Origin of the sequence: Nocardia sp. NPDC051911 (genome assembly GCF_040681035.1) — a bacterium.
GTDB lineage: Bacteria > Actinomycetota > Actinomycetes > Mycobacteriales > Mycobacteriaceae > Nocardia > Nocardia sichangensis.
The window spans coordinates 55948-167270 of sequence record NZ_JBFAXY010000015.1 but is presented as its reverse complement, the minus strand read 5'-3'; the positions used below and the strand labels follow the sequence as shown (position 1 = coordinate 167270).

The 111323-nt window shown below is 67.7% G+C and carries 115 protein-coding genes, 1 tRNA gene, 1 other RNA gene and 3 pseudogenes (2 of these 120 only partly in view); 63 read left to right on the top strand and 57 right to left on the bottom strand.

Annotation, left to right across the window (positions count from 1 at the left end; translation table 11 throughout):
• The 13 genes and pseudogenes from AB0L97_RS20505 to AB0L97_RS20445 form a co-directional block, all read left to right on the top strand.
• A protein-coding gene (locus tag AB0L97_RS20505; RefSeq protein ID WP_364431738.1) for an OmpA family protein crosses the window boundary here: on the top strand, positions 1–409 show its end. The gene continues 812 nt to the left of window position 1, outside the view; only the last 409 of its 1221 coding nucleotides appear in the window; the start codon falls outside the window, past its left edge; it ends in the stop codon at positions 407–409.
• A gap of 175 nt (positions 410–584) precedes the next feature.
• Positions 585–1916, top strand: a complete 1332-nt coding sequence (locus AB0L97_RS20500) for a hypothetical protein (protein ID WP_364431735.1) — start codon at positions 585–587, stop codon at positions 1914–1916.
• Between the two features lie 2 nt (positions 1917–1918).
• Positions 1919–2119 (top strand): hypothetical protein, encoded by a 201-nt coding sequence (locus AB0L97_RS20495; protein WP_364431732.1) that lies wholly within the window; start codon positions 1919–1921, stop codon positions 2117–2119.
• A 207-nt stretch (positions 2120–2326) separates the two neighbouring features.
• Complete coding sequence (locus AB0L97_RS20490; protein ID WP_364431729.1) at positions 2327–2581, top strand: hypothetical protein; 255 nt, start codon at positions 2327–2329, stop codon at positions 2579–2581.
• The gene (locus AB0L97_RS20485; protein ID WP_364431726.1) at positions 2568–4754 is read left to right on the top strand and encodes a type IV secretory system conjugative DNA transfer family protein; all 2187 of its coding nucleotides are present in this window, start codon (positions 2568–2570) and stop codon (positions 4752–4754) included. Before AB0L97_RS20490 ends, AB0L97_RS20485 begins: the two co-directional genes overlap by 14 nt.
• Complete coding sequence (locus AB0L97_RS20480; RefSeq protein WP_364431723.1) at positions 4751–5758, top strand: replication-relaxation family protein; 1008 nt, start codon at positions 4751–4753, stop codon at positions 5756–5758. The genes AB0L97_RS20485 and AB0L97_RS20480 overlap by 4 nt, the downstream gene beginning before the upstream one ends.
• Complete coding sequence (locus AB0L97_RS20475) at positions 5755–6381, top strand: MT-A70 family methyltransferase (protein WP_364431720.1); 627 nt, start codon at positions 5755–5757, stop codon at positions 6379–6381. The genes AB0L97_RS20480 and AB0L97_RS20475 overlap by 4 nt, the downstream gene beginning before the upstream one ends.
• Positions 6382–6466: 85 nt before the next feature.
• The gene (locus AB0L97_RS20470) at positions 6467–6892 is read left to right on the top strand and encodes a hypothetical protein (RefSeq protein ID WP_364431717.1); all 426 of its coding nucleotides are present in this window, start codon (positions 6467–6469) and stop codon (positions 6890–6892) included.
• A 111-nt stretch (positions 6893–7003) separates the two neighbouring features.
• Positions 7004–7630 carry an antirestriction protein ArdA gene (locus AB0L97_RS20465; RefSeq protein ID WP_364431714.1) on the top strand — a complete coding sequence of 209 codons (627 nt, stop codon included), beginning with the start codon at positions 7004–7006 and terminating at the stop codon, positions 7628–7630.
• 117 nt (positions 7631–7747) lie between these two features.
• A complete protein-coding gene (locus AB0L97_RS20460) occupies positions 7748–8161 on the top strand; it encodes a helix-turn-helix transcriptional regulator (protein ID WP_364431711.1) in 414 nt (137 codons plus the stop codon).
• A 155-nt stretch (positions 8162–8316) separates the two neighbouring features.
• The gene (locus AB0L97_RS20455) at positions 8317–8961 is read left to right on the top strand and encodes an ImmA/IrrE family metallo-endopeptidase (protein WP_364431708.1); all 645 of its coding nucleotides are present in this window, start codon (positions 8317–8319) and stop codon (positions 8959–8961) included.
• Positions 8958–9389 (top strand): recombinase family protein, encoded by a 432-nt coding sequence (locus AB0L97_RS20450; RefSeq protein WP_364431705.1) that lies wholly within the window; start codon positions 8958–8960, stop codon positions 9387–9389. Before AB0L97_RS20455 ends, AB0L97_RS20450 begins: the two co-directional genes overlap by 4 nt.
• Positions 9386–10210, top strand: a pseudogene (locus AB0L97_RS20445) (recombinase family protein); the annotation flags it as partial. The gene AB0L97_RS20450 and the pseudogene AB0L97_RS20445, both read left to right, overlap by 4 nt.
• Before the next feature lie 339 nt (positions 10211–10549).
• Here the strand turns inward: AB0L97_RS20445 and AB0L97_RS20440 are convergent.
• From AB0L97_RS20440 to AB0L97_RS20430, 3 genes are all read right to left on the bottom strand, one after another.
• Positions 10550–10858: a hypothetical protein gene (locus AB0L97_RS20440; protein WP_364431702.1), complete on the bottom strand. Its 309-nt coding sequence runs from the start codon at positions 10856–10858 to the stop codon at positions 10550–10552.
• 262 nt (positions 10859–11120) lie between these two features.
• Positions 11121–11196, bottom strand: a tRNA-Ala gene (locus AB0L97_RS20435).
• 681 nt (positions 11197–11877) lie between these two features.
• Positions 11878–12579, bottom strand: coding sequence for a thioredoxin domain-containing protein (locus AB0L97_RS20430; RefSeq protein WP_364431699.1), 702 nt, complete (start codon positions 12577–12579; stop codon positions 11878–11880).
• A 203-nt stretch (positions 12580–12782) separates the two neighbouring features.
• On the opposite strand from AB0L97_RS20430, the gene AB0L97_RS20425 reads away from it, so the two are divergent.
• A complete protein-coding gene (locus AB0L97_RS20425; RefSeq protein WP_364431696.1) occupies positions 12783–12974 on the top strand; it encodes a hypothetical protein in 192 nt (63 codons plus the stop codon).
• A 503-nt stretch (positions 12975–13477) separates the two neighbouring features.
• On the opposite strand, the pseudogene AB0L97_RS20420 reads toward AB0L97_RS20425, so the two are convergent.
• From AB0L97_RS20420 to AB0L97_RS20395, 6 genes and pseudogenes are all read right to left on the bottom strand, one after another.
• Positions 13478–14686: pseudogene (locus AB0L97_RS20420) on the bottom strand (MFS transporter); the annotation flags it as partial.
• Positions 14676–16319 (bottom strand): phosphoglucomutase (alpha-D-glucose-1,6-bisphosphate-dependent), encoded by a 1644-nt coding sequence (gene pgm / locus AB0L97_RS20415; RefSeq protein ID WP_355077830.1) that lies wholly within the window; start codon positions 16317–16319, stop codon positions 14676–14678. The gene pgm and the pseudogene AB0L97_RS20420, both read right to left, overlap by 11 nt.
• Before the next feature lie 47 nt (positions 16320–16366).
• Entirely contained in the window at positions 16367–16666 is a 300-nt protein-coding gene (locus AB0L97_RS20410) for a hypothetical protein (RefSeq protein WP_364431692.1), read from the bottom strand.
• Entirely contained in the window at positions 16663–17025 is a 363-nt protein-coding gene (locus tag AB0L97_RS20405; RefSeq protein WP_364431690.1) for a DUF190 domain-containing protein, read from the bottom strand. Before AB0L97_RS20405 ends, AB0L97_RS20410 begins: the two co-directional genes overlap by 4 nt.
• Before the next feature lie 92 nt (positions 17026–17117).
• A complete protein-coding gene (locus AB0L97_RS20400; RefSeq protein ID WP_356960966.1) occupies positions 17118–17291 on the bottom strand; it encodes a hypothetical protein in 174 nt (57 codons plus the stop codon).
• Between the two features lie 476 nt (positions 17292–17767).
• The gene (locus AB0L97_RS20395) at positions 17768–19267 is read right to left on the bottom strand and encodes an MFS transporter (RefSeq protein ID WP_364431688.1); all 1500 of its coding nucleotides are present in this window, start codon (positions 19265–19267) and stop codon (positions 17768–17770) included.
• 117 nt (positions 19268–19384) lie between these two features.
• Between AB0L97_RS20395 and AB0L97_RS20390 the strand changes: the two genes are divergently transcribed.
• Together AB0L97_RS20390 and AB0L97_RS20385 are read left to right on the top strand one after the other, a co-directional pair.
• A complete protein-coding gene (locus tag AB0L97_RS20390; protein ID WP_355077834.1) occupies positions 19385–20065 on the top strand; it encodes a TetR/AcrR family transcriptional regulator in 681 nt (226 codons plus the stop codon).
• A gap of 54 nt (positions 20066–20119) precedes the next feature.
• Entirely contained in the window at positions 20120–21418 is a 1299-nt protein-coding gene (locus AB0L97_RS20385; RefSeq protein ID WP_355077835.1) for a D-arabinono-1,4-lactone oxidase, read from the top strand.
• A gap of 19 nt (positions 21419–21437) precedes the next feature.
• Here the strand turns inward: AB0L97_RS20385 and AB0L97_RS20380 are convergent, their stop codons facing one another.
• Entirely contained in the window at positions 21438–22193 is a 756-nt protein-coding gene (locus tag AB0L97_RS20380) for a Sir2 family NAD-dependent protein deacetylase (protein WP_364431680.1), read from the bottom strand.
• A 107-nt stretch (positions 22194–22300) separates the two neighbouring features.
• On the opposite strand from AB0L97_RS20380, the gene AB0L97_RS20375 reads away from it, so the two are divergent.
• The 3 genes from AB0L97_RS20375 (at position 22301) to AB0L97_RS20365 (ending at position 24672) form a co-directional block, all read left to right on the top strand.
• Positions 22301–23212 (top strand): oxygenase MpaB family protein, encoded by a 912-nt coding sequence (locus tag AB0L97_RS20375; RefSeq protein ID WP_364431677.1) that lies wholly within the window; start codon positions 22301–22303, stop codon positions 23210–23212.
• Between the two features lie 602 nt (positions 23213–23814).
• On the top strand, positions 23815–24228 hold the full coding sequence (locus tag AB0L97_RS20370; protein ID WP_364431674.1) for an arsenate reductase ArsC: 414 nt from the start codon (positions 23815–23817) through the stop codon (positions 24226–24228).
• A gap of 54 nt (positions 24229–24282) precedes the next feature.
• On the top strand, positions 24283–24672 hold the full coding sequence (locus AB0L97_RS20365) for a VOC family protein (RefSeq protein ID WP_355077839.1): 390 nt from the start codon (positions 24283–24285) through the stop codon (positions 24670–24672).
• On the opposite strand, the gene AB0L97_RS20360 is transcribed toward AB0L97_RS20365, so the two are convergent.
• A complete protein-coding gene (locus AB0L97_RS20360; protein WP_364431669.1) occupies positions 24669–25373 on the bottom strand; it encodes a helix-turn-helix transcriptional regulator in 705 nt (234 codons plus the stop codon). The genes AB0L97_RS20365 and AB0L97_RS20360 overlap by 4 nt on opposite strands.
• A 73-nt stretch (positions 25374–25446) precedes the next feature.
• Positions 25447–26148, bottom strand: a complete 702-nt coding sequence (locus tag AB0L97_RS20355; protein WP_364431666.1) for a TetR family transcriptional regulator — start codon at positions 26146–26148, stop codon at positions 25447–25449.
• A gap of 85 nt (positions 26149–26233) precedes the next feature.
• Here AB0L97_RS20355 and AB0L97_RS20350 point away from each other — a divergent pair, with 85 nt between their 5' ends.
• The gene (locus tag AB0L97_RS20350; protein WP_364431663.1) at positions 26234–27403 is read left to right on the top strand and encodes an FAD-dependent monooxygenase; all 1170 of its coding nucleotides are present in this window, start codon (positions 26234–26236) and stop codon (positions 27401–27403) included.
• Positions 27404–27428: 25 nt separating this feature from the next.
• Here the strand turns inward: AB0L97_RS20350 and AB0L97_RS20345 are convergent, their stop codons facing one another.
• Positions 27429–27923, bottom strand: coding sequence for a hypothetical protein (locus AB0L97_RS20345; protein ID WP_355077843.1), 495 nt, complete (start codon positions 27921–27923; stop codon positions 27429–27431).
• A gap of 707 nt (positions 27924–28630) precedes the next feature.
• Here AB0L97_RS20345 and AB0L97_RS20340 point away from each other — a divergent pair.
• From AB0L97_RS20340 to AB0L97_RS20330, 3 genes are all read left to right on the top strand, one after another.
• Entirely contained in the window at positions 28631–30025 is a 1395-nt protein-coding gene (locus AB0L97_RS20340) for a phosphatidylglycerol lysyltransferase domain-containing protein (RefSeq protein ID WP_355077844.1), read from the top strand.
• Between the two features lie 23 nt (positions 30026–30048).
• Entirely contained in the window at positions 30049–30987 is a 939-nt protein-coding gene (locus AB0L97_RS20335) for a threonine/serine dehydratase (RefSeq protein ID WP_364431658.1), read from the top strand.
• Positions 30988–31092: 105 nt separating this feature from the next.
• Positions 31093–31641: a thioredoxin family protein gene (locus AB0L97_RS20330; RefSeq protein WP_355077846.1), complete on the top strand. Its 549-nt coding sequence runs from the start codon at positions 31093–31095 to the stop codon at positions 31639–31641.
• Here AB0L97_RS20330 and AB0L97_RS20325 read toward each other — a convergent pair.
• A complete protein-coding gene (locus AB0L97_RS20325) occupies positions 31622–31849 on the bottom strand; it encodes a hypothetical protein (RefSeq protein WP_364431655.1) in 228 nt (75 codons plus the stop codon). The genes AB0L97_RS20330 and AB0L97_RS20325 overlap by 20 nt on opposite strands.
• A gap of 300 nt (positions 31850–32149) precedes the next feature.
• On the opposite strand from AB0L97_RS20325, the gene AB0L97_RS20320 reads away from it, so the two are divergent.
• Both AB0L97_RS20320 and AB0L97_RS20315 read left to right on the top strand, forming a co-directional pair.
• A complete protein-coding gene (locus AB0L97_RS20320) occupies positions 32150–32665 on the top strand; it encodes an ester cyclase (RefSeq protein WP_355077848.1) in 516 nt (171 codons plus the stop codon).
• A 70-nt stretch (positions 32666–32735) separates the two neighbouring features.
• Positions 32736–33662: a hypothetical protein gene (locus AB0L97_RS20315; protein ID WP_355077849.1), complete on the top strand. Its 927-nt coding sequence runs from the start codon at positions 32736–32738 to the stop codon at positions 33660–33662.
• 86 nt (positions 33663–33748) lie between these two features.
• Here the strand turns inward: AB0L97_RS20315 and AB0L97_RS20310 are convergent, their stop codons facing one another.
• On the bottom strand, positions 33749–34363 hold the full coding sequence (locus AB0L97_RS20310) for a dihydrofolate reductase family protein (protein WP_364431652.1): 615 nt from the start codon (positions 34361–34363) through the stop codon (positions 33749–33751).
• A gap of 66 nt (positions 34364–34429) precedes the next feature.
• Positions 34430–35377 carry a helix-turn-helix domain-containing protein gene (locus AB0L97_RS20305; RefSeq protein WP_364431650.1) on the bottom strand — a complete coding sequence of 316 codons (948 nt, stop codon included), beginning with the start codon at positions 35375–35377 and terminating at the stop codon, positions 34430–34432.
• Positions 35378–35530: 153 nt separating this feature from the next.
• Between AB0L97_RS20305 and AB0L97_RS20300 the strand changes: the two genes are divergently transcribed.
• Entirely contained in the window at positions 35531–35986 is a 456-nt protein-coding gene (locus AB0L97_RS20300; protein ID WP_356960941.1) for a hypothetical protein, read from the top strand.
• Positions 35987–35989: 3 nt separating this feature from the next.
• Here the strand turns inward: AB0L97_RS20300 and AB0L97_RS20295 are convergent, their stop codons facing one another.
• Positions 35990–36895, bottom strand: coding sequence for a universal stress protein (locus tag AB0L97_RS20295; RefSeq protein ID WP_355077853.1), 906 nt, complete (start codon positions 36893–36895; stop codon positions 35990–35992).
• A 73-nt stretch (positions 36896–36968) separates the two neighbouring features.
• Positions 36969–37367: a hypothetical protein gene (locus AB0L97_RS20290; RefSeq protein WP_364431647.1), complete on the bottom strand. Its 399-nt coding sequence runs from the start codon at positions 37365–37367 to the stop codon at positions 36969–36971.
• Between the two features lie 206 nt (positions 37368–37573).
• On the opposite strand from AB0L97_RS20290, the gene AB0L97_RS20285 reads away from it, so the two are divergent.
• The gene (locus tag AB0L97_RS20285) at positions 37574–38479 is read left to right on the top strand and encodes an EamA family transporter (RefSeq protein ID WP_364431646.1); all 906 of its coding nucleotides are present in this window, start codon (positions 37574–37576) and stop codon (positions 38477–38479) included.
• Positions 38480–38492: 13 nt separating this feature from the next.
• Here AB0L97_RS20285 and AB0L97_RS20280 read toward each other — a convergent pair whose 3' ends face one another.
• Positions 38493–39380 (bottom strand): helix-turn-helix transcriptional regulator, encoded by an 888-nt coding sequence (locus AB0L97_RS20280; protein WP_364431645.1) that lies wholly within the window; start codon positions 39378–39380, stop codon positions 38493–38495.
• 101 nt (positions 39381–39481) lie between these two features.
• On the opposite strand from AB0L97_RS20280, the gene AB0L97_RS20275 reads away from it, so the two are divergent.
• Positions 39482–40234 (top strand): SDR family oxidoreductase, encoded by a 753-nt coding sequence (locus tag AB0L97_RS20275; protein WP_364431643.1) that lies wholly within the window; start codon positions 39482–39484, stop codon positions 40232–40234.
• A 388-nt stretch (positions 40235–40622) separates the two neighbouring features.
• On the opposite strand, the gene AB0L97_RS20270 is transcribed toward AB0L97_RS20275, so the two are convergent.
• Complete coding sequence (locus tag AB0L97_RS20270) at positions 40623–41513, bottom strand: phosphotransferase (protein ID WP_364431640.1); 891 nt, start codon at positions 41511–41513, stop codon at positions 40623–40625.
• Positions 41514–42133: 620 nt separating this feature from the next.
• On the bottom strand, positions 42134–43294 hold the full coding sequence (locus AB0L97_RS20265; RefSeq protein WP_364431637.1) for a helix-turn-helix transcriptional regulator: 1161 nt from the start codon (positions 43292–43294) through the stop codon (positions 42134–42136).
• Between the two features lie 163 nt (positions 43295–43457).
• On the opposite strand from AB0L97_RS20265, the gene AB0L97_RS20260 reads away from it, so the two are divergent.
• The 3 genes from AB0L97_RS20260 to AB0L97_RS20250 all read left to right on the top strand — a co-directional run bounded on the left by AB0L97_RS20260 (position 43458) and on the right by AB0L97_RS20250 (position 44987).
• Entirely contained in the window at positions 43458–43772 is a 315-nt protein-coding gene (locus AB0L97_RS20260) for a hypothetical protein (protein ID WP_364431634.1), read from the top strand.
• Positions 43769–43954 carry a hypothetical protein gene (locus AB0L97_RS20255; protein WP_364431631.1) on the top strand — a complete coding sequence of 62 codons (186 nt, stop codon included), beginning with the start codon at positions 43769–43771 and terminating at the stop codon, positions 43952–43954. The genes AB0L97_RS20260 and AB0L97_RS20255 overlap by 4 nt, the downstream gene beginning before the upstream one ends.
• A 643-nt stretch (positions 43955–44597) precedes the next feature.
• Positions 44598–44987 carry a hypothetical protein gene (locus tag AB0L97_RS20250; protein ID WP_364431628.1) on the top strand — a complete coding sequence of 130 codons (390 nt, stop codon included), beginning with the start codon at positions 44598–44600 and terminating at the stop codon, positions 44985–44987.
• Positions 44988–44989: 2 nt separating this feature from the next.
• Here the strand turns inward: AB0L97_RS20250 and AB0L97_RS20245 are convergent, their stop codons facing one another.
• The 13 genes from AB0L97_RS20245 to AB0L97_RS20185 form a co-directional block, all read right to left on the bottom strand.
• Positions 44990–49975 carry a transglycosylase SLT domain-containing protein gene (locus AB0L97_RS20245; RefSeq protein ID WP_364431625.1) on the bottom strand — a complete coding sequence of 1662 codons (4986 nt, stop codon included), beginning with the start codon at positions 49973–49975 and terminating at the stop codon, positions 44990–44992.
• Entirely contained in the window at positions 49975–50145 is a 171-nt protein-coding gene (locus tag AB0L97_RS20240) for a hypothetical protein (RefSeq protein ID WP_364431622.1), read from the bottom strand. Before AB0L97_RS20240 ends, AB0L97_RS20245 begins: the two co-directional genes overlap by 1 nt.
• A 108-nt stretch (positions 50146–50253) precedes the next feature.
• Positions 50254–50607, bottom strand: a complete 354-nt coding sequence (locus tag AB0L97_RS20235) for a helix-turn-helix domain-containing protein (protein ID WP_364431619.1) — start codon at positions 50605–50607, stop codon at positions 50254–50256.
• A gap of 5 nt (positions 50608–50612) precedes the next feature.
• The gene (locus AB0L97_RS20230) at positions 50613–50912 is read right to left on the bottom strand and encodes a hypothetical protein (RefSeq protein ID WP_364431616.1); all 300 of its coding nucleotides are present in this window, start codon (positions 50910–50912) and stop codon (positions 50613–50615) included.
• Entirely contained in the window at positions 50899–51237 is a 339-nt protein-coding gene (locus tag AB0L97_RS20225; RefSeq protein WP_364431613.1) for a hypothetical protein, read from the bottom strand. Before AB0L97_RS20225 ends, AB0L97_RS20230 begins: the two co-directional genes overlap by 14 nt.
• A gap of 367 nt (positions 51238–51604) precedes the next feature.
• The gene (locus tag AB0L97_RS20220) at positions 51605–51997 is read right to left on the bottom strand and encodes a hypothetical protein (protein WP_364431610.1); all 393 of its coding nucleotides are present in this window, start codon (positions 51995–51997) and stop codon (positions 51605–51607) included.
• Positions 51994–52398, bottom strand: a complete 405-nt coding sequence (locus AB0L97_RS20215; protein ID WP_364431607.1) for a hypothetical protein — start codon at positions 52396–52398, stop codon at positions 51994–51996. Before AB0L97_RS20215 ends, AB0L97_RS20220 begins: the two co-directional genes overlap by 4 nt.
• Complete coding sequence (locus AB0L97_RS20210) at positions 52395–52844, bottom strand: hypothetical protein (protein WP_364431604.1); 450 nt, start codon at positions 52842–52844, stop codon at positions 52395–52397. The genes AB0L97_RS20215 and AB0L97_RS20210 overlap by 4 nt, the downstream gene beginning before the upstream one ends.
• The gene (locus AB0L97_RS20205) at positions 52841–53746 is read right to left on the bottom strand and encodes an AAA family ATPase (RefSeq protein WP_364431601.1); all 906 of its coding nucleotides are present in this window, start codon (positions 53744–53746) and stop codon (positions 52841–52843) included. The genes AB0L97_RS20210 and AB0L97_RS20205 overlap by 4 nt, the downstream gene beginning before the upstream one ends.
• A gap of 491 nt (positions 53747–54237) precedes the next feature.
• Positions 54238–54585: a hypothetical protein gene (locus tag AB0L97_RS20200; RefSeq protein ID WP_364431598.1), complete on the bottom strand. Its 348-nt coding sequence runs from the start codon at positions 54583–54585 to the stop codon at positions 54238–54240.
• Positions 54582–54878, bottom strand: coding sequence for a hypothetical protein (locus AB0L97_RS20195; protein WP_364431595.1), 297 nt, complete (start codon positions 54876–54878; stop codon positions 54582–54584). Before AB0L97_RS20195 ends, AB0L97_RS20200 begins: the two co-directional genes overlap by 4 nt.
• A 12-nt stretch (positions 54879–54890) precedes the next feature.
• On the bottom strand, positions 54891–55337 hold the full coding sequence (locus AB0L97_RS20190) for a hypothetical protein (RefSeq protein ID WP_364431592.1): 447 nt from the start codon (positions 55335–55337) through the stop codon (positions 54891–54893).
• 98 nt (positions 55338–55435) lie between these two features.
• On the bottom strand, positions 55436–55627 hold the full coding sequence (locus AB0L97_RS20185) for a helix-turn-helix domain-containing protein (RefSeq protein ID WP_364431589.1): 192 nt from the start codon (positions 55625–55627) through the stop codon (positions 55436–55438).
• 102 nt (positions 55628–55729) lie between these two features.
• On the opposite strand from AB0L97_RS20185, the gene AB0L97_RS20180 reads away from it, so the two are divergent.
• Both AB0L97_RS20180 and AB0L97_RS20175 read left to right on the top strand, forming a co-directional pair.
• Positions 55730–56263 (top strand): helix-turn-helix domain-containing protein, encoded by a 534-nt coding sequence (locus AB0L97_RS20180; protein WP_364431586.1) that lies wholly within the window; start codon positions 55730–55732, stop codon positions 56261–56263.
• A complete protein-coding gene (locus AB0L97_RS20175; protein ID WP_364431583.1) occupies positions 56263–57432 on the top strand; it encodes a site-specific integrase in 1170 nt (389 codons plus the stop codon). The genes AB0L97_RS20180 and AB0L97_RS20175 overlap by 1 nt, the downstream gene beginning before the upstream one ends.
• 38 nt (positions 57433–57470) lie before the next feature.
• Here the strand turns inward: AB0L97_RS20175 and ssrA are convergent.
• Positions 57471–57841: a transfer-messenger RNA gene (gene ssrA / locus AB0L97_RS20170) on the bottom strand.
• 331 nt (positions 57842–58172) lie between these two features.
• Here ssrA and AB0L97_RS20165 point away from each other — a divergent pair.
• Positions 58173–59486 (top strand): ABC transporter substrate-binding protein, encoded by a 1314-nt coding sequence (locus AB0L97_RS20165; protein WP_364431580.1) that lies wholly within the window; start codon positions 58173–58175, stop codon positions 59484–59486.
• A gap of 50 nt (positions 59487–59536) precedes the next feature.
• A complete protein-coding gene (locus tag AB0L97_RS20160) occupies positions 59537–60796 on the top strand; it encodes an ABC transporter substrate-binding protein (RefSeq protein WP_364431577.1) in 1260 nt (419 codons plus the stop codon).
• A 133-nt stretch (positions 60797–60929) separates the two neighbouring features.
• On the opposite strand, the gene AB0L97_RS20155 is transcribed toward AB0L97_RS20160, so the two are convergent.
• The 5 genes from AB0L97_RS20155 to recQ all read right to left on the bottom strand — a co-directional run bounded on the left by AB0L97_RS20155 (position 60930) and on the right by recQ (position 65660).
• Complete coding sequence (locus AB0L97_RS20155; RefSeq protein ID WP_356960911.1) at positions 60930–61793, bottom strand: DMT family transporter; 864 nt, start codon at positions 61791–61793, stop codon at positions 60930–60932.
• Entirely contained in the window at positions 61790–62263 is a 474-nt protein-coding gene (gene smpB / locus AB0L97_RS20150; protein ID WP_174186417.1) for an SsrA-binding protein SmpB, read from the bottom strand. Before smpB ends, AB0L97_RS20155 begins: the two co-directional genes overlap by 4 nt.
• A 56-nt stretch (positions 62264–62319) precedes the next feature.
• A complete protein-coding gene (locus tag AB0L97_RS20145) occupies positions 62320–62562 on the bottom strand; it encodes a hypothetical protein (protein ID WP_356960909.1) in 243 nt (80 codons plus the stop codon).
• Positions 62563–62629: 67 nt separating this feature from the next.
• Positions 62630–63709: a metallophosphoesterase gene (locus AB0L97_RS20140; protein ID WP_364431572.1), complete on the bottom strand. Its 1080-nt coding sequence runs from the start codon at positions 63707–63709 to the stop codon at positions 62630–62632.
• 76 nt (positions 63710–63785) lie between these two features.
• Positions 63786–65660, bottom strand: a complete 1875-nt coding sequence (gene recQ, locus AB0L97_RS20135; protein ID WP_364431569.1) for a DNA helicase RecQ — start codon at positions 65658–65660, stop codon at positions 63786–63788.
• A gap of 196 nt (positions 65661–65856) precedes the next feature.
• On the opposite strand from recQ, the gene AB0L97_RS20130 reads away from it, so the two are divergent.
• Positions 65857–66828, top strand: coding sequence for a hypothetical protein (locus AB0L97_RS20130; protein WP_364431566.1), 972 nt, complete (start codon positions 65857–65859; stop codon positions 66826–66828).
• A gap of 21 nt (positions 66829–66849) precedes the next feature.
• On the opposite strand, the gene hisN is transcribed toward AB0L97_RS20130, so the two are convergent.
• Both hisN and AB0L97_RS20120 read right to left on the bottom strand, forming a co-directional pair.
• The gene (gene hisN, locus AB0L97_RS20125; RefSeq protein WP_355077866.1) at positions 66850–67635 is read right to left on the bottom strand and encodes a histidinol-phosphatase; all 786 of its coding nucleotides are present in this window, start codon (positions 67633–67635) and stop codon (positions 66850–66852) included.
• Between the two features lie 25 nt (positions 67636–67660).
• Positions 67661–68257 carry an NAD(P)H-dependent oxidoreductase gene (locus tag AB0L97_RS20120; protein WP_364431562.1) on the bottom strand — a complete coding sequence of 199 codons (597 nt, stop codon included), beginning with the start codon at positions 68255–68257 and terminating at the stop codon, positions 67661–67663.
• A gap of 142 nt (positions 68258–68399) precedes the next feature.
• Here AB0L97_RS20120 and AB0L97_RS20115 point away from each other — a divergent pair, with 142 nt between their 5' ends.
• From AB0L97_RS20115 to ftsX, 6 genes are all read left to right on the top strand, one after another.
• Positions 68400–69260 carry a helix-turn-helix transcriptional regulator gene (locus AB0L97_RS20115; protein ID WP_355077868.1) on the top strand — a complete coding sequence of 287 codons (861 nt, stop codon included), beginning with the start codon at positions 68400–68402 and terminating at the stop codon, positions 69258–69260.
• A gap of 777 nt (positions 69261–70037) precedes the next feature.
• A complete protein-coding gene (gene prfB / locus AB0L97_RS20110) occupies positions 70038–71153 on the top strand; it encodes a peptide chain release factor 2 (protein WP_355077869.1) in 1116 nt (371 codons plus the stop codon).
• On the top strand, positions 71154–72014 hold the full coding sequence (locus AB0L97_RS20105) for a mechanosensitive ion channel family protein (protein ID WP_355077870.1): 861 nt from the start codon (positions 71154–71156) through the stop codon (positions 72012–72014). It abuts the gene before it with no gap.
• Between the two features lie 16 nt (positions 72015–72030).
• The gene (locus tag AB0L97_RS20100; protein WP_355077871.1) at positions 72031–72156 is read left to right on the top strand and encodes a hypothetical protein; all 126 of its coding nucleotides are present in this window, start codon (positions 72031–72033) and stop codon (positions 72154–72156) included.
• A gap of 84 nt (positions 72157–72240) precedes the next feature.
• Positions 72241–72930, top strand: a complete 690-nt coding sequence (gene ftsE / locus AB0L97_RS20095) for a cell division ATP-binding protein FtsE (RefSeq protein ID WP_039800068.1) — start codon at positions 72241–72243, stop codon at positions 72928–72930.
• Positions 72930–73835 carry a permease-like cell division protein FtsX gene (gene ftsX / locus AB0L97_RS20090; RefSeq protein WP_355077872.1) on the top strand — a complete coding sequence of 302 codons (906 nt, stop codon included), beginning with the start codon at positions 72930–72932 and terminating at the stop codon, positions 73833–73835. Before ftsE ends, ftsX begins: the two co-directional genes overlap by 1 nt.
• Before the next feature lie 68 nt (positions 73836–73903).
• Here the strand turns inward: ftsX and AB0L97_RS20085 are convergent, their stop codons facing one another.
• Positions 73904–74527, bottom strand: coding sequence for a Uma2 family endonuclease (locus tag AB0L97_RS20085; protein WP_364431553.1), 624 nt, complete (start codon positions 74525–74527; stop codon positions 73904–73906).
• Positions 74528–74988: 461 nt separating this feature from the next.
• Here AB0L97_RS20085 and AB0L97_RS20080 point away from each other — a divergent pair, with 461 nt between their 5' ends.
• Both AB0L97_RS20080 and AB0L97_RS20075 read left to right on the top strand, forming a co-directional pair.
• Positions 74989–76380: an acyl-CoA dehydrogenase family protein gene (locus AB0L97_RS20080; RefSeq protein WP_364431550.1), complete on the top strand. Its 1392-nt coding sequence runs from the start codon at positions 74989–74991 to the stop codon at positions 76378–76380.
• A 34-nt stretch (positions 76381–76414) separates the two neighbouring features.
• A complete protein-coding gene (locus AB0L97_RS20075) occupies positions 76415–77644 on the top strand; it encodes an acyl-CoA dehydrogenase family protein (RefSeq protein ID WP_355077874.1) in 1230 nt (409 codons plus the stop codon).
• A 298-nt stretch (positions 77645–77942) separates the two neighbouring features.
• On the opposite strand, the gene AB0L97_RS20070 is transcribed toward AB0L97_RS20075, so the two are convergent.
• Positions 77943–78845 (bottom strand): phosphatidylinositol mannoside acyltransferase, encoded by a 903-nt coding sequence (locus tag AB0L97_RS20070; protein ID WP_364431546.1) that lies wholly within the window; start codon positions 78843–78845, stop codon positions 77943–77945.
• A 595-nt stretch (positions 78846–79440) separates the two neighbouring features.
• Between AB0L97_RS20070 and AB0L97_RS20065 the strand changes: the two genes are divergently transcribed.
• Together AB0L97_RS20065 and AB0L97_RS20060 are read left to right on the top strand one after the other, a co-directional pair.
• The gene (locus AB0L97_RS20065; protein ID WP_355077876.1) at positions 79441–80073 is read left to right on the top strand and encodes a hypothetical protein; all 633 of its coding nucleotides are present in this window, start codon (positions 79441–79443) and stop codon (positions 80071–80073) included.
• Between the two features lie 85 nt (positions 80074–80158).
• A complete protein-coding gene (locus AB0L97_RS20060; protein WP_364431543.1) occupies positions 80159–80659 on the top strand; it encodes a winged helix-turn-helix domain-containing protein in 501 nt (166 codons plus the stop codon).
• On the opposite strand, the gene AB0L97_RS20055 is transcribed toward AB0L97_RS20060, so the two are convergent.
• Complete coding sequence (locus AB0L97_RS20055; protein ID WP_355077878.1) at positions 80627–81229, bottom strand: carboxymuconolactone decarboxylase family protein; 603 nt, start codon at positions 81227–81229, stop codon at positions 80627–80629. The two genes, AB0L97_RS20060 and AB0L97_RS20055, sit on opposite strands and share 33 nt — an antisense overlap.
• Positions 81230–81479: 250 nt before the next feature.
• Between AB0L97_RS20055 and AB0L97_RS20050 the strand changes: the two genes are divergently transcribed.
• From AB0L97_RS20050 to AB0L97_RS20030, 5 genes are all read left to right on the top strand, one after another.
• Positions 81480–83105 carry an acyl-CoA synthetase gene (locus tag AB0L97_RS20050; RefSeq protein WP_355077879.1) on the top strand — a complete coding sequence of 542 codons (1626 nt, stop codon included), beginning with the start codon at positions 81480–81482 and terminating at the stop codon, positions 83103–83105.
• A 176-nt stretch (positions 83106–83281) separates the two neighbouring features.
• Entirely contained in the window at positions 83282–84940 is a 1659-nt protein-coding gene (locus tag AB0L97_RS20045) for an acyl-CoA synthetase (RefSeq protein ID WP_355077880.1), read from the top strand.
• 118 nt (positions 84941–85058) lie between these two features.
• Complete coding sequence (locus AB0L97_RS20040; RefSeq protein WP_364431538.1) at positions 85059–85622, top strand: hypothetical protein; 564 nt, start codon at positions 85059–85061, stop codon at positions 85620–85622.
• A gap of 305 nt (positions 85623–85927) precedes the next feature.
• Positions 85928–87391, top strand: coding sequence for a PepSY-associated TM helix domain-containing protein (locus AB0L97_RS20035; RefSeq protein ID WP_364431535.1), 1464 nt, complete (start codon positions 85928–85930; stop codon positions 87389–87391).
• A 99-nt stretch (positions 87392–87490) separates the two neighbouring features.
• Positions 87491–88240 carry a hypothetical protein gene (locus AB0L97_RS20030; protein ID WP_355077883.1) on the top strand — a complete coding sequence of 250 codons (750 nt, stop codon included), beginning with the start codon at positions 87491–87493 and terminating at the stop codon, positions 88238–88240.
• A gap of 25 nt (positions 88241–88265) precedes the next feature.
• On the opposite strand, the gene AB0L97_RS20025 is transcribed toward AB0L97_RS20030, so the two are convergent.
• The 4 genes from AB0L97_RS20025 to AB0L97_RS20010 all read right to left on the bottom strand — a co-directional run bounded on the left by AB0L97_RS20025 (position 88266) and on the right by AB0L97_RS20010 (position 90400).
• Positions 88266–88700 (bottom strand): arsenate reductase ArsC, encoded by a 435-nt coding sequence (locus AB0L97_RS20025; protein WP_364431531.1) that lies wholly within the window; start codon positions 88698–88700, stop codon positions 88266–88268.
• 9 nt (positions 88701–88709) lie between these two features.
• Entirely contained in the window at positions 88710–89435 is a 726-nt protein-coding gene (locus AB0L97_RS20020) for an MIP/aquaporin family protein (RefSeq protein ID WP_364431528.1), read from the bottom strand.
• Positions 89432–89746: a metalloregulator ArsR/SmtB family transcription factor gene (locus tag AB0L97_RS20015; RefSeq protein ID WP_355077925.1), complete on the bottom strand. Its 315-nt coding sequence runs from the start codon at positions 89744–89746 to the stop codon at positions 89432–89434. Before AB0L97_RS20015 ends, AB0L97_RS20020 begins: the two co-directional genes overlap by 4 nt.
• A gap of 123 nt (positions 89747–89869) precedes the next feature.
• Positions 89870–90400: an ArsI/CadI family heavy metal resistance metalloenzyme gene (locus AB0L97_RS20010; RefSeq protein ID WP_364431525.1), complete on the bottom strand. Its 531-nt coding sequence runs from the start codon at positions 90398–90400 to the stop codon at positions 89870–89872.
• Positions 90401–90498: 98 nt separating this feature from the next.
• Here AB0L97_RS20010 and AB0L97_RS20005 point away from each other — a divergent pair, with 98 nt between their 5' ends.
• Positions 90499–90858: an Rv2640c family ArsR-like transcriptional regulator gene (locus AB0L97_RS20005; RefSeq protein ID WP_364431522.1), complete on the top strand. Its 360-nt coding sequence runs from the start codon at positions 90499–90501 to the stop codon at positions 90856–90858.
• An 85-nt stretch (positions 90859–90943) separates the two neighbouring features.
• Here AB0L97_RS20005 and AB0L97_RS20000 read toward each other — a convergent pair whose 3' ends face one another.
• Complete coding sequence (locus AB0L97_RS20000; RefSeq protein ID WP_364431519.1) at positions 90944–91618, bottom strand: hypothetical protein; 675 nt, start codon at positions 91616–91618, stop codon at positions 90944–90946.
• A gap of 525 nt (positions 91619–92143) precedes the next feature.
• On the opposite strand from AB0L97_RS20000, the gene AB0L97_RS19995 reads away from it, so the two are divergent.
• Entirely contained in the window at positions 92144–92320 is a 177-nt protein-coding gene (locus AB0L97_RS19995) for a hypothetical protein (RefSeq protein WP_364431516.1), read from the top strand.
• 182 nt (positions 92321–92502) lie between these two features.
• Positions 92503–92958 (top strand): annotated as a pseudogene (locus AB0L97_RS19990) (SRPBCC family protein); the annotation flags it as partial.
• Positions 92959–93184: 226 nt separating this feature from the next.
• Here AB0L97_RS19990 and AB0L97_RS19985 read toward each other — a convergent pair.
• The 3 genes from AB0L97_RS19985 to galK all read right to left on the bottom strand — a co-directional run bounded on the left by AB0L97_RS19985 (position 93185) and on the right by galK (position 96517).
• Complete coding sequence (locus tag AB0L97_RS19985; protein WP_364431513.1) at positions 93185–93436, bottom strand: hypothetical protein; 252 nt, start codon at positions 93434–93436, stop codon at positions 93185–93187.
• A 12-nt stretch (positions 93437–93448) separates the two neighbouring features.
• Positions 93449–95167, bottom strand: a complete 1719-nt coding sequence (locus AB0L97_RS19980; protein WP_355077926.1) for a sodium:solute symporter family protein — start codon at positions 95165–95167, stop codon at positions 93449–93451.
• A 228-nt stretch (positions 95168–95395) separates the two neighbouring features.
• Positions 95396–96517 carry a galactokinase gene (gene galK / locus AB0L97_RS19975; RefSeq protein ID WP_364431510.1) on the bottom strand — a complete coding sequence of 374 codons (1122 nt, stop codon included), beginning with the start codon at positions 96515–96517 and terminating at the stop codon, positions 95396–95398.
• A gap of 91 nt (positions 96518–96608) precedes the next feature.
• On the opposite strand from galK, the gene AB0L97_RS19970 reads away from it, so the two are divergent.
• On the top strand, positions 96609–97250 hold the full coding sequence (locus tag AB0L97_RS19970; protein WP_364431507.1) for a pyruvoyl-dependent arginine decarboxylase: 642 nt from the start codon (positions 96609–96611) through the stop codon (positions 97248–97250).
• Complete coding sequence (locus AB0L97_RS19965) at positions 97247–99334, top strand: GGDEF domain-containing protein (RefSeq protein ID WP_364431504.1); 2088 nt, start codon at positions 97247–97249, stop codon at positions 99332–99334. The genes AB0L97_RS19970 and AB0L97_RS19965 overlap by 4 nt, the downstream gene beginning before the upstream one ends.
• A gap of 1 nt (position 99335) precedes the next feature.
• On the opposite strand, the gene AB0L97_RS19960 is transcribed toward AB0L97_RS19965, so the two are convergent.
• Positions 99336–100085, bottom strand: a complete 750-nt coding sequence (locus AB0L97_RS19960; protein WP_355077895.1) for a DUF6319 family protein — start codon at positions 100083–100085, stop codon at positions 99336–99338.
• A 284-nt stretch (positions 100086–100369) separates the two neighbouring features.
• Positions 100370–100990 (bottom strand): helix-turn-helix domain-containing protein, encoded by a 621-nt coding sequence (locus AB0L97_RS19955; protein ID WP_355077896.1) that lies wholly within the window; start codon positions 100988–100990, stop codon positions 100370–100372.
• Between the two features lie 212 nt (positions 100991–101202).
• On the opposite strand from AB0L97_RS19955, the gene AB0L97_RS19950 reads away from it, so the two are divergent.
• The 6 genes from AB0L97_RS19950 to AB0L97_RS19925 all read left to right on the top strand — a co-directional run bounded on the left by AB0L97_RS19950 (position 101203) and on the right by AB0L97_RS19925 (position 109165).
• The gene (locus AB0L97_RS19950) at positions 101203–102570 is read left to right on the top strand and encodes an NAD(P)-binding domain-containing protein (RefSeq protein WP_364431499.1); all 1368 of its coding nucleotides are present in this window, start codon (positions 101203–101205) and stop codon (positions 102568–102570) included.
• A gap of 7 nt (positions 102571–102577) precedes the next feature.
• A complete protein-coding gene (locus AB0L97_RS19945) occupies positions 102578–103735 on the top strand; it encodes a serine hydrolase domain-containing protein (RefSeq protein ID WP_364431496.1) in 1158 nt (385 codons plus the stop codon).
• Positions 103735–104781, top strand: coding sequence for an NAD(P)-dependent alcohol dehydrogenase (locus tag AB0L97_RS19940; RefSeq protein WP_364431782.1), 1047 nt, complete (start codon positions 103735–103737; stop codon positions 104779–104781). The genes AB0L97_RS19945 and AB0L97_RS19940 overlap by 1 nt, the downstream gene beginning before the upstream one ends.
• A 38-nt stretch (positions 104782–104819) precedes the next feature.
• The gene (locus AB0L97_RS19935; RefSeq protein ID WP_364431493.1) at positions 104820–106469 is read left to right on the top strand and encodes a class I adenylate-forming enzyme family protein; all 1650 of its coding nucleotides are present in this window, start codon (positions 104820–104822) and stop codon (positions 106467–106469) included.
• A 4-nt stretch (positions 106470–106473) separates the two neighbouring features.
• On the top strand, positions 106474–108225 hold the full coding sequence (locus AB0L97_RS19930) for an amidohydrolase family protein (protein WP_364431490.1): 1752 nt from the start codon (positions 106474–106476) through the stop codon (positions 108223–108225).
• Positions 108226–108310: 85 nt separating this feature from the next.
• Positions 108311–109165: an alpha/beta hydrolase gene (locus tag AB0L97_RS19925; protein ID WP_364431487.1), complete on the top strand. Its 855-nt coding sequence runs from the start codon at positions 108311–108313 to the stop codon at positions 109163–109165.
• A 7-nt stretch (positions 109166–109172) separates the two neighbouring features.
• On the opposite strand, the gene AB0L97_RS19920 is transcribed toward AB0L97_RS19925, so the two are convergent.
• Complete coding sequence (locus AB0L97_RS19920) at positions 109173–109457, bottom strand: hypothetical protein (protein ID WP_355077902.1); 285 nt, start codon at positions 109455–109457, stop codon at positions 109173–109175.
• A 193-nt stretch (positions 109458–109650) separates the two neighbouring features.
• Between AB0L97_RS19920 and AB0L97_RS19915 the strand changes: the two genes are divergently transcribed.
• Positions 109651–110682: a DoxX family membrane protein gene (locus AB0L97_RS19915; RefSeq protein WP_355077903.1), complete on the top strand. Its 1032-nt coding sequence runs from the start codon at positions 109651–109653 to the stop codon at positions 110680–110682.
• A 260-nt stretch (positions 110683–110942) separates the two neighbouring features.
• Here the strand turns inward: AB0L97_RS19915 and AB0L97_RS19910 are convergent, their stop codons facing one another.
• Positions 110943–111323, bottom strand: the 3' end of a protein-coding gene (locus AB0L97_RS19910; RefSeq protein ID WP_364431482.1) for a mycofactocin-coupled SDR family oxidoreductase. Its footprint extends 501 nt past the window's final position; only the last 381 of its 882 coding nucleotides appear in the window; its start codon lies beyond the right edge, outside the window; its stop codon occupies positions 110943–110945.

The following is a 111323-nucleotide window of genomic DNA, read 5'->3' as shown; positions in this document are numbered from 1 at the left end:
GCCTGTGCCCGAGGTGATCACCGAGGGCGGTTGCCCGGTCTGGCTGAACCTGTCGGATTCCGTGCTGCACTTCGCCCCGGAGAGCGCGACACTGCCAGCAACCGCTGACGATACCCTCCGGCCGTTCGTGGAGGTCACATCCCGCTGCGATATCCAATCTGTCGATATCACCGGGCACATCGCCGATACCGGCGACGGTGACAACCACCGAAACTTGGCCGATCGCCGCGCCCGTGCGGTGGCGGATCGGCTGCTCACCCTCGGCCTGCGGCGTGAGCTGCTCGGTGCCGTGACTGGCCGCGACGCTCGCGAGCCGGTCGTTCCGAACTTCACCAACGGCCAGTTCGACGAAGTCAAGGCCCAGCAGAACCGGCGCGTCGAAATCACCTTTCACCGGACAGGCCGTTGATACCAACTCCCAAGTCCACTCAGCCGTTCCACTATCGATTGGAGATCTCACTATGACCATCACTCCAGCCACTCGGCCCAACAGCCGCCGCACCCCGCATCGACCCCGAACCCTTACGTTGCGTAGACCGACCGAATCAGTCAGTGGTGCCCCATCGCCACACGAACCGCAGGCGGTGCCGAAGCGAGAAATCGCCACATCGCTGCTCGGACGCGGCCCGATTCCGTCGCCCTGGGTGGTCATGGTGCTGGCGCTGGTTTCCGAACAGTGGCGCATCGGCGCGACGCGAGCCGCCGACAAGCTCAGCAACATGGAAGCCTTGGTACTCAGCAAGGGCATGGCCGGAGCCGGCGAGATCCGTAATCGGGGTGCCGAGCAATTGGGCAAGCTGGTCGACCAGTACAAACGTACCGAGGCGGAAATCGCAAACGCACGGGCGAAACTCGGGCGGCTCTATGAGCAGCGCGTGATCGGTGTGGACGGTGACGTCATCACTGCCAAGGAGGCAACCGAGCGTATGCAGGCCGTTGCGGCGTCGGTGCAGCAGGACCGCGACGCAGGAAGTGTGAAGCATCGGCGGGTACCTGTCGGACTGCGACGGATCAGCACCGGCGCAACGCAGCTCGATTTCGTAGCGCTGCTGTACTTCGTAACCCAGGTGTTCAACGTCGATCTGGCCGGGATCTCGGCCGGTGACGGAGCCGCGTTCGCCGAAAGCATCGTGCCACTGCTGACCTCGATCGTCTTCGCTATCCTCGGCACGGCGGCCGTGGCCATCGGGTTGCATTTCCTCGGTCGAGACCTCAAGGGTTACAAGGACGAACACGGCCACATCCGTTTGCCAGAGGGCAAGGCGCGCATCATCCCGCTGGCGTACATCGGCCTCGCGGTCACCGTGGCGATCGGAGCCGGAATTGTGATGGCATACCGGATTGTCAGTGACAGTTTGGCTGCGGGCAACGGCATCACCAGCGCGATGATCTTAGGCGCGTTCTTCGCGGTCATCGTCATAACGGTGAATGTGGTGGTCTTCTCGGTGCACTTCCGCGACGGATCGCTCCAGACCGACGAGATCGACCGCTTGGCATCACAACTGGAACCGATCGAGGCGCAGCGCGTCGCATTGCAACACCGCATCGACCACCTGATCCCGGAACTGACTGTGCTGCGCGTCAAGGGCGATCAGGCGCACGCCACAACGCTCGCCAGGATGGGCGAGGCGATCAAAGGCGCGGATCAGGTGCGTTTGCTGGCCCGCTCGTATCACCAGGGCTGCGGCGCCGAAACCGAATTGAGCGATCAGCAGAACCAGCCGCTGCGTGGGCTGTTGCTGCCCGACGTCACGGTCGATACATCGCTCCTCGATGACCTGCTCAAGCAGATGGCCGCGGAGGGCGCGACCTCCGATGTCAGCGCCGAGGAAGCTACGACTGCTATGCGTTCCCGCAGCGACGTCACGGTGCCCGCACAGGTCGATGACGAGGATGAACTGGCCGGGGAGTGGTGACGATGGGCGACGACATGAACGTGACCGAGAAGTTCAAACGCGGGTGCATCAGCATCTTTGTCGGAGCGATCGCCATCTACTGCGCAGTCGGTGTCCTCGAATCCATCTGGCCGACACTGGCCGTCATCATCGGCTTGATCGGGATGGTCGCCCTCGTCATTGGGGGCATCGTCATCTACCGAAAAATGCGTGCCAGTTGGTGACCGGCTTCGCGACTAATTTTCTTGAACAGCGCCTCATACAGTGGCGTTCGCCTCGGTGTAGTGGTTTTTGCAACGATCGTTGAGTTTTGCGCAAAGGCAAAACATATTAGGGGCAGCGCTGTTGCGCAAAAGCAATAGCCAGTAGCTCAAGTTGTCCGAGCTGCCAAATTTGTAGATATCAATCGTAATTCATTGAGGAGGAGAGCTATGTCTAAAACAGGAAGACCCAACTATCGACGCAAAGACCGGGAGCGTAGCCGGGGCTTCAAGCCCGAGAAGCGCATTGTCGTCGATGCGGTGCAGCGTCAGCGCCCCGACCTGCGCAAACTCAGCCGCGCCATGATCGGCATGGGCGTCGAGGGGCAGGCCAAGGCCAACGCAGGCGAAGAAGCAGAGCGCACATCTGCTTCCGGTGCCACAGACGATTCTGGCGTAGAGGAGGCCAACCGTGACAATCAATAGTCCGGCGCCCGAGCTGACCGCCGATTCCCTCGTCTGGCAGCTCCTCTTCTGGCCCAGCCCGTTTCGTGAAGGAGCAGCAACGTCGCTGCTCCGCCATTGGGCCGCCCAGAAGCACGCCCCACAGCTCATTCTCGAAGCCCGTTCGACGGTCGATGGTGTGGAATACCTCGTCGGCAGCCAGCTTCGGCATGCTCACGGGGTACGCCGATCGGTGGAGCAGATGGTGAGCGGGGCGGTGGTGACGCCGTTCGACCCCAGTGAACGCGGTGACATCGTTACCGCCCGCCGGTTGAAGCTGACCGCCACCGACTGGCCGCTGGAGCCAGTCGACCGGATCGCCTCGGCCCGTTCGATCCTGAGTGCCCTCACTGCGGTCAAAGGCACTGAGCGCCTGGTGATTCAGGTGGTACTGGGGCCGCGCCGCCAGCCGATGTTGCCGCCGGTCACCGGAGCGGACGGCGGGCATCAGTCGGTGGCGTCGAAGGTCTGGAGCGGGCTGCTGCCGGACAAGCGGCCGAACGCCAAGCAGGCCATTGCCCGTAAGCTCGGCCAGCACGGCTTCAGCGCGGTCATCCGGATCGGCGTTGAGGCCGGCACCGCGGAGCGACGCAAATCCTTGTTGCTCGGGTTGGCCGCAGCGATCGGGACGGTGGAGACCGCCGGGGTGCACTTCAAGCTGGCCGACGAGAAGGCCGGGAAGATCAACGGGCCCAAAGCGACATGGTCGATCCTCGCACCCGCCCAGCCGCTCAGCGTGCCTGAATTGAGCCACCTGCTGGCCTGGCCGGTCAGCGATCATGACGAACGTTTCCCTGGGCAGCCACCGCTCCACCCGAAGCCGGTACGTCCAACACCCGCACTTATGTCCGGCGAGCGGGTCATCGCCGAGGCCAACGCGCCCGGCGTCTCCGGCACGCTCGGTTACGACGTGCTCGACAGCATGCGCCACACCTGGGTCATCGGCCCGAACGGCACCGGCAAGTCGACGCTGCTCTTGAACCTGATCGTCCAAGACCTCAACGCCGGGCGCCCGGTGGTCGTGATCGAGCCGAAGGATTTGGTTGCGGACATCCTGGCGCGGATTCCTGACCACAGGAAACAGGACGTGGTCCTCCTGGATGCCCTTGATGAGGCCCCCGTCGGAATTAATCCGTTGGCGCACAGCGAGGGACGCACACCTGAAGTCATCGCCGACTCGTTGTTCGGCACCATCCACGCCATCCACGGCGATCTCGGGCCGCGCTCGGCCGACATCCTCCGAAACTCGTTGGATGTGCTGGCCAAACGCGATGACGCCAGCCTGACGATGTTGCCGCTGCTCCTGACCAATCCGGGCTTTCGGCGGTCACTCACGCAGCGGGTCATCCGGGATGATCCGTTCGCCGCCGGACCGTTCTGGGCCTGGTTCGACTCGCTGTCACCCGAAGCGGTGGACACGAAGATCGCGCCGCTATCGAACAAACTACGACCGCTGTTGACAAAGCAACTCAGAGCCGTTCTGGCGCAGCGCAGTCCGAAGTTCAACATTCGGCAGGTGCTGCACGAGAACAAGGTGCTGCTGGTGCCCTTGCAGAAGGGCGTCATCGGGCCGGAGGCGGCGCAGCTGCTGGGGGCGATCATCCTCGCCGAACTCTGGCAGGCGATACGGGAGCGGGCCGGGACACCGGAGGACACCCGTACACCGGTCATGGTCTACATCGACGAGGTGCAGGACTACTTGCATCTGCCGACGGATCTGGGTGATGCCCTCGCCACAGCGCGAAGCTTGCGCGCCGGATTCCATCTGGCGCATCAGTACCAGAAGCAGTTGCCGCCCGCGATGCTCGACGCCTTCCGCAACAACGCGCGCAGTCGCATCACCTTCCAGCTCCAAGCGGGCGACGCCAAGGACATGGCCACCGGGCAATCTGTACTCGCGCCCGAAGATTTCGGCGCGCTGCCTGCCCACCACGTGTACGTCAATCTGATGCGCGACAACACCGTTCAGCCGTGGGCCTCGGGCATCACGTTGCCGCCGCCCCCCGAAACCAGCGACTCGAATGAGATTCGGCGCCTGAGCCGCGAACGCTACGGCCAGCCGTTGGACGAAATCGAGGCTGGGTTCGCCGAACTGCTCGACCAAGTGAACTGCGACGTGGACGGTGCGCCTCGGCGGCGAAGGAGGCAGACATGACGGAGAAATCGCGCGGCTGGAGCGGAAGCGACGTAGAAACTACATCTGGTAGCGGTATTCGTCCCGGTATTCGTGCCGCATCGACCACAACATCCCCCTCTACGTCGGTCAATGGCTCCTTGCGGGAGCCGAATGATGGTGCCCATGCGGGCACCACACCCCGCCGCTCACGTACCACCGGTCCCGTCCGCGACATCACGTCGCTGGCGACCCAGCTCAGTGACCGTGACTGGTCGATCCTGCGTTCCGTGGCTGAACACCGCTATCTGACCGTGCCGCAGATTCAGGCGCTCCACTTCGGCGACCTGCCACCCGCCAGCGGGCTGCGGACGGCGCAGCGGGTACTCGCCCGGTTGCGGCGGCGCCGGATACTGGCGAGCTTGACGCAACGGATCGGCGGTATCAAGGCGGGAAGTAACGGCCTCGTCCATTACATGGACGTCGTGGGGGACCGCCTCCTGCGGCTGGACGCGGGCCGGGGACCCCGGCGACGCTTCGAACAGCCGACCCGGCGGTTCCTCGACCACCAACTCGGCATTGCCGAGGCGCATGTTGCCCTGGTGGAGGCGAACCGGCAGGGCCAGCTGGAACTGCTGAAATGCGAGATCGAGCCTGCTGCCTGGCGAGATTACGTCGGCATTGGTGGAACGCGGCTGACCCTCAAGCCAGACCTCTACGCCGAAACCGCGTGCCCGCCTGGCAGCGAGTACGTCGATGCGGCGTTCATCGAGGTGGACATGGGCACAGAGAGCACCCCGACGCTGCTGAGGAAGTGCCGCGAGTACGAAGTGTATCGGCGGCAGGGCGTCGAGCAGGACCGCAGCGACGGGGCGTTCCCGTTCGTCATCTGGAGCATGAGCGCCGACACCGAGGCCAAGGCCGAACGGCGACGCGCCGCTCTGCGCGAGGCAATCGACGGGGACCGGATATTGCCCGCCCACCTATTCCGGGTCATTGCACCCGATCAGCTGATTTCCATACTGCAGAAAGGAGTCGAAGTATGAACAAAAACAACATGATTCACCCCATAGAGGCGACCCCGAAGCGCTACCGCACGATCCTGGCCGATCCACCGTGGGACATTTCTCAGGCCGGTGGACGCGGAGCGATCCAGCACTACCCCCTCATGACCGTCGACCAGATCGCCAACATGCCGGTCACCGATCTTGCCGAGGACGACGCCCACTTGTGGCTGTGGGTGACCAACGGATCGTGGCGGGCGGGCTATGACGTGATGACCGCTTGGGGCTTCACCTACCGCTCGCCGCTGACGTGGGTGAAGCCGCGATTGCAACTCGGCCAGTACCTGCGCAACATGACCGAGCACGTCCTGTTCGGCACCCGCGGCAAGGCACCGGTCAACTTCCGCGCGCAGCCAACGTGGTTCATCGCGCCGGTCCAGGAACACAGCCACAAGCCCGAAGAACAGTACGCGATCATCGAACGGGTTAGTCCTGGACCGTTTTTGGAGCTGTTCGCCCGTCGGCGGCAACCTGGCTGGGACATATGGGGCAACGAGGTTAACTCCGACCTCAGGATTCCAGGCTATCCAGTGCCGTCCGACTCGGAGCGGGCGCGCAACCCCGACAAACACCTTCGCGCCCGTCCTACCGATACGACTGCATAATCCCGGTCACCAGCTCGTCGGTGCCATGCGGCCGCAACCGTAAACGTAACAAGCGTTTACCGGCCGCTCGCACCGAGGAGGAGCGATGTCTGAACCGTCGAACAAGGAAGTCACACTGGCGATCCGAATCGACACCGCCCGGCATACCCAGCTCACCTGGATCGCCGACCTACGGAAGCGCAGCCTCAAGGCTGAATGCTTCGCCGCCGTGGACGCCTGGATCGAAGCTGCCAAGAACGATCCGGACCTGATGGCCAGGGCCAACGCCGCTCGCGCGGCCATCGAAGCTGAAGCACAGGCTCGGCAGGCAGCCATCGCCAACCTGTTCACAGTGGCTCCACCACCACCGCCGGATCACCAGGACGACAGCCCCGCCATCACGATGGCGGATGCCGAGTCCGAACCGGCTGACGAGGCCGTGACTTCGGAAGGGGAACCGTCGCAAGGGGGTCGCCGCAGCCGCGGCCGCCGTGGTGGGCAGCAGGCCGAAGGCGGGCAGGCGGACAGCTGAGCCCCGCTCAGCGCGCCCGGTGTAAGAGGCCGGCGGACGGCGGATCGAGGGAATGCACCCTCTCCGCTGTCCGACCGGCCAACACTCAAACATAACGCAAAGGAGGTGAATATGAATGAGAAGTCCACGCAGCACATTCCAGCCGCACACGAACGCGCGGCTGAGCGCGAAGGAGAACCCCGGCCGCATCCCCACATCTACATCACCAAGGGGCTGCCCCTGCGCGCCGAGCTGACGACCGGGACGTGGCTGGACATGGCCCGCGACCCTCGAGACATCTACGCCGAGATGTACGCCATCCTCGAAGACGAGACCTCCGACGATGAACGTCTCTACATATGGGACTACCGCGACTTCGGTGCCTTCGATGTCACGACTGGCGCGATCGGCCTCGAAGGTGTCGATAGCATCGAGCTGCTCAGCCAGATCGCCCGGGGCATAGCCAAATACGGCCCTGCCTACGCAGCCTGGGCCGATGCTCACGATGACGATCCACTCCTGTTCGACCGCTTCGCCACTGCTTACAAGGGGCACCACGAGAACATGGCTGCCTACGTGCGCCAACTGTTCGAGCCGCTGCGCATCGACGAGATGCTCAAGCGCGCGGTGCCGACAGCTCTGGAGGAGTTCGTTTATGTCGACTATGCCGCGATCGGGCAAGAGATGCTGCGCGAAGGTGACCTTGTCGCGATTCCAGCCGAGGGCGGCGGGGTGTGGGTGTTCGACGAGAGAGCGTAGTAAATAAATAGCCTTGACAAGGACGGCCTTCATTCGCCACAAATTACCAAAATTAATTGTTTTTGCGCAAACACCGAGGTATTCTTTAATTTGGAAAATATAATGGAGAAAACGCGAATGGCTACATCACGTACGCGCGAGCCCGGGAAGCTCGCAGAGGTTATTAAAGGTCGGAGGCAGGAATTGCAGCTGAGCGGCCACGCGCTTGCGCTTCGAGCTGGGCTCAGTCCGTCAACGGTTACCCGCATCGAGCAGGGCGTGTTCGCCCATCCGACCCCGCACTGCCTGCGCGCCATCGCCGAGGCCTTGGATATGCCCGCCGATGAGCTATTTGCGCTGACAGGAGGCATGCCCCGAGCGAAGAGCCTGCCGCGGAAGCCACGGATCCGCATCACATACCACGATGTGGCATCCGAAGCCGCGCGCGAAATTTTTGATGCGATCTACGCCGTTGCAGAACGACATGGCATCACGCTGAATAGCTCGCATGAATTCAGGTACAGCGACCACGACCGAGCCACCCACCGCTGAGGTTACCCACGCGAGAACGCCAACTGACTAGGAAGGAGAAACGACAGACTCAGAATCAACCACACCAATGACCGGCCAGGCTCTGACCCGCAAACATGAAAAAGAAAGGAACCTAAAACGACAAGCACACCAAACGATCGAAAGGAGATCCTCACATGTTTTCACCACCACGCACCGCACCTCGACCTAACACACTCGCGCGTCGCCCCTATGCCGCAACGCGCACCAAGATCAACCTCACCCGGCTCCGCCGCATGACACCTCGCCAGCCGGTCGCGTTCAGCCGCAGCCTACGGGTGGCACGCAATCAGGCAGACCTGCTCCTGCAGCACGCAGCACAGAGCAACACTGGCCCAATCAACGCCATCGCAAGGACGCCAAAGGTCCGGGTCGACTACGTCGTCGGACAACGGCTGCACGGTGCAAGCTTCTGGGATACCCACGCCCGACAGTGGGTCATCCAGATCAACCAAGACAGCCATTGGAAGCAACAACTATTTGCGATCGCCCATGAATTCAAGTACGTCCTCGACTACCGTCACAACGACCTGTTGTATCAAGGCAGTCCTACAAGATCGGCCATCTGCGAAGCTCATTGCGCTGCAAGCTACTTCGCCCGCTACCTGCTCGTGCCCGACGATCCATTGATCGACGCAGTCAGCTCCGGCACGACTGACGCTGACGACCTCGCCGACCGCTTTGGGGTCACCGAGGACGTCATCTGCGAACGTCTCCAAGACCTGCAGCTCTCGATCGAGCCAGGCGCTCGACCGTTGGTTGCCCGTGGGAGCTGCGAATGAGCACGCGGGCACTAACCGACTTCACCCCGGCCGTGCTGTTCCTGTCGACCGCTGCCCAAGCCCACGGTCTACTGGCAGATGGTGAACCCATCCGGATCCAAGTCCAACGGGAAGCCGGACACCGGCTCGCCACTGAGAACAAGCTCGGCATCGTCAAGGAATTTGTTGAAATCGGCGCGGAGGCAACTAGCCTGCGCAGACGCCCTACCCTGCGGCGCATGCTCACCTACCTGCAGCAGCACCCAGAGATCCGGGTCGCCATCTTCCCAGAACCCTATCGGTTTTCCCGCAATTACGTCGCCTCCCAGTCGATGCACCAGCGGCTTCGCAAACTCGGCGTCGACGTCATCTCGACCGGTGGGGAGCCGCCCACTCCGCGCGATCCGAAATCACTCGCAGCCCTGAGCGCAGGAGGTCCCGCTGTATGACAAACACCACCGACCACACCGACTTCGACCTTGACGACACCTTGAAGCTCGCCATCTCTTATCTGCGCGTCTCCAGCAAGAAGCAGCTCAACACCGCTCGTGACATCGACCCCGACGGCAATTCGATTGCTACCCAGCGCATCTATGTCGACCGCAAAGCGGGTGGCCTCGGTGCCCGCATCGTTAAGGAATTCTTCGACCCCGGCATCTCCGCTCAGACCATCGATAAACGGCGCGAGTTCCAAGAGCTGATCCAATACCTGAGAGAACACCCTGAAATCAAGTACGTCATCGTCTACGCCCGCTCCCGCGCTTTCCGCAACTACATCGACGCCGCGATCACCAAACGCCTGCTCGACAAGCTCGGCGTGAAGCTCATGTCTGCCCGCGAGGACTTCGGCGACGGCATCTTCGCCGAAGCGATGGAGGCCATGACCGACATCTTCAACGACGTCCAGAACAAGCTGTCCGGCGAAGACATCCGCCTCAAACTCCAGAACAAGGCCACTAATGGCGGCACCATCGGCCGCGCCCGCCTCGGCTACCTCAACACCCGCGTGGAGTTCGAAGGCCGTCTCCTCAACGCTGTCAGCCTCGATCCCAAACGGGCGCCACTGGTCAAAAGAGGGTGGGAACTTTATGCCACCAACGAATACAGCATCGACCGGCTCGTGGACACGATGGCCGACCTCGGACTGACCACCCGCCCCTCCGGCCGCCACCCCGTCGAAAAGGTCGTCAACGACAGCACTTGGCATCGCATCCTCCGCGACCCCTACTACGCCGGATTTGTCGTCTACAAAGGCGACCTCTACCCCGGCCGCCACGAAGCCCTCATCAGCCAAGAACTGTTCGACCACGTCCAAGACATCCTCAACGCCCGCAGCGCACCCGGCCAACGCGACCGGATCCACCAGCACTACCTCAAAGGCGGCCTGTTCTGCGCTCGCTGCCGTAAGCACGGACGCACCTCGCGGCTCATCTACAGCGAAGTCACCAGCAGGTCAAAACAGAAGTACGGATACTTCATGTGCCGCGCACGCCAAGAAGGGCTCTGTGACCTGCCCCACCTGCGCATCGAACGTGTCGAGCACGCCGTTGCCGAACACTACCGACTCCTTAGACTGCCCGAAAACTTCATCACCAAAGTCTGCACTGAACTACAGACCGCCATCGATGATGAGCAAGGCAACGTCCGCGAACGGCACGCCGCCCTCAAACGTCAACTCGAGCAGCTCGAAACCCGGGAGAACAACCTCGTCGACTTGGCAGCAGACGGCTCGATGCCCCAAGCCAAAATCCGCGCCAAGCTCAACGCCATCAAAAGCGAACGCGAACGCCTCGAATCTGGCCTCGTCAACACGGGAGAACAACTCGCCGCCGGTGCCGCAGTGCTGCGCGACGCCCTGACCCTGCTCGACGACCCCTACAGCCTGTACCAAAACGCCGATCCCAAGGCTCGTCGCCACCTAAACGAGACCTTCTACGACGCCTTCTACGTAGATGAACAGGAGGTAGTCGATGACGACAAGAAATCCCTGTTTAGGGAACTACACAATGCCCTCGATGTCTACCAAGAACAACGCGAGCATCAGCCGACAGCAGGTGCACTCATGCACCGACAACACCAAAAGAGCCCCCAACCAGTGGAGGCTCCTTCGTCTTCAACCTTGACCGACTCACTCACCCTTAGTGACGTTTTCCGTGTCACCGGTTTGAGTAAGGCCGTCATGGTGGAGCTAAGGGGACTCGAACCCCTGACCCCCACACTGCCAGTGTGGTGCGCTACCAGCTGCGCCATAGCCCCTGGTTGTCGCGCTCCGGGTGTCCCCGCCGCGCTTGAATGAAGTTACACCAACGGTGTGTCGGCAACCAAATCGCCTCGATTCGGGGGTGACAGGAGGCGGCGGTTGAGGTTAGTATCGAACATGTGTTCGAAGCGATTTCGATCGTGCGGGGTGTGGGGAGGTAGGCGGTTGGACGCTCGGGATGGGCAGAGCAGATGGGGTTGCTGGTTTGTTCGTTCCCGAGTGTCCAGCGGCCGTCTGGTGCGAGTCGGATGTACGTGAGGTGTGGGCGTTGCAGTGCCGGACAGGGATGTGCCGATCGGTCGGCACGTTCGCGGATCGGGACGAATGCCGAAACAGCCAGCGGTACAGCCGGTCTCGTCACTGGACATGGAGACATCTCGAGGCGCGGTCCAGGACAGGGGGCCGGATCGCGCTGTCGAGTGCGCGGGCCGGGTGGCGGCTGGTGGAGCCGTTGCCCGGTCCCAGGCCAACTGAAAGCTCGGCGATGGCGATCTCGGGGGCTGGGGATGTCGGGTCGCGCCGTCGAGTGGGCCGGGGCGTCGATTTGGTGGAGTCGGCGTTCCGGCCCTTCCGTTCGCCGCGAGACCGCATCGCCTTGCCGAGTCCGTGGCGGATCGGCGCTTCGTGGGGAAAACACCGGAGCCCGCTCTACCGGGAACAGCGCAGGCGTCCGCTGCTCAACGGGTGAGCGAGGCCACCCAGTTCTCGTCGTTGGTGTCGACCTTGGTCGTGCCGTCGAAGACCGCGGGTGTGGCCGCGGAGCCGCCCAGTGCCGCGCCGAGCGCCGCCGTCTGCGCCATGGCGCTGCTGCGGGCGGACTCGACCTTGGCGCCGGTGGCGATGCATTGCCGCACGGACTCGGCGGCCCCGGCGTCGCCCGCAATAGCGGCGAGTTCCTCGTTGCTCAGGTCGGCGCCGCCTTCGCTGGGGCGCTTGGTGGTGAACAGTTCGGTGTGGAACTTGGAGTAGACCGGGCCCGAACCCGCCTCGGCCACACACTGGTTCGCCGCGATGGCGCGGGTGGAGTAGTCCTTGCTCCGCGAGCGGGCGTCGAGGAAGTTCACCAGGCGATAGCGGACCGCCAGCGCGCCCTCATCGATCTTCTGCGCGATCTCTTGACCGTAGATGCGCTCCAAGCTGCCGCAGCCGGGGCACAGCGGGTCCTCGAAAATGTCGATGGTCTTCTTCGCGTCCGGGCGGCCGAGCAGGATCGAACCGTTCTGCTCGAGCACCGAGTGCACCGCCTCGTTCCGCACCGAACCGTAGCCGTCGTTGCGGACGGCCGCGTCGTCCCGCCCCCAGCGGATCGCCGCGATGACGATCACCACGATCAATACGAGAGCGACCGCACCGAGCGCATAGGTGGTCGCACTGGACATCGGCCGGGGTGTGTACTTCGAACGCGATTCGCTCACATTGACACTTTGCCGCAACGAACCGTCATCCCCGCCGCCGGGCCACCGATCCGATCTCCGCTGACCGCCCGTGCGCGCCGGACCTGGCCAGCGGCAAACGGCACGGCCACGCGTTCGGTTCTGTCCTCGCATGGGCTTCGCACTTCGATCGCTCGACAGCGGATGGAATGCGACCGTCGTCGCCGACCTCGTACCGGCTCGGCAGCGATGGTTCCGGCGGCCGGGCTTCGGTGCTCAGCGGCGCGGCACTCGTCGCGGCCCTGCGAGCTTCGTCCACGTCCGACCGTGGCGGGTTCGCCGATGGCATCGGCCGCTGCGCGGGTGAGACCTGGGCGACCTGCGCGCGACTGCGCTGGTGACCGCATGTCACGACCGGACGCTCGCCTCCCAGCGCCTGGCGACGCCAAGCGGTCCCGCCTCGACAGGCGCTGTGCCGCAGGTGACGGCTTCAGCGCCTGCGGCGGGTTCGCCGCACCGGCCGCGGACGTTTGCCACGGGACATCGGTCGCCCCGGGGTGCTCGGGTACGGGGTTGCGTCCGAGTCGACGACCGCCGTACCCGGCGCGGTCCGCGACGGTCCGGTATCGGCCGCCGTACCACGACGATCACCGCTCACAACCGACGGAGGGCTCCCCGTTCCATCGGATTCAGCAGCCGTCCCGACGCCATTCGCCGTCGATCGGCGACGACCAGCCACCGCACGGGCGTCTTTGACGCCCGCTGCGCGATCACCCGGAAGCTCGGCAGACTCGGCCACCGCCGGCACCGGGCTGTCGGCGACCGGCGCGCCGGACACCTCGTTCAGCGCACGCTCGATACGAGCAGCGCCCCGCTCGGTGTCGTCCGCTCCGCCGGAACGTTCGGACGGGATCTCCGAGTGAACCGAACTTCCCCGCCGCAACGGCTCGGGCACCACAGCCCAGACGAGCGCGGCGACAGCGAGCAAAGCACCGGTCACACCGAGCGCGAGTTCGTAGGACACCTGCTGCGCCAGGGCGCCCACGGCGACCGGACCGATGACGGTGCCGAGGTCGGCGGCCATCTGGAAACCGGCGAGCACCGGGCCGCCGCGCGCCTTGGGCCCGATGATGTCGGCGACGGCCGCCTGCTGGGTCGGCGTGAACATGCCGGACCCGAGCCCGGCCAGGAACGAGGTGGCGAGCAGCCACGGGAGGCCGGTCGCCAGGCCGAGCCCCGCCGTTCCCGCCGCACACACCAGCGAGCCGACGATCACGAACGGTTTGCGCCCCCACCGGTCGGACAGTCGCCCCGAGGCGAACAGCACCGTGACGTTCCCCGCGGCGAACACGGTCAACGCGACACCGGCCATACCCGGCGCCTGGTGCAGCACCTCGACGACGAGCAGCGGCACCAACGCCATCCGGACACCGAACACGGCGGCCCCATTGGCGAAATTCGACAGCAACACCGCCCGGTACTCCGGCCGCGCCAACCCCTCGCGGAAGGACATCATGCGAACACCGCCGACGGGCTCCGGCGCGGCCAGTTCCGAATGCCGCAAGCTCAGGTACACCACCACGCTCACGGCGAGCAACGCGACGGCGTAGATGACGAACGGCCAGCGCAGCCCGAGTCCGGACAACCCGCCACCGACCAGCGGCCCGCTCACCGAGCCGACCAGGAAGCTGGTGGACCACAACCCGGAGACCCGGCCGCGCTGCTCGGGCGGGGAGATGCGGATGACGAGCGCCAGCGACGACACGGTGAACATGGTCGATCCGATGCCGCCGAGCGACCGCAACAGCATGAGCTGCCAATAGCTCTGCGCCAACGCGCTGGCGCCGGTGGACACCGCGACGATCAGCAGCCCGCCGAGATAGACCGAGCGCTCCCCCAGCCGCTGCACCAGCCGTCCGCTGAGCGGCGCGAACAGCAACCGCATCAGCGCGAACGCGGACACGATCGCCGAGGCGGCCGCCACGCCGACGCCGAAGCCGCGCGCGAACTGCGGCAGCACCGGGGCGACCAGACCGAACCCGATGGCGATGACGAACGCGCCCCCGACCAGCACCCAGATCTCGGTGGGCAGGGGCTTGGATCTACCGGTCACCGGACAGCGCCTGCCCCACCAATTCCTCCGCGGCCGTCTGCACCTCGGCGAGGTGCTCCGGGCCGTGGAACGATTCCGCGTAGATCTTGTACTTGTCCTCGGTGCCGGACGGGCGAGCGGCGAACCATGCGTTCTCGGTGGTCACCTTGAGACCGCCCAGCGGCGCTCCGTTGCCCCGCGCCCTGGTGAGCACGGCGGTGACCGGCTCCCCGGCGACCTCCTTCGTGGTGATCATGTCCGGAGTCAACTTCGCGAGCAGCTCTTTCTGTTCCGCGGTGGCCGGTGCGTCGATCCGCGCGTAGGCGGGGCTGCCGTAGCGGCGTTCGAGTTCGACGTAGCGCGCCGACGGGCTCTGCCCGGTGACCGCGGCGATCTCGCCCGCGAGCAGGGCGAGCAGGATGCCGTCCTTGTCGGTGGTCCAGACCGTGCCGTCCATCCGCAGGAACGACGCGCCCGCGCTCTCCTCGCCGCCGAAGGCCAGGCTGCCGCTGAACAATCCGGGAACGAAGAACTTGAACCCCACGGGCACCTCGTGCACGTCGCGCCCGAGCACGGAGACCACCCGGTCGATCATCGACGACGTCACCGCGGTCTTGCCGATCTTGGTCAGGGCGTCCCACCCCATCCGGTTGGCGACCAGGTATTCGATGGCCACCGCGAGGAAGTGGTTCGGATTCATCAACCCGCCGTCGGGCGTGACGATGCCGTGGCGGTCGGCGTCGGCGTCGTTGCCGGTGGAGATGTCGTAGTCGTCCTTGATCGCGATCAGCGAGGCCATCGCGTAACGGGAGGACGGGTCCATCCGGATCTTGCCGTCGCTGTCGAGCGTCATGAACCGCCAGGTGGGGTCCACGAAGGGATTGACCACTTCGAGTTCGAGGTCGTAGCGCTGGCCGATCTCCTCCCAATAGTCGACGCTGGCGCCGCCCATCGGGTCGGCGCCGAGGCGGATGCCCGCGCCGCGGATCGCGTCCAGGTTCAGCACGTTGGGCAGGTCGTCGATGTAGTGGTCGAGGTAGTCGTAGCGTTCCACGCCGGTGGCCAGCGCGCGCTCCAGCGTGGTGCGCTTGACCCCGGTGAGCCCGTCGCGCAGCAGTTCGTTCGCACGTGCGGCGATGGCGTCGGTGGCCGTGTTGTCGGCCGGGCCCCCGTGCGGCGGGTTGTATTTGAAGCCGCCGTCGCGGGGCGGGTTGTGCGACGGGGTGACCACGATGCCGTCGGCCTGATGCTTGGCGCCGCCCCGATTGTGGCGCAGCACAGCGTGACTCAGCGCCGGCGTGGGGGTGTAGCGGTCGCGCGCGTCGATCACCGCGGTGACGTCGTTGGCGGCGAGCACCTCCAGCGCTGTGGTCCAGGCGGGCTCGGACAGCGCGTGTGTGTCCCTGGCCAGGTAGACCGGCCCGGTGATGCCGCGGGTGGCGCGATACTCCACGATCGACTGGGTGATCGCGAGGATGTGCGCCTCGTTGAAGGCGCCGTCCAGGCTGGAGCCGCGATGTCCCGATGTGCCGAACGTCACCCGCTGGGCCGGATCGTCCGTATCCGGAACACGGCTGTAGTACGCCGTCACCAGGTGTGCGATGTCTTCCAGATCGGTGGGACGTGCGGCACGCCCGGCTCGATCGTGGGCCATGCTCGGGTCTCCCTTCCGTATCGGCTGCGCCCGGCTCGTCATCAGGATCATGTCCACGACCGCCCGGTCACCGCCGACCCCACGGCCACGTCGTTCATGTCGGCCGCCGGCCGGAACGACTCGCAGCCCTCCATGCTGAACGTGGTCGGCACGGTGCGGAAGCCCGCTTCCGCGGCGGCGAGCGGTCGGTCACCCGCCGGCGCGCCGCTCAGATCGCCGAGCCGCGCCGAACCGACAATGGTAACGGCCGACGTGCCCGGCGGCATCGGCGAGGCGAAATCCGCTGGTGCCGCGAGGGCTACGGGAGAACCGGCCGGGGCATCGGGCTTGCCGCGGGGTCTGGTCATCGCTCACCTTCCTGCCACTGGTCCACCGGTGCCAATGTGACGTTGACCGAGGTGAACAGTTCGGCGTTCCGCTCGACGAAGGCGCGCAGGCGTTCGAAATCGTCGACCAGCACCAGCATCAGCGGAAGGTGGTCGGCGATATCCAGGATCCGGGTGGTGTGCACATGCGAGGACGCGCCGTATCCCTCGATGCCGCGCCACACGCTGGCGCCCGCCAGGCCGCTGTCTCTGGCCCGGCGCACGATCTCGTGATACAGGGGCGTGTGCCGCCATTTGTCGTCCTCGTCGAGCAGCACGGTGAGCCGTGCCGCGGGCCGCCACCGTCCCGCCGCGGCGCCATCCGCTTGCGAACCACTCATGCCTGCCCCCTTCCGTCGTGCCGTTCCCGTCGATCGCCGAGCCGAACCAGGTACTCACCGTGCCATGCCCGCGCCGGGCTCCGACGCCCCGGCTACGCCACCGCCACCCCCGAGGCGGACGAGCGCGGGAAGTGCCGCGCCCGGTCCGAGGAGTCTACGAACCTCGCGGGTGGGGTGGAGAAGGTGGTGCGACCGCCGGGTGCGCCGATACCGAGAAGGGTGCACAGCAGCCCCTTGGCTACCCACACCGAAGCGGTCGGAATCATCGGGTTTCCGATTGCAAAGCATCCCATGACATTTACCGCGTACGCCGGGTAAAGGACCGCCCACCTCTGCACGAGACCGGATCGAGCACAATGCCGATGGCGTTCAGCAAAGCCCGCCACATCTACTTACCTCGTATTTTGCACCAATAATGGTGATTCGGGAGCGCTTTGCCGTGTGCGGCGGACGAGCACCGCGTGTCGTGCGCGATAATCGGCGAAGGGCTCCGCGATCCGGATCATTGCCGCAGCCCATGGCGGAAGACTCGTCCCCACACCGGAGTAGAGCGCCAAGAGTGGCCGATCGGGCAACCGCAGAGCACAGTCCCGCCACCCCTCCTCGCGATGGCACCGCCGCGCTCGCCGACGAACCCGCGATCGCCCGGCTCGGACAGCGACGACGGCCGCCGCCCCCGCGACGGAATCGCGGGGACGGCGGCCGCTGTGCCGGAAACCGGATCGGCGGTACCGCACTCGGTTCAGTGGGCGAGCACCGGCTCTCCCTCGGCGGGCACCGGCGCCGTGCTCGGCATGAGCACCGCGGTGAGGATGCCGCCCACCACGAAGATCGCCGTGGCCCACCAGAAACTGGTGGTGTAGCTCTCGATCGCGGACTGGGCGATGGTGAGCGGGTCCGGGGTGCGGGCGGACAGGTAGTCCGTGGCCGCGGACGCCGCGATGGTGCTCAGCAGCGCGGTGCCGATCGATCCACCGACCTGCTGGCTGGTGTTGATCATGGCCGAAGCCACGCCGGCGTCCTCGTGCTGGACGCCCGAGGTGGCGCCCTGGAAGGCGGTCGACATCGAACCGCCGAGGCCGAACCCGAGCAGGATCAGCGCGGGCAGGATGTGGGTGACGTAGCCGGTGTCCAATCCGATCCGGGTCAGCCACGCCATGCCCGCCGCCGCGATCAGGAAGCCACCGCTGACCACGACCTTCGGGCCGAGTTTCGGCAGCAGCAGCGACGGGCCGGTAGTCGAGGAGGCCACCATGGCGGCGACCATCGGCAGGAACGCCACGCCGGTCATGATCGGCGAGTAGCCCAGGGTCAGCTGCATGTAGTAGGTGAGGAAGAGGAAGATCGCGAACATCCCGATGCCCATGACGAAGACCGTCAGGTAGGAGGTGCCGCGCATCCGGTCGAGCACGATCCGCACCGGAAGCAGCGGGTGCGCGACCCGGGTCTCCAACCAGGCGAACACCGCGATCAGCGCCGCACCGCCGAGCAGGAACGCCAGGGTGACGCCGTTGGTCCACCCGTCCGATTCCGCGTGCGAGAACCCGTAGACGATACCGAACAGGCCCGCGGTGACCACCACCGTGCCGGGGATGTCGAGCTTGGGCCGCTCGGTGCTCGTGTGCTTGGCCAGCAACAGCACGGCCCCCACCAGGGCGACGGCGGCGAAGGCGAGGTTCACGAACATCACCCAGCGCCACGAGGCCCATTCGGTCAGTGCGCCGCCGAGCAGCAGCCCGATCGCGCCGCCGGTGCCGGCGACGGCGCCGAAGATGCCGAACGCCTTCGCCCGCTCGGACGGTTCGGTGAAGGTCACGGTGAGCAGCGAGAGCGCGGCGGGCGCCAGCAGCGCGCCGAAGACACCCTGTCCGACACGAGCCGCGACGAGCATCTCGAAACTGGTGGCCGCGCCACCGACGGCGGAGGCGACCGCGAAGCCGACCAGACCGATGATGAAGGTGGTGCGCCTGCCGAACAGGTCGCTGAGGCGTCCGCCGAGCAGCAGTAGGCTGCCGAACGCCAGGGCGTAGCCGGTGACCACCCAGGAGCGGTCGCCGTCACTGAAGCCGAGGTCCTGCTGGGCAGCGGGCAGGGCGATGTTCACCACGGTCGCGTCCAGCACCACCATGAGCTGAGCGACGCCGAGGACGGCCAGCACCCACCAGCGCAGGGCGTGCGAGCCGCGCCGCCCACTTCCCGTTCGCTCCGGGGCCGGGGCCCCGCGGTCGATCGCGGTAGTCATGTGTACCCTTTGTCTCGAGCATTGATCCGGAGAATGCTCCTCCGCTTACTCGAAGAAGCTATCACGATAACGGAGACAACACCTCCGGTTAATCCCCGATGTTGATAGAATGGCGGTGTGAATCACGCCACGGTCGCCTCTCCACCCCGGCGCCTGCGGGCCGATGCCGCGCGCAATCAGCAGCGGATCATCGCCGCGGCGCGGGAACTGTTCGCCGATCACGGACTCGAGATCACTCTCGACGACGTGGCCGAGCGCGCCGGTGTGGGTGTCGGCACGGTGTACCGCCGCTTCGCGAACAAGAAGGAACTGATCGTCGAAGTCTTCGACCAGAACCTGAACGATTTCGCCGACGCGGCCGACGCCGCCTACCGGCATCCCGATCCCTGGTTCGGACTCGTCGAGTTCTTCGAATACGCGTGTCGGCACATGGCCACGAATCGCGGATTCAGCGAAGTCATGCTGGAACTCGAAGACGACGAGACCGACCGATTCGCGGTCGTGCGCGATCGCATCAAGCCGAAGGTGCACGCCATCTGCGCACGCGCCCGCGACGCGGGCGTGCTCGCCGACGGCATCGAGCCCTCGGATTTCTTCGCGCTGGTGCACATGGTCGACGGTCTCGCCGAGTTCGCCAGGCCGGTCAATCCCGATGTCTGGCAGCGGTATATGGCCATCATGTTGAACGGCGTGCGCGGCGACAAGACGCCGCGTCAGCATCTCGTCGTCCCCCCGCTGAGCGACGACGAGGTCGAGCACGCCAAGCAACAGCTGACCTGCAGCTGGCGCAAGAGGTAGCGAAAACGAACCGTAAGTAGCGCGGGTCACACACACTCCCGTAGAGTTGGACACATGACCAATTCGTGGGTGAACTGGGCCGGCGATCAACGCTGCGCACCCGCACTCCTCGCCACGCCGCGCTCCGTCGACGAACTGGCCGGCCTGCTCGCCGACGCCGAAGCCGACGACCGGACCGTGCGCGTCGCGGGCAGCGGGCATTCGTTCACCGACGCCGTCCTGACCGACGGCACCTTGCTGAGCCTGGCGAACCTGAACCGCGTGCTCGACGTCGACCGGGCGAGCGGCCTGGTCCGGGTGGAGGCGGGCATCAGCCTGAACGCCGCCAGCACCGCCCTGCACGAGCACGGCCTCGCCTTCCCGAATCTGGGCGACGTCGACGTGCAGACCGTCGCGGGCGCCATCGCCACCGCTACCCACGGCACCGGCGCGACTTTGCAGAACCTCTCCGCCGCGGTGCATTCGGTGGAACTGATGCAGGCCGACGGAACCCTGGCGGAACTGAACGAGCAGACCGATCCCGACGGTTGGCGCGCGGCGCGCGTCGGCATCGGCGCACTGGGCGTCGTCACCGCCCTGACACTGCGGATGGCGCCGTCCTTCGTGCTGGAGGGCATCGAGCGACCGATCCCGGTGGAGGACGTGCTCGCCGACCTGGATTCGTTCGTCGACGGCAACGAGCATTTCGAGTTCTATATGTTCGCGCACAGCCCGCTGGCCATGACCAAGCGCAACAACCGTGTGCTCCTGCCCGAACAGCCGCGCCCCAGAGCGGTGGACTGGTTCACCGACATCTTGTTGTCCAACTACCTGTTCGACGCGCTGTGCGGCCTGAGCCGCAGGCAGCCGCGCCTGCTCCCGTTGATCCAGCGCAGCGCCGCCTACGCGGGCAGCTACCGGCGTCAGGTGGACCGCTCCTACCGGGTGTTCGCGTCGCCGCGCCTGATCCGCTTCACCGAGATGGAGTACGCGATCCCGCGCGAGCACTCCGTCGACGCGATCCGCGAGATCAAGGAACTGTCCACTCGATTCGACACCCCGATGCCCATCGAGGTGCGGTGGGTCGCGCCCGACGACGCGTTCCTGTCCCCGGCGGCCGGCCGCGACACCTGCTACATCGCGGTGCACCAGTACCGGGGCATGGACTTCGAGCCATACTTCCGCGCCTGCGAAGCGGTTTTCGACCGCTTCCAGGGCCGCCCGCACTGGGGTAAACGCCACTTCCAGACCGCCGCGACGCTGCGCGGCCGCTATCCCGACTGGGATCGGTTCGCCGAGGTGCGCCGCCGCTTCGACCCGAAAGGGCGTTTCGCCAATCCCTATCTCGACCGGGTACTCGGCCCCGTCGGCTGAACCCGGCGCACCGCAGGCTTCACTCCGGTGGATCGGCGAGGAGCTCCGCGACCAGACGGGGCACGGCCGTGCCGATGGGTTCGCGGATGATCTCGGTGGCCATGGCGTCGTACGGCGTCGGCTCGGCGTTCACGATCACCAGATCCGCGCCGCTGCGCACGGCGATGGAGCACATCGACGCGGCGGGCTCGACCTGCAACGACGTTCCGATGGCCAGGAAGATGTCGCTCGTCTCCGCGGTGAGCGCGGCCTTGGTCATGGTGCGGCGGTCCATCTGCTGGCCGAACATCACGGTGGCGGACTTGAGGATGCCACCGCAGTCCGGACACGGCGGGTCGGGTTCTCCCGCGGCCACTCGATCCAAGGTGGCGGACATCGAGGTCTGGTAATCGCATTCGATGCAGACCACCTCGAACATGTTGCCGTGGATCTCGATCACCCGATCCGGCGATGACCCCGCCCGCTGATGGAGGCGATCGATGTTCTGGGTGATGATGGTGACCGCTCGCCCGGCCCGCTCCAAGTCGGCGAGCGCGTTGTGCGCGGCGTTCGGGACGGCCTGCCAAGCCGGATTGTCCCGCCGCGCGAGCCAGGCGCGTTCCCGCAAGCCTCCGTCGGCCACGTAGTTCTGATAGGTCGACAGCAATTCGGCGATCGGATCCTTCGTCCACACCCCGCGCGGGCCGCGGAAATCCGGGATGCCGGAATCGGTGGAGATGCCCGCGCCCGTGAGTACTCCGATCCGGCCGGTACGACTGCGCCACTCGGTCGTCATATCTGCACAGCCTAGGGGCAGCGACGAGATCGGACACGGATAGACGATGAGAGATTGTTAGGGTTATTATCTCATTGTATGAGTTCGGCCGATCAAGGGAGATCACGATGACCGCGTCCGTCGCACGCGAATCCACCGGCGCGCGTATGCTGCCGCCCCGCCGCCCGATCGAACCGGGAACCCGCATGTGGGAACAGACCGGTCTGATCACGTTCTCCCTCACCGCGGGCTCGGCCTTCCTGTTGCAAACGATGGAACCGACCATCTCCGCGGTGGTGGACGAGTACTCCACCTTCCGCACCGATCCGATGGGACGTGCCACGCGCAGCCTGGCTTCGGTGATGATGTGGGTCTACGGCGGCGACGAGGCGCTCGCCGAGGCCGACCGCCTGCGGGAGCTGCACGCGTCACTGAACACCACCGACGCCAACGGCGTGCGCCACACCGCGCTGTCCAGCGCCCCGTGGGCCTGGGTGCTGCACACCGGGACGTTCGCCTTCACCGAAAGCGCCAAGTACTTCGCCAAGCGCCCGCTCACCGCGGCGGACAAGGAAGCGTACTTCCAGGAGACGCTGCAGCTGTTGCGCAATTTCTCGGTGGCGCCCAAGGAGATCCCGGCGAACTACACCGAATTCGAGAAGTTCTTCGACGACACCGTCGCGAACCATCTGGTCGCCACCGACACCGCGCGTGATTACCTGCGGGTGATCCGCTCCGTCGCGCCGCCGAAGCAACTGCCGCGGGCGCTGCGTCCGGCCTGGAAAGCGGCGGCCGCGCCGATCGGCTGGCTGCAGTACTTCGTGACGGTCGGCACCACGCCCGAGGTTGCGCGCCAGAAGCTCGGCCTGACCTGGACCGCGGCCGACGAGCGCAAGCTCCGGATGCTCGGCCGGCTGATCGCGCGACTGGTGCCGCTGCTGCCGGAGCGGTTGCGTTACTTCCCGATCGCCTATGAAGCCCGCCGCCTCGAACGCGATCGTCAGCGGCTGCGCAAGATGATCGACCTGCGTCCGATCTGATCCGCCTCCGGGAAATAATCCCTTCTCCGGTGGACATGCGCGGCGGGCGAGACGATTCGATCCCCGCGGCCATGACATTCCGCTGATTCGCGCGTGTACCCCGGTCGACCTCGCATCGACCGGGGTACACGTGTCGGCGGTGCAAGAGACCGAAGCGCGTTCGGCGATGTGATATCGCGCGTTGCGTAGTGATCCGCATAACAGCGGCTACCGGGGTGATGCCCGCACGTCCTGAGCCTGTGCGCTCGCCGGATCGAATCGCGTATCGTCCCGCGCTGCCGAAAGCTCGCGAACCGCAACGTCTCTGGATGCCGCGGCCTTCCTCGTGCCTTCCGGTGCGCCCCTTCGGGCGAACACTCCTGCGCTACCGTCCAGTCCCCTCCGGCATGCGAGTACGCGGCGGCGGCGCGATCTCGGATTCGGGCTCTGACCTGCGATCACCGTACGCGCGCGCACACGAAGGCACGGCGCGCCGTAACGATTCACGGCTCGCTGGTATACGTATCTCATACGCTCCGAAAGCGTTTCGGCTCACCCAGCCGGGCGGCCGGTCCGCCAGCCAGCACACTTATGCTCCACCTTGCACATCGAAAGGCGTTCCCATGTCCCACAAGCCCAGTGTGCTGTTCGTCTGCGAACACAACGCGGGCCGTTCGCAAATGGCCGCCGGGTTCCTCACCGCCCTCGCGGGCGACCGGTTCGATGTGCGGTCGGCGGGCAGCGCACCGGCCGACGCCCTGAACGCCACGGTGGTGGACGCCATGGCCGAGATCGGCATCGATATCTCAGGACACACCCCCAAGCCGCTCACGATGGACGCGATCGGCATCTCCGACGTGGTGGTCACCATGGGCGCGGGCGACGCCTGCCCGTTCTTCCCCGGCATCAGCTACCGCGACTGGATGCTGCCGGATCCCGCCGACCAGACCATCGATGTGGTGCGCACGATCCGCGACCACATTCGCATCCTGGTGGAGAATCTCATCGCCGAACTGGTCCCCGCACCCGCGCGGTAGGCGCTGTCCGATTCGTTCAAGACGCGCCCGCGCGGCACTGCCTACGCTGCCGGCATGACACCACAACTGGATGTGATCGGCATCGTCGTCCGCGATATGGCCGCCGCGGTGACCTTCTACCGCCGCCTCGGTCTCGACTTCCCGGACGGCTCGGAACACGAGGGGCATGCCGAGGCGGCTCTGCCCAACGGCCTGCGGCTCACGCTGGACACCGAGACCGTCATCCGCTCCTTCCATGCCGACTGGACGCCGTCGACCGGAGCGGGCCGACTCGGAATCGCCTTTCGCTGCTCGGATCCCGCTGAAGTCGACGCCGTCTACGCCGAACTCGTGGACGCTGGATACCACGGCGAACTGAAGCCGTGGGACGCCTTCTGGGGGCAGCGCTACGCGGTGGTGCAGGACCCGGACGGCAACGGCGTCGACCTGTACGCCGCTCTCTAGGACTGGGCGAGGAGCGTTCCCAGCGGGATCCCGGCCAGCGCGCGCACCTCGCGCGACAGGTGCGCCTGGTCGGCGAAACCGGCTCGCGTCGCGGTTTCGGCGAGCGGTACGCCCTGGCGTGCCGTCCCCAGCGCGCGTTGCAAGCGCAGCACCCGCGCAAGGGTTTTCGGGCCGTAGCCGAAGGCATCCAGGCAGCGGCGGCGCAGGGTCCGCTCGCCGAGCCCGGCCGTGTCGGCGACCGCCGCCACCGGCCACCCGGCGTCGAGCGCGCCGACCAGCTTCCGCAGGAGCGGATCTGCCGGTTCGGTCTCGGCCGCGCGCCGGCGCACGAGGTGTTCCAGCGCTGCCGCCTGATCTCCGGCACCCGCGATCCGGTCGACCAGCGGCCGGACCATCGCCGACGGCCACAGCTGAGCCAGATCGACTCGCCGGTCACGCAACTCGCACGCCGGGACGCCGAGCAACGCGGGCGCGGTTCCCGGGAAGAACCGGACGCCGAGATACCGGTCGCCGGACGTTCCACCGGGATAGTGGGCACGGGTGTCCGGTCCCGCGACGACCAACCGGTCGTTCATCCAGATCAGATCCATGCAGCCGTCGGGCAGCACCGGCAGCGCGGAGCCACTGGCGTCGACGGTCTTGGTCCACAACACGGCGCCCGCGTACCTCGACGGCCGCTCGCGGTAGGCGGCATCGTCCATGCCGCCGACGCTACCCCGGGCCTCCGACGAACACGAGCGGCTTGTCTCAAAAATATCGTCTCAATAAGACGATTTATTTGAGATAGCGGTACAGCGTCGCCCGGGAGACACCCAGCTCCCGGGCGATGTCCGGGACGCTGCGGCGCTCCGTGTCACGCATCCGCCGGGCGAGTTCGATCCGCTCCTCGGTCATCGCCGCGGGCCTTCCCCTGGACGCCGACGCGGGCGGCTTCCGGTCCGCGGGCGCCAACAGCAGGCGCACTCCTTCCAGCACCTCAGCACGCAACTGTTCGACCGGAGCCTCGGCGTACAGCACCACCGGGTCACTGAGCCCCGCCACCGCCTGGGTGGCCCGAACGCGCTGCGCGAACGTGGCGTCCGGGCCCGCCACCAGGATGTTCGCCTGCATCATGGTCTTGCTGAACCGCTCGAAAATGGTTCCCGGAGCGGCCAATGCCAGGTCTCGGACATTGAGCCGGAGCAGGTAGCGATGCGTGAGGAACACGTCGAGCAACCCTTCGATCACGCGACGTTGCGCCTCGCACGGATCGGGATCGGCCGCCTCGGCGACGACGCGTTCCATGGTGAGGAGCAACGGTTCGGCCAAACCGGCCAGGATGTCGTACTTGCTCGGGTAGTGGTACAGCACGCCCGCCTTGGAGATGCCCAGCTGCTCGGCGATCGCGCGTACCGAGGTGCGGTGGTAACCATGCGTCCCGAACAGGTCCATGGCCACCTCGAGGATGCGCGCGCGGGTGGTCGTCTCGTCGCTCACGGTACAGATCCTACCTGTTGACTGACCGATGGTCAGTGTCTTACATTCATGACTGACCAACGGTCAGTCGACGAAGGAGGCACTCATGGCCCACGAACCCCGCATTCTCATCTCCGGCGCGAGCATCGCCGGACCGACGCTCGCGTACTGGCTGGTGCGCAACGGCTTCCGGCCCACGGTGGTCGAGCGCAGCCCCGCACTGCGCCCGGGCGGCAACGGCGTCGACATCCGCGCCAATTCGGTGCGGATCGCGGAGCGCATGGGCGTGCTGCCGCGGCTGCGCGAACGAGCCACCGACATCCGCGAGTTGACCTTCGTCGACGCCGCCGACCGCCGCGTCGCGGGCATGAGCACCAGCACCTTCAACGGGGACGGCGACCTCGAGATCATGCGCGGCGACCTGGCCCAGGTGCTGCACGAGGCGACCGCCGACGACGTCGAGTTCAGCTTCGGAGATTCGATCGCCGCGATCGATCAGCACGAGGGCGGCGTCGAGGTGACCTTCGACAGCGGCAAGCAGGCCGAATTCGACTTGGTTCTCGGCGCCGACGGATTGCATTCGCGGACAAGGAATCTCGCCGTGACACCCGAGGCGGACGCGCTGCACCACCTCGGTGTGTACTTCGCCACCGCGCGTATCGACACCGAGCTCGGACGTCCGCACTCGGTGACGCTCTACAACACGCCGGGGAAGGTGGCGGGCGTCTACCGCTCGGGGAGCCACGACACCGCGACGGCCTTCTTCGCCTTCCGCGAGGACCGCGTGCTCGAGGTCGACCACCGCGACCAGGATGCCCAGAAAGCCCTGCTGCGCGAGTATTTCGACGACCAGGCCTGGCAGGTGCCCACCCTCCTCGACCAGGCCACCGCCGACGACGGCTTCTATTTCGACGCGGTGAGCCAGGTCCGCATACCGGCCTGGTCGAAGGGGCGGGTCGCGCTGGTCGGCGACGCCGGTTACTGCGCGACGCTGCTGTCGGGCGCGGGCGCGGCGCTGGCCATCGAGGGCGCACATCTGCTCGCGACCGAGCTGGCCGCAGCGGGCGGTGACCATCGGATCGCCTTCCGCCGCTATGAGCAAGCCCTGCGTCCGACCGTGCTGCGGGCACAGCGTTCGGTGCGGGCGAGCAGTTCCATGCTGATTCCGGCCACCGGCGGCCGCATCTGGTTGCGCAATAAACTGACTCGCCTGATGGTGTTGCAGTCCCTCGCGTCTCGCGTCTACCGGCCGGTCGAGGTGCGCGCCGCCGCCTGAACAGCCGGGCACCGCGCCGGTGCGATCAGCGCTGCGGCGGCGCGATCGGGACGATCTCGCGCGGCACGACGCGCAGATACGGATCACGATGAGCGGCAGCGATCTTCGACTCCGCGTCCCGGCAACCCACGGTGACGTCGCTGTTCGGGGCGGAGGAGAACGTCCACACCGTCACCCATTCCGTCCCGCCGAACGTCTCGGTCTTCTTCGCGTCCGACGAGCGCAGATCTTCATTCCGGCCGGAACTATCGGTGACTGTGCAGCGAATACCGCCGACGGCTTGCCCCCAAGCGGCGGGAGCCCGGATATCGAGCACCGCATCGGCCGGCACCGGAACTTTCTTTACTTCACCCAGCAATATCCGGAGCCCGCCGTCCGCCGCCTCGTCGTCGCGCGCTCCGGCCGTCGTGGCCGGAGCGCTCGAGGCGGCACCGACGGTCGTCGAGGTCGCCGCCGACCCCTCCGAAGGATCGTCGGAACACCCGGACACAGCAGCGACTACCAGCGCGGCAATCGCCATCCAGCTCAGTTTCACAGTCGGACCTCTCGTCGCGCCCACTCCTCAGGCGGTTGGTTCGGATCAGCCAGGCACTGAGCATGACAACGGGACAGCGGAAAATCGCGGATACACGCCGAGGAATCAGCAATCGGGCTGCAATCGACCGAATCAGCCCCCAAGAGAAAGAAATAGGGTTGAATTGTCGATTTGCTTCGATCATGCTCCGCGCACATTCGGGCAATCGGTCTGCAGCCGAGGATTCTCCTATGTCGTCGCGCGGGCGCACATCGCGCGGCCGGCATCGCACCGGTTGACCGCCGAAATCCGACCTCGGAGCCCCGATGATTTCGCCCGTGACGTCGGCGGCGACCTTCGGCGATCGGATCGCGGCCCGCCCGGACAGCCCGCGCCACCACGCGGCGGGCATCACGGCGGAACTGCTGGTCGCTCACGCCGATCAGGACGGTCCACGCCACCCGATCGGATCGCACGACTGGAAGCGGCCCTGGCGAAGGAATAAAACGGGATTCATCCGATGTTTGCCCCTGGGGGCGGCACGTGCCCTGCGTCCGGCTCGGTTCGTGCCCCCGGGCTACCCGACGGTTCGGAAAGGCATTTCCCCTGGACCGTCGGGTGCGCATAGTGTGTTCGGTAGGCGATCATCTGGAGGGCCACCATGGCGAAACTGTCGTGGGTAGCGAAGCGCGCGGGCAGAGCGGAGCCCGCTCGTGCCTGACGGTCAGGGAACCTCCAGCTCGCGCACACTGCGCGCCACCACCCTCAGCGGCTACCGGGAAGCCGCTTTCACCACCACGCCCGCCGCGCGCGCCACGCTGATCACCCTGGCGCTGCTGATCGCGGTGATCCTGGCCTACGAGGCCAACGCCACCTCGAACGAGACCGTCGACCACGGTTGGTTCGTCGCACTCGCGCTGTCCGGCGTCTTCGTCGCGCGAGGGCTGCACCTGCGCAGGCCGATCACGCTTCCGCACCTCACCGCCGCGGTGCTGGTGCTGGCCGTCGCGCATCTGGCCTACCGCGCCGAGCATCCCGGCGCCGGATTCGTGCTGCTGGCCGCCACCGGCTTCGTTCTGGTGCTGCCGATAGCCAGCAAACCGCAGCCCGACCAGCTGTACCGAGTGGCAGAACTGGTCGGCCGCACCGAGGGCGATGCGCTGGCGCCGTTCGCCTTGCACTCGTCGAAGACCTACTTCTTCAACGCGTCGTCGACCGCCGCGATCGGCTATCGCGCTCGCTTCGGCATCGCCGCCGTGGCGGGCGACCCGATCGGTGATCGCGCGGCCTTCCCCGAACTGGTCGCCGCCTTCTCCGACTTCGCGGTCAACCAGGGCTGGCGCGTCGCCGTGCTGGGGGCGAGCCCGGAACTAGCGGATCTGTGGCAGGTGTGGGCGCTGGAGCATCGCGGGCTGCACGCGGTACCGATCGGCCGCGACGTGGTGCTCGATGTGGACGAGTTCGACCTCGTCGGCCGCAAGTTCCGCAACCTGCGCCAAGCCGTGAGCCGGACCAAGAATTTCGGCGTCACCACCGAGGTGGTGTACGAGTCGGCCCTCACCGAACAACGACGCGAGGAACTGCTGGCCATCGTCGACGAATGGCGGCGCGGCAGGCAGACCCGTGGCTTCTCGATGATCCTGGACCACCTGCTCGACGGACGGAATCCCAACATGCTGGTGGTCATCGCCAGCGACGCCGACGGCAATCCCGTTGGCTTCCAGCGCTACGGCATCTCGGACCGGGGCCGGGAACTGAGCCTCGACGTGCCGTGGCGGCGCAAGGACGCACCCAACGGCCTGGACGAACGCATGATCGTCGATCTGGTCGACTACGCCGCCGCGCACGATATCCACCGGATCTCGCTGGCTTTCGCCCCCTTCCCGGAACTGTTCGCCGAGAAGGACAAATCGCGCACGGCCACGCTGCTCTACGTGCTGGTGCACCTCGCCGATCCACTGATCCGGCTGGAATCGCTCTACCGCTTCCTGCGGAAATTCCACGCGCTGTCGGATCAGCGCTACGCCTTGATCCGCTGGCGCGAAGTGGTCATCGCCGCCGCCGCCCTGCTCACCCTGGAGTTCGCCCCGCACCGCCGCGAGTACTGAGCGGCACGGTACCGAGGAGTTCGATGGAACTGACGCACAGCGACGTGAAGGCCGCTGCCGAACGGTTGGCCGGGCTGGTCAGACCGGTGGCCGTGGCGCAGGCCGACCGCACGGGCGAGCTGTGGTTCGCATTGGAGTTCCTGCAGCACACCGGCAGCTTCAAAGCCCGGGGTGCGCTGAACTTCTTGCTCACGCATCGCGAGAACGGGACGCTACCTCGGGTAGGCGTGACGATCGCCTCGGGCGGCAACGCCGGACTCGCGTGCGCGTGGGCAGCGCGCAGCCAGGGAATTCCCGCCACGGTGTTCCTGCCGACCACCGCGCCGCGGGTCAAAGTGGACCGGTTGACCTCCTATGGCGCCGACGTCCGCCTGGTGGGGACGCAATACGCCGACGCGCTCGCGGCCAGTCGCGAATTCGCCGACGCCACCGGTGCCCTGCTCTCCCACGCCTACGACAACCCGCTGGTCGCCGCCGGTGCGGGCACGCTCATGACCGAGATCCACGAGCGCATCCCCGATCTCGGCGCCGTCGTGGTCGCCGTCGGCGGCGGCGGGCTGTTCGCGGGTGTGGCCACCGCCGCCGATCACTACGGTGTCCGGACCGTCGCCGTCGAACCGGTTCGTTGCCGCGCGCTGCACGCCGCGATCGAGGCCGAGCAGGTCGTGGACGTGGAGGTCGACTCGATCGCCGCCGACTCGCTCGGCGCCCGGCGCGCCTCGCAGCTGGCGCTGACGGCCGCACAGCGCTACGACGTGGCCTCGGTGCTGGTCGACGACGACGCGATCGTGGCGGCGCGCCGCGAGCTGTGGGCGCAGCGCCGCCTCGCCGTCGAGCACGCCGCGGCGACCGCCTTGGCGGCGATACGCGGCGCGGAGCCGGCGTTCCGACTTAGGCCCGGCGAGCGGGTGTGCGTGGTGCTGTGCGGAGCGAACACTGATCCGGCCGATCTGACCTGCTGAGAAGCCCGCCACGCCGACTGACCGTTCATCGGCGTATTTCCGACGAATCGGACGACACGGGGTTAGGCTCCCGCTGTCCTCTGCGATCCCGACGGAAGGCACACCATGGCGCATACCTCACACATGGTTCCCATCGGCACACCGCTACCCGACTTCGCTCTACCCGATCTCGACCAGCGGATCTACTCCCGCGACGACTTCGCGGACGGACCCGGTCTGCTGGTCGTCTTCGCGTGCAATCACTGCCCCTACGTCAAGCACATCGAGGCCGCGCTCGGCGAACTGGTCGACTCGCTGCCGTCCATGCCGACCGTGGCCATCTGCACCAACGACGCGACCGCCTACCCGGACGACGCACCGCTGCGGCTGCGCGACCAAGCGATCCGCGCGGGCTGGACGTTTCCCTATCTCGTCGACGAGGAGCAGCACGTGGGGCGGGCCTTCCGCGCCGCATGCACTCCCGATTTCTTCCTCTACGACGCCGACCTCCGACTCGCCTACCGCGGCGCATTCGACGAATCGACGCCCGGGAACGGCAAGCCGCTGACCGGGGACGACTTGCGCACGGCCGTCGAGGCCGTGCTCGCGGGCGAGCCCGCGCCCGAACCACACCGGCCGAGCATGGGTTGCTCGATCAAATGGCGGGACGCCTGAAGATTTTCCACTGGGCGGTGGCGGCCCGCCGCACGGCGCGCGAGGCCTTGCCGGCGTGACCGGCGTCGTACGGCGGCTGCGGGTCGTACTCGATGATCAACTGAGCGATCTGTGCCTGCTCCGCGCCGAAGACGTCCCCGACCAGCCACAGCGCCAGATCGATGCCTGCGGAGACTCCTGCGGCCGTGGCTGTTCTCCCGTTACGCACCACTCGTTCCTCCGGGCGAACGTCCGCGCCGAGTGCGCGCAATGCCGACTGCGCCGGCCGATGCGTCGTGGCAGGCGTCCGTCCAGCAGTCCGGCCGCGGCCAGTACCAGCGAACCCGTGCACACCGAGCTCGTCCACCGGGTGGGGCTCCGGTGCGCTCGCCGCAGCCAGGCCGGCAGCGCGTCGTCGACCGCGGCCGCCGCCGGGCCGGGCCCGTCGGGACGAGCAGGATGTCGGGCGTGGGCGTGGAGCGCGGTCATCCCCGAATAGGTCACTATCGCGATGACGAAAGGATTACCGTTGACGAACTCAGGCGACCCGGGCTCGGTGGCGCGTCGTTACGTCGAGGCCATCGGCGAGCAGGACTGGCAAACCGTCTCCGACTGCTGGCGGCCGGGTGCGATCGACGTGTTCGTCGGCGTCGCCGATCTGCGCGCTCCGGGCGAGGTCGTGGCCTTCTTCCGTGACGTGCACGCCGCGGTCCCCGACCTGACGGTGGAGATCCTCTCGGTCACAGCGCAAGACGAGCGTGCCGTGGTGCACTGGCGCATGCACGGCCGGTTCGACGGCACCGCGCCGCTGATCGGGTTGGCCCCCAACGGAAGACACCTCGATCTGCTGGGCACCGACGTGTTCGTCGTGCGCGAGGGGCTGATCGAGTCGAACACGGCGATCGTCAACGGGCTGGAACTCGCCCGCCAACTCGCCGTGCTGCCCCCGCAGCACTCGATCGCCGAGCGGGTGCTGTTCGGACTCGCCAATTCGATTGCCCCACTGGGCAAAGCGATTCGCGCACGGAACCGTTCCGGACGATGAGCCACGCTGCCGATCCCGCCTCCGATGAGGGACACTGTTCCCCACACCGGGGATCGAAAGGGGTGGGACGTTGGCGACGATCGTCCTCGTGCACGGCATCGCGCAGGAACAGGAATCGGCCGACACGCTGGAGGCGCGCTGGTTGCCCGGACTCGCCGGAGGCGTACGCAACTACGGCGCACCCGAATTGGCGGACCGATTGTGGCGCAACGGTACTCCCGGCGACTTGTCGACCCGCATGGCGTTCTACGGCAATCGGTTCCTGGTCGAGGGCGCCCAGGGTGCGGGGACCGAACTCGACGACGAGCAACTCGACCTGATGGAGCAACTCGCGGCCACGTGGCTCGCGACAGCCGTGGAGCACGCCGGTGACCAGCGCGATCGGGCGACGGCCCGCCGACTCGGCACTCCCCCGCCGCCGGACGCGGTGGCGCAGGGAGCAAACGCGAGGCTGCGGCCCGCTTTGAACGCGCTGATGCGCTTGCGCTGGTTCGCGCCGTTCGGGTTCGGGCTGGCCCAGAAGTTCGTCATAGCGGCACTGTCCCAGGTCACCCGGTACTTCACCGACGACGAGGTGCGGGAGTACGCCCAGCGGCAGGTGCTCGACCAGATCGGCCCCGAAACGCGCCTGGTGATCGCGCACTCGCTCGGCAGCGTGGTGGCCTACGAGGCGCTGCACCGCACCGACCATCCGGTGTCCCTGCTGACCATGGGCTCGCCACTGGGCCTGCGCACGGTCGTGTACGACCGGCTGCGCCCGCAGCCGAGCACCGTGCCGAAGGCGGTGACGAACTGGCACAACCTGGTGGACGAGGACGATCTCGTCGCGGCGCACCTCGATCTCACCGTGTTCTTCCCGCCGTATCCCGGCGGCACCGTCGCTCCGGTCACCGAGCCGCACTTCGACAACGGCGCGTCGCCGCACGACTCCACGAGCTACCTCGTCAAATCGGTCACCGGCGGCATCGTCACGAAAGCGCTCGGACACTCCATATAGTTCGCACTGGCACTGTCCGAGTTTCGAAATGGCGAGCGCTGGACCGAAACTCAGCGGCAACCCCCTGCGCGATCCGGAGCCGACGCTTACCGAACGCTCTGGGAAAGGTGCACTTTCGCGTCTTCGTACGTTCCGGCGAGCGCGGCCTCGTCGCGGGTGTAAACCAGGTGCAGCACCCCGGTGTCGAAGGTCTCCGAGGACAGCAGGCGCAGCGGAACAGTGGTTGCGCCGTCCTGGAACAGGCGCTCGCCTTTGCCGACCGCGATCGGATGCACCAGCAGGTGCAGTTCGTCCAGCAGCCCGGCGGCCAGCAACTGACGGACGACCGAGACCGAGCCGCTCATGCCGATGTCCCCGCCCGGCTCGCCCTTCAATGCCGTCACCACCTCGATCAGGTCGCCGTCGATCACTTCGGAGTTGCGCCAGGTGAATTCGAGGTTCTGCCGCGTCACCACGAGTTTGCGCGCATCGCCCAGTTTCTTCGCGAACGCCGCGTCCGGGCCACCCGCCGCTTCGCGCTCCGGCCATGCGCCCGCGAAGCTCTCGTAGGTCCTGCGGCCGAGCAACAGGGTGTCGGCGGCGCCGAGTTGGGCGTCGACAGCCGCCCCCATGGCGTCGTCGAAATACGGGAAGTGCCAGTTCTGCGGATCTTCGATGACGCCGTCGAGGGCGATGAACAGGCCTGCGGTGATTTTCCTCATGCGCGTTGCTCCTGGATCGGTGTTGCGAACTCGGTCGCTTGATCCGACGGGGTGACGCGCGAGAACTCATCGGTCGGCGTGAAAGGCTGCCCGGTAGTTGTGCGGGCTCGTCCCGACCACTCGCTTGAAGCGGTCGCGGAACGCGGTCGGCGACCCGAAACCGACCTGGCCCGCGATCCGGTCCACCGGGTGACTGGTGACTTCGAGCAGATGCTGCGCCTGCCGGATGCGCGCACGCAACAGCCATTGCAGGGGCGTCGTTCCGGTGTGCTCGCGAAACCGCCGGTTGAGCGTGCGGGTGCTCATTCCGGCTTGTACGGCGATCTCGTCGAGGGAGAGGTCGCGCGCGGAGTTGTCCTGGATCCACCGCAGCACCGGCTCCAGCACCGAGCCGCGCGGCGTCGGTGGCTGGTCGTGCACGATGAACTGCGCCTGTCCCCCTTCCCGCTCCAGCGGCACGACGGATTTCCTGGCCGCGTCCGCCGCCACCGCCGAGCCGTAGTCGCGGCGGACCATGTGCAGGCACAGATCGATCCCGGCCGCGGCGCCCGCCGAGGTGAGCAACGAACCGTTGTCCACGTACAGCACGCCGGGGTCCACCTCTATCTCCGGGTAGCGGGCGGCTAGTTCCGCGGTGGCGAGCCAGTGCGTGGTCGCGCGATGGCCGTTCAGCAATCCGGTCGCCGCCAAGATGAAGACGCCGGAACAGATCGACGCGATACGGGTGCCCGCGGCGGCGGCCCGGCGTAGCGCGTCGATCACCTCGTCCGGCACCGGCAGGCCCGGATCGGCGCAGCCGGGCAGCACGATCGTGTCGGCCTCGGCCAGCGCGTCGAGCCCCCGGGACGCACACAGCGTGAACACGCCCGCGTCGACCGTCGGCGCGGGCGCGCAGACCAGCACGCGATAGGCGGGGCGTCCGTCGGGCAGGCAGGTTCGCCCGAACACCTCCACCGGCGTGGCCAGATCGAACGAGATCACTCCGTCCAGCGCGAGTACGACCACGGTGTGCATGGCAATAGCGTAGTTATCCGGTCGATTTCAGCCAATGCCGATCTAGTGCGCCCTGGGAGGAGTGGGCAGTTCAAGGCTAATGGCGAGAATCAATCGCTATATGGCACTTTCGCCAATTTCTCGTACGCGCCGCGCTTACTAGTGTCGACCGCCGTGACGAAGTTCCTGCTCTCGGTCCACGTGCTCGCCGTGATCATCGCCGTCGGACCCGTGACGGTGGCTGCCAGCATGTTTCCCGCCACCACCCGCCGCGCCCTCGCCCCATCCGGAGCCGAGCACAGCCCCGCCGTCCTCGGCACGTTGCATCGCATCTGCCGGGTCTACGCTCTGCTCGGCGTGCTCGTCCCGGCCTTCGGTCTGCTCACCGCGCTGAGTCTCGGCGTGCTCAGCGACGCATGGCTGATGGTGTCGATCGGGTTGACGGCCGCCGCGGCGGGTGTGCTCGCACTGCTCGTGCTGCCGGGACAGCAGAAGATCCTGGCAGACCTCACCGGGACGACACCGACGCTGATCCGCCGTCTCGCCATGGACACCGGGGTGTTCAACCTGCTGTGGGCGGCGGTCACCGTTCTGATGATCGTCCGGCCGGGTTCGACGACCGGAGCGTAACGCTCAGTCGGGCAGGTGGCGGACCACCATCGACAGGTCGCGGACGATCATGATCGGGCACGCCACCGACAGCAGCAGCGCCTGACTGGTCGAGCCGAGCAGCATGCCTGCGAACCCACCTCGGCCCCGGCTACCGACCACGAGCAACTGGGCTCGCTCGGAGCGTTCGAGCAGACAGCGCTCGGGCCGATCGGTCACGATCTCGCGCCGGATCTCGACGTCCGGAAAGCGCTCCTGCCATCCGGCGAGGCTCTCCGCGAGCACGATCTGCTTTTCGGTGTCACCCGCGAGCTCCGCCCTCGCCGACGGCAATTCGACGCCGGTCCACACGTGCAGTGCCAGCAGCGGCACATCCCGCGCCGAGGCCTCGTGCAGTGCCGCTTCGATGGCGGGTTCACTGACCTCCGTACCGTCCACCCCGACCACGATCAGCTGCTTCCTGGCCTCCGGGCTGAGCGGCGCGCCCTCCCGGACCACGACCAGCGGGCAGCGCGCCCGGCGGGCCAGCGCCGCGCTCACCGACCCGAGCAGAGCGCGCCGGACGGTCCCGCGTTCCCGGGTTCCGACCACCATCATCCGCGCTCCGCGGGTACGGTCCAGCAGCGCCGGACCGACCGGCTCGTACACCAACTCGGTGGTGATCTCGATGTCGTGCAACGCCCGGACCGCGATGAGCGCCTCCTCGGTCGCGGTGTCCAGCACCCAGCGACCGTGCCCCTCCAATCGGGCGTAGTCGGTGCTGGTGAGCGGTTCGGTGACGCCGGGCCCGTAGTCGGCGACCGGATCCAGCACGTGCACCAGACACAGCGGCGCCCGATGCTGCGCGGCCGCCTGCGCTCCCCACGCGACCGCCGCCGCCGATCCGGCGGACCCGTCCACACCGACCACGATCGGCCCGTTGCTTCGCATGCTCACTTCCTTTCCCGACGAAAAGATCGAGCTCAGCACCGCCGATTTCGACACTACCGGCGCGGCGGACCCGTCAACCGCCGAGGACGACGCACGCGTACCCCAGGTGGACGCCTTCACCGACCCGCAGGTCGATTCCCGCCACATACGGTGCGTACGGCTCTTGTACCGCGCTGACGGTGTGCGGCCCCGGTGTCGCGGGCACCCAGTCGATCAGTGCGACGCCGCCCGACGGGCGGACCACGCCGAACAGGATGCCGTTGTCGTAGAACGTCACCGGTGTGACGATGTCGGTCACCGTCGCTCGCGCGGTGTAGGTGCAGCCTGTTCCGTAGTTCGTCGCCAAGCCGAAATTGATGCCGGGATACATCCCCACCTGGGTCACCGTGGCTCCGGCCACGGGTGGGCAAGCCAGCGCGACTGCCGCGCCGGTTCCGATCGCCGCCGCTATCGCGGCAACTCCTTTTCGCATGCGGAGTGGTCCTATCGGTCGTGAGTCGCTCTTCGTCGAACGGACGCCGGCCGCGCACCGGCGCGATAACTAGATACTCACTCCCCCACGGCTTCGACGGGGGCAAACCGCGGAATCTCGATGGGGCCCGCACCGCCTGACGGTCGTGTCGCCCCGGCGTGGTTGGGTGTCCGGAGGTCTTCCCGAGACAACGGAGGTGCGGCGTGGTGGCGATCGACTTCGAGCGGAGGGCGCGCGGGGCGAGGACGGTCTCGGTCCGGCGTTCGGTCGCCGCTCAGGGGCTCGGTGGCGTACCGCCGACGGCGCTGGTGCTGGCGGGCATCGTCAGCGTGCAAGTGGGCGCGGCGGTGGCGAAGCAACTGTTCGCGGCGACCGGAGCGGCCGGTGCGGTCACGCTGCGGCTGGTCTTCGCCGGGATCGTCCTGCTGGTGATCTGGCGCTCGTCGCTGCGGGTGGCACGCGGCGCGCTGCCGGTCGTCCTCGGCTACGGCGCGGTGCTCGCGCTGATGAACCTCTCGTTCTACGAAGCGATCGATAGGATTCCGCTCGGCATGGCGGTGACCATCGAGTTCCTCGGACCGCTGAGCGTCGCGCTGGCCGGATCGCGGCGCTGGATCGACCCGCTGTGGGCGATGCTCGCCGGGGCGGGAGTGCTGCTGCTGACCCGGGCCGACGGCGACGTGAACTGGGCCGGAGTGCTGTTCGCGCTGGCCGCGGCGGCGTGCTGGGCAGGCTACATCCTGCTGAGCGCCGCACTCGGCGAACAGACCAGCGGCGGCGGCGGTCTGGCACTGGCCATGGCGTTCGGCGGCCTGGTCATGCTGCCGGTCGGCGTCATCGACGCGGGCGCCGCGCTGTTGCAGCCCGGCGTGCTCGCCGCCGGATTCGCGGTGGCGTTGCTGTCGTCGGTGCTTCCGTATTCGGTGGAGCTGGAAGCGCTGCGGCGGATCCCGCCCCGCGTCTTCGGTGTGCTGATGAGTCTGGAGCCAGCGGTCGCGGCGATCGCGGGTTTGGTCGTCCTCGGTCAGATCATGAATCTCGGACAGTGGGCGGGCGTCGCGTGTGTGGTGGCTGCGTCGGCGGGGGCGACGCGGACCGAAGCGAAGGATTGACGGCTCCGGCCACTCAGCGCGTTTGCCGCGTCACGTCCGGCTGACCGGCGGGACGCTGCGCATCATCTGCCGTCCCCGGGTTGTCGGCGATCAAACTGCCGAGCAGTGCCAGAGATCGCTCCGAGGGCGATCCCGGCTCCGCGTGGTAGGCGATGAGTATCTGGCCCGGCGCGCCGTTCACGCTGAACGTCTCGTAGGACAAGGTCAGGTCCCCGACCATGGGGTTGCGAAATTCCTTGACGCCCCCGGTCTTCGCCCGGACGTCATGGCGGGCCCACAGCTGCCGGAACTCCTCGCTCTTCAGCGACAACTCGCCGACCAACTCGGTCAATCGCGGGTCGTCCAGGTCCGCGCCCGCGGTCGCCCGCAGGCTGGCGACGGTGTCGGCCGCGATGGTCGGCCAATCCAGGTAGACGTCGCGCGCCTCCGGATCGAGGAAGACCATGCGCACCTGATTCACTCCCGGAACCGAACACGAGTTGACGGCCGCGGCCAAGGGATTCGCCGCCAGGACGTCCAGGTACCTGCCCAGCACCAGCGCCGGCGTGTGCGGCCACGCGTTCATCAGGCGCAGCAAGCCGGGCGCCACACGTTCGGGCCGCCGCGGCGCTCTCGGCCGTCTGGCCGTCGGCCTGGCCAGTTCCCGCAGGTGCGCCGTGCCCTCCTCGTCCAGCGCGAACACCCGCGCGAGCGACGCGATGACCTGTTCGGAAGGATGCCGGTCGCGCCCTTGCTCCAGTCGCACGTAATAGTCGGCGCTCACCCCGGCGAGCAGCGCGATCTCCTCCCGGCGCAGACCGGCGACCCGCCGCTGGCCGCCGCCCGGCAACCCGAAATCCTCCGGTCGCACCAATTCGCGGCGCGCGCGTAGGAAGGCGCCCAGTCGATTGTCGGAGTCCATGACCCGAGCGTAGGTCAGGGGCGCCGCTCCTGGGTGGCCCCGCGACTACCAGGAAGTCCGCAGCCTGCCAGGCGCACGCGAAGGGCCGGAAAGTAGTGGACATGACGAACGACAACCTCACCGGCCGCGTCGCGGTCGTCACCGGAGCATCGAGTGGAATCGGCGCCGCCACCGCACGGCGGCTCGCGCGGAGCGGCGCCAAGGTCGCCCTGCTGGGCAGGCGCAAGGATCGCATCGAAGAACTCGCCGCCGAACTCGGCGCGGACGCCCTCCCGGTCGTCGCCGACGTCGGCGATCAGCAGTCCGTGCGCGATGCCGCCGCCACGGTGCGTGCGGCGTTCGGGCCCGTGGACCTCGTCGTCGCGAACGCGGGCGTCATGCTCGCCGCGCCGTTCGAGTCCGCGCTCACCGACGAGTGGGACCAGATGGTCGGCACCAACGTCACCGGGCTGCTCTACACCGGACGAGCGTTCATCGATGACCTGCTCGCGGCCGCGACCGACGGCAAGCGCGCCGATCTGGTGCTGGTCGGCTCGATCGGCGGGCACACGGTCTTCCCCAACTACGCCGTCTACACCGCCACCAAGGCGGCGGTCGCACACCTGACCCGCAACCTGCGCGCCGAGTTCGGGCCGCGCGGCGTCCGGATCAAGAACATCGAACCGGGCTTCGTCGGCACCGAACTCGGCGACGGGATGCAGGACGAGCAACAGCGCTCCGGCCTGGCGCAGTGGCGCACGGCGATCGAGATCCTGGAACCCGGCGATATCGCGGACGCGATCGCCTACGCCGTCGACGTACCCCGGCACGTCAACATCGCCGAGATCGTCGTCGTCCCGACCCAGCAGGGCTGATCGCCGACGCGTTCGCCGCTACCACCCTGGCGGATGACCGACACTGCCCCGGCGCCGCGCCAGGCCCGAGGACGCCTCGGCGGCCGCCGAGATGGGATACCTCGGCTGGCGCGACGCACATCGGGCCGACGTCCCCGACATCCCGGCCGTGCGTCCGCGCGACTCGTTCGAGTCCGCGGCCGAGCGCGTCGGCGACACCCGCGCCCGCCGCCTTCCCTACGAACCAGGGCTGGACCGGCGAAGGCGTCTTCACCCACGCGGCTCCTGGCCCCACTGATCCGGTCCTGGTTCCCGCCCACCGCTATACGAAGCTGCCCTGACCGCTCTCGCGATTGCTGCGGACGACGCACTGTCGTACCCAGCAGGCGCACCGGGATGTCGCGGCAGACTAGTCGGTGTCCGCCCACTCGGGCCACGGTCGCATGCCCTCGTCACCGCGGATGTATGCGAGGCGGCGCAGCGCCAACCGCTGATGGCTCGGGTCGACGGCGGCGGCCCGCAACGACTGCAAGGCCATCCGGAACTCCTGGATGTCGCGCAGCAGGTAGAAGCCGTCCCACCGCATCACATCCCGGCCGTATCCGGTACAGAACTCGGCGTACTCCGAGGCGGTGATCTTTTTGGCGGTCCAGCACTCGATCGCCATGTGCACCAGGTCCCACTCCGGTGGGCCGATCACAGCCCGTTCCAATCCGACCAGGATCGCGTCGCCGTCGTCGCCGACCACCACGCCGTCGCCCGAGCCCGCGCCCTGCACCACCGACCACGGCAGACCCCGCGGCAGCGCCTTCCAGCGGCCGCGCAACTCGTCCAGATGTTTGCCCAACCAGCGCCGGTCGTCCTCGGTCACCGTCTGGGCGGCGGCGATGTCCTCCTCCACCCGAGCCAGGGGCGCCATCCGGCGCAGCTCGAAACCGGGCAGCGGCAGCCGATGCAACTCTCCCAGCGCCTTGCCGACCTCGCCGGGCGTGCCGGAGTGATGCGGCGGCAACTCCTGCCAAAAGGTCACCGGTCGGCCGTCGACCACGACCGGCTGCGGGATATCCGGGACGACCCGCGTCGCCGACACCCCACAGGTCTCCAGCCATCGAGACACGGCGACTTCCCGCGAAGTCGCCAGCTTCTGTTCCCGCCCGCCGATCCGCACGACGATTCCGTCGCGCAACCGATAGACCCCCTGCGCGCCCACGGGCTCGGCATCGCTCGCATCGATACCGACGCTCACACAGGCGGCACGCAGAATCGACCGCATGCCGTTGCCCGCGACATCCGCGGTCATGTCGACCCCCCGCAACCGCCCCGGGGGGAGTAGCACCGCATCTCGCTCTCGAGCCTCATGGCAGCCATCCAGATACCGGGGGGCAAACACCCCATTTTCCCTGGTCAATGGACATTACCCGAGAGATTCCACCGCGCTCAGCAACCAAACAGAATCCGACCGATTCGCCCGAATTACCCCGTTCGACAGCTCCCACATCCCGCCCATGCACCGAAAACGGTCCCCGTGCCCCGCAGCACGATGCCGCCGCCCAACTGCCGCGACTTACGCCAGAAGGTGAAGCGATGTGCGAGCACCGCGAAGTGGCGAAGGCGAGAACGCGCCGGACCCACTCAACGTAACCACCGACCTGGGGGTCCGGGGGCGAAGCCCGCCGGGCGGGGTGTGGGGGTTGCACCCCCACAGAACACCCAGTTCCACCAAAAAGGCGAGTGCTCTCCGCGAGCACTCGCCTTCGTTGGTGGAGCTGCCGGGAATCGAACCCGTTCCGCACCCCTGGTCGCGGGTCCGAAATGCCACCTACCTGCGTTAATACATCTCATCGAATCTCATCCGACCACACCTAATCTCGGTAGGTTGTGGGCAAAATGTGGGCACCGATGCCCTCAGCGCGGCTTAGGTCACAGCGTCGTACCGAGCCAGGACGCGAACCCCACCAGGCCCTCACTCTGGCGCCGCTGCGCCGCGGCGATCCCGTGCACAGTCTCCCGCACCCCCGGGTGCAACCGGGTCTGCTGCGGTGCCGCTGCACGCGCCTTGTTCAACGCAACCAGCGCCTTGTCCGGCTTCCCCGACATCAACCACGCGCGGGCGTTGTCCTGCCAGTGATGGCCGATCCGGGTGGGTGGCGCTCCGGCCGAGTAGACCAGCCCGGCGCCCTCTATCGCGGCCCGGTTCGGGTCGCCGGATTCCAGCTCGATCGCGTGCGAGTGGATCTCGGTGTTCAGCGGCCCGAAGTCGACCATGTACAGATCGGTCTCGCCGGTCCGCGCCGCGATCTCTCGAGCCGCGTCGATGTGGTCGACCGCGGCCGCGTGGTTCAGCTTCCGCGCTTCGTTCACCGCCCCGGCAAGGTGCGAGTACCCGCCCAGAATCAGCCCCGGGTGGGTTTCGTCGGCTGCGGATATCGCCGAATCGATGAGTTGGCCGGCGACCTCCGACTCCCCGTAATGGGTGAGCACCCGGGCCCGTGCCAGGACGGAGAACGCACCCCAGTTGCGATCATCGGATAGGGGCGCATAGGTGTCTGCCAGGTCGAGCGCGGGCAGCGTCAGCAGTAGGTGACCAGTTCTCCGGGCGGACCACTCGGCGAGCACGTACGCGGCCGTTAGCAGGGTGTACGCGTGCGCCTGCTCGTCGCCGGACAGCTCCCGCACAGCGCCGTGCAACCGGCGGATGATGCCCGGCAATACCGCGATGGTCTGGCGCGTACGGTCGCGGCGGTACAGCAGTTGCGCGGCCGACAGGTCCGCCTCGAGCTGCGGCAGCGGACCAGGATCCACCGCACGGGCGTACCGACCTTCGGTCAACAGCACCGACAGTTCGTTCACCGCATCCGACAGGGGCTTGCCGTCGTCGTAGGGTGCGCCGGTCAACTGCTCTGGGGTGATCCGTAGAGCACGCGCTACCGCCGAGATGAAGCCGGGGGACGCGGGTTCTCGTCCCTGCTCGACTGCCTTGACCATGCTCAGGCTGTAGGCCGCACGGGCTGCGAGCGCCCGTTGGCTGAGTCCAGCAATCTTGCGTTCCGATGCGATCCGCTGCCCCACGCTGTCGCTCATGTCCCGAGGGTAGATCGATCGCGGGCCGCTGTCCCCTCACTGTCCCTCGGTGGTCTTGCCGTACGCGAACGTTTTTGGCAGGCCCCGGCGCCGAGTGACCCCCGAATCCTCGGCGCCGGGTGCCTCACCAACCCACACCACCACAGCGCGTCGAGGGGGCACCGTGACCGATGAGCTCGTCACCACGCTCGTTGTCATCGCAAGCGTTCCTGCCGGGCTCTGGCTGCTATTCGACGGCCTGCCCCGGTTCCTTGAGCGTGGCGAGAAACAGCCCGCTCCCGCCCTCGATGGTGAGCTACCGGCACGCGACGAATACGACTGCCACCCTGCGCCACTCGTGCCCTTCACCGTTCCGCAGGCCCGGATCGTCATGCAGAAGCTCATCCGCTGCGATGCCGAGCGCTGCGACTGCAAAGCCGCTGCGTTCCGAGTGCTCGTCGAAGCGGGTCTCGTGAGGCCAGCGAAGGCGCTGCGGTGAACGCAGCCAAGCCGGACGATGACGCGCTGCGGTTCTGCGGATACTCGGACGATGGCACCCCGCAATACGTCGGCCCGGACGGCTGGCCGCGCACGCCCGAAGAGCACGCCGAGATCCTCGAGGATGGGGCGATCGACCGCGCCCGCGAGCTACTTGGCCCACAGTCCGATGATGCCGAGTAGGGGCGACACCGCAACCGGTTACGTCACGTGATGGAACCAATTGTTCCCAGGCGCCGCAACATTTGTAACGGTCACCGGACCGGGGGTACTCGCCACTGAGTACCCCCGGTTTCGTCGTGAGAGGGAGTTGGACTCCCTGCCAAGCCATCCGGGGACTCGATGTCCCTCAGTTCTGATTCGGCCTCGGTGCCAGCGTTTTTGCCGACAGCGGCAAGGGGGGGTGCGTTCGCCGCACACCCAAGCAGGAGGCCGCGCACCAGTGCGCGGCCTTCGCAACCACGGTGCTCATGACCGGGGTTGCCCAGACCCGTAGCCGACCCGAGCCGCTATGGGCTCCGACTGATCCTGACGACGGCCTTCCGGGGTACTCCCCCAGGGGTGGCCCGGCGGCGGCCTGGCTGCCCTCCTGGGGGCGAAGGGAGAGGTCGGAGGGTTCCACCGACCCTGCAACCCTCCTGCGCGCAATGGTAGACCATCGCCGGTTATCGTGACAATGACCAGTTCAGCACGGTATTCTGACGGGGTGGAATGCGCTGTGTGTGGTCGCTCGTTCGCGTGGTCCGGCCGTGGCCGGCGCCCGGTCGTCTGCGGCCAGCGATGCCGGAAACGGAAGTCTCGCCTCCCTGCTGGCTTGCCTGAGTCGTTGACGTCTCTACGCCGCTGGACCGCACGCGACGGTAAGCGGCCTGTGCAGACGGACGGTCGTGCGGCGTCCTCCACCAACCCGGACACGTGGACGGAGTTCTCGGCGGTGGCCGATAGTCCGCACGGCGTGATGCTCGGCGATGGCTTGGCGTGCTGGGACCTCGATGGTGTGCTGTCGGAGGACGGTGCGCTGAATCCGGACGCCGCGGCCGTGCTCGCACGGGTGGGCCGTGATGCCTTGTGGGTGGAGCGGTCGATGTCCGGTCGGGGGCTGCACGTGTTCGTGCGTGGCGATGAAGGCCCGGCGCGAGTAGGTGATCGGGTCTCCTACTACAGCCGGGGCCGGTTCATCGCTGTCACGGGGGATCGGTATCCCGCGGTGGCCTGAGTTCAGATCAGGGCAGCGGCCAAACCGATTGCCTTCTTCTGCGCGCTGCGCTCGGCGAGGTCGACCAGGTCGCCGACGTCGGCGACGCGCGGCTCGACGATGGTGGTCGAGAAGTTGTGTCCGCTGCCCGTTCCCGTCGCCGCACCAGCGCCGGGGAAGCCGTCGGAAGTGATGCGGGTCGACGACCATGCGGAGGAGTTGATCGCCTCGAGCAGCGGCGCATTCCGTGCCGCGTCGTATGCGTTGACGATGAACTCCCCCGGCGAGACCCGCGCGTGGATGCCGTCTCCGCGTGAGCCTCCGATCCCTTCGACCCATCCGCCATCGGCGTAGCCGTGGCCTTGGCCCCACATGGTGCGCAGGTCGGTTCCGTAGCGAGCGCGGTAGTAGCGCAGTGCCGCCGCCATGTTCGCCGCGGGGTTCGTGCGGTCGTTCGGCAAGCTGGGGTCACGGTATTGGGCGAATGTCCCCGGGATGACCTGCAGCAAGCCAACGGCTTCGTTGCCGCCGCTGTTGACGTCCTGCACCTGCTGAATGATGGACGGGTTGCCGCCGCTCTCCAATTGGATCTGCGCCAGCATGATGTCCACCTGCGCGGGGTTGAACCCTTCCCGGGCCAGCATCTGTGTCGCGAGCCCGCGCCACTGCTCGGCGCCTGCTCCAGTCTGGTAGGTCGGTGTGGGGGCCCGCAACGTCAGCGTCGTCGTGCCGAGATCGGTGTTGACGTTGAGGCTGCCTGGGACCGCGGAACGGTAGGCCGGATCGTCCACCGGCACAGAGGATTGCGGCGTGGTCGTGGTGACGACCGATGGCAGGTTCTTCGGCTGGTAGGAGTAGCCACCTCCCAGAGTTCCCGCCTTCTGGCTGTAGAAGTTCACCGTGGTGTTGAGCGCACGGTTGTAGGGGTTGGAGTCGCTGAAGATGCTGTTCTCCAGCCCGAAGAACGCCAGGAATCCTTGGGCGAGGATGCCCGCGGCTTTGGAGGCGATGCCGGGCAGGCTCAGGGCGCTGGTGTCGCCGCCGCCGCGCTGGAGCAGGGACTCGCGGGCGTTCTGCGCCTGCTGGTACTTCAGGTCCGCGGCCTGCTTGTCCCGGTCGGTCGAGTTCGGGTTGGCGTACACCGCGTTGCGCTCGCTGTTGGCGGCGTCGATCGCGGACTCGGCCTGCAACTGCTGAATCTGCTGATCACTCATCCGACCGGGCAAGGGGGCCTGCGGGTAGGTCACCGTCGACGAAGTGACGCCCGAGGTGTCTCCGGTGCCGATGCCGCCGACGCCGCTGGTGTTGGGGCCAGCTCCCATGGGCAGGTTCGCGTGCTGGTTGAACAGAGAGTTGTTCGCGCCGATCGCGGCACCGCCGTACATCACGGTTCCCGTGGCACCGCCCGACTCGACGTTCACCCCGGAAGGGAGCGTGCCCGCGGTATGGCCTCCCGCAGGCATGCTCGGATCGTTGACCCAACCGACCCGGAACGAACCCGCCCCACCGATGCCGTTCTGGAATCCGTGCGCGGCCAGCCATTCGCCTTCATTGGCGGTGGACATGCGGCCAGCATTCGAAGGCAGGCCGGTCGCGATGTTGGCGAGCTGGGAAATGAAGCCGGAGCAGTCATCCGCCCCGCCGTACGGGGCACCCGAACGGCTGCGCGCGTACTCGTCGAGCAGCTGGGCGGGGGACTTGCCCGCGGCGCCGATGATGCCGCCGTCCTCGTGACCTGGCAGCTTCGGGAACGTACCGGCATTGATCGCGGCGAGCTCGCGCCCGTAGGTCTTGGAGCTGTCGCGGTTGATGATCCACTCCCCACCGTCCAACCACGAGATAGGGACACCGCTGGACGCGGCCACGCCGAGGAACCCGTCCCGCCGCTCGGTACCCGGGCCCGTGGTCGGCAACTGGCCGCCCTTCGCACGGCCGCCGACATGCCCACCGGTCACCGTGGTGTAGTCGCCGCTACCAGGGTTCAGAGCGCGGCGCGCCTCCACATTCAGTTGGGCCTCATCGAACGCGAACTTGACGTCGACCTTGGCCGTGTAGGGGGCGTTGGTGACCTGGGAGATATCGGCCTTCGCCCGCTCGGTGTCGGCAACGATCGTCAGCGTGCCATCGAGGTTGTTGTGGATCTCGTACTTCAGTTCCCGAAGCCGCTGAAGGTTCTCCGGGGTGGTGTCCTTGATGACGACGGTCTTACCGTCCGGGATCTGCTGAATCGCCAGACCCATGCCCTCGAACCGCTGCCGCGCGTCCGCGGTGAGCTGGAACGAACCTTCCAGGGCACGATTGAGTTGCCGCTGCCGCTCACCTGCCGACCCGACCTCGGTCGAATAGCCGTTCATCTTCCCGCCGAGCGTGGCGGCGGACTCGCCGACATCGTCGAGTTCGTTCTTCAGGTTCGCGAGGTCGGGCAGCGCCTTGTCCCGGTTGCTGCTACCCAGCGCGTCGTTGTACTTCTTCACCGCGTCCGCGTACTTCTGCACGGCCTCCGGGACGCCTTGCAGCGCCGCGGCGATATCGCGGTCGTTGAGTCCTGCGCTCTGGAACCAGTCACGGGTGATGCCCGTGTACGCCTTGTCCCGGCCGAGCGACTCCACAATGCTCTGCGTCAATTGCTGGTTGATGGCGGCCTTGTCGGCGTCAGCTTGGCCGGTCGAGGCGAGCAGGAACCGTTGCGGGTTGATGCCGAAGGACTCCGCCCGGGTGAGGAAGCCTTGCTGCTGCAGCTCGGACGCGGCCTGCTCGAGGGTCTGACGGGTGACCTTGCCCGTGGTCTTATCGAGGGTGTTCTGCAACGCCAGTTCGTGCTCGCGTTGCTCGTCCGCCGCGCGGGCCGCTTCCTGGTGCTTGTTGATGAGGTAGGTCAGACCGGCGCCGGCGCCGATCGCGAGCGCCGCAGCGCCCAGCGGTCCGGCTACGCCGAGCAGGCCACCGAGACCGGCGATCGCGCCGCCCGCGCCGTTGGGACCCGTGGCGCCCGACAGCCCGGAACGGAAGTTGCGGACGGCGTCGTTGGCGTTGTTGATGCCAGCGCGCACCACATCGAATATCGGGCCGATCGTCTTGAACGCGAGGTAGGCCACGACGACGTCACGCACCAGGCCCGGATGGGCGGCCAGGAGGTCCGCTGCCGCACGAAGGAACGGCATCGCGATACCCGACCAGGTTTGGAAGCCCTCGAAGACACCACGCAGGATCGGCGGCAGATCCCCGAGCACGGGCAGCATCCGCTCGAAGCTCTCGCGCGCCATGGTGAAGAAGTCGCGCAACTCCTTCTGTCCCTCGGTGGATTTGAGGAACTTCGACATGCGTTCGGTGAGGTCGTCGAGCTTGCGCAGCGTGGCCCCATCATCCCCCGCGGCCCGGAACACGCTCAGGATCGAGGAGCCGATGTTGCCGACGATCGAGGCGAGTTCCTTACCGGTGTCGATACCGTCTTGGATCCACTTCTTCAGCGACCCATCCGCGGCGGTGCGCTGGATCAAGGCATCGAAGCGGTCCCCGGCGTGGCTGATCGCGTCGCCGAACCGCGGCAGGAACTCCGACCCGACCGTCACCAACTTCGTCAGGGCGTTCGTCCAGGCGTCCGACCCGCGGGCCGCGTTCTGGAATGCCCGCGTCGTGTTGTCCAGGGAGGTCCTGAAATCCACTTTGTTGGTCTCCGATGCCAGGGCGGCAAGGGAGGAACGGATACCGGTGTTGATGGCGCCGTTGATCCCGACCATGCCCGCGCGGAGATTGGGGAGTTGCTGCCCGGCGAGGTGGGTCACTGCGGCGCCCATGCCGTTGGTCAGGGCGTCCTGCGATTCCTTGCGTGCCTCGCTCCACGCTGGACCCAGCGCGCGCACGTCCTGCACGAGTTGCCGGGCGTTCGGCGACAGCTTCGCCATGGCCTCATCCGCTTTGGACTGTGCGGCCGAACCTTTGCCCGCATCCTCCCGGACCTTCGCCAACTCCCGCTCGGCCACCGTCTGGGCGTGCGTGGCGTCGGACGCCTTCTGCTTGGCGTCGACAACCTGCCTCGAGCCCTCGACACCGCGGGCGTTGGCCTCCGCGGTGTCCTGCGCCAGATCCTGGGTGCGGACCTGCTGCTCCCGCAGCCGCTGCACCGCCTGCTCGTAACCTAGCTGGGCGCGCCTACGGGTGATCGAGTCCGCAGTGGGGTCGAACTGGACTTGCGCAAGCCGCTTGGCTGCTTCGTCCACCCCGATTGCCGCGTCCTCGGTGGCTAGTCGCTGATCGTCGAGGTCGAAGTTCATGTCGCGGATCGACCGCGACGCATCCCGGTAGGCGGTGTTGAGGTCGCGCAGGCTGTCGAGGTGGGTCCGATCGGCCTGCTGCGCACGATATTCGCCGTCGGCGACAGCGTCGAGGCGGTCGCGGTGTTCGCGCGCGGAGTCGCCTGCCTCCTTGGACGCTGCGGCCTGCGCCTTGAATGCCGCGGAGATCCCGCTCAGACCGGTAGCCACCGACCCGGCGCCGGCCAGCCCGGCGAATCCGATAGCAGGGATAAGGGCAACGGTGTTCGCCACCTTGGACGCAGCCTGCGCGATGGCGAGCAGTTCGGCGATAGCGCCTGCCGCACCGACGACACCGAGCACCCTCAGGTTGATCGTCGCGGCATCACGCAGACCATCCAGCGCCTTGCCGAGGTCCTGCCGGATCTCGCGCGCTGTCCTGGTGGCCTGAGAGCGGACACGGCTGGTGCTGTCGCGGTCGATCTCCGTGCGGATGACGAGCGGTTCCCGCGCGGCCGCGCGCAGCCCGGCGATTTCGGTTGCCGCAACCCCCGTATCGGCATCCACCCGGAACGTCTGGTTCTCGCGGGCGATCCGCTGAAGGTTCTCGATCTCGGCCGCGGCTACACGAGTGTCGGCGCCGATCTGGATATCGAGGTTGAAGTTGTAGCGCTGGAGCTGGGTCTCTGTCTCGGTGACGAAGTCGCGGAAACTCGGCTTGACCTTGATGCTCGCCGTACCGGCGTCGTACTGGGCCATCAGGCGGCCCCCCGCTCGACGGTGGCCTTACTCGCCTTCCATGACTCGGCCGGTGGACGAGCCTGCGCGACGATCGCGGCGAACTCGCGCGGGCTCAGCGCGGCGAGGAACTCCACGACGCCATCCACCAGGAAGTCAATCGGCGCCGATGATTCGGCTGACGTTCTCATAGTGCCCGCTCCCGTCCCTGCCACTAGGTATTGACCGTCCGGTCAAATCCGAGTGTGTGAGAGGCGAGCCGGTAGAGCTTCCGCCAACGGAACCGCTGGACAGAGCGGCTACGCAGTCCGGCGGGCCTGCGCGTACTCCTCGACGACGCTGCGACGGAAGCGCCACCAATGGCCTATGCGAATGCCGTCCAGGTCAGCCGCGATGTGGCGCACCCACCGTTCCGAGCAACCCAGGATCGCTGCGGCTTCGACACTGCCGATGCTGTCACCAATTGGTGATAGCCCTGCACTTTCTCGCCCCGTCTCGTCCTCATCGGCAGATGCCTCGATGACCTCTTGTTCGAGCCGCTTGGACAATCGGCGCACAGAGTCAGGGATCGGCTCACCATGCCAACGTCGGCGCCGCATGAACTCCTCGAGGCAGTAGTACAACCACTGCCCCTCGAGGTCGCTTACCTTCACTGCGCCTACCCCCCAGCCCCGCCCGAGCGCGCACGGCCGCCGTGCTGATCCGCCACACGCAGGACGTCATCAGCGCCGAGTACCAGCAACGCACTCGGATCACCGAACCGCATCGGATGGTCGTCGGGCAGCTCGAACCGGCGCAGCACATACACCTGCCCCGACTCCAACTGTTCGATCGGGCGCGACAACTCCCGCCACACCGCCAGATCCGTACTGCCGTAACGCCGGCGCTCCTCTACCGCCTCGGCGAGCAGAAACCGCCGGACGTCCCGTTGCGGCTGCGCGCCCTTAGGCCGTGCCACGGTTGCCCCATCGCGCGTTCGCCGCGTGCTGGTGCGCCGCGGACTTCACTCGCTCGCCGCGCGGGTCCAGCGACTGAGCCCACCGGACCACGTTCGCGTCACACTGGCGGATCTCCCCCGCCAGCTCGGTCACGCGACGGCTCGACGGCTCCGGCTTGGCAACCTCGGCATCGAGCAGGGACCGCAGCATGACGGCCCTATCGACCGTTGAGCGGATGCTTTCCAGCGTCAAGCACTCCGCAGGTGACCATTCCATCCCTTCACCGAGGTCGGAGGTCAAGGCATCGACGGCCCGGTCACCGGCCGTCTTCGGCTTGCGTGGCATCAGGTTCTCCTCTGGATCGTGGGCGATGCGATGCGGCGACCGGGCGGCGCTATGGGCTCCGACCGACCATGGAGCCACGGGAGGGGGCGCACCCCCAGGGCGGCCGGTCGCGGTGGCCTGATTGCGCCCCTGAGCTGCGTTGACGGTGCGCGGGGGTCGCGGTGTGGTCGGTTGCGGCACAGCGCGATTCAGCGCCGATCGCTCGCTTATCGTGACAATGCCCAGGTCGGCCGGGTTGTTGGTGTCGGCTACCTGGGCGGGGTCCCGACGCGCGGCACGGACCACCGGGCGAACCCGTGGCATGAGGTCCGCTCGCTGCATGCCGATCAGCGATGCTCGCGCGTCGGGAGTCTTCATCGGTCGCGCCTCAGCCGAGTTCGCCGTTGACGACGTCGCCGAGGTCGACGCTCTGGTCGCCGGATTGGCCGTGCTCGGCGCGGTAGCGGCCTTCGGCGATGATCTGCCGGTAAGCGGCGTTGACCTCGTTGGTGGTGGCGTCGCGGTGCTCGACGCGGTGGACGGGATGAACCTCGCGGTTGTGGGCGTCGATACCACGGCGGACCGCGGCGTCGGCGCGGGACTGGGCGAAGGCGGCCAGCGCTCGGCGGTCGCGGTCGGTGGCGGGTTCGCCGTTGGCGTCGAGGGTGTAGATCCGGCCTTCGACATTGATGGTGTCGGGTCGGCTGGCGCGTTCGCGGTCGTTGATCTGCTGGGCGCGGTCGACGTGTTCGATGGCGTCGAGCAGGCGATCGTTGGTCATTGCTGGTCTCCTTCGGTGTCTTGCTGGTGATGGGCTCGCAGTCGGGCGAGGTGCTGTTGGTGGACCGATGGCGCGGTCTGCTCGTCGGCGTCGCCGTAGGCGCCTTCGCTCTTGGCGTGGCGGAGGCGGGCGAGGGGGTTGCCGTACTCGATGCGGTCTTCGGGTCTGCCGCCTCCGGTGAGGCGGGCTCGGCGTTCGTCGGGGTCTTCGTCCATCGGGTTGTCTCCTTTCGTGGGTGGTGGACTGACGATGTAGTCGTGTCCGGTGTTGGGGCAGCGGCCGGTCAGGCGGGGGCGCAGCCAGTGCCGGCGTTGACAGTGGGGGCAGCGGATGCGGATGCGTGGCTTGCCGTGGGCGTCGGCGCCCCGCTCGCAGATCCGGGCGTATGCCTTCTTGCTCACGCGCTGGCGCTCCCTTCTTCGGTGAGCGGGGGCCGCCAGCACGGGTCGTTCGCCGAGCCGTCCATGTGGACGTAACGGTCCAGTGCGGCAACCAGAATCGCGGGCTTGTCACACACCGGGCAGACCCTCTTGCCGTACCGTTCCTCGAACTCAGCGCGGGGCATGGCCTCTACGAATCTGCTGATGTCCTCGGCGGGGTCCATCGCTCCGTAGTCGACGATTGCTGCGACGACCCGAGTTGTGTACGGGGTGTCCAGCGGCGTCGTCTTCGCCCGGTACGTACGATCCTCGATCTTCCCGGTGTGCTGGACGTTGGCACGGTGCTGTTGCAGCAGGAACGCTGGACACGCTTCCGCGATGTGCCCGTCGTCGGTCTCGTAGACGTTGACGAACCCAGCGACGGGGACGACCTGCACGGTTTCCCACAGCTCGACAATTCGATTCATGACGTGAGGTCCTCCTGCGTTCCCAGGTGAGTTGATTCGAGCGGGGAACCCTCCCCCGCGGCCGTCGTACGCGCGCCTTGCTGCGCCTTCCATGCCTTGAACGCTGCCCGTGCGCGGGTCGCTCGCCACGGCAACCGCTCTGCCGCTTCATTGCCTGACGTCGGCGGTGGATCCAGTGCGGCCATGGCAGCGATGTCGGCATCTGGTGGCGTCTCGCCCGGATTGCGCTCGCCAGCCTCGGGCGCCTTGACTTCGGCTCGGACGTGCCCGTCCGGATCGGGCCACAGCACGAACTTCCCGGCGAGTTCTTCCTTATCGCCGGTCGACGGACTATGCGCGCGCAATCCGCCGTGCCGATCCTTGTTGATGGCTAGGTATGCGCTGCCGCCTTTGCCGGGCGCGAACGCCCGGTCGACGGTCACTCGGATCGAGCTACCGCCGATGGCACGTTTCTTGGCGATCGTTCCGCCCATGCCATACGCCCGAGAATCCGCGCCCTTGGACAGGTGGTCGATAGCGACAACGCACGCACCGGTCTTCACCAACGGTTTGATGACCGCGCGGTGACACGTGGTGAACTCATCGGCGCTATTGCTGTTGCTGCCGAACATGGGCAGCAGTTCGCCCAGACTGTCGAGGATGACGAGCGTGGGCCGCCACTGGGCCATGTGGGCGCAGACCTCGCGGACCTCGCGCGCGTCCTCCGGCTCGATGTACAGGAACGTCTCGGGATCGGAGAGCGCGTCAGGTTTGGCACCCATCGCAAGCAGACGCCCGATGGTGGACTGTGGCCCGTTGTGGTCGAGGTCGATTCGCAGCACGCGTCCGCCGTCTTCGAGTTCGACCACGGTGGCGTGATCGGTGAGCAGTGTCTTGCCGCTCTCCGGGTCGCCGAACACCACGTTGTACTGCTCTAGATAGAACAGCCCGATCCCGTCCGTCCGCGGGCAGACGGTCGGCTTCGGCGGTTCAGGGAGGGCGCCTGCCAGGAGTGCCGACACATCGAAGTACTGCGGGATCGGGACGTGTCCCGGACGTGTCCCGGACGTGTCCGAATCAGCGGTATCGGACTCGGGACGCGGTCGGGACGCGCGAATCGGTGTCACTACCGTTGACCTGGCCTTTTCTGATTCGGGACGCGTCCGGGTACCTATACCGGGACGCGTCCCGCTGTGGCCTTCGGACTGCCGCTCTTCGTTGCGCTGACGGGTCCGGTGGCGCGGCATCGCGTTCGGTGTCGGATCGCCGCCATACCGGGATCTGTACTGACGCACGCAGTCCACGCACCAACTCATGTAGTGCCCGTGGTGCTCGCAATGCGGGGTGGGCTCAGGTATGCCCACGCCCGAAGGCGCGACCGGATCGGCCGCGCCTCGGGTGTTGTGGTCGTCGGTCAAGCGGCACCACCGCCAAGGGTCTGCACCGCGTGCTCGTGCGACTCTCGCAACTTGTCCCTGATGCCGAGTTCCGGCATCGCGGTCTCGATGATGTCGAGCAACGGAGCGATGACGTTGTGTGTCGACAGCGACAGCGCGGCCGCGGCGACGAACCCGCAGATGTCCGGGTCCACCGTTTCCAAGTACTGCTCGCAGACCCGCTCGACGGCCTCATGGTCGCCAGCCGCGGCGGCGAGCGCGTACATGAGAATGGTTGCCTTGCTCTGCAACTCGGCGACGTCGACGAAGCCGCGGGGCATTCCGTCCTCGCCGGTGACGAGCAGCGTTTCGGGTACTTCGGTCATGCTGCTTTCCCTCCTGGGTGTGTCTTGATGCCCGCGTCGCGGCCCGGGTGCCTGTCGCCTGCCAGGTCCCGCCGGAGCTGGGCGTCGAGGCGCCCGACGTACTCGGCGAAGGACTGGACGCTCGGCAGGATGCGGAGTTCGTCCTCGTCGCCTTCGAGCAGCAGGATCAGCCGCGCGAGTGCGGCTTCCAGCTCGAGGCGATAGGTCGAACGGAAGTGCCGCTGAGCCCACCCGGTCGGGGTGAAGCCGCGGGCCCACTGGTCGATGAGTTCCTGCGTTGCAGGGGATGACATGGCGACACCCCCTCAGCCCGCGTCGACGATGTCGGCGACCTGAAGCAGGACGGCCGCGAGCTGCCGCGCCTCGCCCGCCGTCATGTCCACGTCCCCGTTCGGGGGCGCCAAGTAGACGGAGTCCCTGCCGCCCCATTGGCGATGGGCGGAGACCTCCACGGCGGGCATTGCCTGGGGGTAGTACGGGGGTTCCAACGTCAGCGGGATCAAGGAGTCAGGCCCCCAGCAGACGCGGTCGGCGTCGATGTGCTCGTTGGGGTGGCCGTCACCGGTAGTGCACCAGGACGCGCAGGTGACGGCCCGGCTGCACTGCGAGCACTTGACCGCGATGTCCGGCAGCGACGCCGAGACGGTCCCGATGGTCGCGTTGCAGCCGGAGCAGAGCAGGGCGCGCGGCGCCGATTCCGCCGCGGCGGAGCCGTCGAGCTGCGATGCGGTGAGGTGAGTTGGTATGGTCATTTCGACACTTCCTTGTGGTGAGGATTGGGTGTTTCCGGCCCGGCGAGCGGTGGCCGCCGCTCCCGGGCTGCTCTCGTATTCGGGGACCTGCTGCCGCATCAGGCGGCCCCGTCGCTGGTGAACTGCTCGTCTTCCCATGCGACGAGATCGCTGAGGCGGTACCGAGCGAATCGCCCGATACGAGCGAAGCGCGGCCCCTTTCCCTGCCAAGCCCACTGGGTGAGCGTTTTGGTCGGCACCTTGAGCCGGGCGGCGACTTCCTCCCTGCTCAGCCATTGATCGTTTTGCACGACCTACCTCCGGTAATGAGTTTGCGACACTCGCTTGTGTCGCTAAGACACACGGTAACTGTCCTATTGCCGAGTGTCAATGAGACATGAGAAGGTGTCCCTGTGACACAAGGAGACCAGACAGCGCGCGTGACCAGTCCGGGACTGTCGGTTGCTCGGACCGTCGCGGAGCTACGCAAGAAGCAGGGATGGACGGCCGACGATCTGGCGACGGAGTGCGCCAAGTTGGGGATGCCGTCCCTTAACCGATCGGTGATCGCGAACATCGAATCGAAGCGCCGGAAGTACGTCACTGTCGACGAGTTGTGCTGCCTCGCTTATGCATTGGACGTGGCACCAGTCCATTTGCTAGTTCCGATGGACGATGACAATGACGCCGACTTGGACCTGTTCATGGCTACGCCCGACCGAATGATGCCAGTCCAGAAAGCTCGGCAGTGGGTCCGGGGTGAGTGGGTACCGCCTGGCCGAGACCCCCGGCTGTACTTCGCCAACGTTCCCGCCGACGAGTTCGAGGCCATCCGTGCGGGCGACACGAGGAAGCGCGTTCGCGACATGGCGCACCGGCTCGAGGGCAAGCAGCCGAAGCGATACGAAGGTGATGACGACCCAGTACAGGAGGGGGGCACCGAGTAATGGCAACGATCGAGCCATACGAGACCAAGTCGGGGAAGAGATACCGCGTCCGCTACCGCACACCGAGCGGACGTCAGACCGACAAGCGCGGGTTCCGTCGCAAGATTGATGCAGAGAAGTTCGCCGCGACAGTCGAGGTCTCGAAGATGCGCGGCGAATACATCGCGCCATCGATGGGGCGCATGACGGTCGGCGAGCTGGGGCCGAAGTGGATCGCCCGGCAGGTGCACATCAAACCGTCATGGGCGGAGCGCGTCGATTCCATCTGGCGCGTGCACATCGAGCCCCAATGGGGCGCGCGGCAGCTCGCGTCCATCGAACGGTCCGAAGTTCGGGACTGGATCGCCGGCATCAAGCGAGCCCCGTCGACCGTCGCGGACATTCACGCGGTGTTCTCGATGATCCTGGACGAGGCAGTAGAGGAGAAGCGCGTACCGGCGAACGTGGCCGCGGGCTTACCCCTCCCCCGGCGGCAGCTCGTCGAACACAACTACCTCACGCATGACCAGGTGGCCGCGCTCGCCGCGGAAGCGAAGCACCCGGAGATCGTGATGCTGCTCGCCTATAGCGGCTTGCGTTGGGGCGAGATGGCAGCTCTACGGCCGCGTGACGTCGACTTGGACCGGCGCCGGATTCGCGTCGGCCGGTCCGCCTCCAAGGTGAACTCGCGGAGCGTGATCGGCTCGCCGAAGACGTGGGAGATTCGGACGGTCGCAGTACCGGGCGAGGTCGCCGAGATGCTGCGCCCGGTCGTCGAGGCGCAGACCGACCTCGAGGGCCTGTTGTGGTCGCGGCCGGACGGTGAGCCGCTGCGTCCGCCGACGACGACGCATTGGTTCGGGGGCGCGGTGCGGCGTTGCATCAAGGCGTCGATACCTCTCGACGACGACGGCAATCCGACCGGCCCGGCGACGTTCCCCCGGGTGACTGCGCATCAGCTCAGGCACACCGCGGCGTCGCTGATGATCGCCAGCGGTGCGCACGTGAAGACGGTGCAACGACAGCTCGGGCACAAGACGGCCACGATGACGCTGGACAACTACGGCCACCTGTTCGAGGACGATCTCGACGACGTTGCCGACCGGATGAGCGAAGGTCTCCGCGCTGCCGCCCAGAAGTGTGGGCAAAATGTGGGCACAGCCCCGGAGGGGACCGACGTAGCGGCATGAAAAAGGCCCCTCACCTGCGGTGCAAGTGAGGGGCCTGGTCGTGGAGCTGCCGGGAATCGAACCCGGGTCCTCCGCCGCGTCTTCAGGGCTTCTCCGTGTGCAGTTCGCTGTGTCTCTACTCGGATCTCCGGGTCCCGCGAACAAGCCCGGATGACGATCCCAGCCGCTGTTCGATGTCCCGCCCTACTCCGCGACCGAGTAGGACGGTTAGCCCTCTAGCTGATGCCGGCACCGGAGCCGAGGGCATGCCCCGGGCCGACAGAGACGCTCTGCTGATCAGGCAGCGAGAGCGTACTCGCGCTGATTGGAATCGGCGCTTAATTGGTTGCAACGACGCTTACGGTGGTCTCTTGCCTGCACCGACACGCTTCCCCTAAATCTACGTACGCAGTCGAAACCGTTCAGCCCCGTACGCCCCAGCACCTTGCCGGGCTGTTCATGTTAACACCGGGGAAAGCGCGGATCATCCCGATATCCGGCGGTGGCGGTCGCCACACCCGAAGGCGATCTACGGACGCGGCCCGGAGGTGAACGCCGACCCACGAGGGCGCGCCGCGAGCATATGCGCCGAGCGCCCCGCGACCGGATCTCGAGTCACCCGCTCCGGCGAGCACCTCGCCTCGCCCTTCCCGGATGCTGGTAGTCGATTCTCGAGGTCCGACGACGAACCCGACTTACACTGCACGAGCCGTACGATCGGCTCTGAGCAGCGGATCTCGATTTCAGACTAAGGAAACACTTTGGCAGTTCGCACCATTCGGGACAGGTTGCTGCGCCTGTCCGCCCTCACCGTCATCGCCGGGCTCGTCCTGACCGGATGTTCCGTCCTGCGTGGCGAGCCGACCGGAGCCATCGAACCCGGAGTCACCGCCGACCCGTGTCCGAACGCGGTGGACTCCCACAAAGGGTGTATCTATCTCGGCGTGCTGTCCGATCTGACGAGTGGGCCGTTCGCCGCGCTGGGCAAGGACATCGACAACGGCCAGTTGGCGTTCTGGAAGGCGGTGAACGAAGCGGGCGGGATCGGCGGCAAGTACGAGGTGGACATCGCCACGTACACCGAGGATACGAACTACGATCTGCAGAAACATGCCGAGGCCTACCGGCGGATCGAGCCGCATGTCCTCGCGCTCTCGATGAGTTTGGGCACGGTGCAGACGCAGAAGGTACTTCCCGAGATGGACGCGGCGAACATGGTCGCCATTGCCGGAACCCTGTGGTCGGGTTGGCAATTCGAGAACAGCGACAAGGGTCTGCTGCTGGAGTCCGGCTACTCCTACTGCTCCGAGGCGATCATCGCCCTGGACTGGATCGCCGAGCACGAAGCCAAGCCGAGTTCGATCGCCACCGTCAGCTACCAGGGCGACTACGGCGGCGACTACGCCACCGGCGCCAAGAAATGGGCGTCGGCCAATCGGGTCGACCTGGTGGCGCAGATAGACACCGAGCCGAACACCCAGATCGGCAACCAAGACGCGGCGGTCGCGAAGATCCTCAATACCAGAGCGGATCTCGTGCTCCTTGCCACAGGGCCCGCGGAAGCGGGCGAGATCATGGGCAAGGCGGCACTGGCCGGTTTCCCTGGCAGGTTCCTCGGCTCGGGCCCGACGTGGAACGGCGGCCTGCTGAAAAGTCCTGCGGCCTCGGCGATCACCGCTCGCTACAACATGACCTCACCGCTGGACGGCTGGGACGGAACCAGCGCGGGCGCCAAGAGGGCCAGGGCCTCGGCGACCCGAGAACCCTCCACCTGGGGTTACAGCGCGGGCTGGATGTTCTCCTATCCGATGAAGGCGCTGCTCACCCGGGCGGTCAACGAAGGCAAGCTGACCCGCAAGGGTGTCCGTCAAGCCGTGCACGGCCTGCGCGTCGACTACGAGGGCGCGATTCCGGAACACACCTACGGCGCGGTCAAGCCGGACCTCACCCGGCAGCGCGCCGTGATCGAAGCGCCTGATCAGACCGCGCCGCTGGGCGCGAGGACGCTGGCGACCGACTATCACGGCCCGACTCAGGACCGCATCACCCTCAACGAGCCCTGCGTGCAGCCGTAAGCGAGCAAGAAATGCCTTTTCCTCATACTTTTCGTCGGCTACTTCGTCTCGTGGCCGCTCCCCTCACGCTCGGGCTCGTCCTGACCGGCGGCTGTTCGGCCTCGTCGCCCGCCGCCGCACCAGGCGTCACCCGCGAAGCCTGCCCCCACGCGATCCAGCGTGACAAGGGCTGTATCTATCTCGGCGTTCTGTCGGACCTGAACAACGGCCCCTTCGCTCCGCTCGGAAAGTCCTTGCAGGACGGTCAAGTCGCGTTCTGGAACGAGGTGAACAAGCAGGGCGGCATCGGCGGCTACGAGGTCGACATCACCACCTACACGCGCGACACGGCCTACGATCCGCGCAGGCACGTCACGGAATTCGAGAACATAGCGCCGCATGTGCTGGCGCTCGCGATGAGTTTCGGGACCGCGCAGACGCTCGCCGTGCTGCACGAGATGGACGAGGCGGACCTGGTGACCGGGGCAGGCACACTCTGGTCGGGTTGGCAGTACCGCGGCACCGACCGCGATCTGGTGCTCGACGACGGTTTCTCGTACTGCACGGAAGCCGTGCTCGGCCTGGATTGGTTCGCGCAGAACTTCTATCAGCCACGCACGCTCGGCGTGGTCGCCTACCGCGGCAACTACGGCGGCGACTACGCCAGCGGGGCGCTGAAGTGGGCATTGGACAACGGCGCGACGATCACCGAGCGGATCGACACCGGACCCAACACCGAAGTCGGCACACAGGACTACCCGGTCGCCGAACTGTTGGCCGACCCGCCGGATGTGGTCCTCTTGGCCACCGGCCCGGCCGAAACCGCCGAAATCGTCGGCAAGCTGGCGAAATCCGGTTACACGGGCCGATTCCTCGGGTCCACCCCGACCTGGAACAGCGCGCTGCTCAAGACACCGGCCGCACCCGCGCTCACGGCGCTGTACAACTACACCTCTCCGTTCGACGGCTGGGACGGCGCGAGCACCGGAGCCCAGCGCGCCAGGAACGCCGCGCCGAGCGAACCGACGAACTTCGGCTACAACCTGGGCTGGGCGATCTCGTATCCGCTGAAGGCGCTGCTCACCAAGGCAGCCGAGACCGGCGGCATGGACCGGCCGACACTGCGCAAGGCCCTTGCCGGGCTCACGGTCGACTCCGAGGGAATGGCGGCGCCGCAGATCTACGGGCGTGACGAACCCGATGTCGCGGCGCAGCGCGCGGTGGTCAACGTGCCCGACCCGTCCACTGCGCTGGGGTCGCGCACCGTGGTGGCCGACTATCGCAGTCCCACGCTGAAGCGGATCTCGATGCACGAACCGTGCACGCGGTGATCCGCGCGATCGGCGTGCGTCGATGACGCGTCGGTCCGGGTACGCGCGGACCCGGACCGCGTTTTCGGCACTCGGGCGGCGGACCCGTCACCGAGTGCCCGGCCCGCACCGCGTCCGAGCGGGCGCGTGACCTTCAGGCCGCGGCGATGAGCGCGACCGCGGCCAGCGCGAGGATCAAACCGATCAGCTGCTGCCGGTGCACCCGCTCGCCGAGCAGAACCATCGCCAGCAGCACGGTCACCGCCGGATACAGCGAGCCGATCACGCTCACCAGCGACAACAGCGATCCGTGGAAGGCGTACAGCAGCGCCGCGTTGCTGATCACGTCCAGCGCGCTGATATAGCAGGCCAGCCGCAGCGGTTCGCCGCGCAACCGTCCGAAGTCCCTGGCGGCAAGCGCGGTCAGCCAGACCACCGCGGTGGCGGCGATCCGCTGCATGAGCAGGGGCCACAGTCCGGAGTCCGCGGAGGTCTCGTGGAAGAACACGAAGGCAAGACCGTACGCGGCGCCGGACCCGATGGTCAGCGCGGCGACCTTGCGGGTGAACCGTAGTTCGCGGCCGCCGGTGATCTCCTCCGTCACGTCGTCCGGCGACTCCCGGCTCACCAAGAGCACGGCGACCAGGGCGAATACGATGCCGGCGAAGGCGAGCGGGCCGGGACGCTCGCCGGTCGCCAGACCGGCGAGTACCGGAATGCCCGCGACCAGCACCGCCGTCAGCGGTGACACGACCGCCATCGGACCGCTGGCCAGCGCGGCATAGAACCACCACACCGCGACGCCGCTCGCCAGGCCCGCCGCCGCGCCCCACCACAACGACGCCGCGTCCGGGCTCCCGGGCACGAGCGGGAGCGCCACGAGGACCAGCAGCACCGAGAACGGATAGGAATAGATGACCACACGCAGCGCGGTCACCCGCCGCGACGCCACACCGCCGTAGAAATCGCTCACGCCGTAGCCCACCGCGGCCGCCAGCGCGAGCAGGACGGCGGTCACCTCATGCCTTTGACCCGCCGTCCGAGTTCACGGGTGACCTCTCGCTCGGCGGTGCGCCGGGCCAGGTCCTGCCGCTTGTCGTAGTCCTGCTTGCCCTTGGCCAGCGCCAGCTCGACCTTCACCTTGCCGTCGGAGAAATACATCGACAGCGGCACCAGCGTCTGGTTGCCCTCCCGCGACTTACCGACCAGCCGCTCGATCTCCCGCTTGTGCAGCAGCAGCTTGCGCACCCGGCGCGGCGCGTGGTTCGTCCAGGTGCCGTGGCTGAACTCGGGGATGTGCAGCCCACGCAGCCACACCTCGCCGTTGTCCACCGTCGCGAAGGCGTCCACCAGTGAAGCCTTGCCCTCACGCAGGCTCTTCACCTCGGTGCCGACCAGCGCGATCCCGGCCTCGTAGACGTCCAGGATCGTGTAGTTGTGCCGCGCCCGGCGGTTGGTCGCGATGACCTTGCGCCCCTTCTCCTTCATAACGGTCCACTTTAAGTGACCCGGCAACCGGATTATTCCCGCAGGTCGCGGACGCGCTAACCGCCCTGATGCAGCACCACGTAGAGCGTGAGCACGGCGAGGAACGCGACGAGCAGCGCCACCGTCGACATCCGCGGTACGCCAGGGCGCGGCGGCGGCGGACTGCGGCGCAACCATACGTTCTCGACCGCCGGATCGGTCCGGCCGCGCACATACGGCGGCGTGTCCGGCGTCTCACCCCCCACCGAGCTGATGGAAATGTCATCGCCCGCGTCACTGGAACCATCACCCGGTGCCATAGCCAGAACCGTAGCCGCCGAGAGAACGGCGCGCCGCAATTCTCGCACGCCGCAACATAGTTGGAACTCAGGCCAGACGCCGCCGGTACACCTCGACGGACGCGCCGGTCGCCAGGTCGGCCGTGTGCACGCCCAGGTCGACTCCGCCCTCGGTGAGCTCGAGAACCATGAAGCCCAGCTCCTGGTAGTTCTCGTACAGCGCACCGTGGCCCGCGCTCGCGGCGAGCCGCGGCTCCGCGCCGACCGTCTTCGCGGCCGCGCCGGACACGACCTGCCTGGTTCCCTTCGACGCCGCCGTGGGTTCGAGCACCTGCAGCGAGTGGTCGTGCCCGGACAGGATGAACTGGCACCGTCCGATCACGTGGTCTTCGAAGAAGCGTTTCACGTGCACGCCGTTGATCGGCTCCAGCGACAGACCCTCGTAGCGGCCCGCGTCCCCGTGCGGGCCGTTGTTCAGATACGGGTGGTGGGTGCAGGCGATCTTCCACGTGGCGGGCGAGTCGGCGAGGGCGCGATCGAGCCAGTCGCGCTGCTCGTTCATGAACTGGCCGTCGACCGCCCAGTACGGCGAGAAGACCGGCGGCACGTAGGCCGCCAGCGGGTTGACGTCGAGGACGAAGAACTCGACGACGGGGTTGCGCTCCGGAATCCGCACCGAGTAGTAGCGGCTCGGCATCCACCAGCGCCGGGAGTTCGCGTGGTACTCCACCTCGGCGTTGCCGCGCAGCAGCCAGCCGCCGTCACCGCCGAGAACCGAGCTGTTGTCGTGGTTGCCCAGCACCATCAACCAGGGGAAATCCAGTCCGGCATTGGGATTTTCGAACTTGTCGGCGAACTGGACGTCGGCCGCGCCGTCGGGCCCGTGCTCGTAGATGTTGTCGCCGAGACCCAATGCCAGCGAGACCGGTTCGCGGCCGTGCAGCGCGCGCATGGCGTCGGCGACCGCCCACTGAGCGCGGGTGCCGGTGCCCGCGTCGCCGGTCACCAGCACCCGCACCCGGCGCTCGTCCGGGAAGGGGAACTTGGTGACACCCTCGGCGACGGGTACCGCATGACCCGGCGTGCGCCCGACCAACGTGGTCCCGGCCGCGAGGGTGGCCGCACCGGCCAGAAACGCCCTGCGCCCGATCGTGTCGCTCCGGCTCACGCTGTCCTCCATAGTTTTCGGCGGCCTTGCCCGGCAACCGTCCCCGCTCATCGGTGACCCGCGTGACGGTAGCGGTTCATCCGGTGGCTAGCACCTCGAGCACCTGTTCGCCGTATTTCGCCAGTTTGTTCTCGCCGACACCGCTGACGCCGCCGAGCTGGGCGAGGCTCGCGGGCTTGCGCGCCGCGATCTCGCGCAGCGTGGCGTCGTGGAAGACGACGTAGGCGGGAACACCCTGTTCCTTCGCGGTGGCCGCGCGCCATTCGCGCAACTTCTCGAACAGCGGCAGGTCGGTGGACGTCAGGTCGACGGAGGCCGCCTTGGCGGCCTTCGCGGTCCGGGTGGGCTTGGCCTGGCGTTCGGGCTCGCGGCGCAGCGCTACCTGTCGTCCGTCGAACAGCACCTCACTGCTGGCCTCGGTGAGCGTCAGCACGCCGTAGTCGCCGTGAACGGCCAGCAGCCCGTGCGCGAGCAGTTGCCGCACCACGCCACGCCACTCCACGTCACGCAGGTCGGTGCCGACCCCGAAGACCTTCAACTCGTGGTGGTCGTATTGCAGGACTTTGGGACTCTTCTTACCGAGCAGGATGTCCACGATGTGCCCCGCGCCGAAGCTCTGGCCGCGTTCCCGCTTCAGCCGCAGCACGGTGGACAGCAACTTCTGCGCGGCCACGGTGCCGTCCCAGGATTGTGGTGGCGACAGGCAGGTGTCGCAGTTGCCGCAAGGCAGACCGGGCTCGCCGAAGTAGGCGAGCAGCTGCGTGCGCCGGCAGGCGACCGTCTCGCACAGCGCGAGCATCGCGTCCAGGTGCAATTGGAGCTGGCGCCGGTGGGCGGCGTCGCCCTCGGAAGAGTCGATCAATTTGCGCTGCTGCACCACGTCGCTGAGGCCGTAGACCATCCACGCGGTAGAAGGCAGCCCGTCGCGGCCCGCGCGCCCGGTCTCCTGGTAGTAGCCCTCGACCGACTTCGGCAGGTCGAGATGGGCGACGAAGCGCACGTCGGGCTTGTCGATGCCCATACCGAAGGCGATGGTCGCCACGACGACCAACCCGTCTTCGCGCAGGAAACGCGCCTGGTTCTCCGCGCGGGTGCGGTTGTCCAAGCCCGCGTGGTAGGGCACGGCGGTGACGCCGTTCTCGGTGAGGAACGCCGCGGTCTTCTCCACCGAGTTGCGCGACAGGCAGTAGACGATCCCCGCGTCCCCGGCATGCTCGGTGCGGATGAATTCCAGCAGCTGACGCTCGGGACGATTCTTCGGCTCGATCCGGTACTGGATATTGGGGCGGTCGAAGCTGGACACGAACCTGCGGGCGGCGCCGAGGTCGAGGCGCTGGATGATCTCGTCACGGGTCTTCTCGGTGGCGGTCGCGGTCAGCGCGATCCGCGGTACGTCCGGCCAGCGCTCGTGCAGCAGCGAAAGGCCCAGGTAGTCGGGCCGGAAGTCGTGACCCCACTGGGAGACGCAGTGCGCCTCGTCGATGGCGAACAGCGCGACCTTGCCGCGATCGAGCAGCTGCGCGGTGGAGTCGAGGCGCAACCGTTCCGGGGCCAGGTACAGCAGATCGAGTTCGCCGGCGACGAATTGCGCTTCGACGGCCCGGCGCTCGTCGGGGTACTGGGTGGAGTTGAGGAAGCCCGCGCGCACGCCGAGCGCACTGAGCGCGTCCACCTGGTCCTGCATGAGGGCGATCAGCGGGGAGATCACCACACCGACGCCGGGACGCACCAGCGCGGGGATCTGATAGCAGAGCGACTTGCCGCCGCCGGTCGGCATGAGCACGAGCGCGTCGCCGCCATCGATCACGCGCTGCACGATCGTCTGCTGCTCACCGCGGAAGCTGTCGTAACCGAAGACTCGGCGTAGAACCTCTTGCGCCGCAACGGATCCAGCGTCCGATCCGGACACGGCTTCGGTCGCTACCGCAGCGAAATCATCGGGGGGAGTCACCCGGCCCATCCTACGAGCGCACGGGCGGGGCGGTACCCGCACCGTTCGGCGTTCGCCCTGTTGGGCCGCCGAGTTGTCCACATGTGGACAACCGAGACCCTCGCTTTCCGTCACAGCGCGCCGACCTCGCGTTTTCTCCACTCGAGCGAAGTTCGCCGGCCTGCTCGCGGGATCCGGCGCTGTTATGTTGTCGCTCATGGCAAAACGGATAGGGATTCGGGCGTGCGCCGCGGTGCTGAGCGCCGTCGCGGTGACTGCCGGAGTCACCGCGGCGATACCGACGGCGCGGGCGGAGACATTCCCCTCCAGGTGCTCGGACGGCTGGGAGACCACGACGGTGGTCGAAGGGGTCGGCAATCTGGAGAATCTCGATTCCGACGGGCGGGGCGGCTTCTACGTCACCGGTCTGATGGACGGCTACTTGGCGCACGTCGATCGGGCCGGACGATTGGAGAAGCTGGTCACGGCCCTGTACCGCCCGGCGGGCGTGCGCGTCGCCGGACGCTACGTCTACTTCCTCACCGGAGACGGGCTCAGCGAACCGCCGGGCACACTCCAGCGCTACGACACCGAGACCGGCGCCGTGCAGGTTCTGCTCACCGGGCTGAACGGGCCCAACGGCCTGCTGTTGCTTCCCGATGGCAGCCTGCTGTTCACCACGATCGGCCTCGGCGGGTCGAACGGAATCTCCCGCTACTGGCCGGCGACCAGCGAGTACGAACGGGATTGGTCGGTGCTGCCGCCCGCCAACGGCCTCGCGCTGGCCGCGGACGGCGAATCGGTCTACGTCGACACCATGACGTTGCAGATCCTCCGCGTCCGGCTGGACGATCCGGCTCATCCCACCACCGTCTCCGGTATCCCGGACCTGGTAGCTCTGCCCGACGATATGGAAGCCACCAAGGCGGGGGCGCTGTTCGTGGCCGATCACATACTCGGCGCCGTCTATCGGGTGGATACGGCGACCGGCGCAACGTGCGCGATCATCACGGGCCTGATCAAACCCGCTCCGGTGCGCAACCCACCGGACGGCGCCACGTCGGTGCGCATCGACCGTGACGGGGACTCCTGGGCGCTGTTCGTCACCAGCATGGACGGCACGCTGCGCCGCCTGCGTCCTCCGGCGGGGATCGACCTCACGCCGGCGACCCCGTGGCGGGCCGGTTAGCTCCGAACATCGCGAGTGCGGTCAGCCGCGCAGGCGGTCGAGGACCTCATCGTGCAGCAGGCCGTTGGTGGCGATGGCGTCGCCACCGTGCGGGCCGGGTGCACCGTTCAGCGAGGAGAAACGCCCGCCCGCTTCGCGGACGAGGATGTCCAGAGCGGCCAGGTCCCACAGGGAGACCTCCGGTTCGGTGGCGATGTCGACGGCGCCCTCGGCGAGCAGGCAGTAATTGAAGAAATCGCCGTAGCCGCGCACACGCCACACATCGTCGGTCAGAGTGATGAACTGCTCGCGCAGGCCGCGGTCGCGCCAGCCGGAAAGACTGGACAATGCCAGGCTGGCCGAACCCAGCTCACCCACGGCGGAGACCGAGATCGCTCGCGCGGCACGCCCTTCGAAACTAGACCATGCCCCCGATCCCGCCGCTGCCCACCAGCGCCGTGCCAGAGCGGGCGCGCTCACCACGCCCACGACCGGTTCACCGTCTTCCAGCAGGGCGATCAGCGTCGCCCAGATGGGCACTCCGCGCACGAAGTTCTTCGTGCCGTCGATCGGGTCGACCACCCATTGCCTCCCGCTGAATTCGGCGGCGCCACCGAATTCCTCACCGAGCACCGCGTCGTCCGGCCGCGCCTCGGACAACACCTGCCGGATCGCCTGCTCGACGGCCAGATCGGCATCCGACACCGGCGTCAGGTCCGGCTTCGCGTCGACCTTCAAATCGAGCGCACCGAAGCGAGCCCGCGTGATCTCGTCGGCGGTATCGGCCAGCCGCAGGGCGAGTTCGAGGTCGGAGGAGTACACAGCCACGCCCCGCACCCTATCGGCCCGGCGCTCACCCCACGGGTTCCAGGGATCGCGCCGCCGTCAACGCGCTCGCCCACCAGTGCAACTGATCCAGCATCGCCGTCGCGGCGGCCGCGGGCTCCTGCGGCTCCCTCGGCTTGCCCTCGTCGTCGAAGATCAGGTAGTAGCGCGGGAACGACACGTAGTTGCGCACGGTGTGCGCGTTGAGCTCGTTGAAGATCTGCCGCAGGTGCTCGATGGCGAGCAGGCCGCCGGACGCACCGCTGTAGCCGACGAAACCGATCGCTTTCGCGTTCCACTGGGTGAAGTGCCAGTCGATGACGGCCTTCAGGGACGCGGGGATGCTGCGGTTGTAGTCGGGCGTGACGATGACGAAGGCGTCGGCCGCCGTGAGCCTGCGCGTGAGGTCGGTCATCCCTTCGGGTCGCTGCGGGTCCGGATCCATCGCAGGCGGCACCGCGGGCAGTTCCCAGGGGATGTCCGCCTCGGCCAAGTCGATGACGTCCACCTCGAACGAACCGTGCCGCCGCGCCTGCTCGGTGAACCATGTCGCCACGACCGGCCCGAAACGTCCCTCGCGGACGCTGCCGATGATCACCGCGAGCTTCAGTGGGGCGTTGGACATGCTGTTTCCTCCTCGGATCACAGAACGGCCCGGCCGGGCCGCCCACTCAATCTGCTGCCGGGCACGTGGAACAGGGAGACCGCCGTAAGAGTGGTAGTGGCAGGGACACCCTCCGAGCGTTTCGCCTTGTTAGGTTCGACAGGTGAGCGACAACGAGCTGGGGCTGTTCCTGCGCACCCGCCGCGAGGCGGTGACGCCCGCCCAAGTCGGCCTGCCCACCGGCGCGCGGCGGCGCACCCCCGGATTGCGTCGCGCCGAGCTGGCCACCCTGGCCGGTGTGAGCGTGGAGTACGTCACGCGCCTGGAGCAGGGGCGCGACCGGCGTCCCTCCCCTCCGGTGCTTTCCGCGCTGGCGGACGCGTTGCGTTTGAGCCCCGCCGAACGCGTGCACCTGCACCGGTTGACCAAGTCGGTGGACAGCGGCTTCACCTGCATGGGGGACGCGCAGCCGCTGCGCGAGGTGCGCCCGACGGTGCGCGCGATCCTGGACCGGCTCGAGCCGACGCCCGCCGTCGTGGTCAATCGCCTCACCGAGGTTCTCGCCTACACCGGCGCCTACCACCGGCTGATGGCGCCGACCGGACTCTTCGACGGGCCGCATACCCCGCCCAACCTGGCACGTTTCGTCTTCTGCGTCCCTGGATCCAGGGACGTATACGCGGACTGGGAGCACGTCGCCGACGAGACGGTCGCGACGTTGAAGCAGGGCCCGTTCCGCGCCGACTCGCATATCGCCGCGCTCGCCGACGAGCTCACCGTCACCGTGGGCCCGGCGTTCGCCGACCGGGTCGACACCGTGCCGAGTTTGGCCGCCGCCACCGGCATCACCCGCCTCGCCCATCCCGAAGCCGGATCGCTGCGCCTGGCCTACGAGTTCCTGGAGCTCTCCGCCGACGACGACCAGCGGGTGATCGTCTATCTACCGGCCGACGACGCCACCGCCGCGGCCCTCGACGCACTCGCCGGACGCCGCCCGGGTGGACTGCGGGCCGTCTCGGGCTGAGCGGGCCACTCATGGCACAGCAGGACCGATCGCGGTAAATCGAGTACGCCCGCGCGGCACAGCCGGAGTCGACCAGGCATGTCGATCGCTGACCCCGTGGGGTGAGGAAGCCGGTCGGGGCGCGGTGCTTCCGCAACCCTGCGCTCGCCGTCGGTCCCGGTGACCGCACCCCCGATATCGGCTGTGACCAGCCGGAACGGCGAAACGCTCTGCCGTGGGCGCAAGTCCCCCGGGCGAACCCTCCTCGGCGCCGGGGTTTCGGCTGCCGAGCACGCCGATCGCCGCTTCGGCCGGAATCACCTCGGCCGGAATCGGCACGGCCGGAATCGGCACGGCCGAATCGGCACGGCCGGAATCGGCACGGCGGAATCGGCTTGGCCGAGAGTCGTCGAGCAGTTGCGTGAGCTCCGAGCGGCGGCGATCCGCGGCCGCACGAGTGGAGTTCGCCACACCGCTCCCCTCGCGCACAAACCGTCCGCCCGGCAGGACGACTGATCAGGCACGACCGGCATCCCGTCGCGTGGCCGGAGCAGCATCTCCGCCGCGAATTCCAAACACCAACTGCGCCAAGCGCGGTCGCCGTTTAGGGTAGAAACCCATGAGGCGTCCGTCACAGCTCACCCGCCCGCCGCGGGCTGTCGAGCGAGCGCGCGACGTCCCGGCGATCCGCCCGCTCGGCCCGCGCCGGGCGCGAGCAACCCGCGCAGGCGCCGTCCCCGGTCACACCGCGCGCACTCGTGTGCTGCGGCCGAAGAGGGGCAGCTAGGCTTGACGATCGTGCATCCTGACGTTTCCGCTGATCTCGCCGAACTCGACGCCACTCTCAAGACGGTCGAATCGGTCCTCGACATCGACGAGCTGCGTCGTCGTATCGACGAGCTCGAGCATCAGGCCGCCGACCCCGAGCTGTGGAACGACCAGGACCACGCCCAGCGGGTCACCAGTGAGCTGTCGCACGCCCAAGGCGAGTTGCGCCGGGTGGAGGAGCTGCGTCAGCGGCTCGACGATCTGCCGGTGCTCTACGAACTGGCCGAAGAGGAAGAGGGCGAGGCCAAGACCAACGCGCTCGCCGAGGCCGACGCCGAGCGCGCCGCGCTGCACAGCGACGTGGAGGCCATGGAGGTCCGCACGCTGCTGTCCGGCGAGTACGACAAGCGCGACGCGCTGGTGAACATCCGCTCCGGCGCCGGTGGCGTGGACGCCGCCGACTGGGCCGAGATGCTCATGCGCATGTACATCCGCTGGGCCGACCGGCACAAGTACGGGGTCGAGGTCTACGACACCTCGTATGCCGAAGAAGCGGGCATCAAGAGCGCCACCTTCGCGGTGAAGACGCCCTACGCCTACGGCACGCTCTCGGTCGAGATGGGCACGCACCGGCTGGTGCGGATCAGCCCGTTCGACAACCAGGGCCGCCGCCAGACCTCCTTCGCCGAGGTCGAGGTGCTTCCCGTGGTGGAGACCACCGACCACATCGAGGTGCCGGAGACGGAGATCCGCGTCGATGTGTACCGCTCGTCGGGCCCCGGCGGCCAGAGCGTCAACACCACCGACTCCGCGGTCCGGATCACCCACTTGCCCACCGGCATCGTGGTCACCTGTCAGAACGAGAAATCGCAGCTGCAGAACAAGATCTCGGCCATGCGGGTGCTGCAGGCCAAGCTGCTGGAACGCAAGCGGCAGGAAGAGCGCGCCGAGATGGACGCGCTGAAGACCAACGAGGGCGCGTCCTGGGGCAATCAGATGCGCTCCTACGTGCTGCACCCGTACCAGATGGTCAAGGACCTGCGGACGAACTACGAGGTGAACAACCCGTCGGCGGTGCTCGACGGCGACATCGACGGGTTCATCGAGTCGGGGATCCGCTGGCGAATGCGAGAGCAGGCGAGCTAGATGAATGTCGCGGGCATCCAGGCTATCGCTTCCACCGGTTTCACCACGTGGCTACGCGGTTCGGGCCTGGAGATCGTGCTGCTCATCCTCGGCGCCATCCTGTTCAGCCGGCTCGCCACCTACCTGCGGGACCGGGTCACCCGCAGGATCGACGCGGGATTCCGCAGCAGCGACGCGCTGGTGCGCACCGAGGCGGCCAAGCATCGGCACGCGCTCGCCCAGGTGATCACCTGGGTGGTGCTGACCATCGTCTACGTGCTGATCACCATGGAGGTGCTGCGGCGGCTCGGCTTCGCCGTCACCGGGTTGGTCGCGCCCGCCGCGGTGCTCGGCGCCGCGCTGGGTTTCGGCGCGCAGCGCATCGTGCAGGACATCCTCGCCGGATTCTTCCTGATCACGGAGCGGCAGTATGGGTTCGGCGATGTGGTCCGCATCGCCGTGACCGGAGCCGCGGAGCAGGCCGAAGGTACGGTCGAGGACGTCACGCTGCGGATCACCACATTGCGCAACGCCGACGGTGAAGTGATCACCGTGCCCAACGGCCAGATCGTGAAGGTCACGAACCTGTCGAAGGATTGGGCGCGCGCCGCGATCGACGTTCCGGTGTCCGCCAGCGCCGACATCACCAGGGTCAACGAGATCCTGCACGAGGTGGGCGCGAAGGCGTACGAGGACGCTCGCCTGAAGCCGTTGCTGCTGGACGAGCCCACCGTCATGGGTGTGGAAGACCTGACCGTCGACCAGATGAACATCCGAATGGTTGCCCGGACGTTGCCGGGTAAACAGTTCGACGTCGGACGCGAGCTGCGGGTACGAGTCGCCGCGGCGCTGCGCCGGGAGGGAATCAGTGAGACCACGTAGATCCACGGCGATCCTGATGGCAACTTGGGTCGCCACGTTCGTGCTGTACGTATTCGTCAAACCCGAGGAGACCACCACCGCTCCGGCCACCCTGGTCAACGCTGTTCCGGCAGCGGTGTTCAACGAACAGCCGGGCCACTGAGCCGAGTGGGACCGACCGCCGCCGCACTGTCTCCCACGGTTGACAACGCAGGCCGCGAACGGTTGCTGGTTACACTGGCTCCCCGTGATCACCATGCGGAACGTGACCAAGTCGTACAAGACCTCGACGCGACCCGCGCTGGACAACATCACCGTCGATGTGGGCAAGGGCGAGTTCGTCTTCATCATCGGACCGTCCGGCTCGGGAAAGTCGACCTTCATGCGCTTGCTGTTGAAGGAGGAGACTCCGACGGCGGGCGAGATCAGAGTGGCCGATTTCCGGGTCGACCGCTTACCCGGCCGCAAGGTGCCCAAGTTGCGCCAGCGGATCGGGTGCGTCTTCCAGGATTTCCGGCTGCTGCAGCAGAAGACCGTGTACCAGAACGTCGCCTTCGCGCTGGAGGTCATCGGCAAGCGACGCCAGGTCATCGACCGCACGGTCCCCGAGGTGCTCGACATGGTCGGCCTCGGCGGCAAGGCCGACCGGCTGCCGACCGAGCTGTCCGGCGGTGAACAGCAGCGCGTCGCGATCGCGCGCGCCTTCGTGAACCGGCCGCTGGTGCTGCTGGCCGACGAACCGACCGGCAACCTCGATCCCGACACCAGCGCCGACATCATGATGCTGCTGGAGCGGATCAACCGCATCGGCACCACGGTGGTGATGGCCACCCATGACAACCACATCGTCGACGCGATGCGCAGGCGGGTGGTCGAACTCGACCACGGACGCCTGGTGCGGGACGAGGCGACGGGCGTGTACGGGGTGGGCCGGTAATGCGCGCGAGCTTCCTGTTCGGCGAGGTCTTCGCGGGCCTGCGCCGCAATGTCACGATGACCATCGCGATGATCCTGACCACCGCGGTCTCGCTCACCATGCTCGGTGGCGGTCTGCTGGCGGTGCGCATCGCGGACAAGACCGAGCAGTACTTCCTGGACCGGCTCGAGGTGCGGCTGTACCTGACCGAAGACGTGTCGGCCAACGACCCGGACTGCTCGCTGGACCCGTGCCGCTCGCTCATGGCGGATCTGAAGGCGACCAGCGGCGTGGAGTCGGTCCAGTTCCTCAACCGGGAAGAGGCGGTCCGCGAGGCCAAGGAGAAGACGTTCAAGGACCAGCCCGAGCTGGCCAAGTACGTCAGCGAGACGCCGTTGCCCGCGTCGCTGCGAGTCAAGATGGACAACGCGGAGCTCTATCCGACGATCTACGAGAAGTTCTACGACCGCCCCGGCGTCGGCATGGTGCGCAACGACAAGGACATCGTGGACCGGCTGGTCAGCCTGTTCGACGGGTTGCGCAACGCGGCGTTCGGCCTGGCCGTGCTGCAAGCGCTGGCCGCGGTGATGCTGATCGCGAACATGGTGCAGATCGCCGCGTTCACCCGGCGCACCGAGGTCGGCATCATGCGATTGGTCGGCGCGACCCGCTGGTACACCCAGCTGCCCTTCCTGCTCGAGGCCGTGGTCGCCGCGCTGGCCGGCTCCCTGCTCGCCATGTTCGGCCTGCTCATCGCCCGCCCGCTGGTGATCGACCGCGCCCTCGGCGACCTGTTCGCCAGCAAGGTCTTCCCCCGCATCACCGGCGACGACATCGCGATGACCGCGCTCGTCATCGCCCCGGTCGGCATCGTCTTCGCGGGGATCACGGCCTACGCGACGCTGCGGTACTACGTGCGCGAGTGATCCTTCGGGCCGGTGGCCGCAGCGCCACCGGCCCGCTCGGACCGCGTACGAGTCGGCTCCGACCCCTCTTACAGCACGAGATCGGTGAGCTGGTCCCAGTCGAGCTGGATGCGGATCGGCAGATCGACGGCGAACGCGGTCTGCGGCTTCAACACGCGGGCGAGCCGGTAGTGACCGACGCTGTGGTCCATGCCGTAGGTCTCGATCGCGGTCACCTCGGTGTCCGACACGCTGACCAGCCAGTACCACGGAATTCCGGCAGCGGCGTATTCGCCCATTTTCTCGAGTCGGTCCGTTTTGACATGGCTGGGCGAAATGATCTCGACGGCGATCTTCAGATGGCGCGCCGGCATCGGTCGCACATCCGCTGGCACGCACTCGAACAGTGCGATGTCGGGACGCCGAATCGTCGCTCGGGGCACTTCCCAAAGGACCACGTCGAAGTCGTGGTTGGCGTCCAGACATGCCGACGGATCTTCGGCCATGTATTCACGAGCCGCCGATTCCAGCATCGCCAAGAGCCGGTGGACGGCTTTCTGATGTGCCCTACTCGGTGATTCGCAACGGACCGCGTCCCCGTTCACCACTTCGACCAAGCGGCAGAACTCTTCCGGAAGCTCGCGCCAGATGTCGACCGTGATCGGCTCCGGCTGCACATTGTCCGGCCGGGCCCAGTCGAAGATCGCTGACATGCGTCGGATTGTAATCACGGCACCACGGTCGACCGCCTCCGTCGACATCACCTGCCGTTGGATTCGTCTCGCCTGCCGACCGCACCGCCGCCAGGTTCGAGACAGCTCTGCCGATCGCTCCACACAGGCACGCATGTCCCCTGTCGACGAAATAACGAATCAGCATCGATCGCCGCTATGGCCTTGGATCGCGGCGAACCGGCGGCGGTCGATCCGGCTATCCGGCTCGGAGTGTTCGCGTGTGTTCCGAAGCCGCAGCTCATCGCGCTGCGTGGCCTAGCACGACGCGCGCAGGAGGCGACGGCCGACCCCGGGACGCAACTTCGGGCACTTGTCCAGCAAGGCGCGGATTCACCGCGTATGCTGCACCTCGACGCACTTCTTACTCAGCAGTAAGATAGCCTTACTCTGGAGTAAGATAGCTGGGAAAGACCGCACCAACCCATCCGAGAAAACAGGTGATGATGAGCACTCGAGACAGCGCAACGAAGCGACGTCCAGACACGTCCGCGGTCGGCCTGAACCATCCCAAGCGGGATTGGATGGGCGCGGCGATGCGGGTCATGACGAGCATTACCGGGTCGGAACTGGCCGAGAAATACAACCTGCGCAAGCCGATCGAGCGCGTCACCTACGAGGGCACCAAGACCGGCTTCCGCACGCTCGGCGCGGCGACCCGCGCCTTCGCCAAGGTCGCGGGCGGCGGTGCGCCGAAGCGCCTGGCCACCAACGAGGCGAAGAACAAGGACTTCTTCGACCTGACGCCCAGCGACGAGCAGCAGATGATCGTCGAGACGGTGCAGGAGTTCGCCGCCGAGATCCTGCGCCCGGCCGCCTACGAGGCCGACAACGCCGCCAAGGCGCCGCGCGACCTGCTCGAGCGCGCCGCCGAGCTCGGCATCACCCTGATCAACGTCCCCGAGGAACTCGAGGGTGCGGCCTCCGAGCGCGGCGCGGTGACCAACTCGCTGGTCGCCGAGGCGCTGGCGCACGGCGACATGGGCTTGGCCCTGCCGATCCTCGCTCCCAGCGGCGTCGCGGTCGCGCTCGCGCAGTGGGGCAGCGACGCGCAGCAGAAGACCTACCTGCCCTCCTTCACCGGCGAGAACGTGCCGCAGGCTTCGGTGGTGATCAGCGAGCCCCGCGCCCTGTTCGACCCGTTCGCCCTGGACACCAAGGCCGTGCGCTCGCCGAGCGGCTACCGCATCTCGGGCGTGAAGAGCCTGGTGCCCGCCGCGGCCGACGCCGAACTGTTCCTGATCGCCGCCGAGCTCGACGGCCGTCCCGCGCTGTTCATCGTCGAATCGGACGCGCCCGGTCTGGTGGTCGAGGCCGATCCGAGCATGGGTCTGCGCGCCGCGGGCCTGGGCCGGCTGATCCTGGACAACGTCGCGGTCGGCGCCGACGCCATCCTGGGTGAGGGTGACGCCGCGACCCGCGCCGAGGAGTACGCCGACGCCGTGCGCCTGGCCCGCCTCGGCTGGGCTTCGCTCGCCGCGGGCACCGGCCGGGCCGTGCTGGACTACGTGATCCCGTACGTCAACGAGCGCGAGGCGTTCGGCGAGCCGATCTCGCACCGGCAGGCGGTGGCTTTCATGGTCGCCAACATCGCGATCGAACTCGACGGCCTGCGGCTGGTCACCCTGCGCGGCGCGTCCCGCGCGGAGCAGGGCCTGTCCTTCGGCCGCGAGGCGGCGCTGGCCCGCAAGCTCGCCACCGACAAGGGCATGCAGATCGGCCTCGACGGCGTGCAGCTGCTCGGCGGCCACGGCTTCACCAAGGAACACCCGGTCGAGCGCTGGTACCGCGATCTGCGGGCCATCGGCGTCGCCGAAGGTGTCGTGCTCATCTGACCGGCCCGTTCCGTTTTCCAGGAGACCTCACAACATGATCAACCTCGAACTCCCCAAGAAGCTGCGGGCCAGCGCGAACCAGGCGCACCAGGTCGCGCAGGAGATCTTCCGCCCGATCTCGCGCAAGTACGACCTCGCCGAGCACGACTACCCGGTCGAGCTGGACACCATGGCCGCCATGGTCGAGGGCTTGGCCGACTCCGGCACCCAGAAGATCGGCGGCGCCGCCGGTGGCCGCTCGGATGACAGCGAGGGCGACCGCCACGCCACCGAGCTGCTCGGTAACACCAACGGCGGCAACATGTCCGCGCTGTTGAACGCGCTGGAGACCTCGTGGGGCGACGTCGGCCTCATGCTGTCGATCCCTTACCAGGGCCTGGGCAACGCGGCCATCGCCGCTGTCGCCACCGACGAGCAGCTGAAGCGCTTCGGCAAGGTGTGGGCCTCGATGGCGATCACCGAGCCGTCCTTCGGCTCCGATTCCGCCGCCGTGTCCACCACCGCCGTGCTCGACGGCGACGAGTGGGTGCTCAACGGCGAGAAGATCTTCGTCACCGCGGGTCAGCGCTCGACCCATATCGTGGTGTGGGCGACGGTGGACAAAAGCCTCGGCCGCGCGGCGATCAAGTCGTTCGTCGTGCCGCGTGACGCTCCCGGCCTGTCGGTGGCGCGGCTCGAGCACAAGCTCGGCATCAAGGCCTCCGACACCGCCGTGCTGCTGTTGCAGGACTGCCGGATCCCGAAGGACAACATCCTCGGCAGCCCGGAAGTCAACGTGGAGAAGGGTTTCGCCGGGGTCATGCAGACCTTCGACAACACCCGCCCGCTCGTCGCCGCGATGGCGATCGGCGTGGCCCGCGCCGCGCTGGAAGAACTGCGCTCGATCCTGACCGCGGCGGGTGTGGAGATCTCCTACGACACCCCCGCGAACAACCAGCACGCCGCAGCGGCCGAGTTCCTGCGGATGGAAGCCGATTACGAGTCCGCCTACCTGCTCGCCCTGCGCGCCGCGTGGATGGCCGACAACAAGAAGCCCAACTCGCTCGAGGCGTCCATGTCCAAGGCGAAGGCGGGCCGCACCGGCACCGACGTCACCCTCAAAGCCGTCGAACTGGCCGGCGCCATCGGCTACTCGCAGCGCACGCTGTTGGAGAAGTGGGGCCGCGACTCGAAGATCCTGGACATCTTCGAAGGCACCCAGCAGATCCAGCAACTCATCGTGGCGCGCCGGGTGCTGGGCAAGACCAGCGCCGAGCTGAAGTGACGCCGCGCTAGACGGTCGACAACGGAATCCGGTGCGAGCTTCTCGGACTCGCACCGGATTTTTCGTTCTCTCCGCCGCCGGTAGGCGAATGACGTGTCCCCGAACACTTTCAGTGATGCGTAGCTATGGATTTCGCCCCGCGGGTTCCGTACTCTTCGCCCCCATGTGGAGCATCGTTCTCATTTCGATCGTCAGTTGTTTCGTGATAGCCGCTGGATTCGCGTGGGGGCTGCCCGGCGACTGAGACGCCCCCTCGTATCAGCGCGTTCGCTCGCCGACTTGGGCACCGCCGAGCGTTTCAGTTCGGGTTTCGGCGAGCGAGCCGGGCGGCGGTGACGTCGGCTGTCCAGAGGGGCTGGAGCATGTGCCAGTCGGCGGGGTGGGCGGTGATTCCCGCCGCGAATCGATCGGCCAGCGCCTGGGTGGTCTCACGCACTCCACGGCTGGTGTCGATAGGTGGATCCACGCGGAATCCCCAGCCGTCGGGCGTGTACCAGCAGTGCACGGGGAGAAGTGGCGCGCCGGTGTCGATGGCCAGCCGAGCCGGACCGGCCGGCAGCCGAGCCTGCTCACCGAAGAAAGTGACCGGTACGCCCGTACCGGACAAGTCGCGTTCCCCGAGTAACCCGACTATCCGCCCCTGCCGGATCCGGGCGAGCAACTGCGGGAACGGCGGCGTCGCGGTGCCGGTGAGGGGGATGATCTCGAAGCCCAAGCGTTCACGGAAACGAACGAAGCGCCGGAACAACGATTCCGGCGCGAGCCGCTCCGCGACCACGGTCGGCGAGCCGACGCGCTGCACCAGCCAGACCCCCGCCAGGTCCCAATTACCGCTGTGCGGCAGGGCGAGCACGGCTCCGGTGCCGCGTTCGACCGCCCGGTGGATGTGTTCGAGTCCGGTCGCCGAGGATTCGATGGCGTCGGCCAGGCTCAGCGGGTCCATCGACGGCAGCCGGAAGGCTTCGCGCCAGTACCGGGCATAGGAGCGCAGGCTCGCCAGGACCAGCGGCTGCGGCACCTCCTCCGGCGCGGTGCCCAGGACCCGAGAAAGGTTCCGGCGCAATTGGTTCGGTCCGCCGTTCTGAGCCGCGCGTTCGGCTCCCACATCGAAGAGGCGGACGGCCAGTGGTTCCGGCAGGGCGCGCACCAGCCGCCAACCCGCGGCGTAACCGAGATCCCATGCCCTGGCCGCCGGATCCATCGGTCACCCGCCTGCGGCCTGCGTCGTTTCGTCGGTCGCCATGGCAGGAGTTGCGGCGACAGCGTCGCTGAATACGGGCAGATCGACCGCGCCCGGCATCGGCGCGCTGGTATCGACCGGCTCGCTCCGATGGCTGAACAGGTCAGATGAGGGTCGGTTACTTCGATACATTCCGGGGTTCTCCGCTCACTCGCGATCGATGGCACCCGACTGGGTGGCGTACCGCGAAGACACGATCGCCGCCGCCGCGAATTCGGCGGTCACCTCGAGAACTCCACACTACGCCTGCGCAGATCAAACGGAATGGTTTTATCGGAAGTGCGCCGAACCGCTCCTTGGAAGAGACCCGCGATGATGGCGACGACCGCGGCCGGTTCCCTTCGCGATGTCCGACGACGAGGACAACCACCGCGGCTGCTGTCGACGGGCAGGCCGCTGCATCGATGTGTCAATGACACGATCACGCCAATCCGCGTTCATCCCTGGACAGACGCGCCCCGGCCGAGGCAGCCTATCGCCCTGAGTCGCTGGATCGACGAATCAGCGGACGTATCTTCACTCGAGCAGTACCAGCAAACTTCAAGGAGAACTGGTTATGCAACGACTGAGTTTCACGCGTCGCCTCGCCACCGCTTTGGCCGCCTCGGCAGTGTTGACAGCGCCCTTCGCCGGACACGCCGCCGCCCAACCCGCCGCGGTCGATTGGTCCGCCGCCGCGCAGCAACTGCGGACCGCCGCGGCCGGTAATCCGGCGGCGGAGCAGGCGGTGGATCGGCTGATCGCCTCCGGACAGCTCGCGAAGGCAGGTCAGGTCGCCTTGCCCGCCCAGCCGTTCCAGGTTCCGGCGCAGTCGGATATCGGACGCGGTGAGGGGCCGGGCGTGTACGGATCGGGAATCGCCCTCGGGATGGACGGATTCCGCATCGGGTTCTTCGGCGGCCCCGGCACCATCTCGCCGAACCAGGGCGGCGCGAAGCTCGAGGCGCTGTGGATCAACCTGGCCAACGGGCGCAGCGGCACCGAACTGCTCTACGAACACAACGACGTTCCGGTGGACACCACCATTCGCAGCCGCGCCCTGGACACCGGCGCGGGCCCGGTGGTCGCCGCGGTGTACGGATCGCTGTGGCATCGTTGGTCGGTGCCCGTCAGCGACATGAACCCGGATGGGTACGCCTACCGGTTGGGCACCATCTCGGTTCCGTCGTTCGGCGCCGTCTACAACTGAGTACGAAAGCCCCCGGCTCCCGCCGCCACGGGAGCCGGGGCCATCGGTTTGTCGGAAGTTATGGAATTCCGTAGCTTTTGGGTTCGTGAGCCTGGAAGACCGAGTCGCCGAGTTGGAACGGCGGCTCAGCGCGCTGGAAGAAAGAATTCGCCCCGAAGATCTCCCGCCGGGCGCCGAGCAGTGGGCGGTGGCTCGTCTGCGGGACGAGTTCGCCACGGCCGACGAGCCCGACGGCGGCGTGGTCTTCGCCGGGTCGGTCCGTTTGCCCAACGACCAGCAGCGCGAGTGGCAGGCCCGGTTCACCACCGGCGACCTCATCGAGGACGACTGGGCCGAGACGGCGGAATGCCTTGCGGCGCTGGGCAGCCCGGTGCGGCTGCGGCTGCTGCGCGAGATCATGGGCGGGCGGCGAACCGCGGCCGAACTGGCCGGAGTGGACGGTGTCGGCGACTCCGGCCAGATCTATCAGCACTTGCGGCAACTGGCCGCCGTCGGCTGGCTGCACACCGCGGGGCGCGGGCGATTCGAGGTGCCCACCGCCCGGGTGGTGCCCTTACTCGTCGCCCTGGCCAGCGCTCGCCGCTGATTCCGGCGGCACTCCGGCGGCCACATATCCGGCGGTGGCGAGCATCCCACCGATCTGCTCGTAGGTCGCCCGCTCCTTGGGCGCGACCGTCGCCAGGCCGTCCACATAGCGGTTGAACATGCAGAACGCCGAAGCGATGAGGACCGCGTCGTGGATGTCCTCGTCCTTGGCGCCCGCGGCGCGCGCGTTCTCGACGTCCTCCGCGGTCACCTCGAGTCCCGACCGGCGCACCTTGTCCGCGATGCGCAGCAGCGCACGCAGTTTCGGATCGATCGCGGCGGAGTCCGCGTCTTCGATGACGGCGTCGATCAGCTCGCGACCGCCGTCGACCAGCGCTGCCGCGGTCGCCGCGTGCGACTGGGTGCAGAAGTAGGTCTGGTTGCGCGACGACACGTACGCGGCGATGGTTTCGCGCTCCCCCGGCGTCAGCGGGGACGACCCACGCAACAGGGTCTGCGCGAATTCGCTGAGCGCCGTCCCGGTTTCGGGCTTGAAAGCGAACAGGCCGCGGATGCCGGGCAGATCGCCGGGAATGTCGATGAACGGTGCACGGTCCTTCGGATCGGACATTGGCCGCGTCTCCCTTCGAGCGGTCTCGAGACGTTGCGAGGTTAGCGCTACCGGCCGGTAACGGCGGGCGAAAAGACCGAAATCGGACCGGCGACCGCTCTCACCTGCGGTGGCCGCGACCGAACCGAGACGGGTTTGTCCGTTTCTGTTGTGACCTGTCACACTCCGCACTGCTACGGTGTCAAGTCACACGCCGTACCGGTTCGCTAGGTCGAGGACCGACGCGAGGGTTTTGTGGAGGTTGTTCGACATGAATTTGGCCCACACGCTGGAGGCCGTGAAGGCGCTGGGTGTGCTGCGCAGCCGGGGTGTCACCGATCCCCGGAAGCCGCTGGAGACACTGCGGACGATGAAGGAGTCGCGCATCCTCGGCCCGCAGGCCACGCTGATCCGGCACTCCGCGCGCGTGGCGCCGGACGCTCCGGGCATCGTGGACGAGGCGGGCGCCCTGACCTACCGCGAACTGGACGACCGGTCGACGGCCGTCGCGCGCGGCCTGCAAGCGGCGGGCATCTCCGAAGGCCAGGTGATCGGCGTGCTCGCGCGCGACCACCGCGGGCTCATCATCGCCATGGCCGCCGCGGGCAAGCTCGGCGTGCGAGTCGCGTTGATGAACACCGGATTCGCGAAGCCGCAGTTCGCCGAGGTGTGCGCCCGCGAGAAGGTCAAGGCGGTGCTGCACGACAGCGAGTTCCTCGGCCTGCTCGACGCGTTGCCCGCCGACTTGCCGCGCTACATCACCTGGGTCGACGAGGGCGCCACACTCCCCGAGGGTGCGCAGACGCTCGACGACCTGGTGGCCGCCAACTCCGCCGAGCCGCTGCCCGCGCCGAGCAAGCCCGGTGGCTTCATCATCCTGACCAGCGGCACCACCGGCCTGCCGAAGGGCGCTCCGCGCACCAAGGTCACTCCGCTGTCGACGGCGCAGATGGTCGACCGCATCCCGTTCCCGCAGCGCGGCACTCAGGTGATCGTCTCGCCGATCTTCCACAGCACCGGACTGGCCACCTGGCTGGTCGGCGCGGCGCTGGCCAACAAGGTCGTGGTGCGCCGCCGGTTCGACGCCGAGGCCACGCTCGCCCTGGTCGCCGAGCACAAGGCCGACATGCTGGTGGCGGTGCCGACGATGCTGCACCGGATGGTCGAACTCGATCCGGCGATCCGGGCGAAATACGACACGTCCTCGCTGAAGTCGATCGTGCTGGCCGGTTCGGCGCTGTCGCCGGAACTGACGATCAAGGCCACCGAGGCGTTCGGTCCGGTGCTCTACAACCTCTACGGCTCCACCGAGTGCGCCGTGGCGACGGTGGCCAACCCGGAGGATCTCGCCCTCGCGCCCGGCACCGTCGGTCGCGCGCCGATCACCTGCGAGGTTCGGCTCTACGACGACAACGACCAGCGCGTCACCGCCACCAACACCACCGGCCGAATCTTCATCCGCAGCGGCGCTCCGTTCGAGGGCTACACCGACGGCAGGCACAAGCAGATCATCGACGGCTACATGTCCAGCGGCGACGTCGGCCACTTCGACGAGAACGGCCTGCTCATGGTGGACGGCCGCGACGACGACATGATCGTGTCCGGCGGCGAGAACGTCTTCCCGCAGGAGGTGGAGAACCTGCTGCTGGAACGGCCCGACATCTTCGACGTGGCCGTGGTCGGCGTGGACGACGTGGAGTTCGGCAAGCGCCTGCGCGCCTTCGTAGTTCCCGAGCCGGGCTCCTCGCCCGACGGCGAGGAGATCAAGGCGTACGTGAAGAACAACCTGGCGCGCTACAAGGTGCCGCGCGAGGTGGTCTTCCTCGATGACCTGCCGCGGAACGCCACCGGCAAACTGCTGCGCCGCGTGCTGGTCGAGTACGAGGTCAAGGCCTGATGAACAGCGGGCCGGGCCACCGCGCCCGGCCCGTTACCAGCGGGTAGCGTCCGCTGAGATACATGACACAACCGGTTACACAAGCTTGCTAGTGTTAGCACCAGCACTGGGTATCGAAATTGCGGTCCGCACCACCCGAAGGATCACCGGGTGATACCGCCGGAAGGTTGTCGTCGATGTCTCTTTCCCTCCCCGCGTTGGGCGGCGCCGCCCGCAAGGCGGGCGATCTTGCCCTTGGCGTGAACGTGATGGTCAAGCGGCGGCTGTTCAATCCGCTGCGCCCCGACCATGCCGCTCGGTCGGCGTTCAATATCTTGAAGTTCGGCCCGTTCGCGGGTGTCGTCATGCATGCCGCGCAGACGAGGCCGCACGCCGTCGCGATCGTCGATGAGCGCGGGGAGCTGACTTTCGGCGGTCTCAACGAACAGTCCAACGCCTTGGCCCGCGGCTTGCAGAGCAAAGGCATCAATCCCGGTGACGTGGTGGCGATCCTGGCGCGCGACCACCGCGGCATGGTGCTGAGCCTGCTGGCCACCGGCAAGCTCGGCGTGCGCGGCGTGCTGATGAACACCGGGTTCGCCAAGCCGCAGTTCGCCGACGTCGCCGAGCGCGAGAACGTCAAGGCGGTGCTGCACGACAGCGAGTTCATCGACCTGATGAGCGCCATCCCCGCCGCGATCCCGCGCATCCTCACCTGGGTGGACGAGAAGGACAACGCCGATCCGGCGATCCCGACCGTCGATTCGCTGATCAGCGGGCAGTCCGGCGCATCGCTGCCCGCCCCGGCCAAGCCCGGCGGCATCGTCATCCTGACCAGCGGCACCACCGGCACCCCGAAAGGGGCCCCGCGCGACCGGGTCAGCCCGTTCGCCTCGGCTCAGTTCGTCGACCGGGTGCCGCTGCCCGCCAACGGCACCATGATCATGGCGGCGCCGATCTTCCACGGCACCGGCTTGTCCCAGTTCACCCTCGGTCTCGCGCTGGGCAACCGGGTGGTCTTCCAGCAGCGCCGCTTCAATCCCGAGCAGACCTTGGCGAACATCGAGAAGTACCGGGCGGATTCGCTGGTCGTGGTGCCCACCATGCTGCAACGCATCCTGGACCTGGATGCGGACGTGCTGGCGAAGTACGACGTCAGCAGCATCAAGGTGATCTTCGCGGCGGGCTCGGCCATCGCGCCGGACGTGGTGACCCGCACGCTGGACCACTTCGGCGACAGCCTCTACAACCTCTACGGCTCCACCGAGTGCGCCGTCATGACCGTCGCGACGCCCGAGGACCTGCGCAAGGCGCCGACCACCGCAGGCAAGGCTCCGGTCGGCATCCGGATCGTGCTGCTCGACGAGAAGCGCAAGCCGATCACCGAGCCGAACGTGACCGGAACCATCTTCGTGGACAACGGCTTCGCCTTCACCGGCTACACCGACGGTCGCGGCAAGGAGATGGTCGACGGCATGATGTCCAGCGGCGATGTCGGGCACTTCGACGCCGACGGCCTGCTCTACATCGACGGCCGCGACGACGACATGATCGTCTCCGGCGGCGAGAACGTCTTCCCGCTCGAGGTGGAGAACCTCATCGCCGGTCGCGACGACATCTTCGAAGCCGCGGTCGTCGGCGTCGAGGACCGCGAGTTCGGCAAGCGGCTGCGCGCGTTCGTCGTTCCCGGTCCCGATTGCAAGCGCGATCCGCAGGAGATCAAGGACTACGTCAAGGCGAATCTCGCCCGCTACAAGGTGCCGCGCGAGGTGGTCTTCCTCGACGAGTTGCCCCGCAACGCGACCGGCAAGCTGCTGCGCAAGCCGCTCATCGAGATGGAGGTCGACGCGGGCTGAGCGGAGCGCGTCCACGGTCTTCCTGGCGGTGCGCCTGCCGCCCGCCATGGAGGCCTGAGTATTTTCGGGGCCTGCTGATGCGGTCGGACGCGTGCAACCGGTCCGCTATCATCAGCGGGTGAGTTACGAGTTCGACCGGTCTGCCGCGGGACGTCGCGGCGCCGTCGCGCGGGTGCGCGGTGGCTCGGCCGGTGCGATCTCGGGGGCCATTTCCGTCGCGGCGCACGGCTGGGCTTCCGGCGGCATGCTGCCGGACACCACCGCGCTGGCCCTGCTCGCCGCCGCGTCCGCCGTGATCGGCGCGCTGGTCGCGGGCCTGGCCCCGCTGCGCGAGACGTCGACCGGGCTGGTCGCGGCGCTGGTCGCCGGGCAGTTGCTCGGGCACTTCACCATGGGGATCAGCTCGGGACACCTGCATCACGGTGATGCCCAGCTGACCCCGGCCATGCTGGCCGCGCACGTGTGCGCGGCATTCGCGGCGGCCATCGTGATCCGGGGGGCGGAGGCCGCCTACCGGATCGGCACCGCGGTGCTGCGCCGGGTGCTGCCGGTGCGGCACACCCCGCCCGTCGTCGCGGACCGCGCTCCTTTGCGGACGGCCCATCGTGACCGGGTCGTCCTGCGTGTTTTCGCCACCGAGGCGCTGCGCACACGCGCTCCGCCGCTCGCGGTCGTTCTCTGAATTCTTTCCACTCCCGGTGCACGCGTGGCGTGAGTATCGCTCATCGTCACGGTCTTTCCTCGTGCAGCGCAGCGTCGCGGCGCACTCTCGTGCCCACTCCTGAGCGTGCCGACGCGACGCCGTTCACCGAATCGCACACCTTCCTTCCGTGCGGTTCCGAGATCGCGCTTCCGTCGAATGGACGCGTCCGCAAATGATTCCGCGACGGCTGTCCGCGCAGGACGGTCGCCGCGGCGGTCGCGTGCCCACGGCCGTCAGAAAAGGTTGCGTCCCACCCGGGTTCCGCCGTCAGAAACGAAATGATCGTGAGTACAACAGAAACTATTTCCGACGCCGACTTATCGGAGCCGTCGGATTCCTCCGGCCCACGCCGGGCCACCGCGCGTAACAGTTTGTACGCGCTGGCCATGCGGCTGCACTTCTACGCGGGAGTGTTCGTCGGGCCGTTCATCCTCATCGCCGCCGTCACCGGCGCGCTCTACGCGATATCCCCGACGCTCGAGTCGATCGGGTCGCGCGACCTGCTGACGGTCACCGCGACCGGAACGCCGAAGCCGCTGTCGGAGCAAGTCGGCGCGGCCGTCGCCACGCGGCCGGATCTCCAGCTCGTCGCCGTCGCCCCGGCGGGGGGCGCCGAAGACACCACCCGGGTGCTGTTCAGCGACCCGTCGCTGGGGGAATCCGAGCGGCGGGCGGTGTTCGTGAACCCGTACACCGCGCAGCCGGTGGGCGATTCCGTCGTATACGGCAGCTCGGGTGCGCTGCCGATGCGCACCTGGATCGATCGGTTGCACCGGGACCTGCACCTCGGCGAACCCGGCCGGCTCTACAGCGAGCTCGCCGCGTCCTGGCTGTGGATCGTCGCGCTGGCCGGGCTGGTCATCTGGGTGCGCCGGGTGCGCAGCCGACGGGCCCGCAACGGCTGGGGCTGGCTGTTCGCGGCCGATCGGTCGCAGCGCGCGCGAGGCCGCACCCTGAACTGGCACGGGGCGGTCGGAATGTGGGTGCTTCCCCTGGCGCTGCTGCTGTCGGCGACCGGCATGACCTGGTCGACCTACGCGGGTGCGAACGTCACCGAACTGCGTGAGCAGCTCAGCTGGACCACACCCGCGGTCAGCACCGCGCTGCCCGGAACCGCTGCCTCGAGCCATGATTCGGGTTCCGATCACCACGGCGGCGGGCACGCCGACCACGCGCCCGCCGCTCCGGCCGAGCGGATCGCCCAGTTGGATCGGGTCTACGCGACCGCCCGCGCCGAAGGCATCACGCAGCCGGCCGAGATCGCCGTACCGGCCGCGCCGGGCAAGGCGTTCGCGGTGAAGGAACGCCGGATGCCCGGCACCTACACCGTCGACTCCGTGGCCGTCGACGGCGCGACCGGCGCGGTCACCGACCGTCTGCCGTACGCCGACTGGCCGCTGATGGCCAAGCTCACCAACTGGGGCATCCAGTTCCACATGGGGCTGATGTTCGGGTTGCTCAATCAGTTGTTGCTGCTCGCGGCGATGATCGGCCTGATCACCGTGATCGTGCGCGGCTACCTGATGTGGTGGCGCAGGCGGCCGACCCGCGATACGGGGCGGTTCGTGCTGGGCCGCGCCCCGCGACGCGGCGCGTTGGGCAAGACCTCGCTCTGGCTGGTCGTGCCGCTGGTGACCGCCGTGCTGGTGGTCGGCTGGTTCGTCCCGCTGGTCGGGTTGAGCCTGCTCGCCTTCCTCGCGATCGACGTGCTGCTCGGCCTCGCCGGACGGATGCGCGCCGCCGCTTAACCACACATTCGCGGGCGAAGGCCCGTCACCCCAACGACCTACCGAAACGTCACGGGTATGGCCGTCGCTTCGCCATGCCTTCGAAACCGAGGATTTCCCATGCAGATCACGAAACTAGCCCTGGCCGCCGCGTTCACCACCGCTGCCGTGAGCATCGCCGCGGGCACGAGTTCCGCCGCCCCCGAGGTCGCTGCGGTGGACAGCGCGTCCGTCGAGGCCACATCCACGGAGGCCGCCGAGGCCGTCGGTTTCACCGCCCACGCCACCGAGACCGCCAGCATCATCAGCATCGATTCCGGCTCGCTTGTGGTCGAGGACCAGGTGCTGAAGGTGAAGGCCGCCGACGGCACCGTCGTCGCGGGCACGCCGTTGACCTTCCTGGTCGACGAGTTCGAATTCCCCATCGCCGCGGAGATTTCCGACCGCACCGCGACGCTGACCCCCCAGTTCGACCTGGCACACGCGGTCTACAAGCCGGTCGCCCTGCCGTTCGAGGACAAGGCGCCGTGGAAGACGGAGTACGACCGTGAGCAGGCGGCCTGGTCCCGGATGACCAGCACCATCTCCATGGGCGCCACCATCGGCACCCTGGTCGGCGGCATCGGCGGCGCGGCGGTGGGCTGCGTGCTCGGCGGCATCGCCGGAGCGACCGTCGCCGCCGCCACCATCGTCGGCATGTTCGGCCCGTTCATTCCGGCCGCCGCCGTCGGCTGCCTCGGCGGCATCGTCGCCGTCGGCGCCCTCGGCACGGTCGCGGGCCAGATCCTGGTGACGGCCCCCGTCGCCATCGGCGCGGCGATCATGTACTTCTCCACGATCAACGCACCCATGCCGGCTCCGCTGAAGTGATCTCCGGCCCGGCATCGAGGGCGTGTCACTCGGTGCCGGGCCCCGCTTCATCCGTTATCCGAAGACCGATTTCGGCGAGCAGGTCGCGGACGTGCCGTTTTATCTCGGTGCGGATCGCGCGGACGGTGGCGCGGTCTTGTCCGGCGGGATCGTCGAGCTTCCAATCGAGATAGCGTTTTCCGGGGTAGTAGGGGCATGCGTCGCCGCAGCCCATGGTGATGACGACGTCGGAGGCTTCGACAGCTTCGGGCGTCAGGATCTTCGGCTTCCGGTCGGTGAGGTCTATGCCGATCTCGTTCATGACTTCGGCGACGACAGGGTTGATCTCGTCGGCGGGGGCCGAGCCTGCGGAGCGGACCTCGACTTCGCCCTGAGCGAGGTGGGCGAGCAGGGCGGCGGCCATTTGGGAGCGTCCGGCGTTGTGGACGCAGACGAACAGCACGCTCGGTATGGCTGGCATCGCGGCCTTTCAGTGAGTGTCGATGGTGTCGCGGGGGATGACGGCCTTGTCGGCGGCGGCGGTGGCCGGGTAGAGGATGGCGACGAGGGCCATGCCGATGAGTGCGCCGAGGAGTTGGGCGGCGAGGTAGCCGGGCACTGAGGCGGGGGCGATTCCGGCGAAGGTGTCGGAGAAGACGCGGCCGATGGTGACGGCGGGGTTGGCGAACGAGGTGGAACTGGTGAACCAGTACGCCGCTCCGATGTATGCGCCGACCGCTGCCGCCGACAGGGCCGCTCGCCCGCTGCGGGCCAGGCCGAAGACGACGGCGATCAGTCCGGCCGTGGCGACGACTTCCGCGATTACATGGCCGGTGGTAACGCGATGGTGGGTGGAGATCTGCAGCGCGGATCGATCGAACATGATGTTGGCGAGGATCGCTCCGAAGACGGCTCCGGTCGTTTGGGCGGCGATGTAGCCAGGGAGGTCTCGGCCGGAAAGGCCGGTGCCTCGGCGTCGCCCGAGTAGCCAGTCCACCACGGAGACAACGGGATTGAAGTGCGCGCCCGACACCGGCCCGAAGACCAGGATCAGCACCGCGAGTCCGAGAACGGTGGCGGTGGAGTTCTCCAGTAGCTGCACGCCGATGTCATCGGGCGACAGTTGCCGGGCAGCGATGCCGGAGCCGACGACGACGGCGACGAGCAGGGCGGTGCCGAGGAATTCGGCCAGTAGCCGCCGGGCCAGGTCGGTCATCGCGCCGCTTCCGAGACGGTGATGTCGAGCAGGCGGGACAACTGCCGCAGCGCGGCGGGTTCGATGCGGTAGTACACCCACGACCCGCGCCGCTCGCTGCTGAGCAGTCCGGCTTCGCGCAACACTTTCAAGTGATGGGAAATGGTCGGCTGGCTGACGTCGAAGCCTTCCGACAGGTCGCAGACGCACGCCTCCCGCCCGGCATGGCCGGCGACCACCGACAGCAGCCGCAAACGGACCGGGTCCGACAGCGCTTTGAAGACGCAGGCCAGCTCGATGGCGGCGTCGGCGGTCAGCGGTTGGCGGATCATCGGCGTGACCTCACACGATGGTGCGGTCACGCCGACGAGCGGTAACTCCTGTTTCGACACGGATCGATATTGATGTACATCGAATCCACAGGCAAGCGAACACCGGGTTAACGTCGCCCGGGGTCAGTGGCAGCAGGTGGCACCCGAGTCGATTGCCTCCTTCTTGGCGACCGAGCCGCAGCACGCACCTTCGGCGGCGGCTTCCTCGACCGTGCCACAGCAGGACTGAACCGCCTCGGCGTCGGAAGGCGTGGCCGCACCGGTGAGTTCGGGTGCCGTACCGAAGGTTTCACTGTCGGCCAGCACGGTGTAGACCTCCCAGCGTTCGGCGTCCGGCGCTGTCACCCAGACTTTGTCCTGCGTGGCGAAGCAACAGGTGGTGGAGATCTGCTCTTCGGTGAACAACCCGGCTTCCGACAGGCGGGCGATCTCGGCGTGCACCTGGTCGGAGGTCTCGACCTCGACGCCGAGGTGGTTGACGCTGCCGCCGTGGCCGGGGTTCTCGATCAGCACGAGTTTCAGCGATGGTTCGGTGACGGCGAAGTTGGCGTAGCCGGGCTTGCGCTTGGCGGGCTCGGTGCCGAACAGGGTCGAGTAGAACCGCACGGCCCGGTCGATGTCGTCGACGTTGAGGGCGAGTTGGATGCGGGACATGACTACCTCCACTTGTGTGACATATATCGAAGAACCGGTTCGGTGCCGAGTCTGCCACCTTTTCGACATATGTCAATGAAGTGGGTAGAGTCGACCGCATGCCCAAGACGCTGCCCGTGATCGACATGTCCGCCCCGGTCTGCTGCACGCCGGTCGCGGCCGGGCCGATCGACGACGACGCCGCGCTCGCGGTGGCGCTGCGGTTGAAAGCGATCGCCGACCCGGCGCGAGTGAAGCTGCTGTCACTGCTGTTGACCAGCACTTCCGACGAGGAGAACGGCGGCGATCTCGCCGCGGCGGTCGGATTGTCGGAGTCGACGGTGAGCCATCACCTCGGCCAGCTCCGTAAAGCCGGGCTGGTGGAATCCGAACGGCGCGGCGTGAACACCTTCCACCGCGCCCGCCGCGACGCCCTAGCGGCACTGTGCTTCGTCCTCGACCCCAACTGCTGCCGCTGACCCTGTTCTGAACAACAAGATCAACGGCACATGGTGGAGCGGCTTACTCGCGAAATGCCGCAGTCATGCGCCGTTGATCTTGAACTTACTTGGGAAGCGCGGTGACGCATTCGTACATGTGACCGTCGAAGGAGCCGAGCGGGGCCACGCTCCAGAGCATTCCGGTCTCTTCCATGCTGGGGGTGTAGATTTCGCTGCCCGCGCTGTTGAAGTAGCCGAAGGACGTTCCGGGGAACTTCTTGCCGGAGGAATTCAGGTATTCCGTCATCGAGTCGACGAAGGCGGAGAAGCGCGCGGAGTCGCTGGATTCCTCTTCCGCTACCGCGGCGGCGTTCTGCGACCAGTCGTCGTATTGCTCCATCAGCGAACCGGAGGGCGCGGGTGTGCCGGACGGGAAGGCGATGGCCTCGTAGATTCGGGAGCGGTCGCGGAACCCCGACAACGTCCAATAGATCGACGACGCGTCGCCACGATCGACGCCCGCGTTGTCCGACATGTGGCACACGCCGTACGCATGGACGTCCAGTTTCAAGCCGAGGCGGCTCAGCCAGCCGGGGAGCGCGTCTTCGAATTGGCTGAGACACGCCTCGTCGTCGCTGCCGTCCTCTTCCGCCTCGGTGGCAGCCATCAGGCAGGCGAGCTGGTACGCGCCGTAGGCATCGTCCCGGCCGCCGTTGGAGCCCTGAATGCGATTCTTCAGTGCCTCGGGATCGCGCCTCTCGCTGCGGGTGGGCATGTCGAAGATCTCGACCTTCTTCATTCGAACCCTCCTTCACTCGATCGTCCGGCATCTGTTCGTCCTCAACCCTGACCACACGCGGGCCTGCCGTCCTCGCACATTCCGGGTGGTTCTCACGCTCGGGATGTGCGGCACGTCGGTTCCGGAGACGCCCGGGGCGGGCGGGCCGAGTCGGTGGCGGAACGGCGGAGCATGCCGACTCGCCGGCGGTCGAGGACCAAATGCCGGAGGTGAAGACCGCGGTCGCAGCGACCGCCACGCTTCCCGACGCCAGGCGGCAATACCGCAGGAACGATCGCGCAAGCCCTCGATTGTGTTGTGCCAGAACGATTGTCGGCTGTTCTGGACAGATGTTACGTTGGCCGCGAACCGCTCTTCGTGAACCAGGGGGCATCTCGATGAAGTCGAAGTCCGTACTCGCTGGAACAGTCGTCCTGTGCGTGCTGGCTGCCTGCGGTAACGAGGATCAGAGCAACCCAGGAACCTCCGACACAAAGCTGGCAGTGCCCGGGCTGGCGGATAGAAGTACGCGAGGAACCGGCCATCTTGCCCCACTCGAAGGCCGTCGCGGTCTGGCGCGGCGAGCGGCTGGACGAAGGCGCGTTCGCCGTGCTGGACGCGACCACCGGGAAGGCTCGTTGGAGCCGACAGCGGTACGCGCGCTGGGCGCGTTGGCCGCCGACGTCGTCGTCTGAATTGATTCGGGAAGAAAACAAGGCCTGATCGGGCCGGGGACCTGGTCCGACGGCGCTGGGCGGCACGTGTGACGAGGATTCCGCTCTGTTTGCCCCCCCCAACGACCCGGGTAAGCGACCAATGTCCCGAGTCGCCCCACAAGGGAGCGCTTGTCAACCGAGAGACGCCCGCCCGCGAACAGTGCGGATGGGCGAGGAAAGGGGTAGCAAGTGAGCACAATGGCCGCCACGGTGGACGTCGAGGTTCCGGTTCGCACCGCCTACAACCAGTGGACGCAGTTCGAGTCGTTTCCGCAGTTCATGGAGGGTGTCGAAGCGGTACAGCAGATCGATGACCGGCATATGCACTGGCGTGTCCATGTCGGCCCGTCGACGCGGGAGTTCGACGCGACCATCACCGAGCAGCATCCCGACGAACGCATCGCCTGGAAGTCCGACAGCGGACCCAAGCACGCGGGCGTCGTCACGTTCCATCGGCTCGACGACACCCACACCAGGGTGACCACGCAGATGGACGTCGACCCGGAAGGGTTCGTGGAGAACGTCGCCGACAAGCTCGGTGTGCTGAAGCACCGGGTGAACGGTGACCTGGAGCGCTTCAAGCACTTCATCGAGCATCAGGGCAGCGAGACCGGTGCGTGGCGCGGCGACATCCCGCGTCCGGACGCCGGCGGCACCGCGACCGAACGCGGCACGGCTCCCCGGCCCGGCGTCGGCGGAACCGGCATGCCGGGCGCAGGCGGAACCGGGACCCCGGGAACGGGCGGAACCGGCAGCCCGGGTGTCGGTGGGACCGGCACACCCGGCACGTGGCCCGGCGGAACCGGTAGCCCGGGCGTCTGACCAGTGCGATGACGACGCCCCCTGGGTCTCCCAGGGGGCGTCGTTCGCGTCAGGCGGAGTCGCGCTCCTCATCGGTGTCCGCCGGATGCGCTTCCGGTGGCACCTGGACCGGGCGCAGCAGCGCCCAGGCCACGAAGGCCACCGCCACCACGCCCATGCCGAGCCCGGCCCACAGGTTCACGTTCACCCCGCCGGTCTTGGCCTGCTCGGCGGCGGTGTCGTGCACCAGTCCGGTGACCACGAGAACGATCGCGTAGCAGCCGAGCAACCCGCCGACGATGGTACGGATATCGAAAAACATTGCGGCGATTCCTTATCCGACGAAGATGTTGAGCGCGATCACGAGCACGAGCGCGATGCCTGCCAGCAGGACCGGGCGCTGGTACCAGGGCAGCGTGTCGGCCTCCGGGTCGGTGCGCACTTCCTTCGGCGTCTCCGAGTAAACCAGCCCGATCAGTTCCGCCGCCGGTTTCGGCTGGGTCACCTGGGTGACCAGGACACTGACGAGGATGTCGACCACGAACGCGACACCGGCGGCGACGAAACTCGCCCCTTGGCCGGACAGCTCGAAGACCTTCGTCTCGTGCAGGATGAAAACGACTATGGCGGAGGCTGTTCCGCAGACCAGACCGGTCCAGCCCGCGGTCGGCGTCATCCGTTTCCAGAACATGCCGAGGATGAACGTGGCGAACAGCGGCGCGTTGAAGAAGCTGAACAAGGTCTGCAGGTAGTCCATCATGTTGCTGAACCCGGAGGCGATGAACGCGGTGAAGATCGCGGCCACGGTCGCGCCGATCGTGGCCAGCCTGCCCACGCCGAGGTAGTAGCCGTCCGCGCGGTCGCGCCGCACGTACTGCTGCCACAGGTCGTAGCTGAACACCGTGTTGAACGCGGAGACGTTGGCCGCCATGCCCGCCATGAACGCCGCGAGCAGGCCTGCCAGCCCCACACCCAGCAGGCCGTTGGGCAGCACGTCCTTCATCAGGTAAAGCAGCGCCTGGTTGTAGGTGGTGTCGCTCTCGAAGTCCGGATTCGCCGTCACCGCCGCCTTGTACTCCGCCATCTGCGGCACCAGCACCGCGCTGATCATGCCGGGGATCACCACGATCAGCGGGATGAACATCTTCGGATACGCGCCGATGATCGGCGTGCGCCGCGCCGCGGAGATGGAGTGCGTCGCCATCGCGCGCTGTACCTCGACGAAGTTCGTGGTCCAGTACCCGAACGACAGCACGAATCCGAGGCCGAACACGATGCCGAGGATCGACAGGAAATCGTTGGAGAATCCGCTGAGCGCGTTACCGGGCCACGATTCCAGCTGCGCCGCGCCGCCCGGCGAGGCGGTCACTTTGTCGCGCAGCCCGTCCCATCCCCCGACCCGGTGCAACCCGACCAGGGTGAGCGGCAGCAACGCGGCGACGATGACGAAGAACTGGAGCACTTCGTTGTAGATCGCCGCGGACAGACCGCCGAGGGTGATGTAGGACAGCACGATCACCGCGGCCACGATCACCGAGACCCACAGCGGCCAGCCCAGCAGCACGTTCACGATCGAGCCGAGCAGGTACAGGTTGACCCCGGCGATGAGGATCTGCGCGACGGCGAAACTCAGCGCGTTCACCAGATGGGCTCCGGTGCCGAAGCGGCGGCGCATGAATTCCGGCACGCTGCGGACCTTGGAGCCGTAGTAGAACGGCATCATCACCACGCCGAGGAACAGCATGGCGGGCACCGCCCCGATCCAGAAGTAGTGGAAGGTCGGGAAGCCGTACTCCGCGCCGTTGGCGGACATGCCCATGATCTCCACCGCGCCGAGGTTGGCGGAGATGAACGCAAGGCCGGTCACCCAAGCCGGTAGCGAGCGCCCGGACAAGAAGAAGTCGATGCTGGATGACACCCGTTGCCTGGCCAGAAGGCCGATGCCGAGCACGAACACGAAATACAGGGCGACCAGCGCGTAGTCGACGGGCTGCGCGTCCAGGCGGAGGGTCTCGGCGGCTTCGAGGTGCGGTGGCGAAGCGGCCGAGTGCAGGCCGGGCACGGCGGCGAGAACGGACGAATCGACGAGCGGCACAGCGTTCCTCCTGGCGGTGAAACCGGGGCGGCGAGCGAGGTCGTTCGTCGTGCGAGAGCCGCGTCGTGCTGGTCCTGCCCGGCGCGCGCGACCTCCTCGTCGCCCGCCGAATGGTGTCGGCAGACACCACTGTGCGCGATCATGCCCAACGGCGTGGCACATTCGCGCACAAATCCGGTCGGTCGCTCAGTCGACCCGGTGGGCTCCAGGGGCGGGGACCACCACGAAAGTGCGCGGATCGGGGAGATCCGCGTCGGCGAAACGCTGCCGCACCGAATCCGCCACCGCCGCGGTGCGGTCCCGGTCGACGAGCGCGATGACGCTGCCGCCGAATCCGCCGCCGACCATCCGCGCGCCGTGCGACCCGGCCGCCAGCGCGGCGTCGACCGCCGCGTCGAGGGCCGGAGTGGACACCTCGAAGTCGTCCCGCAGCGAGCCGTGTCCTGCGGTGAGCACCGGGCCGATTCCACGCGGGTCGAGCCCTTCCCGCAATTTTTCGGCAACTGCGACCACTCTGGCGTTCTCCGTCACCACATGCCGGGCGCGCCGACGCAGCACGTCGTCGGCGATCCGGGTGGTGTCCGTCGCCGACGCCACGTCGCGCAAGGTCTCGACGCCGAGTGCCTCGGCCGCCGCAGCGCATTCCGCGCGGCGCTCGGCGTAGCGGCCGTCGGCCAGTTCGTGCGGCTGGCCGGTGTCGACGACAAGGAGTTCCAGCCCGAAAGCGCCGAGATCGAAAGGGATCTGCTCGACGCCGCGCGGCGCGGCGGTGTCGGCGGCGAATGCCCGCACGTCCAGCAGCAGCGCGTGCCCGGCGGTGCACAACATCGCGGCCGATTGGTCGAGCAAGCCGGTCGGCGCGCCGACGTAGTCGTTCTCGGCGGCGCGGGCCATGTCGATCAGCGTGCGATCGGTCAGGCCCGGCGCGAACAGATCACGCAGCGCGATGGCCACCGCGCAGGACAGCGCCGCCGAGGACGACAGGCCCGCGCCGATCGGCACCGCGCCGTCGAGGTCGAGATCCACGCCGGGGATCCGGTGTCCGCGCCGGGTGAACTCGGCGACCACGCCGAGCGGATAGCGCGACCAACCAGGCACCCGCGCCCGCGCGCCTTCGAGGTCGGACACCGCGACGAGCACCGGCTCGCCGGGCCGCTGCCGCGAGCCGACCCGCACCAGCCCGTCCGTGTGCGGCGCCGCCGTACACCGCGCCACCAGCGGCAACGCGATCGGCAGGACGTAGCCGTCGTTGTAGTCGGTGTGCTCACCGATGATGTTGACCCGCCCCGGCGCCACCCATGTCCGCACACTCGCTCCTCGCTGTCCCGGTCGGTGCCAGGGTACGAGACACGCCGCCCGGACATCGTTTTCGGCCCGGTCGGCTGCGGGATCGGCGTTCGTGCCGCAGAGTCGAATTCGACGCAAGTCCGGCCTGCGAAATCTGGTGGCCGCGGCGGATCGGGAGGGCACCATGATTCACGACGCCTCACGCGGCGACCTACGCGCGCGGCCTCGCCCGGATCGGCTGCGGCCGCCGCTGGAGCGGACGTTCCCGGCGCCGCTGACGATCGAGATCGGCGCGGCGACCGGCGCGGGACCGACCGCCATGTCGGCGTTCGACGCGGCGCTGCGCGATCTCGGCGTGGGTGAGGCGAACCTGATCCGGTTGTCGTCGGTCATCCCGCCGCGCGCCACCGTCGAACGGATCGGCCGGGTACGCAAGCCGATACCGTGGGGTGACCGGCTGTACTGCGTCTACGCGGTGCGGCACGCCTGCGAACGCGGCGCGACCGCCGCGGCGGGCATCGGCTGGGCGCTGCGCGACGACGGCTCCGGCGCGGGATTGTTCGTCGAGCACGAGGCCGACACCAGCGACGAAGTCGACGCCCTGATCCGCGCCAGCCTGGCGGACATGACCCGCCACCGCGGCGACGGCTTCGGCCCCGTCCAGTTGTGCACCGTGGACGCCACCTCCGACGGTGACCCGGCGTGCGCGCTGGTCCTCGCCGCGTATCACACCATTCCGTGGGGCCCGCGATGAGCGAGATCACCGTCACCGTCGAGGCGGCGATTCCGGAGGAACGGATCGCGATGTTCCATCGCCTGTACGAGGAGGCGTTCGGCCCGTTGCGCGCGAAGGCCATCGCACGGCAGGTGCTGCACCCGGAGGAGTTCCGGGAGGAGATGGTGGATCCCCGCGTGCAGAAGTACGTGGCGCACGCCGACGGCGAGCCGATCGGCGTCACCACGCTGACCAGGCATCTGGAGACCGTGCCGTGGATCAGCCCGGACTATTTCGCGGCCCGCTATCCCGAACACGCGGCGCGCGACGCGATCTACTACGCGGGTTTCACCCTTGTTGCGCCAAGGGGCGGCGTTCCATGCCATGATCAAATCAGTTGTCCAGATATTGGTTGCCGAGCGCGCTGCGGTCGGTTGGGACATCTGCTCGTACAACAACACTCGGTTCTCGTTCGCCGACAGCATCAGGGCGGTGCTCGACGAACAGGCGAACGTCGAAGTCGCGGTGGAGGATTCACAGATCTATTACGCGGCCCGGTTCACCGGGGATGGAGCGACCAAGGGGGGCTGATGACACCAAGTGAACAGCCACAGACCAGCCGTCCGCGCGGCATCGGATCGGGCTGGTACCCGGTACTTCTGGGGGGAAGCGCGGCCGCGATCGCGGTCCATCTGGCGCTGGACTCGCACGTGGCGGCGTTCGTGACGATGACGATCATCGTCGGCGCGACCCTCGCCATGATCGCGGTCGGCGTGCGCACGCACCGGCCCGCGCACCCGTTGCCGTGGTATCTGCTGTCCGGCTCGGCGGTGCTGTTCGCCACCGGCACCACGCTGCGCGACATCGGCGACCACGCGGTCCATCCGCTCGACGACGCGTTCACTCTGCTGGGTTATCTCGGCGTCGGGCTCGCGGCGCTGATCTGGTTGTGGCCGCGCCAAGTGCACGGCGACTACGACCTGCTCCTGGACTCGGCCCTGATCGGGCTCGGCGCGCTGCTCGCCTCCTGGACCTTCCTCATCTCCCCGATCCTGCAATCCACCGCGACCGGGCTGGACGCGCTGTTGGCGGCGACCTACCCGGTACTCGACGCGCTGCTGCTGACCTTGGTGGCGCACTCCATGGCGACCTCAACGCGCGCGGAGACCTCGCTGTGGTTGCTGCACGCCGGACTCGTCGCGGTGCTGCTCGGCGACTTGGGCTACAGCCTGGAGACCGCGGGCGCGACCGTGTTCGGGCGTGAAGTGCTGCTGGCTCCCCTGCTCGCCGCCTACGCCACCGTGGGCGCCGCGGCGCTGCACCCGACCATGACCGCGCTCGGCACGCCACGGCGCATCCACCCACACCACTCCAGGCAGCGCGCCAGCCTCATCGCGATCGCGCTGATCGTGGCCTCACTGGTGCCGGTGGTCGGGTCGAGCCTGCGCCCGCTCGATCGCGTGGTGGTGTCGTCGCTGTTCGGGTTACTGCTGATCGGCATGCTGGTGCGCAGCGAGCGCGCCATCGTGCGCAGCGCCCGCAGCGAGCGGCGCGCGCAGTACCAGGCCGACCACGACATACTCACCGGATTGCTGAATCGAGCCGCACTGCTGCGCGCGCTGCGGCAGCGCGGCGAACAGTGGGCCGAGCAACCGATCTCGCTGCTGTTCATCGACCTCGACGGCTTCAAGCGGGTCAACGACAGCTACGGGCACGCCGTCGGCGACGAACTCATCTCGACGGCGGCCGGCCGGATCCGGCGAGTCGCGCGCCACGAGGACGTGGTGACCCGCTACGGCGGCGACGAATTCGTCGTGCTCGCCCGGCTCGCCCGGCCGGAGGCCGCCGTGCTGGCCGAACGGCTGCTCGGCGCGTTCGTCCGGCCGTTCGGGCTGAGCGCCGGGGAGATACCGATCACCGCGAGCGTCGGCGTGGCGTGCGTCGGTCCACGCAGCTCGGACACCGACGTGCACGGCCTGCTCCGGGACGCGGACGCGGCCATGTACCACGCGAAGCAGTACTCGCTCGGTTACGCGTTCCACGACGACGTGCGGCACACGCTTCCCGGCACTGAGCGACGGATCTGGCGCACGGCTGCCCGATCCGCCAGTCCCGCGGTCTGACTCAGTCGCTCAGCTCGTTCAGCAGGCGCTTGGCCTCCTCGAGCTCGGCCTGTAACTGCTGCACCTTGGCCTCCTGCACCCCGCGCAACGCGTCCAGGACGCCCGCGACCACCTCGGCGACCTCCGGATGCAGGATCTTCGCCGCCTGCGCCACCGTGGAACCGGCCACCGGAAGACCGCGCAGGGTGCGCTTCTTCCCGCTGACCACGTCGATGGACCACTCGCCGTCGGCGGTGCCGGTGAGCGTCACGGTGACCTCGGGCGCCTTGGCCTTGCGGGCGGCGGCCGCTTTGGCCGGTTTGGGCGCCGCGGCCTGCTTGGCCGCGCTGTCGGCTCGACTCGCTTCCGCGGCCGCCGCGGGCTTCGGGGTGGCCGCGGGCGCGGGTGCGCTCGGCCGCGCGGGCTCGGTCGTGGTGCTCGTCGTGGTCGACGACTGCGTCACAGGGGATTCCTTCCGTGTTGTCGACTTCTGCTGGGCGGTGGCGCCCGCCGCCCCTCGCGGCGGCTTGGTCAAGGTCACCTCGGTGGGAGAGAAGGACAGTACATCCTTCGATCCGGTCGGCCGGACCTGGAGGAAGTCACCGTCGGCAGGGTCGCCGAGCGCGATCACCTTGCCCGAGCGCCCCTCCGGCACGCCGACCGCGGCGGAGGTGAACCACACCATGGGCGGGCTGCCACCGGCTATGTCCGCGGCGATCTGTTGAATCTCGCTGTCCGACAAGGGCTGCGGCTTGGTTCGTGGGGACGACATGGGTAACTCCGAGCGATTTCGTGGTTGGCTGCGTGCACAGATGATGCCGCACGACGCCGACAGATTCGCGGGCCACCGTCGAATAGGGGCGGCGGACGACACCGTTCACGCATCCAGCGAACAGTGGGCAACACATGCCGTCACCCTGCGGACAGCCCCCACAGACCACAACGCTTCGGCGTCCTATGCGAGAAAACCAGCGCTGGAGGCCTTCTCGCACCTCAGCCGACCCGACGTCACCGACTGGCCCGCCCAGGAAGGTCGACTGTGCCGAACAAGCCCGCTCAACTCGCGTCCGTCGGCGCGCGCAGCGCCGGAAACCAGATGTCGGTGAGCACTTCCACGGCTTGCTCCACCGAGACGTCGATGGTGCCCTGCATCGCCCATCGGGTGAAGAACCGCTCCAGTTGCGCGACGAGCAATTCCACGCGCAACCGCGCCTCGTCGCGCCGGTCGGCGGGCCACGCCGCCAGGTAGGCGGTCATCGCGTTGGGCAATGCGAGGATGCCGTCGCGGGCGATCTCGCGAAACTCCGGTTCCAGCGCGGTCGCCTCGTCCCAGGCGGGCAGCAGGTCTTTGTATTGGTGGAACCACTCGATGGCGCGGGTCATCCAACGGGCGAACTCGGCGCGCGAACCGGTCTCCAGCACCCGATCGAGGTCCTGATAGGAGTGCAGCACGGTAGACAGGGTGCCCTGCTGGGCGATCGCGCGCAGGATCTCTTGTTTCCCCGCGAAGTGCAGGTAGAACGTGGCGCGGCTGCAACCGACGGCGGCGACGATGTCGTCCACCCGCACCGCCGCGTAGCCGCGGGTGGCGAACAGCTCCTTGGCGCCCTCCATCAGCCGGACCCTGGTCTGCTGCTTCTGCTCGTCCCGCAGGTTCGCGCTCGCGTTCGTACGCATGGTGAACAGGTACCTCGTATCCGTGAAAAGAGGGACTGACGTGCGGTTGACGCCGCCCGAGTCTACGCGGCAAAGGGAGTGATGGACAGCGCGTCACTCACTAGACACCATGTCTACCGAGTGCTAATTTGTTGCCTACGTCACTCCGGCGCGTGAGCCGCACCGGACGGTTCGGCCGTCACCGACGACGGCCTCCAGCACGAGGACAGTGAATGACGTCAACCGCACTCCCCCGCGTCTGCGTGATCGGGGCGGGTCCCTCCGGGATCACCGCCGCCAAACGCCTGAACGATTACGGCATACCGTTCGACTGCTACGAAGCGTCCGACGAAGTCGGGGGCAACTGGTACTTCAAGAACCCCAACGGCATGTCGGCGTGCTACCAGAGCCTGCACATCGACACGTCCAAGTTCCGCCTGGCCTTCGAGGACTATCCGGCGCCCGACGAGTGGCCGGACTTTCCCCACCATTCGCAGCTGTTCCAGTACTTCCGCGACTACGTCGACCATTTCGGCATCCGCGACCGGATCGTGTTCGACACCAGGGTGACCGCGGCCGAGCGCGGGACGGACGGCCGCTGGCTGATCAGCACGAGCGACGGGAGCACCAAGGACTACGACGCGCTCATCGTCTGCAACGGGCACCACTGGGATCCCCGCCTTCCGGACTACCCGGGCGAATTCGACGGCACGCTGCTGCACAGCCACGCCTACAACGACCCGTTCGACCCGGTCGACATGCGCGGCAAGCGCGTCGTGGTGGTCGGCATGGGCAACTCGGGCCTGGACATCGCCTCCGAGCTGTCGCAGCGGTTCATCGCGACGAAGCTCTACGTCTCCGCCCGGCGCGGAGTCTGGGTACTGCCGAAGTACGTCAACGGCAAGGTCGGCGACAAGCGCTCGATGCCACGGTGGATGCCGCCGAAGCTGGGCCTGAAACTCAAGCAGCGTTTCGTCCGCAAATTCCGCGGCAACATGGAGGACTACGGCCTGCCCAAGCCCGACCACCTGCCCTTCGAGGCGCATCCATCGGCGAGCGAGGAGTTCCTGCACCGCGCGGGCTGCGGCGACGTCACGTTCAAGCCCGCGATCACCGCGCTGGAAGGTTCGCGGGTGCGCTTCGCCGACGGCAGCGCCGAGGAGGTGGACGTGATCGTCTGCGCCACCGGTTACCGCATCTCCTTCCCGTTCTTCTCCGATCCGGAACTGCTGCCCGACAGCGACAATCGCTTCCCGCTGTTCAAGCAGATGGTGAAGCCCGGCATCGACAACCTGTTCTTCCTCGGGCTGGCCCAGCCGCTGCCCACGCTGGTGAACTTCGCCGAGCAGCAGAGCAAGCTGGTCGCCGCCTATCTGACCGGCCGCTACCACCTGCCGCCCGCGGAGGAGATGCGGGCGGCCATGCGGTCCGCGGAGTCGGCCAGGTCGGGGCGCTACTACGACTCGCCCCGGCACACCATCCAGATCGAATTCGAACCGTACGTACGGGACATGCGGCGGGAGCTGGCGCGCGGCGCGAAACGCGCCACCGCCGCGGGTAACGCGCTGCCGGTTCCCGGCCGCACGCCCGAACACGTGTGAGGCGGCGATGACCACTACCACGGGCACCGCCACCTCGGGATTCTGCGCCGAACGATTCGCACGGGTCCGCACGGAACTGGAGACCCGGCTCGCCTCCGGCGACGAGCTGGGCGCATCGATCTGCGTCACCGTCGACGGCGAAACGGTCGTCGACCTCTGGGGCGGCTACCGCGACCGGGAACGCACGCAGCCGTGGACCGAGGACACCTTGGTCAACGTCTTCTCCATCACCAAGACCATGACCGCGCTGTGCGCCCTGCTGCTGGTCGAGCGCGGCGAACTGGACGTGCACGCGAAGGTGGCCAGGTACTGGCCGGAATTCGCGGCGAATGGCAAGGGCGACATCGAGATTCGTCATCTGCTCGCGCACACCTCCGGCGTCTCCGGGTGGCAGCCGCCGATCGAGCTCGCCGATATCTACGACGCGGAAGCCTCCGCTGCCCGGCTCGCGAGCCAGCCGCCGTGGTGGGAGCCCGGCACCGCCTCCGGCTACCACGCGCTGGCCTACGGCCACCTGATCGGCGCGGTGATCCGCCGCGTCACCGGACGCTCGCTGGGCGAGTTCTTCGCCGATGAGCTCGCCGGGCCGCTGGGCGCGGACTTCCACATCGGCACCGCGCCCGAGCACCACGGGCGGATCGCGACCTTGATCCCGCCCGCCATGCCGGAATTCGACATGGCCGCGCTCGACCAGGAAAGCGTGCTGGTCAAGACGCTCACCAGCCCACTGCTCGACATCGCCGAGACGGCGAGCGCCGGGTGGCGGCAAGCCGAGATCGGCGCGGTGAACGGCCACGGCAACGCCCGTTCGGTGGCGCGGGTGCAATCGCTGGTGTCCTGCGGCGGTGAACTGGCCGGACGGCGGCTGCTGTCGGAGCGGACGATCGAGCTGATCTTCCAGCAGCAGTCCGACGGCGTGGATCTCGCGCTTGCGGTGCCGCTGCGATTCGGCATCGGCTACGGTCTGCCGCAGCGGCAGACCGCCCCGGAGGTTCCCGACGGCCGGGTGTGCTGGTGGGCCGGGTACGGAGGCGCGATGGTGGTCAACGACCTCGAGCACCGCACCACGTTCGCCTACGCCATGAACCGGATGGCGCCGGGGCTGATCGGCTCCGACCGCGGCGATGCCTATCTGCGCGCGACGTTCGCGGCGGTGCGCGGATGATGCGGGCACTGCAGCTCACCGAGCCCGGTGTGCTGGAACTGCGCGAGGTACCGATTCCGGAGATCGGTCCCACCGATCTGCTGCTGCGGGTCGGCGCGGCGGGCATCTGCCATTCGGATCTGCACGTGCTGCACATCCCCTTCCGGATGCGCGAGGAACCGTTGACCCTCGGCCACGAGATCGCGGGCACCATCGAAGCCGTCGGCGCCGGGGTCGGCGGCCGCCGGGCGGGCGAGCGCGGCATCGTGTATCTGTGCTGGTCGTGCGGGGTCTGCCGGGAGTGCGTCGGCGGCAACGAGAACGTCTGCCTCGCCGCGGGTCGCACCGCCATGCCGCCGTGCCCCGGACTCGGGCCGGACGGCGGGATGGCCGACTACATCCGGGTGCCCGCGAGTTCGTTCGTGCCGATCGGCGACCTCGACTTCGCCGAGGCCGCGCCGCTGGCCGACGCCGCGCTGTCGAGCTACCACGCCATCCGCGGCGCTCGTGATCGGCTGGGGCCGGGGTCGGTGGCGGTGGTTGTCGGGATCGGCGGGCTCGGCCACCTCGCGGTGCAGATCCTCGCCGCGACCACGGCGGCCAAGGTGCTGGCCGTGGACGTGAGCGCCGACAAGCTCGAACTCGCCGCGCGGTGCGGTGCGGCCGAAGGACTTCTCGCGGGCGACGACACGGCGAAGGAGATCCTCGACCGGACCGCAGGTCGCGGCGCGGACGCGGTGTTCGACTTCGTCGGCGTCGACGCCACCGCGCGGCTCGCGGTGGAATCGGTGGCGCCCGACGGGGCCTACCGCATGGTCGGCCTCGGCGGTGGCGCGCCGGAGATCACGGCGGCGCCCGCCACCGGCACGGGCTGGCCATGGGGCGCCACGGTCCGGAAATCCTACGGCGGCACCAGATCCGACTTGATCGACTCCGTGGCGTTGGCCGCGGCGGGCAAGCTGCGCGCCGAAGTGGAGCGCTATCCGCTGGCCGACGGCCGCGCCGCCCTCGACCGGCTGGAGCGCGGGCTGATCACCGGCCGCGCCGTGCTGATCCCAGAGCCGTGACGAATCAACCCTTGCGCAGTGACGAGGAAGTATCCGATATGACAAAAGCCATCGACCCGCAGACGTTCGTGGCACAGGCCGCGAGCAGGCTCACCGGACCCGGCGGCCGATTCGAGATGGTGGTCGAGGACGTGCTCGGCGCGCCGCTGCCGGTGGTGCGCCATCGCAAGTCCTCGCTGCGGGAAGTGCTCGTCGCCGGGGCCGCGCACGGCGACCGGGACTATCTGGTCACCGCGGACCGCAGGATGTCGTTCACCGAGCACGCCGCCGCGGTCGCGGCACTGGCCACGGCCCTGCGCGACCGCTTCGGCGTCGGCAAGGGCGACCGCGTGGGCATTCTCGCCGCGAACACGCCCGAGTGGGTGCTCACCTTCTGGGCGGCCCAAGCGCTCGGCGCGATCGCGGTGGGTTACAACGCGTGGTGGGCGCCGCGCGAGATCGCCTACGGCGTCGAGCACACCAGCCCCTCCGTGCTCGTGGTCGACGCGAAGCGCGCGGCGCTGGTGGCGGAACTGGATATCCCGGTCCCGGTGCTCACCATGGAACACGACATACCCTCGCTGCTGGCCGAATACCGCACCGACGACCTGCCCGACACCGAGATCGACGAAGACGATCCCGCGGTGATCCTGTACACCAGCGGCACCAGCGGCCGACCCAAAGGGGCGGTGCACTCGCACCGAAACCTGGTGGCGGTCACCGACTACCACCTCTTCAACGACGCGCTGGCCGCCGCGCTCACCGGGGCGGACGAACTGCCGAGCGGGCGGCGCTTCCTGCTCACCTCGCCGCTGTTCCACATCGCCAGCCTGCACAACCTGGTGGTTCCCCGGCTGGTCACCGGTGACGCGGCGGTGATCCACCAGGGCTCGTTCGACGCCGACCGGGTGCTGCGGCTGATCGAGGCGCAGCGGGTCACCAACTGGGGCGCCATGCCGACCATGGCGACCAGGATGCTCGAACTCGACCTGTCCGACTACGACCTGTCCTCGCTCGCTTCCTTCTCGCTGAACTCCGCGCCGTCCTCGGCCGCGTTGCAGGAGAAGCTGCGCGATCAGCTGCCCGTCGCCCGCAACGCGCTGGTGACCAGCTACGGGCTCACCGAATGCAGCACCGCCGCGACGCTGGCGAGCCCGGCCGAACTGGCGGCGTTCCCGGACACCGTCGGTCGTCCGGTCGTCGGGGTCGCGCTGGAGATCCGCGACAGCGCGGGCAACGTGGTCCCCGACGGCACCGAAGGCGAGATCTGCGTGCGCAGCCCTTACGTGATGCTGGGCTACTGGCAGAACGAGGCAGCGACCGCCGCGGCGATCACCGCCGACCGCTGGTTGCGCACGGGCGATATCGGGGTGCTGGAGGACGGCAGGCTGCGCTTGTCCGGGCGTCGTTCGGATCTCATCCTGCGCGGCGGGGAGAACGTCTATCCCACGGAGATCGAGCAGTGCCTCGAGGAGCATCCGGCGGTGCGCGAGTGCGCGGTGCTCGGGGTACCCGACGCCGACCTCGGACAGCAGGTCGCCGCCGTGGTCGTGGTCGAAAGCGTCACGGCGACCAGCGAAGAGGAGCTGCGCGCGTTCGCCGCCGAGCGGCTCGCCTACTACAAGGTGCCCGCCCGCTGGCGGCTCACCACCACCGCACTACAGCGCAACGCGACCGGCAAGGTCATACGCGCCGATCTCGAGGTGTAAAGCCATGTACGACACCATCATCGCGAACGGCCAGTGGTTCGACGGCACCGGCGCGCCCTCGGCGATCCGGCACCTCGGCATCCGAGACGGTCGCGTCGCGACCGTCTCGGCCGACTCGATCGATGACCCCGACTGTCCGAACATCGTGGACGCCACCGGGAAATGGGTGATCCCGGGCATGCTCGACATCCACACCCACTACGACGTGGAGGTGCTCCAGCATCCCGCGCTGACCGAATCGCTGCGCCACGGCATCACCACGGTCCTGCTGGGCTCGTGCTCGCTGTCGACCGTCCACGTCGACGCCTCCGACGCGGGCGACCTGTTCGCACGGGTCGAGGCGATTCCGCGCAAGCACGTCCTCGCCGCGGTCGGCGAGCACAAGACCTGGCGCTCGGCGCACGAATACGCGGCCGCCCTGGAACAACTGCCGCTGGGCCCGAATGTCGCCGCGTTCATCGGGCATTCGGACATCCGCGCCGCGGAAATGGGTCTGGAGCGCGCGACCCGCAAGGACGTCCGGCCCGATGCCGCCGAACTGGCGGGGATGGCGGCGAAGCTGACCGAGGCGCTGGACGCCGGGTTCGTCGGCATGTCCTCCCAGCAGCTGCTGTTCGACAAACTCGACGGTGCGGTGTGCCGATCGCGCACCCTGCCGTCCACCTACGCGACCACCCGGGAACGGCGCAGGCTCAACGCCATCTTGCGCCGGCGCGGGCGGGCACTACAGGGCGGACCCGACGTGTCCCGCCCGCAGAGCCTGGTGACGATGGCGGCCGGTAGCCTCGGCCTGTTCCGCAAGCCGCTGAAGGTCAGCCTGCTCTCTGCCGCCGACCTCAAGGCCATTCCCGGCATCGCGTACCTTTTCCCGCTGATCGCGCGAGTGCTCAACGCGCTGGGCGGCGATTTCCGCTGGCAACACCTTCCGGTGCCGTTCGAGGTCTACGCCGACGGCATCGACCTGGTGGTGTTCGAGGAGTTCGGTTCCGGCGCCGAAGCGCTGCACCTCGCCGACCAAGTGGACAAGCGCCGGGAACTGTTGCGCGACCAGCAGTACCGGCGCCGCTTCCGCAAGGACTACGACAAGAAATTCGGTCCACGGGTGTGGCACCGTGATTTCTTCGATGCGCGGATCGTGGAATGCCCGGACGCGAGCGTGATCGGCAAGACCTTCGGCGAGGTGGGCGCGGAGCGCGGCGGCACGCACCCGGTGGACGCGTTCCTCGACCTCGTGGTGGAACACGGCGGCAAGGTCCGCTGGCGTACGACGATCTCCAACCACCGACCGGAAGTGCTCGATCGGCTCGCCGCCGACCCCGGCGTGCAATTGGGCTTCTCCGACGCGGGAGCGCATCTGCGCAACATGGCGTTCTACAACTTCGGGCTCCGCTTCCTGCGCCGGGTGCGCGACGCCGCGAACGCGGGCCGTCCGTTCCTGTCGATGGAACAGGCGGTGCACCGGCTCACCGGCGAACTCGCGGACTGGTACGGCCTGGACGCCGGACATCTGCGGGTGGGCGACCGAGCGGACGTCGTCGTGCTCGATCCGGCTCGCCTGGACGATTCGCTGGACGCCTACCACGAATCCCCCATCGCCCCCTTCGACAACCTGTCGCGCATGGTGAACCGCAACGACGAGGCGGTCACCGCGGTCTTGGTCGGCGGCGTGCCGGTGTTCGGCGGCGGCGCGCCCGCCGCGGAGCTCGGCGCCCGGCGGACCGGCCGTTTCCTGCGCGCGGCGACCGCCACCGGATAGTCCAACCGCCCGCTCGGTCCGGTTCGTCCACGTAAAATCGCTGCTACCCGGCGGTTCGCTCGCCGGTGGTTCGTAGGGAGTCAGCGTGGACGTATTCGAACATCGGGGCAGGTCCGTGGTCTTCGACCGCACGGGCAGCGGGTCTCCGGTCGTGTTCCTGCACAACGCGGGCACGCAACGCCGCATCTGGGACGACCAAGTCGCGGCACTGCGGGACTCGCATGAGGTCTTCGCGCTCGACCTGCCCGGCTACGGGCAGTCCGACCAGCCCGCGACCGGCTACCGCCTCACCGATTACGTCGACATGCTCACGGCGTTCCTCGACGCCCAACGCGTCACCGACGTGGTGCTGATCGGCAACTGTCTCGGCAGCGCCACCTCGCTGCGCTACGCCATGGGTCATCCCGACCGGGTGCGCGCGCTCGTCCTGATCAATCCGCTCACCTTGGACACCGTGAGTTCGGGACAGTCGGCGGGCCTGGCCTGGCTGGACGCGCGGCTGCCGCTGGCGCCGCTGGCCCGCCGGATCAGCCTGCCGAACCCGGTGGTCTCGCTGATCGTCGGCAATCAGCTCGGCCCCCGCGGTCGGCGCTTGCGCACTCAGCACGAGCCGCGCGTGCGGGCGTACTGGACCGATCGGGGCAGGCTGCGAGCTCTGCACGGCTTGGTGCAGGATTTTCCGTCCTACCGCGCGTTGGACACCTTCGAGCCGCCCGCCGGTTTCCCGCCGATCTGCACGATCTGGGGGCGACGTAACCGCATCCTGTCGGCGAAGGCGGGCGGACGGCTGAACGGCAAGCTGCGCCCGCACACGGCGGTGGAACTACCGGACTGCGGTCATCTTCCGATGGTGGAGGCTCCGCAGCGGGTCGCTTCGATCATCACCGGCTTCCTGGCCGCGACCGACGTCCCGGCGCGCGAGCAGTCCGGCGGCCGCTGAGCCGCACTCAGAGCGGAGCAACGGTCGGGCACAGTTCGGCGAAACTGGCCGAGTGCACTCCGCATCCGGCGCATTCGAACACCATGCCCATGTCCAGCATCCAGTGGATGCGGGTATGGCAGGTCTCGCAGAGGAAATCCACACCCGCCGGATGGCAGCAGGACCGTTTACGGATGAACCATTCCGCACGATGACGGCAGGGCACGGAATCGAAGCGGAACGTGCACTTCGGCGCGGCGGGCAACTCGGCGACGACGGCATCGAAAGCCGTTGTGGCCGTATGGGTGTTCACAGCGGATACCTTCCGGCGGAGCAGGGGCGGGAGAACGAGCGGTGCGGCGGCGCCTTCTACCCCCTGGATCGATCTCTCTCGATTAGCTGTTACCCGGATGAGTCCGCTTTCACACGGCGGCGGACCCGCTTGTTTGGTCACGAATCGCGCGGGAATCCGAATTGTGACGCCATCTAAGGGAAGGGGTTCTGTCATGTTGTTGCGCCGACTCGCCCGGCCGCTACTGGCCACCGTGTTCGTGGTCGACGGGGTCGATACGCTGCGGCACCCGGACGAGCGGGTGAAGTCCGCGAACGCACTGCTGGAACGGGGGCAACGGCAGCTGCCCGCAGAGGTCGCCGCGAAATTGCCATCGAATCCGTCGACCGTCGTGCAGGTCAACGCCTTCGCCCAGGTGGGCGGCGGCGTCCTGCTGGCCCTCGGCAAGGCGCCGCGACTGGCCGCTTTGGTGCTCGCCGCGACCGTCGTGCCCGCGGCCGTCACCGAGCAGGACTTCTGGAACGAACAGGATCCCGCCCGCAAGTCGGCGAAGCGCACCGCGTTCCTGAAGGATCTCGGGCTGCTCGGCGGACTGATGATCACCGCCGCCGACACCGAGGGCAAGCCTTCGCTGGGTTGGCGTGGCCGCAGGGCCGCGCGCGATGCCGCCGCCGCGGTGACCGCGGCGTTGCCGTTCGGCGCGGCCTCGGACACCGCCACCGGCGCGGCACTGCGCAAGCACGCGCACGAGGCCGCGGACAAGGCGCGGGCAGTGGGCGCGGTGGCCGCGAGCAAGGGGGCGGAACTCGCCGAATCGGCCCAGCGGCACCGGCCCGGTTGGGCGGAGTCGGCCAAAGAGCACAGCAGCGACTGGGCCGAGACCGCCAAGACGCACGGGCAGGAGTGGGCCGAGATCGCCAAAGAACACGGTGCCGACTGGGCGGAGATCGCCAAAGAACGCGGCGCGGACTGGGCGGAAATCGCGAAAGAGCGCGGCGCGGAATGGGCCGAGATCGCCAAGGAGCGCGGCGCCGAATGGGCGGAGGTCGCCAAGGAGCAGAGCGTTCACCTCGCGGATCTGGCGAAGCAGCGCGGCGCCGAATGGGCGGAGATCGCGAAAGAGCGCGGGCCTGAGCTCGCCGACGCCGCCAAGGAACGCGGTGTGCACGCGGCACACCTGGCGCGCGAGCGTGGAGCCCAGACCGCGCACGCGGCCCGCGACGCGATCGAGTCACGTCGCCACTGACGCGTCGCCACGGGCTCTCGGCCCGGAAAGGAAAGACGTGTCCGGCGAGCTGCACGAGGTGCGGCACCCGAGTCCATGGCCGCCGGTCATGCCGGCACGGACACGTCGCGCACAAGCTGGTCGGCTGGGCCCTGCTCGGCCTCATGAGCGTTCGGTAGCGGGTGTCGCGCGACACCCGCTACTTCGCGGGTGGGCATCCGTTTCGCCGCGCACGCCTTCGAGCGACTCGCCGTTACGCGCCCGTTGTGACGGGACATGCGCTATGAGGTGCTCGCGCTCCCGCCGCAGGAGATGGTGACGGCTTCGCCGTTGAAGTGGCGGCCGTGCTCGGAGACCAGCAGCAGCATCGCCTCGGCCACCTCGGCGGGCTGGATCAGATCACCGTTGGGCGGCCCGGATTCGATGATCGCCATCCAGTCCTCCCTGGTGGGATTCTCCTTGTCCGGCATCATGAGCCGCCAGGTCGCCGGATTCTGGATCATGTCGGTGTCCACGCCGGAGGGCAGCAGCGCGTTCACCGTGATGCCGTACTCCGCCACTTCCAACGACAGTGACTTCACCAAGCCGAGCACGCCCCATTTGCTCGCGGCGTAGTGCGCCGCGTTGCGCACGCCCATCTTCGCCACGATGGAGGAGGTGGC

What these genes read in the sequence shown, in the direction of transcription:
- AB0L97_RS20200 (WP_364431598.1), bottom strand. Translation starts at nt 54,585, where the DNA reads ATGACCGAAGTACCCGAAACGCTGCTCGTCACCGGCGAGGACGGAATG.
- AB0L97_RS19940 (WP_364431782.1), top strand. Translation starts at nt 103,735, where the DNA reads ATGCGGGCACTGCAGCTCACCGAGCCCGGTGTGCTGGAACTGCGCGAG.
- AB0L97_RS20475 (WP_364431720.1), top strand. Translation starts at nt 5,755, where the DNA reads ATGAACAAAAACAACATGATTCACCCCATAGAGGCGACCCCGAAGCGC.
- AB0L97_RS20305 (WP_364431650.1), bottom strand. Translation starts at nt 35,377, where the DNA reads ATGCACACCGTGGTCGTACTCGCGCTGGACGGAGTGATCTCGTTCGAT.
- AB0L97_RS20020 (WP_364431528.1), bottom strand. Translation starts at nt 89,435, where the DNA reads ATGACCGACCTGGCCCGGCGGCTACTGGCCGAATTCCTCGGCACCGCC.
- AB0L97_RS20370 (WP_364431674.1), top strand. Translation starts at nt 23,815, where the DNA reads ATGTCCCACAAGCCCAGTGTGCTGTTCGTCTGCGAACACAACGCGGGC.
- AB0L97_RS20385 (WP_355077835.1), top strand. Translation starts at nt 20,120, where the DNA reads ATGACCAATTCGTGGGTGAACTGGGCCGGCGATCAACGCTGCGCACCC.
- AB0L97_RS20460 (WP_364431711.1), top strand. Translation starts at nt 7,748, where the DNA reads ATGGCTACATCACGTACGCGCGAGCCCGGGAAGCTCGCAGAGGTTATT.
- AB0L97_RS20010 (WP_364431525.1), bottom strand. Translation starts at nt 90,400, where the DNA reads ATGTCCCGCATCCAACTCGCCCTCAACGTCGACGACATCGACCGGGCC.
- AB0L97_RS20465 (WP_364431714.1), top strand. Translation starts at nt 7,004, where the DNA reads ATGAATGAGAAGTCCACGCAGCACATTCCAGCCGCACACGAACGCGCG.
- AB0L97_RS20120 (WP_364431562.1), bottom strand. Translation starts at nt 68,257, where the DNA reads ATGTCCAACGCCCCACTGAAGCTCGCGGTGATCATCGGCAGCGTCCGC.
- AB0L97_RS19965 (WP_364431504.1), top strand. Translation starts at nt 97,247, where the DNA reads ATGAGCGAGATCACCGTCACCGTCGAGGCGGCGATTCCGGAGGAACGG.
- AB0L97_RS20145 (WP_356960909.1), bottom strand. Translation starts at nt 62,562, where the DNA reads ATGGCACCGGGTGATGGTTCCAGTGACGCGGGCGATGACATTTCCATC.
- AB0L97_RS20310 (WP_364431652.1), bottom strand. Translation starts at nt 34,363, where the DNA reads ATGAGGAAAATCACCGCAGGCCTGTTCATCGCCCTCGACGGCGTCATC.
- AB0L97_RS20245 (WP_364431625.1), bottom strand. Translation starts at nt 49,975, where the DNA reads ATGGCCCAGTACGACGCCGGTACGGCGAGCATCAAGGTCAAGCCGAGT.
- AB0L97_RS19955 (WP_355077896.1), bottom strand. Translation starts at nt 100,990, where the DNA reads ATGCGTACGAACGCGAGCGCGAACCTGCGGGACGAGCAGAAGCAGCAG.
- AB0L97_RS20100 (WP_355077871.1), top strand. Translation starts at nt 72,031, where the DNA reads ATGGCAACTTGGGTCGCCACGTTCGTGCTGTACGTATTCGTCAAACCC.
- AB0L97_RS20105 (WP_355077870.1), top strand. Translation starts at nt 71,154, where the DNA reads ATGAATGTCGCGGGCATCCAGGCTATCGCTTCCACCGGTTTCACCACG.
- AB0L97_RS20210 (WP_364431604.1), bottom strand. Translation starts at nt 52,844, where the DNA reads ATGAATCGAATTGTCGAGCTGTGGGAAACCGTGCAGGTCGTCCCCGTC.
- AB0L97_RS20360 (WP_364431669.1), bottom strand. Translation starts at nt 25,373, where the DNA reads ATGGACGATGCCGCCTACCGCGAGCGGCCGTCGAGGTACGCGGGCGCC.
- AB0L97_RS20030 (WP_355077883.1), top strand. Translation starts at nt 87,491, where the DNA reads ATGCAGATCACGAAACTAGCCCTGGCCGCCGCGTTCACCACCGCTGCC.
- ftsX (WP_355077872.1), top strand. Translation starts at nt 72,930, where the DNA reads ATGCGCGCGAGCTTCCTGTTCGGCGAGGTCTTCGCGGGCCTGCGCCGC.
- AB0L97_RS20280 (WP_364431645.1), bottom strand. Translation starts at nt 39,380, where the DNA reads ATGGACTCCGACAATCGACTGGGCGCCTTCCTACGCGCGCGCCGCGAA.
- AB0L97_RS20455 (WP_364431708.1), top strand. Translation starts at nt 8,317, where the DNA reads ATGTTTTCACCACCACGCACCGCACCTCGACCTAACACACTCGCGCGT.
- AB0L97_RS20070 (WP_364431546.1), bottom strand. Translation starts at nt 78,845, where the DNA reads ATGGATCCGGCGGCCAGGGCATGGGATCTCGGTTACGCCGCGGGTTGG.
- AB0L97_RS20195 (WP_364431595.1), bottom strand. Translation starts at nt 54,878, where the DNA reads ATGTCATCCCCTGCAACGCAGGAACTCATCGACCAGTGGGCCCGCGGC.
- AB0L97_RS19935 (WP_364431493.1), top strand. Translation starts at nt 104,820, where the DNA reads ATGACAAAAGCCATCGACCCGCAGACGTTCGTGGCACAGGCCGCGAGC.
- AB0L97_RS20050 (WP_355077879.1), top strand. Translation starts at nt 81,480, where the DNA reads ATGAATTTGGCCCACACGCTGGAGGCCGTGAAGGCGCTGGGTGTGCTG.
- AB0L97_RS20350 (WP_364431663.1), top strand. Translation starts at nt 26,234, where the DNA reads ATGGCCCACGAACCCCGCATTCTCATCTCCGGCGCGAGCATCGCCGGA.
- AB0L97_RS20430 (WP_364431699.1), bottom strand. Translation starts at nt 12,579, where the DNA reads ATGTCCAGTGCGACCACCTATGCGCTCGGTGCGGTCGCTCTCGTATTG.
- AB0L97_RS20495 (WP_364431732.1), top strand. Translation starts at nt 1,919, where the DNA reads ATGGGCGACGACATGAACGTGACCGAGAAGTTCAAACGCGGGTGCATC.
- AB0L97_RS20410 (WP_364431692.1), bottom strand. Translation starts at nt 16,666, where the DNA reads ATGACCAGACCCCGCGGCAAGCCCGATGCCCCGGCCGGTTCTCCCGTA.
- AB0L97_RS20265 (WP_364431637.1), bottom strand. Translation starts at nt 43,294, where the DNA reads ATGAGCGACAGCGTGGGGCAGCGGATCGCATCGGAACGCAAGATTGCT.
- pgm (WP_355077830.1), bottom strand. Translation starts at nt 16,319, where the DNA reads ATGGCCCACGATCGAGCCGGGCGTGCCGCACGTCCCACCGATCTGGAA.
- AB0L97_RS20005 (WP_364431522.1), top strand. Translation starts at nt 90,499, where the DNA reads ATGCCCAAGACGCTGCCCGTGATCGACATGTCCGCCCCGGTCTGCTGC.
- AB0L97_RS20085 (WP_364431553.1), bottom strand. Translation starts at nt 74,527, where the DNA reads ATGTCAGCGATCTTCGACTGGGCCCGGCCGGACAATGTGCAGCCGGAG.
- AB0L97_RS20080 (WP_364431550.1), top strand. Translation starts at nt 74,989, where the DNA reads ATGATGAGCACTCGAGACAGCGCAACGAAGCGACGTCCAGACACGTCC.
- AB0L97_RS20270 (WP_364431640.1), bottom strand. Translation starts at nt 41,513, where the DNA reads ATGACCGCGGATGTCGCGGGCAACGGCATGCGGTCGATTCTGCGTGCC.
- AB0L97_RS19930 (WP_364431490.1), top strand. Translation starts at nt 106,474, where the DNA reads ATGTACGACACCATCATCGCGAACGGCCAGTGGTTCGACGGCACCGGC.
- AB0L97_RS20000 (WP_364431519.1), bottom strand. Translation starts at nt 91,618, where the DNA reads ATGAAGAAGGTCGAGATCTTCGACATGCCCACCCGCAGCGAGAGGCGC.
- AB0L97_RS20015 (WP_355077925.1), bottom strand. Translation starts at nt 89,746, where the DNA reads ATGATCCGCCAACCGCTGACCGCCGACGCCGCCATCGAGCTGGCCTGC.
- AB0L97_RS20395 (WP_364431688.1), bottom strand. Translation starts at nt 19,267, where the DNA reads ATGACTACCGCGATCGACCGCGGGGCCCCGGCCCCGGAGCGAACGGGA.
- AB0L97_RS20400 (WP_356960966.1), bottom strand. Translation starts at nt 17,291, where the DNA reads ATGATTCCGACCGCTTCGGTGTGGGTAGCCAAGGGGCTGCTGTGCACC.
- AB0L97_RS20225 (WP_364431613.1), bottom strand. Translation starts at nt 51,237, where the DNA reads ATGCCACGCAAGCCGAAGACGGCCGGTGACCGGGCCGTCGATGCCTTG.
- AB0L97_RS20380 (WP_364431680.1), bottom strand. Translation starts at nt 22,193, where the DNA reads ATGACGACCGAGTGGCGCAGTCGTACCGGCCGGATCGGAGTACTCACG.
- AB0L97_RS20490 (WP_364431729.1), top strand. Translation starts at nt 2,327, where the DNA reads ATGTCTAAAACAGGAAGACCCAACTATCGACGCAAAGACCGGGAGCGT.
- AB0L97_RS20240 (WP_364431622.1), bottom strand. Translation starts at nt 50,145, where the DNA reads ATGAGAACGTCAGCCGAATCATCGGCGCCGATTGACTTCCTGGTGGAT.
- AB0L97_RS20425 (WP_364431696.1), top strand. Translation starts at nt 12,783, where the DNA reads ATGCGACCGTCGTCGCCGACCTCGTACCGGCTCGGCAGCGATGGTTCC.
- smpB (WP_174186417.1), bottom strand. Translation starts at nt 62,263, where the DNA reads ATGAAGGAGAAGGGGCGCAAGGTCATCGCGACCAACCGCCGGGCGCGG.
- AB0L97_RS20045 (WP_355077880.1), top strand. Translation starts at nt 83,282, where the DNA reads ATGTCTCTTTCCCTCCCCGCGTTGGGCGGCGCCGCCCGCAAGGCGGGC.
- AB0L97_RS20275 (WP_364431643.1), top strand. Translation starts at nt 39,482, where the DNA reads ATGACGAACGACAACCTCACCGGCCGCGTCGCGGTCGTCACCGGAGCA.
- AB0L97_RS20330 (WP_355077846.1), top strand. Translation starts at nt 31,093, where the DNA reads ATGGCGCATACCTCACACATGGTTCCCATCGGCACACCGCTACCCGAC.
- AB0L97_RS20335 (WP_364431658.1), top strand. Translation starts at nt 30,049, where the DNA reads ATGGAACTGACGCACAGCGACGTGAAGGCCGCTGCCGAACGGTTGGCC.
- AB0L97_RS20025 (WP_364431531.1), bottom strand. Translation starts at nt 88,700, where the DNA reads ATGCCAGCCATACCGAGCGTGCTGTTCGTCTGCGTCCACAACGCCGGA.
- AB0L97_RS20190 (WP_364431592.1), bottom strand. Translation starts at nt 55,337, where the DNA reads ATGACCATACCAACTCACCTCACCGCATCGCAGCTCGACGGCTCCGCC.
- AB0L97_RS20295 (WP_355077853.1), bottom strand. Translation starts at nt 36,895, where the DNA reads ATGCGAAGCAACGGGCCGATCGTGGTCGGTGTGGACGGGTCCGCCGGA.
- AB0L97_RS20480 (WP_364431723.1), top strand. Translation starts at nt 4,751, where the DNA reads ATGACGGAGAAATCGCGCGGCTGGAGCGGAAGCGACGTAGAAACTACA.
- AB0L97_RS19985 (WP_364431513.1), bottom strand. Translation starts at nt 93,436, where the DNA reads ATGTTTTTCGATATCCGTACCATCGTCGGCGGGTTGCTCGGCTGCTAC.
- AB0L97_RS20220 (WP_364431610.1), bottom strand. Translation starts at nt 51,997, where the DNA reads ATGACCAACGATCGCCTGCTCGACGCCATCGAACACGTCGACCGCGCC.
- AB0L97_RS20470 (WP_364431717.1), top strand. Translation starts at nt 6,467, where the DNA reads ATGTCTGAACCGTCGAACAAGGAAGTCACACTGGCGATCCGAATCGAC.
- AB0L97_RS20365 (WP_355077839.1), top strand. Translation starts at nt 24,283, where the DNA reads ATGACACCACAACTGGATGTGATCGGCATCGTCGTCCGCGATATGGCC.
- AB0L97_RS20175 (WP_364431583.1), top strand. Translation starts at nt 56,263, where the DNA reads ATGGCAACGATCGAGCCATACGAGACCAAGTCGGGGAAGAGATACCGC.
- AB0L97_RS20130 (WP_364431566.1), top strand. Translation starts at nt 65,857, where the DNA reads ATGGCAAAACGGATAGGGATTCGGGCGTGCGCCGCGGTGCTGAGCGCC.
- AB0L97_RS20405 (WP_364431690.1), bottom strand. Translation starts at nt 17,025, where the DNA reads ATGAGTGGTTCGCAAGCGGATGGCGCCGCGGCGGGACGGTGGCGGCCC.
- AB0L97_RS19915 (WP_355077903.1), top strand. Translation starts at nt 109,651, where the DNA reads ATGTTGTTGCGCCGACTCGCCCGGCCGCTACTGGCCACCGTGTTCGTG.
- AB0L97_RS20055 (WP_355077878.1), bottom strand. Translation starts at nt 81,229, where the DNA reads ATGTCCGATCCGAAGGACCGTGCACCGTTCATCGACATTCCCGGCGAT.
- AB0L97_RS20075 (WP_355077874.1), top strand. Translation starts at nt 76,415, where the DNA reads ATGATCAACCTCGAACTCCCCAAGAAGCTGCGGGCCAGCGCGAACCAG.
- AB0L97_RS19950 (WP_364431499.1), top strand. Translation starts at nt 101,203, where the DNA reads ATGACGTCAACCGCACTCCCCCGCGTCTGCGTGATCGGGGCGGGTCCC.
- AB0L97_RS20290 (WP_364431647.1), bottom strand. Translation starts at nt 37,367, where the DNA reads ATGCGAAAAGGAGTTGCCGCGATAGCGGCGGCGATCGGAACCGGCGCG.
- AB0L97_RS20375 (WP_364431677.1), top strand. Translation starts at nt 22,301, where the DNA reads ATGACCGCGTCCGTCGCACGCGAATCCACCGGCGCGCGTATGCTGCCG.
- AB0L97_RS19960 (WP_355077895.1), bottom strand. Translation starts at nt 100,085, where the DNA reads ATGTCGTCCCCACGAACCAAGCCGCAGCCCTTGTCGGACAGCGAGATT.
- AB0L97_RS20450 (WP_364431705.1), top strand. Translation starts at nt 8,958, where the DNA reads ATGAGCACGCGGGCACTAACCGACTTCACCCCGGCCGTGCTGTTCCTG.
- AB0L97_RS19945 (WP_364431496.1), top strand. Translation starts at nt 102,578, where the DNA reads ATGACCACTACCACGGGCACCGCCACCTCGGGATTCTGCGCCGAACGA.
- AB0L97_RS20065 (WP_355077876.1), top strand. Translation starts at nt 79,441, where the DNA reads ATGCAACGACTGAGTTTCACGCGTCGCCTCGCCACCGCTTTGGCCGCC.
- AB0L97_RS20345 (WP_355077843.1), bottom strand. Translation starts at nt 27,923, where the DNA reads ATGGCGATTGCCGCGCTGGTAGTCGCTGCTGTGTCCGGGTGTTCCGAC.